Origin of the sequence: Citrobacter sp. Cb023 (genome assembly GCF_030336805.1) — a bacterium.
Taxonomy (GTDB): Bacteria; Pseudomonadota; Gammaproteobacteria; order Enterobacterales; family Enterobacteriaceae; genus Citrobacter; species Citrobacter braakii.
Genome location: NZ_JAOWCV010000029.1, coordinates 57,461 through 172,803, shown reverse-complemented (window position 1 = coordinate 172,803; position 115,343 = coordinate 57,461). Strand labels below are relative to the sequence as shown.

Here is a 115,343-nt window from a genome sequence, read left to right as displayed (position 1 = left end):
ATGGTTTACCACGGTAACCAGGTGGCGCTGACCTATGAAATTCCGATGGCGGAAGTGGTACTCGACTTCTTCGACCGTCTGAAGTCAACTTCTCGCGGCTATGCGTCGCTGGACTATAACTTCAAACGTTTCCAGGCGTCTGACATGGTGCGCGTTGATGTTCTCATCAACAACGAACGTGTCGATGCGCTGGCGCTGATTACCCACCGCGACAACTCCCAGAGCCGTGGTCGTGAACTGGTCGAGAAGATGAAAGATCTGATCCCTCGCCAGCAGTTTGATATCGCGATCCAGGCGGCCATTGGTACGCACATCATCGCGCGTTCAACGGTTAAGCAGCTGCGTAAAAACGTTCTGGCGAAATGCTACGGTGGCGATATCAGCCGTAAGAAAAAGCTGCTGCAAAAACAGAAAGAGGGTAAAAAGCGCATGAAGCAGATCGGTAACGTCGAACTGCCACAGGAAGCCTTCCTCGCCATTCTGCATGTCGGTAAAGACAGCAAATAATCTTAAGGAGTTGGCATGGCGAACATGTTTGCCCTGATTCTGGTGATTGCCACACTGGTGACGGGCATTTTATGGTGCGTAGATAAATTCATCTTCGCGCCAAAACGCCGGGAGCGTCAGGCAGCAGCGCAAGCTGCTGCAGGTGATTCACTGGATAAAGCAACGCTGAAAAAAGTGGCCCCTAAGCCAGGCTGGCTGGAAACCGGGGCATCCGTTTTCCCGGTTTTAGCTATTGTGCTGGTGGTGCGTTCATTTATTTATGAGCCGTTCCAGATCCCGTCTGGTTCGATGATGCCGACACTGCTTATCGGTGACTTTATCCTGGTGGAGAAATTTGCCTACGGGATTAAAGATCCGATTTACCAGAAAACGCTGATCGAAACCGGCCATCCGAAACGCGGTGATATCGTGGTGTTTAAATACCCGGAAGATCCGCGTCTGGACTACATCAAACGTGCTGTCGGTTTACCGGGAGACAAAGTGACGTACGATCCGGTGGCGAAAGAGGTAACTATTCAGCCAGGATGCAGTTCCGGTCAGGCGTGTGAAAACGCGCTGCCGGTAACGTACTCTGATGTTCAGCCAAGTGATTTTGTGCAGACATTTGCGCGTCGTAACGGCGGTGAAGCGACCAGCGGCTTCTTTGAGGTTCCGCTGAATGAAACGAAAGATAACGGTATTCGCCTCTCCGAGCGTAAAGAAACGCTGGGTGAGGTAACGCACCGCATTCTGACCGTGCCAATCGCGCAGGATCAGGTGGGGATGTATTACCGCCAGCCAGGCCAGCAGTTGGCAACCTGGATCGTCCCGCCGGGACACTACTTCATGATGGGTGATAACCGTGACAACAGCGCGGACAGCCGTTACTGGGGATTTGTGCCGGAAGCGAATCTGGTTGGTAAAGCAACCGCTATCTGGATGAGTTTCGATAAGCAAGAAGGCGAATGGCCGACCGGTGTGCGCTTAAGCCGTATTGGTGGCATTCACTAATCGCTGATAATCGTTCACGTTGTCGTCATTATGGCGACAGCGTGAATTATTTCTCGGATAAATTCCCGCAGACTAACGACATCCCTTGTCGTTGTGTATAGAATATTCCCCCGAAGTTTGAGGTTGGCACCGACAGGTTGCCACGGCACACGAAACAGCGTTGGTTTGTGTATAAATGCATTCAGCCGAAGCGGGATGGCTAAGCGAAATGCGTATATCAGGTCTGTTTCGTGTGCTGAATTGTTGACGCATTCATTTATTGGTATCGCATGAACCCCATCGTAATTAATCGGCTTCAACGGAAGCTGGGCTACACTTTTAATCATCAGGAGCTGTTGCAGCAGGCATTAACTCACCGTAGCGCCAGCAGCAAACATAACGAGCGTTTAGAATTTTTAGGCGACTCTATTCTGAGCTTTGTTATCGCTAATGCGCTGTATCACCGTTTTCCGCGTGTGGATGAAGGTGATATGAGTCGCATGCGCGCGACGCTGGTTCGCGGCAATACGCTGGCTGAATTAGCCCGTGAGTTTGACCTCGGTGAATGTTTACGTTTGGGGCCAGGCGAGCTGAAAAGCGGCGGTTTCCGTCGTGAATCGATCCTGGCAGATACCGTTGAAGCTTTGATCGGCGGCGTCTTCCTCGACAGCGATATTCAAACCGTTGAACAACTGATCCTGAACTGGTATCAGACTCGTCTGGATGAAATTAGCCCAGGCGATAAACAAAAAGATCCGAAAACGCGCCTGCAGGAATATTTGCAGGGTCGCCACCTGCCGCTACCGTCCTATCTGGTGGTGCAGGTTCGTGGTGAAGCACACGATCAAGAATTTACTATCCACTGCCAGGTCAGCGGCCTGAGTGAACCGGTGGTTGGCACAGGTTCGAGCCGTCGTAAGGCTGAGCAGGCTGCCGCCGAACAGGCGTTGAAAAAACTGGAGCTGGAATGAGCGAAGAGAAAACTTACTGCGGATTTATTGCCATCGTCGGTCGCCCGAACGTCGGCAAATCCACCCTGTTGAATAATCTGCTTGGGCAGAAGATTTCCATAACCTCACGTAAGGCTCAGACAACACGTCACCGTATTGTTGGCATCCATACCGAAGGTGCGTATCAGGCGATTTATGTTGATACCCCGGGCCTGCATATGGAAGAAAAGCGGGCGATCAACCGCCTGATGAACAAAGCGGCAAGCAGCTCGATTGGTGATGTTGAACTGGTTATTTTCGTTGTGGAAGGCACCCGCTGGACGCCGGACGACGAAATGGTGCTCAACAAGCTGCGCGACGGTAAAGCCCCGGTTATTCTGGCTGTGAACAAAGTGGACAACGTTCAGGAAAAAGCCGATTTACTGCCGCACCTGCAGTTCCTGGCAAGCCAGATGAACTTCCTTGATATTGTCCCGATTTCTGCCGAAACCGGCCTGAATGTTGATACCGTTGCGGGCATCGTGCGTAAGCACCTGCCGGAAGCCATTCATCACTTCCCGGAAGATTACATCACCGACCGTTCTCAGCGCTTTATGGCTTCTGAAATCATCCGTGAAAAGCTGATGCGTTTTCTGGGGGCTGAACTGCCGTACTCCGTTACCGTGGAGATTGAACGTTTTATCTCTAACGAACGCGGTGGTTACGATATTAACGGGCTGATCCTCGTTGAACGTGAAGGGCAGAAGAAGATGGTTATTGGCAACAAAGGGGCCAAAATTAAAACCATCGGCATCGAAGCGCGTAAAGACATGCAGGAGATGTTCGAAGCGCCCGTTCACCTCGAGCTGTGGGTGAAAGTGAAATCCGGCTGGGCCGATGACGAGCGCGCGCTGCGTAGCCTCGGTTACGGCGACGACGTCTAATTTTTCATAGGTTATGGCTTTCGAGGTGCAGGAAGGCGGCAAGACCGCAGATCCTCGGGAGCTTACTCAAGTGAGTGACTGGGGTGAGTGGGCGCAGCCAACACACCTGCAGCTTGAAAGACGGCGGGTATGATGGAAGGATGGCAACGCGCTTTTGTCCTGCATAGCCGCCCGTGGAGCGAAACCAGTCTCGTGCTGGACGTCTTCACGGAAGAATCGGGTCGTGTGCGCCTGGTGGCTAAAGGCGCGCGCTCCAAACGTTCTAATCTCAAAGGCGCGCTCCAGCCTTTTACTCCATTGTTGCTTCGCTTTGGTGGACGTGGTGAGGTCAAAACCTTACGCAGTGCCGAAGCCGTTTCTCTGGCTCTCCCCCTTAGCGGTATCACACTGTACAGCGGCTTGTATATCAACGAGCTTATCTCTCGCGTACTTGAGTATGAGACCCGCTTTTCTGAACTCTTTTTCGACTACCTCAACTGTATTCAGGCGCTGGCTGGCGCGACGGGTTCGCCAGAGCCTGCGCTGCGTCGCTTTGAGCTGGCCTTACTTGGACATCTGGGGTACGGCGTCGATTTTACCCACTGTGCGGGTAGTGGCGAGCCGGTGGACGACACTATGACCTATCGTTACCGGGAAGAAAAAGGGTTTATCGCAAGCGTAGTGATTGATAACGCCACCTTTACCGGACGCCATCTGAAAGCACTCGAATCGCGGGAATTTCCGGATGCTGATACGCTTCGCGCCGCGAAACGCTTTACCCGCATGGCGTTAAAGCCGTATCTTGGTGGTAAGCCGTTAAAAAGCCGGGAACTGTTCCGGCAATTTATGCCAAAACGCGCAGTAAAAACAAAAAATGATTAACGAGGATGGATTGCCATGGCCGAATTACTGTTAGGCGTCAACATTGACCACATTGCCACTTTACGTAATGCACGCGGCACCGCATACCCTGACCCGGTTCAGGCGGCGTTTATCGTTGAGCAGGCGGGCGCAGACGGCATTACCGTGCACCTGCGTGAAGACCGACGCCATATTACCGATCGCGACGTGCGCATTTTGCGCCAGACGCTGGATACGCGTATGAATCTGGAAATGGCGGTAACCGAAGAGATGCTGGCGATTGCCGTTGAGACTAAGCCGCATTTTTGCTGCCTGGTGCCGGAAAAACGTCAGGAAGTGACGACTGAAGGTGGCCTGGACGTCGCGGGTCAGCGTGACAAGATGCGCGATGCCTGCAGACGCCTGGCGGACGCAGGCATTCTGGTTTCGCTGTTTATCGATGCTGATGACGAACAGATTAAGGCCGCTGCTGAAGTCGGCGCGCCGTACATCGAAATTCACACCGGCTGTTACGCCGATGCGAAAACCGACGCTGAACAGGCCAGCGAACTGGCGCGTATCGCCAAAGCGGCGACCTTTGCCGCCAGCCTTGGCCTGAAGGTGAATGCGGGTCACGGCCTGACGTACCATAACGTTAAAGCCATCGCCCGGATCCCGGAAATGCACGAGTTGAACATTGGCCATGCCATTATCGGCCGCGCGGTGATGAGTGGTCTGAAAGATGCAGTAGTCGAAATGAAGCGCCTGATGCTGGAAGCGCGTGGCTAATGGCGATTCTGGGATTAGGTACGGATATCGTGGAGATTGCCCGCATCGAAGCGGTGATCTCCCGTTCCGGCGACCGTCTGGCAAGACGCGTGCTCAGCGACAACGAATGGGCAATCTGGGAGACGCATCAGCAACCGGTGCGCTTTCTGGCGAAGCGTTTTGCGGTCAAAGAGGCGGCAGCAAAAGCCTTTGGTACCGGTATTCGCAACGGTCTGGCGTTTAATCAGTTTGAAGTCTTTAACGACGAACTCGGTAAGCCGCGTCTGCGGTTATGGGGGGAGGCGTTAAAACTGGCGGAAAAACTCGGCGTCGCACATATGCATGTGACGCTGGCCGATGAGCGTCACTACGCCTGCGCCACGGTGATTATCGAGAGCTAACGTTTTGTCGGCCTGATAAGCATAGCGTCATCAGGCAACGTTACAGCTTATCGGCGTGGTGCATCAGTACAAACTTATCCCACAGCTGCTCTTCCGTTTCGACATGTGCCGGATCTTTCAAAATAGTATTGGGGATCGGGCACACCTTCTGACAGGTTGGTGTGTCGTAATGGCCTACGCATTCCGTACACTTGTCGCTGTTAATCTCGTAAATGCTGTCACCCATCGAAATCGCCTCATTCGGGCACTCGGGCTCGCACATATCGCAATTGATACACTTTTTAGTGATTAACAGGGCCATCAGGAAACTCTCAAAACATCACAAATCGGGCGGGCATTATACGCGCATTCTTTGCTCAGACCAGTTTTTTTACCAGTGCTTCGCTGTGGCGAATGCGTTCCGGGGCATGCTCCAGATCTTGCTGCACCAGCGCCATAAACAGTAAATCAGTGAGCATCATTTGCGCATGGGTAGAGGAAATCGCTGCGCTGCGCGTGGCCTGTTCTTCAGCAATCGTGTACAGACAATGAGTTGCGCGCTGTTGCAGGGCGTTAGGTGTAAATCCGGTGATGGCGAGAATTTTGGCTCCGGCGCGCAACGTTTCATCCGCAGCCAGGTTGAGTTCGCGCCGTTCTCCGGTATACGAAATGGCCAGCAGCAGATCGTTGGGTGAAAGCGCCTGCACCGCCGCCAGCAGGGCGTGCATATCGCGTTCAACCACCGCGTTAAACCCAATCTTTAGCAGTTTCCAGGCAAAATTCTGCGCTACCAGACCCGATGCGCCAATCCCGGTCAGGATAATGCGCCGGGCTGAACGCAGCATCGTGACGCTCTCTATCAGTTTCTCTTCGCTGTTGACATCCAGCGTCGCATGCATCGCCGCCACGTTCTCTTTAATCAGCTTTTCGCCCACCATACGCATGGGGTCGTCACCGCGAATCTGATTATGCACCGGAATGGAATGAGGGTTGGGATTGCTGGCCAACGCTTCGCTAATCGCCAGTTTCAGCGCCGGAAACCCTTTAAAGCCCATCTTTTGCGCGAACTTCACCACGCTGGACTGGCTGACACCTGCTTCACAGGCCAGCTGCTGTGAGCTGAGATGACGCGCGGTATCCGGCTGAGCAAGAAGATAATCCGCAAGTTTTTTATCGCTTTGCGCGAGGTCCGGGTAACGCTGACGAATGCGAATTAAACAGTTCATGCTGTCTCCTGGCGAAAACGTGATGGCGATTGCAAAACAAAATTTCACTCGCCTGGATGAATATAATATTCCATTATGACAGATTATTATGAATTAAAAATTCCTAAGGAACAAAAAATGAATCTCGGTGCATTAGTTTCAGAAACCCGCAATCCACAGACCATGGATCTGGATGCGCTCTCAACGTTGGAGTTGGTTCATCGATTTAATCAACAGGATACGCTGGTAGCGGAAGCAGTAAAAGCAACTCTGCCTCAAGTTGCGTGTGCGGTCGATGCGGCAGCCAACGCGTTAAAAGCCGGTGGACGCATTATTTACATGGGCGCAGGTACCAGCGGACGTCTTGGAGTGCTGGACGCGTCTGAGTGCCCACCGACCTTCGGTGTACCGCATGGTCTGGTGGTTGGGCTGATTGCCGGGGGGCCGGGCGCGCTGCTCAAGGCGGTAGAAGGCGCGGAAGATAACCCGCAGTTAGGCGAAGACGATCTGCGCGCACTCAACCTTACCGCACAGGATCTGGTGGTTGGTCTGGCGGCTTCAGGTCGCACGCCGTATGTGATTGGCGGGCTGAAATATGCGCGTTCGGTGGGTTGTACGACGGCGGCTATTTCCTGCAATCCGGATTCTCCTGTCGCGCATGAAGCGGATATTGCGATCTCCCCGGTGGTGGGACCGGAGGCGTTGACCGGGTCAACACGGCTGAAATCCGGCACCGCGCAAAAACTGGTGCTCAATATGATCTCCACCGGTGCGATGGTGAAATTTGGCAAGGTGTACCAGAACCTGATGGTGGATATGCAGGCAACCAACGTCAAACTGGTCGATCGAGCGTGCCGTATGGTGGTTGAAGCCACCGGCATTGCGCGTGAACAGGCGCAAGCGCTGTTAAAGCAGACTGATTTTGACGTTAAGCCAGCGATTTTAATGGCGCTCACCGGCCTGGATGCCGCTACCGCCCGCGAAAAGCTTGCCGCTCACCAGGGTTTTTTACGCGCGGCGTTAGAACACTAAGAGGTGTATATGGATAAGACGGCGGTGCTGGCCAGCGACATTCTGCTGGGCGTAGGCGGAGAGCAAAATATTCTGCGCCTGGAAAACTGTATGACCCGCGTCAGGGTGGAAGTTCAGGATGACGATCAGATTGATATTCCCCGTCTCAGGCAACTGCCCGGTGTTAGCGGTTACGTGAAGCAGGGCGCGCAGCATCAGATAATCGTCGGCCCCGGTAAAGCTGCCAAGGTGGTGGATGCCATGCGCTCCCTGATTGCCGGTGGCGGCGAGCGTGCAGATGTGAATAATATCGAGCGCACCAAATCAGAGGCCAAAGCGAAGTACAAAGCGCCAATGAGCGATGCGCTGCGCAAGCTGGCGAACGTCTTTATCCCTCTTATTCCTGCGTTTATCGCCTCCGGTTTGATCACCGGCATTATAAACATCCTTAAGCGACCGGATATCGTGGGGGATTTTGCGACCCATTATCCGAATATGCTGGGGCTGATGGGCATATTTGGCAGCGCCGTGTTTGCCATCATGAATATTCTGGTTGGGGTGAATACCGCCAAAGTCTTCGGCGGCTCTCTGGCGATGGGCGGGGTGATGGCGGGGATCCTCTCCAGTCCGCAGCTGGCGCAGATTACCCTGTTTGGCGAAGCGTTGCAGCCGGGGCGCGGCGGGGTGATCGCAGTGCTGCTGGTGGTTGCGCTGATGTGTTGGATCGAGCGCAAATTCCGCGAGCTGTTGCCGGAATCGCTGGAGCTTATTCTTAACCCGCTGCTGACCACCATCATTACCGGGGCCATCGCGATTGTGGCGCTACAACCGCTTGGAGGCTGGATTTCTGAATCTATCGCTCACGGCGCATCCTGGGCTATCGACCGCGGCGGTTTCCTGGTTGGTGCCATACTAGCGGGAACTTTCCTGCCATTGGTGCTCACCGGACTTCATCAAGGGTTGGTGCCCATCCACGTTGAGCTGGTACAGGCACACGGTTATAACGCGCTCTTTCCTATCCTGGCGATGGCAGGCGTTGGACAAGTAGGGGCTGCGATAGCGGTGTTGATGAAAACCCGCAATGCGCGGCTAAAGAAAGTGATCAAAGGAGCGCTGCCGGTCGGGCTGCTGGGCATTGGCGAGCCGCTTATTTTTGGCGTCACGCTGCCGTTGGGTAAACCGTTTATCGGTGCCTGCCTTGGCGGAGCGGTAGGCGGGGCGCTGATTAGCTACTGGAAGGTGGCGACGGTTATCACCTTTGGCATCTCCGGTTTGCCGCTGGCACTGACGATTGTTGCCGGAAAAGTGATGTTCTATCTGTTAGGCTATCTGGTAGCAGTTATCGCCGGGTTCCTGTTTACCTGGCTATTGGGGTTCAACGATCCAGAGGAATAAGGTTTGACCAATCACCAGCGCCGCGTTGTTTTTTTTGATTTGGATGGCACGTTACACCAGCAGGATATGTTCGGTAGCTTTATACGTTATCTGCTGCGTCGCCAGCCGCTGAACGCGTTGCTTGTGCTGCCTCTGCTACCGGTGATTGCGCTGGCGCTGCTGATACAAGGGCGCGCCGCCCGCTGGCCAATGAGCCTGCTGTTATGGGGATGTACTTTTGGTCGTAGCGAGGCGCGCCTGAAAGGGCATCAGGCTGACTTTGTGCGCTGGTTTCGCAGTAACGTGACGGCCTTTCCGCTCGTGCAGCAGCGGCTGACAACCTACCTGTTAAGCTCTGACGCCGAAATCTGGCTTATTACTGGCTCCCCGCAGTCGCTGGTCGAGCAGGTGTACTTCGACACGCCGTGGCTACCGCGTGTCAATCTGATCGCCAGTAAAATGGCGCGGGGATTCGGCGGGTGGGTGCTGCCTTTGCGCTGTCTGGGCCATGAGAAAGTGACGCAACTGGAACGCCACATTGGTGCGCCGCTTCAGCTTTACAGTGGCTACAGCGACAGTAATCAGGACAATCCTCTGCTCTCTTTTTGCCAGCATCGCTGGCGCGTCACGCCGCGCGGAGAGCTGCAACAACTCGAATAGAGTAAACGATAGCGTCTGTGTATAATGCGCCCGCTTTGATTACTGGAGTTACCCCCTTTGTCTGAAGTTGAATTTAGCCACGAATACTGGATGCGTCATGCTTTAACGCTGGCTAAGCGCGCCTGGGATGAGCGTGAAGTCCCGGTGGGCGCGGTATTGGTACATAACAACCGCGTGATTGGCGAAGGCTGGAACCGTCCGATTGGTCACCATGATCCGACTGCCCACGCTGAAATTATGGCGCTGCGTCAGGGCGGCCTGGTGCTGCAAAACTATCGTCTGTTGGATACCACGCTGTATGTCACTCTGGAGCCGTGTGTGATGTGCGCAGGCGCGATGGTGCACAGCCGTATCGGCCATGTCGTTTTTGGCGCGCGCGATGCGAAAACGGGGGCAGCCGGGTCATTAATGGATGTACTGCATCACCCTGGAATGAATCATCGGGTGGAGGTGACCGAAGGGGTGCTACGGGATGAATGCGCCACGTTGCTCAGTGATTTCTTTCGCATGCGTCGTCAGGAAATCAAAGCGCTGAAAAAAAACGCCAATTTGTAAATGCCGGTCTGATTGCCTGATGACGCTGCGCTTATCAGGCTTCCGAGGCTACTTGCCCTCTTTTTTCTGCGGTGAAAACAGCAGGGAAGGGGAGTGCGACAGGTAATTTGACGACGTCTGAGACAGAAACGCCGAAAGCGGCAATTCATCTTTACCTATTAGCTCTGCCGGCGTCACCGCCGGGTAATCCTGCGCCAGTTGCTGCGTTTCAAGCGCCCGTTTTTCTTTCTCCTGCAGATACCCCACCAGGCTAATTTGGTACTTACGGATATTTTCTACATAAGCGTAGGCTTCGTGGCCTCGCGCATAACCATAGGTCAGCTTGTTGTAATACGGCTTTTGGCTGAGCAGTGGCAGACGCTGTTTTACGTCGGACCAACTGTTCGGATTGCCTTTGGTTTTCACTGTCAGCGCCCGTGCATCCAGCATGTGCGCATAACCCATGTTGTAGGCTGCGAGCGCAAACCAGATGCGTTCCCCTTCGGGGACGGTATCGGGCACTTTACTCATCATATCCTGCAAATACCGTGCGCCGCCGCTGATGCTTTGTTCGGCATCGGTACGGTCGGTCAGTCCGAGACTTTGAGCGGTATTTTTGGTCAGCATCATCAACCCGCGTACGCCGGTCGGGGAAGTGGCCTGCGCGTCCCAGTGTGACTCCTGATAAGAGATTGCGGCGAGCAGTCGCCAGTCTATCTCCTGAGCATATTTCTCAAACAGCGGCTTAAGGTCCGGCAATACGCTGTCTACGGCGCGTAAAAAGGTGCGGGTATCAACATAGTCAAAATCATCGCCATGTCCGAGATACTTTTCTTCTAGTCGCGCCAGAGAGCCGTCTTCATTCATGGTGTTAAAAAAATCCAACAGGGCGGCAGACAGCGTGTTGTCATCGTCCAGGCGACTAAACCAGGTCACCGGCTGTTCGTCAGATACGTCCAGCGCTACGGCCAGTTCAGGATGTACGCGTTGGTATAAGCTGATGGCGACGGAATCGGCAATGGTGTAATCCAGCTTCCCGGCGATAACATCATCAAGCAGTTCAGTGGTGCCCTTTTTGTCATCCACCTTCCAGCTCAGATCGGGAAATTTATTCTCTTTAAGTAACTGGAGATCGTTAACCACCACGTGTCCCGGGGCGATGGTCAGCTGATTTTCGTTCACAGTGGCAAGAGTGCGCGGGCGGTATTGCCCAACCCGATACACCAACTGTTGTGAAACCGAATAGTAGGTTGGGCCGGGCTGGTAATTTTTCACCCGCTCGCTGTTATATACCAGGCCTGCGGCTAACAGATCGGCATGGCCGTTATCCAGGTCGTCAAAGAGCTGGCTGATGTTCTGGCGCACGGTGACTTTTAACTTCACGCCCAGGTAGTTGGCGAACGCCTGAGTCAGTTCATAATCCAGGCCGAATTTCTTACCGTTGAGGGTCGCGTAAGTTAACGGCGAGTCGAGGGTACTGACGCGCAGTTCTCCCCGCGACTGAATGGCGGCGATACGATTTTCGGCTTTACCGAACCAGGGAATAGATGGCCAGAGGGCCGCTGCCAACAACAGCGTTAATATGCCGATGAACAGATAATTAATCTTTAATTTTTTCAATTAGTTAATTCTCTGAACCGTACGTTGTCTCTGCCTGCTGTGGTGATGATTAAGAAGTGAAGTCGTCATTAATGAGCGGCATTTTGCTTAAACTTGCGTCAGTTGGCAACTTATTCAGAAACCAGACCGCATTTGATGATAAGAGACGGTCGTGATTTTATTTCGACGCAAACGGTTTCGTCGGCGCGGTAGATTCTTTATAATGACGCCCGTTTCCCCCACTTGGGCACACCGAAAGCTTAGAAGACGAGAGACTTATGATGGAAATTCTGCGTGGTTCACCTGCACTGTCTGCATTCCGTATTAACAAACTGCTGGCACGTTTTCAGGCTGCCAACCTCCAGGTCCACAATATTTACGCCGAGTACGTCCATTTTGCCGATCTGAATGCACCGTTGAATGAGGATGAGCACGCCCAGCTTGTACGCCTGCTGAAATATGGTCCTGCTCTTCACAGCCATGCCCCTGAAGGCAAACTGCTGCTGGTTACGCCTCGCCCTGGCACCATCTCCCCGTGGTCTTCTAAAGCGACTGATATTGCCCACAACTGTGGCCTGCAACAGATTAGCCGTCTGGAACGTGGCATTGCCTGGTATGTAGAAGCCTCTACGCTGACCGCTGAGCAGTGGCAGATGGTTGCCGACGAACTGCACGACCGCATGATGGAAACGGTTTTCTCTGCGCTGAACGATGCCGAAAAACTGTTTGTCCATCACCAGCCTGCGCCGGTCTCCAGTGTTGATCTGCTGGGTGAGGGACGCCAGGCGCTGATCGACGCTAACCTGCGTCTCGGTCTGGCGCTGGCGGAAGACGAAATCGACTATCTGCAGGATGCGTTTACCAAACTGGGACGCAACCCGAACGACATTGAACTGTACATGTTTGCGCAGGCTAACTCCGAGCACTGCCGCCACAAAATTTTTAACGCCGACTGGGTTATCGACGGTAAACAGCAGCCCAAGTCGCTGTTCAAGATGATCAAAAACACTTTCGAAACCACGCCGGACCACGTGCTGTCTGCCTATAAAGACAACGCCGCGGTCATGGAAGGTTCTGAAGTGGGCCGCTACTTTGCCGACCACAAAACCGGCCGCTACGATTTCCATCAGGAGCCAGCCCACATTCTGATGAAGGTTGAAACCCACAACCACCCGACGGCTATCTCTCCGTGGCCGGGCGCGGCTACCGGCTCCGGCGGCGAAATTCGCGACGAGGGTGCAACCGGTCGCGGTGCAAAACCGAAAGCCGGGCTGGTGGGCTTCTCCGTTTCCAACCTGCGTATTCCTGGCTTTGAACAGCCGTGGGAAGAAGACTTTGGTAAGCCGGACCGTATTGTTACTGCGCTCGATATCATGACCGAAGGTCCGTTGGGCGGCGCGGCGTTTAACAACGAATTCGGTCGTCCGGCGCTGACCGGCTACTTCCGAACCTACGAAGAAAAGGTCAACAGCCACAACGGCGAAGAGCTACGCGGTTACCATAAACCGATCATGCTGGCGGGCGGGATCGGTAACATCCGTGCCGATCACGTGCAAAAAGGTGAGATCGTCGTTGGCGCCAAGCTGATCGTCCTCGGCGGCCCGGCGATGAACATCGGGCTTGGCGGCGGGGCGGCCTCCTCTATGGCTTCCGGCCAGTCTGATGCCGATCTTGATTTCGCTTCGGTACAGCGCGACAACCCGGAAATGGAACGTCGTTGCCAGGAAGTTATCGACCGCTGCTGGCAGATGGGCGATGCCAACCCGATCCTGTTTATCCATGACGTTGGCGCAGGCGGTCTGTCTAACGCCATGCCGGAGTTGGTAAGCGATGGCGGTCGCGGCGGTAAGTTCCAGCTGCGCGATATTCTTAGCGACGAGCCGGGTATGAGCCCGCTGGAAATCTGGTGTAACGAATCCCAGGAGCGCTATGTGCTGGCGGTTGCCGCTGACCAGCTACCGCTGTTTGACGAACTGTGTAAGCGCGAGCGCGCGCCGTATGCGGTGATCGGTGAGGCCACCGAAGAACAGCATCTCACACTGAGCGACAGCCACTTCGATAACCAGCCGATCGACATGCCGCTGGATGTGCTGCTGGGTAAAACCCCGAAAATGACCCGCGATGTGCAGACGCTGAAAGCCAAAGGCGACGCCCTGAATCGTGGCGAAATCTCGATTGCAGATGCGGTTAACCGCGTGCTGCATCTGCCGACTGTCGCTGAGAAAACGTTCCTCGTGACGATCGGCGACCGTACCGTTACCGGCATGGTGGCGCGTGACCAGATGGTTGGTCCGTGGCAGATCCCGGTAGCCAACTGCGCGGTCACCACCGCAAGCCTGGATAGCTACTACGGTGAAGCGATGTCTATCGGTGAGCGTGCGCCCGTTGCGCTACTGGATTTCTCGGCCTCTGCGCGTCTGGCGGTAGGTGAAGCGCTGACTAACATTGCGGCAACGCAGATTGGCGATATCAAACGCATTAAACTGTCGGCTAACTGGATGGCGGCTGCGGGTCACCCCGGTGAAGATGCCGGGCTGTACGAAGCGGTAAAAGCCGTTGGGGAAGAATTATGTCCGGCGCTTGGCCTGACTATTCCGGTGGGCAAAGACTCTATGTCGATGAAAACCCGCTGGCAGGAAGGTAATGAGCAGCGTGAAATGACTTCGCCGCTGTCGCTGGTGATCACCGCCTTTGCCCGCGTGGAAGACGTGCGCCACACGATAACCCCGCAGCTCTCTACTGAAGACAACGCCCTGCTGCTGATTGACCTCGGTCTTGGTCACAACGCGCTGGGCGCGACGGCGCTGGCACAGGTTTATCGTCAACTGGGCGACAAGCCTGCCGACGTGCGTAACGTTGAGCAACTGAAAGGCTTCTACGACGCCATTCAGGCGCTGGTCGCGCAGCGTAAGCTGCTGGCCTACCATGACCGTTCCGACGGCGGACTGCTGGTTACGCTGGCGGAAATGGCCTTCACCGGTCACTGCGGTATTGACGCTGATATCCACTCTCTGGGTGACGATCGTCTGGCGGCGCTGTTTAATGAAGAGCTGGGCGCAGTGATCCAGGTTCGCGCTGCTGACCGTGCAGCGGTTGAGGTGTTGCTGGCACAACATGGCCTGGCAGATTGCGTGCACTATCTTGGCCAGGCGGTAACGGGTGACCGTTTCACCCTGAGCGCCAACGGTCAGCCGGTGTTCAGCGAAAGCCGCACCACGCTGCGCATGTGGTGGGCGGAAACCACCTGGCAGATGCAGCGTCTGCGCGACAACCCGGAGTGTGCCGATCAGGAACACGACGCGAAAACCAACGATGCCGATCCTGGCCTCAACGTTAAACTGTCGTTTGATATCAACGAAGATGTTGCCGCCCCGTACATCGCTACCGGTGCGCGTCCAAAAGTGGCCGTGCTGCGCGAGCAGGGCGTGAACTCCCACGTTGAAATGGCGGCTGCCTTCCACCGTGCGGGCTTTGACGCCATCGATGTGCATATGAGCGACCTGCTGGGCGGACGCATCGGTCTGGGTAACTTCCAGGCGCTGGTCGCTTGTGGCGGTTTCTCTTATGGCGATGTGCTCGGCGCAGGGGAAGGCTGGGCGAAGTCGATTCTGTTCAACAACCGCGTCCGTGATGAGTTCGAAACCTTCTTCCATCGCCCGCAAACGCTGGCGCTCGGGGTGTGTAACGGTTGCCAGATGATGTCTAACCTGCGTGAACTGATCCCGGGAAGCGAGCTGTGGCCACGCTTTGTGCGTAACCACTCCGATCGTTTTGAAGCCCGCTTCAGCCTGGTCGAAGTGACGCAAAGCCCGTCTTTACTGCTTGCTGATATGGTTGGTTCGATGATGCCGATTGCCGTTTCTCACGGTGAAGGCCGTGTGGAAGTGCGTGACGGCGCGCATCTGGCCGCGCTGGAGAGTAAGGGGCTGGTGGCGCTGCGCTACGTTGATAACTTCGGTAAGGTGACCGAGACCTACCCGGCTAACCCGAACGGTTCGCCGAACGGAATTACTGCCGTTACTACTGAAAATGGTCGCGTCACCATTATGATGCCGCACCCGGAACGTGTATTCCGTACCGTGAGCAACTCCTGGCACCCGGAAAACTGGGGCGAGGACAGCCCGTGGATGCGTATCTTCCGCAACGCGCGTAAACAGCTCGGGTAATCAGCTCGATAACCTTTAAGCCCCTCTGCGTGAGGGGCTTTTTTTTGTCTGTCATTTTGTATGCCAGATAACGCATGTATGCCGCTATCCGACAATGCGTTTAAGTGTCGGGAAATCCCGACATAGGTGGGGTTACGTTGTCGTCAAAAAGAGACACTTAATTATATGATTTGCAATGACTTTATTTTTAAGTGCTGCAAGTGTTGCTGATTGGAGACGGTAAGGGTGAAAAATAGCCAAAATCATTTTTCATATGAATAAGAACATTTTCTATATTTATCATTGTGTTAATAAAGTGTTTTGAATATTGGCACAGATGCTGCATAATATAACCCAGTGGCTCATTCACCTTCTTATGTCAGCCCCTTCGGGACGTGCTACATAAACTTCGAATGACGCACAACAAGGTGCCTGCCGTCCAACATCTGATATTAGCATCGCTCATATCAACCTTCGGGCGAAACGTCGAGTTAGGCACCGCCTTATTCCACAACAAAGCCGGGTTAATCCCGGCTTTGTTGTATCTGACGTTCCCCTCAGTTAGCATCAACCTATTCCTGTCCATTGAGAGTAACGCCTTGAAGCGCTGGTCTGTTTTCCCCCGATCTTTACGTCAATTGGTTACGTTGGCATTTTTGCTTATCCTGCTGCCGTTGTTAGTTTTGGCCTGGCAGGCGTGGCAAAGTCTGAATGCCCTGAGCGCGCAGGCGGCGCTGACGAACCAAACCACGCTGATTGACGCCAGACGCAGTGAAGCGATGACCAATGCCGCGCTGGAGATGGAGCGTAGCTACCGGCAATACTGTGTGCTTGATGACCCAACGCTGGCTAAGGTTTACCAGAGCCAACGTAAACGCTACAGCGACATGTTGGATGCGCATGCGGGCGTGTTGCCGGATACCAAGCTTTATCAGGCACTGCGTCAGGACCTCAACGATCTCGCGCAGTTACAGTGCACCAACAGTGGTCCTGATAGCGTGGCGGCGGCGCGGCTGGACGCTTTCGCCAGTGCCAATACTGAAATGGTACAAGCGACGCGCACGGTCGTCTTTTCTCGTGGGCAGCAGCTACAGCAGGAAATAGCCGAACGTGGGCAGTTCTTTGGCTGGCAGGCGCTGGTGCTGTTTCTTGTCAGCCTGGCGATGGTGTTGCTGTTTACCCGCATGATAATCGGTCCGGTGAAGGGCATAGAAAAAATGATCAATCGTCTGGGGGAAGGGCGCTCGCTGGGCGATAGCGTATTATTTACGGGACCCCGGGAGCTGCGGTCCGTGGGCCAGCGCATTATCTGGCTGAGCGAACGTCTTTCCTGGCTGGAGTCACAACGACATCAGTTTTTACGCCACCTCTCCCATGAGCTGAAAACGCCTCTGGCGAGTATGCGCGAAGGTACCGAGCTGTTAGCCGATCAGGTCGTTGGGCCGTTAACGCCAGAGCAAAAAGAGGTGGTCGGAATTCTCGATGACAGTAGCCGCAACCTGCAAAAACTGATTGAGCAACTGCTCGATTACAACCGCAAGCTGGCGGATGACGAGGTTGAGCTTGAACGTGTGGAAATCGCGCCGCTGGTGGAAAGCGTTGTTTCTGCACATAGCCTGCCCGCTCGCGCCAAAATGATACATACTGATGTTGCGCTTGCGGTGAACGCCTGCCTGGCAGAACCGATGCTATTGATGAGCGTGCTGGACAATCTTTATTCCAATGCGGTGCACTATGGCGCTGAATCCGGTAACATTTGGATCCGCAGCAGTTTGCATGGCTCAATGGTATACATTGATGTAATGAATACCGGCACACCGATTCCAGAAGCAGAACAGACCATGATCTTCGAGCCTTTTTTCCAGGGTAGCCATCAGCGAAAAGGGGCGGTAAAAGGAAGCGGGTTGGGGCTGAGCATTGCCAGAGATTGCATCCGCCGTATGCGGGGCAAACTGTATCTGGTTGATGAGCATGCGCAAAACGTTTGTTTTCGCATAGAACTGCCGCTATCTGCAGCGAAAAATCACTAAAATAAACCTAAGTCTGGTGAGTATGCCATACGTTGTTGTCCGAATGCTTAAACGACATTTTTTCCGTCGCGTCATCCTCGCAAGCCTGCCGTGTCTGGCGCTGGTAGGCTGCGTCCCGAACGCGGTGAATCATATTATCGGCGACCCCTCGCAGGAGAAAATTCCGCCTCATCAACTGGCGGACTACCTTGCAACCGACTGTAGCGATATCTGGTCGCTGTCTGGTCAGCCCACAGAGACCAATCCGCTGTACTGGCTGCGGGCGATGGATTGCGCCAATCGTCTGATGCCGGTACAGGCGCGTAGTGAAGCCAGCACGATGATGCCTGATACCTGGCAGGGGGCTTTCAGGCGCGGGATCCTGCTTGATAACGCCAACATTACGCCGCCTGAAAGGCGGGAGACGGTTACGCGCCTCGACGCATTAAGCCCGCAAATTCCGCCACAGGTACGCCCGCTGTATCAGGTCTGGCGCAGTAGTCAGACGTTGCAGTTGCAACTGGCCGAAGAGCGTATGCGCTACAGCAAGCTTCAGCAGGCGTCAGACAGCGATCTTGATACGTTACGTCAGCAGCAACAACATTTGCAGTCTCAGCTCGATCTCACGACCCGCAAGCTGGAGAATCTAACCGATATTGAACGCCAGCTTTCCACGCGCAAACCTGCCGGTAGTTACAACCCTGATGCGCCGCACGGGAACGATAAACTCACCCCACCTGATAACGAGGAAGTTGCAGCGCCGTCTGCCGATGAGGTCACGCCATGATAAGCCGTAAGCCCGCGCATCTGCTGCTGGTGGATGACGATCCCGGCCTGTTGAAATTACTTGGAATGCGCCTGACCAGCGAAGGCTACAGCGTCGTAACCGCAGAAAGCGGACAGGAAGGGCTACGAGTGCTGAACCGTGAAAAAGTGGATCTGGTTATTAGCGATCTGCGCATGGATGAAATGGACGGCATGCAGCTGTTTACTGAAATCCAGAAAGTGCAGCCGGGAATGCCGGTTATTATCCTCACCGCTCACGGTTCCATCCCCGACGCCGTTGCGGCGACCCAGCAAGGGGTGTTCAGCTTTCTCACTAAGCCGGTCGATAAAGACGCGTTATACCATGCGATCGACGGGGCGTTGGAACAGTCTGCGCCTGCCGCTGATGACAGCTGGCGTGAGTCCATCGTCACCCGCAGCCCACTGATGCTGCGCCTGCTGGAACAGGCGCGCATGGTGGCGCAATCGGACGTAAGCGTATTGATCAACGGCCAAAGCGGAACCGGGAAAGAAGTTTTTGCCCAGGCCATTCATAACGCCAGCTCGCGCAGCCACAAGCCCTTTATTGCCATTAACTGCGGCGCATTGCCGGAACAACTTCTGGAGTCTGAACTGTTTGGTCATGCGCGCGGCGCCTTTACCGGCGCGGTGAGCAATCGTGAAGGGCTGTTTCAGGCCGCGGAAGGCGGGACGCTGTTTCTCGATGAGATTGGCGATATGCCCGCGCCGTTGCAGGTTAAATTGCTACGTGTATTGCAGGAGCGAAAAGTCAGGCCGCTGGGCAGTAACCGCGATATCGATATTGATGTGCGGATCGTTTCCGCGACCCACCGTGATTTACCCAAAGCGATGGCTCGGGGGGAATTTCGCGAAGATTTGTACTATCGCCTCAACGTGGTGAGCCTGAAGATCCCAGCGCTGGCCGAGCGTACGGAAGATATTCCGCTGCTGGCAAACCATCTGCTGCGCCAGTCTGCTGAACGACACAAACCGTTCGTGCGCGCCTTTTCTACCGATGCCATGAAACGACTAATGACCGCCAGTTGGCCTGGTAACGTGCGTCAGTTGGTTAACGTGATTGAGCAGTGCGTGGCGTTGACCTCTTCGCCGGTGATCAGCGACGCGCTGGTGGAGCAGGCGCTGGAAGGGGAGAACACCGCGCTGCCGACCTTTGTTGAAGCGCGTAACCAGTTTGAACTCAACTACCTGCGTAAGCTGTTGCAAATCACCAAGGGCAATGTGACCCACGCGGCGCGAATGGCGGGGCGCAACCGCACCGAGTTCTACAAGTTGCTCTCTCGCCATGAGCTGGATGCAAACGATTTCAAAGAATAAATCTGCGGATTATGTTAGTTTTATTCGATCAAAAGACAGGCGACCTTTTCAAGGAATAGCATGAAAAAGATTGATGCGATTATTAAACCCTTCAAGCTGGACGACGTCCGCGAAGCGCTGGCTGAAGTCGGCATTACCGGTATGACTGTAACAGAAGTGAAAGGGTTTGGCCGTCAGAAAGGCCATACTGAGCTGTACCGTGGTGCGGAATATATGGTGGATTTTCTGCCGAAGGTAAAAATTGAAATTGTGGTCACCGACGACATCGTCGATACCTGCGTCGACACCATTATTCGTACTGCCCAGACCGGTAAAATCGGTGACGGTAAGATTTTTGTCTTCGACGTGGCACGCGTGATTCGTATTCGCACCGGTGAAGAAGACGACGCGGCAATCTAAGCCGCGCCGTGCTTGCCGGATGGCGGTGTAAACACCTTATCAGGCCTACAATATCCCGTAGGCCTGATAAGCGCAGCGCCATCAGGCATGAGTAATTACAAGACTTTATGCGGGCCGAAGCATTCGTAATGAATGTTCTCGTTTTTCACGCCCAGGCCGATCAGCTGCTTCGCGGCAAACTGCATAAAGCCAACCGGACCGCACAGATAAAACTGCATCGCCGGATCGCTGATTGCGCCTTCCAGTTTGTTCAAATCCATCAGACCAACGCTATCAAACGCACCTTTCGCGCGATCGGCTTCGGTTGGCTCACGATACCAGGTGTGTGCGCTAAAGCGTGGCAGCGTTTTGCCCAGTTCATTCACTTCATCGGCAAAGGCATGTACATCGCCATTTTCTGCCGCGTGGAACCAGTTAACCTGCGCCGTATGATTCGCTTTTGCCAGCGTATCCAGCATCGCCAGCATCGGGGTTTGACCCACGCCTGCTGAAATCAGAGAGACTGGGGTATCGGTTGCGACGTCCATAAAGAAATCGCCCGCAGGTGCGGCTAAGTGAACGACGTCGCCCACATTCGCATGGGTGTGCAGCCAGGTGGAAACCTGACCACCGTCTTCACGCTTCACAGCAATACGGTAGCCTTTGCCATCGGGTTTACGGGTCAGTGAGTACTGACGAATTTCCTGATGCGGGAAACCTTCCGGCTTCAGCCAGACGCCCAGGTATTGCCCCGGATGATATTCAGCCACTGCGCCACCGTCGACAGGTTCAAATTCAAAGCTGGTGATAAGCGCACTGCGTGGGGTTTTTGCCACGATGCGGAAAGGACGGGTACCTTCCCAGCCGCCATTTTTATTGGCATTTTCGCTGTAGATCTGCGCTTCACGGTTGATGAAAACGTTCGCCAGCACGCCGTATGCTTTGCCCCATGCATCCAGAACTTCCTGGCCCGGGCTGAACATTTCGTCCAGCGTTGCCAGCAAATGGCCACCTACGATGTTGTACTGCTCCGGTTTAATCTGGAAGCTGGTATGCTTCTGCGCGATTTTCTCAACGGCAGGCAACAGCGCCGCCAGGTTCTCGATATTGCTGGCATACGCGGCAATAGCGTTAAACAGCGCTTCCCGCTGATCGCCATTACGCTGGTTACTCATGTTGAAGATTTCTTTCAGCTCTGGGTTATGCGTAAACATGCGATCGTAGAAATGGGCGGTCAGCTTCGGGCCTGTTTCAACCAGCAGGGGAATGGTGGCTTTCACTGTAGCGATGGTTTGTGCGTCAAGCATACGGTCTTCCTTTATCTGAAATTTTAATGATGTATGTCAAATACATCTTATAAAAAATACCCCTGCATTGTAAATGGTTCTTTGTCACTTTGCGTTGTAAAGGTTACATCGTGAAAAATATGCATCACAAACCTGAAAAGAAATCCGTTGAAATTCAGCAGACCTTTGTTCTCCAAAGCCTTGCGTGCCGTGAAGGTAATCGTTTGCGTAAAATCCTTTGTCAAGACCTGTTATCGAAGAATGATTCGGTTATACTGTTCGCCGTCGTCCAACGGGACTGCCTTTTTAGGCCGAAATTCTATTGTTAGCTGAGTCAGGAGATGCGGATGTTAAAGCGTGAAATGAACATTGCCGATTATGATGCCGAACTGTGGCAGGCTATGGAGCAGGAAAAAGTACGTCAGGAAGAGCACATCGAACTGATCGCCTCCGAAAACTACACCAGCCCGCGTGTTATGCAGGCGCAGGGTTCTCAGCTGACCAACAAATACGCTGAAGGTTATCCGGGCAAGCGCTACTACGGCGGTTGTGAGTACGTTGATATCGTTGAGCAATTGGCTATCGATCGTGCAAAAGAGCTGTTTGGCGCTGACTACGCTAACGTACAGCCGCACTCCGGCTCCCAGGCTAACTTCGCTGTTTACACCGCTCTGCTGCAACCGGGTGATACCGTTCTGGGTATGAACCTGGCGCAAGGCGGCCACCTGACTCACGGTTCCCCGGTTAACTTCTCTGGCAAGCTGTACAACATCATCCCTTACGGTATTGATGAGTCCGGTAAAATTGACTACGAAGATATGGCTAAGCAGGCCAAAGAGCACAAGCCGAAGATGATCATCGGCGGCTTCTCTGCTTACTCCGGCGTTGTTGACTGGGCAAAAATGCGTGAAATCGCCGACAGCATTGGCGCATACCTGTTCGTTGACATGGCGCACGTTGCGGGCCTGATCGCCGCAGGCGTTTACCCGAACCCGGTTCCACACGCACACGTAGTGACCACCACCACCCACAAAACCCTGGCAGGTCCGCGCGGCGGCCTGATCCTGGCGAAAGGCGGTGACGAAGAGCTGTACAAAAAGCTGAACTCCGCGGTGTTCCCAAGCGCGCAGGGCGGCCCGCTGATGCACGTGATCGCGGCGAAAGCCGTGGCGCTGAAAGAAGCGATGGAGCCTGAGTTTAAGGTTTACCAGCAGCAGGTTGCTAAAAACGCTAAAGCGATGGTAGAAGTGTTCCTGAACCGTGGCTACAAAGTGGTTTCTGGCGGTACTGAAAACCACCTGTTCCTGCTGGATCTGGTTGATAAAACCCTGACCGGTAAAGAAGCTGACGCCGCACTGGGCCGCGCTAACATCACTGTTAACAAAAACAGCGTGCCGAACGATCCGAAGAGCCCGTTTGTGACTTCCGGTATCCGTATCGGTTCTCCGGCTGTAACTCGCCGTGGCTTTAAAGAAGCGGAAGTGAAAGAGCTGGCTGGCTGGATGTGTGACGTTCTGGACAACATCAATGACGAAGCCGTTATCGAGCGCGTCAAAGGTAAAGTTCTGGATATCTGCGCACGCTTCCCGGTTTACGCGTAATTCTGCTTAACGCAAAACGAAAGGCCGCTGATGCGGCCTTTTTTAATGCCTGATAGCGCTGCGCTTATCAGGCTGCTATCACAACGACTTCAGCGCTACGCCTTCATCGCACAGCGCTTCCTCGCTTACTACTCGTCCTGAATGAATTAACTTACGCAGTGCGCGCACTTCGCGTCCGTTGTTGAGCGCTACTGCGCCAATTAGCTTCCCATCATGCAGTTGGAACCAGATAGCCTTGCCGTCATCCGGATTGCCACGACATAACCATGTTTGCCCTTGCATATCGCCAACAAATTGCAGATTGTCATTAAATTGGTCAGTCCAGAACCAGCCTGGCGTCTTCTCCGGCAACGGCAGATTAAGCATTGCGGCAGCGGCAATCTGTGCCTGGTTATTGGCATTTTCCCAGCTTTCTACTCGTTCTAACGAACCGTCGGGCTGGCGCGTTATCGCCACATCACCGGCGGCAAAAATCGCGGGATCGGAGGTGATGCAGGCGGAGTCAACGATAATACCGTTAGCCGTCTCCAGCCCCGCTTCGCGAGCCAACGCATCATTCGCCACGATGCCGATGCCATAAACCAGCGCATCGGCCTGTAGCGTCTCGCCGTTTTGCAGGGTAAGCGAGAGAAACTCTCCCGCTTCAGCGTGCTCAATGGCGCTGTTGAGCAGCACCCGCACCCCTGCCTGTCGGTGGCGGTTTAGCAGATAGTCGCGCACCGGAGCAGGGGCGTTGCGACCCATTACCGTTGAGGCCAGCTCCACTAACGTCACCCGACAGCCGCGTAGGATTGCGCTGGCCGCTAATTCCAGGCCAATGGTGCCCGCACCGACAATCACAATCGACTTGCCCGGCAGCAAGGTACCGCGCAGACGCTCGGCATCTGTGGCGTGACGCAGGGTAAAGCAACGTTCGCCCAGTTTATCCAGTAGCGGCAGCGGTCTGGCGGCGGCCCCGGTCGCCAACAGCAACTGCGACCAGCGGTAAGACTGACCATCGGCGAGTATCAGCGTGCGCGAGGTGCGGTCAATCTGACGCAGCGTGACGCCAAGATGCAGCTGTACGTTGTTCTCCCGCCACCAGTCAGCGTTCAGGATCGGCTGTCGCTGTGGATTTTCGTCCAGCAGCATCGCTTTGGAGAGCGGAGGGCGTTCATAGGGCAGATACGGCTCATCGGAAAACAGATGCAATTCGCCGTTAAATCCTTGCTGACGCAGTGCGACGGCGGCCATTGCCGCAGCCTGACCACCGCCGACGATAGCGATAATTTTATGGCTCATAACGCCTCCTCAGAGATCCAGTCCGGCGGCAACGTGACGAATACCGCGAATGCCCAAACCGGCATCGGCATTGATCATCACGCCACTCAATGTGCGATTGTTGCGCTTTGACGCCAGCATCACATACGGGCCGGTAAAATCCGCTGGCTCAGGAAAAAACTGCAACGGCAAAATGGCGGCGATTTTTTCCGGCGTCAGCGACTGCATAATCGACGTATCGCCCTGACCCAGCGCCTGTGGGCCGCGCAGATCGGTCGCCATGCCGCACGGACCGACGCCGTTGACGCGCACCTTTGGCGCCAGCTCGTAGGCTAACTGGCGAATCAACCCGGTGGCGGCATGTTTAGAGGCGGTATACAACGGACCGCCGCCGCCGGGATACCACGCCGCGTTGGAAAGGGTAAAGATGATGTTGCCTTCGCTGGCGATAAGCGCAGGGGCGCAGGCTTTTGCGCCCAGCAGATAGCCCAACACGTTGACGTTAAACAGCTCATGAAAGCCGCTCTCCAGCGCGTCCGCTGGCGTATTGACCAGCGAGGCGTTGTGATCCCATATCCCGGCGTTGCCGATCAAACAGTCCAGGGTGCCGTAGCGCGCCAGAATTTGATCCACCGCGCGCTGATAGTCGGCGTAGCAGGTGACGTTGCCTTCTACTGCCAGCACATGTTCGCCAAAACGTTGGCGCAGGCTGGCGACTTTGGCTGGCGAAAGTTCCAGCGTGGCGACCCGCGCGCCTTCCTCAATGAAACGCTCGACCAGCGCCAGGCCAAGACCGGAGCCGCCGCCGGTGATAAAGACCACGTTATCGCGTAAATCGCTCATCTCGCGTCCTCTGGAATATCAACGAACACATCACTACCTTCCACGTACACCGCGTAGGTGGTCAGCGGATCGGTGGCAGGTAAACACAACGCCTTACCGGTTTTCAGGCAGAAACTGGCGGCATGTAGCGGGCATTCCACCGTCGCATCGTCTTCCAGATAACCTTCCGACATCGAGGCATTACCGTGGCTACAGCGATCGTTAATGGCATAAAACTCGCCGCCAACGTTGAACAGCGCGATGACGGGCGAGGTGTCGAGCCGGAGCGCTTCACCCTCCGGCAAATCCCCTACGGGGCAGGCATAAATACGACTCATCAGAACAATACACTCAGGTTATGGGAGGTGATCACCGCTTGATCCAGCACGATCTCACGCTCCAGTAAGCGCCACTCATCGCCCGGTAAACGGCGCACTTTGTCCATGCGCATGCCGACGTAAAAGGTTTCATCGCGCTCTTTTTGCGCGCGATACAGCAGATAGTTAAGACGCACGGCGAATACATCCGGCACTTCGGTTTCACTGACCTGGCAGTTGCTGATCAGGTGCCGGGTACGCGACGGCGGCTCCTCTGCCCAGGCCATTCCGGTTTCCAGTCGCGCAATACGGCGTTCAAGCTGATCTTTGTTGTCGTTAAAAATCCAGGTGGTTGGCGGCTGCACGCCTTTGCGACGGTCGCGCGTCTGGGCATTGACCGTTGTGCGCATGGTATAGCGAATGTCGTCATCCAGCTGTGCCAGCCAGTCTCGAAACTGCCAGTCATCCAGCAGGCTGGCTTCATGGTAGAGAAACTGCGTAATGCGGTGATGCAGTTCCAGGGAAACTAAAGCACTCATTTCATCACCTCCTGCTGGTAAGCGGCGGTTTTTTCCTGCACTTCCTGCCAGCTTTCGCTGCTGAGTAAATCAGCCCAGCGCTGATACATGCCGCGGGCGGCGGTTTCTGAGAAGATGTAGTTGGTGATCCCCGGAATGCCGTCTTCACGACGTTTCTCCTGACCTAACCCCATTTCCAGGCACAGTTTGCTATTACGCGCCCGATGGCCCTTCAACAGTTTTTGAATTTCACACCAGTTTTCCGAGTCGTCCTGCTCAAGGAATCCGGCGGGGCCAAAAGCGCGCGTAGCGCTGTTTTCAAATGCGGCTTTCACTTCATCAGAGGCGGCTTTATCGGTAATACAGAACGCCCACACTTCAACCTGATCAGGACCGCGCGGATGCCAGACGCGCAACGTAGCGGTACCATTGAGCCAGGAAAGCGTTGGAAAAATGTTGTTGTGACCGGCCAGACGCAGAGCACGAACCTTACCCAGACGCTGTTCAGCTTCTGCGTAGGTGTCGCGGTAGTAGCTGGAGACTTCGCCGTCGACCCACACGTTGGCATCCGGCTTTTCGGTAAAGAAGAAGCCGCTGCCGTGCCCGTCCTGGCCGAACTGTAGTGCATCTTTGGCGGTTTCCCACACCGGGCGAGCGGTTTGTCCGTCACCGAGGCGTTTATCGCTACCGTCGTCTTTTGCCCCCAACACCTGCACAGCGGAGGCATGGCTGAACAATGCGTGATACTGATCGCTGGCAAACTGTTCGGCGGGGAATTTCCAGTTACAGTCGATGGTCCACTTCTGTACGCCGCCGACGATTTCTGTGCCGCCTTCGCGGCGGTCAAGCACACCGTCGAGATACCACGCGATGTCGCCGAGATAATCGCGTAGCGTGGGCGCGGTGGTGTCCCAGTTGCCGAAAATCAGCCCTTTATAGCTCTCTACGCCAGGAACTTCGTTCAGTCCCCAGTGCGATTTGCATAACCCTTGCGGGTAAGCGCGAGGCTCCAGCGGAACGTCGATCAGCTCGCCATTGATACCGTACGACCAGCCGTGATACGGGCAGGTAAAGGCGCGAGTGTTCCCGCAGTCGGCGTAGCTGACGCGCATCGCCCGGTGGCGGCACTGGTTGAGAAACGCTTTGATGCTGCCGTCTTTCTGGCGAACCACCACGACCGCATCCTCGCCCATGTAGGTGTTAAAAAAATCACCGGCTTTGGGGATTTGGCTTTCGTGGGCGAGAAATAGCCAGCAGCGCCCGAAGATGCGCTCCAGCTCCAGTTGGTAAATTTCTGGGTCAGTATAAATCCGTGGGGTTACACGACCGTTTTGCGTGTCGATCAGTTGGTAGATGTCTAAATTTGAGGGTGTGGTCATATTTTTTAATCCTGAAAGATAAGATGTATTGACCTTCTATTTTTGTGCCATAAGGATGTTGCTGGTTAGTTATCAATCTGTGAAATAGTAAATTTCTACCAGTTGAGACATTTTTTCGATAACAAGGAGAAGCGCATGGAACTGAGGCACTTACGCTATTTTGTGGCGGTGGCGCAGGCGCTGAATTTCACCCGGGCGGCAGAAAAGCTGCATACCTCTCAGCCGTCGTTAAGCAGCCAGATCCGCGATCTGGAAACCTGCGTGGGCGTTCCGTTACTGGTGCGGGACAAGCGAAAAGTTGCGCTGACGGCGGCGGGGGAGTGCTTTTTACAGGACGCGCTGGCGATCCTTGAGCAGGCGGAAAATGCCAAAGTTCGCGCCCGTAAAACGGGGCAGGAAGATAATCATTTCGCTATTGGTTTTGTCCCTTCCGCTGAGGTGAATTTGCTCCCGAAAGTGCTGCCCTTATTTCGTTTAAAACAACCGGATACGCACATTGAACTGGTAAGCCTGATAACCACCGAACAGGAAGAAAGGATCCTCAACGGAGAACTGGACGTGGGCTTAATGCGTCACCCGGTGTACAGCCCGGAGCTGGATTATCTGGAGCTGATTCATGAGCCGCTGGTCGTGGTGTTACCGGTGAATCATCCGTTAGCCAATGAGCAAGCGATCTCCGCAGAACAGCTGCATGGCGTAAATTTTGTCAGTACCGATCCCGCTTATTCCGGGGCGCTAGCGATGATTGTCAAAAACTGGTTTCAGCAGCAGGAAAGCCAGCCCAATATTGTGCAGGTAGCGACCAATATTCTGGTGACCATGAATCTGGTCGGCATGGGGCTGGGGGTGACTTTGATACCCGGTTATATGAATAATTTTAATACCGGGCAGGTGGTTTTTCGGCCAATCGTCGGTGAAGCGCCAACGCTGGCATTGTTGATGGCATGGAAGAAGGGCGAGCTAAAGCCCGCCCTGCAGCAATTCATCGAACTGGCACAACGCCAGAGGATAGAGTAAAGCGCTATTTCACGAGAACGGTAATCGTGGCTGTACCGCTAAATTTACCTGGGGCTGGCGTTCCACCGAGGAGATTGATCGGCCATGCCTCCAGACTGATGTGCCCCTCGCCGATATCATCGATAGCGATCAACCCATTTGTGAACGGGATATTGATGTGGGTGTCGCCGATACGAGCCATTCTCACGCCGATGTCCGGGATATTATCGGCCTCCCGGCGGCGGGCGACTAACGTGTACTGATCAAGCACATCATCGCCATCAATCCTCATTTCCAGATCATTGTTGATGCTTGATGTATCGCCACAGTTGTAGACAATATCAAAATTGACTGGTGTATAGCCGTCCGGCATCTCATTACGGGTAGTGAAACGGCTGGTGTTGATATAACCGAGATCGACCTGAATGACGTCGCCCTGGTTGATTTTACAGTCCTGAGGCACGGTAATGCTCCCCTGGATGTGCAGCTCGGCGATATCTCCCAGGTTGTTCATTGACGGAGAGGTGGTCGTCGTGCTCCATCCGGCCCGTACGGAGGCGATTTGGGTATCTGGAATCACCAGTTCACCTAAGAAGGGTTTGGTGACGTACAGCGTAAAACGGGTACGTGCGCCAATCGTCACCGGCGCGGCGCGAGTCTCCGCCGGATCGTCGATACATACGCTGCCTTTTTCGCTGCTTATCCCATACGAGCCGCTTTCTCTCAATGGGTCACGGTTTGTCGGTAAGACGGCTGTGGCGCCGGGAATATCGTCAACTTCGGTTTTAATATCCAGATTATCATTCAGATGGTAAAAGCCGCTGAGTTGACCGTTTCCGGATAGCGCGCTGGTGACCGTATAGAACAGCGCCACTCTGCTACCCGCGCCACAGCCGCAATCAATTTGATAAGCACCGCCCGTGAGTGGCGTCGGCAGCTCCAGCGAGGTTCCGGCGACGTTCTGGGCTTGTGTCCAGTCGCTGGAGACATCGGCGTTAAAGCGACCTGATGGACCTGATGCGACGCAGGACCCGTTCGCCGCGTAGACCGGGGCGATAGATAGCGCCAGCAGCGCGGCGGCAATCCCATTTTTCATCCACGAATTCTTTATTGACATAGTGCGTTCCCATTATGTATTGCGGCGCTGCGAGCGGCATCTTCCTGCAGGCTGAAGGTAAACTGGCACTGTTGATCAGGCTGATTGCCCCAGCGCACGGACCACCTCTGCGGCTGATTGTTCACGCCGGTGATATACAGCACGCCGCCTTCATCGACGATGCTTTGCTGCGTCTGGCTGCTGGCTACTGCGCCGAAGGGCAGCGCATTCCCTCGCGCATCGGTGAGTTTCAACAGCACGCGGTAGCCGGTCTGGGCAATAAAGTGCGCCGTTACAGCGGCACCGCGATTAGGCACCACGGTACGCACGGTTTCGGTCACATCGACATTATCCGGCATCATAGTGGTATCGAGAGAGATGGCGTTTTCCTGATACGCGGTCAGATAGGGGATAATGGCATAGCCAAAATAGTCGGTGGCGATGCCCGGATAGTTTTTCACCCGGATACCTGCCGCGCCGTTGGCGTCAATCAGCGCAAAGGCATTACCCAGCGGCTGCGACAGCGTCACGCCGTGGGGATGGGCGACAATACCGCCGGAGAGGCCGTAGCTCATCTGCTGGCTATCGCTGCTGTAGTCGTAGCCCGCATTCATGGTGCCATAGGCAGAGCGATAGCTGCCGTACAGGCTGCTGCTATCACCGCCGCCGCCTTCGCTTTGCCGCTGTTTGAGGCTATAGCTCAGTCGACGGTCTTCCAGCAGCGAGCCGTTGATACCCACTTCGTGCTGTGTGGCGCGATCGCGTTGATCGGTGGTGCGCCAGGTTGCCCGCGCATGCGACAGCCAGCGATCCAGCGGTACGCTCAGGCTGAGCGACAGCGTGCGATCGTTGTCGCTGTCCTGCGAATCGGTGAACTGGCCGCTGAGGTTATAGCTCACGCCCCATAGATTGCCGTTCAGACCAATGGACAGGTTTTTATCCTGCCCCCCGCGATCCCAGTACTTCTGCTGCGAGCCGGAGGCGTAGAAGCTGATACCAGAAAACAGCGACTGGCTGACGGTGAACTGAGCTTCGTTGCGCAGGCGGTCGTCGGCGCTGATGTCCTTCTGGTTGGCGTCGGAGAAGTTGAAATAACCGCTGCTGGTGTAGCGATAGTAGCTTAGTGACACGCTGGTGCCGCTTTCCGGTAGATCTTTGATGTACTGGGTACGCCAGCTGTAGCCGTGATAGTTTTCATCGTTATCAAGCTGGGTATCCGCACGGCTGACATCCATCGATACCGCCCCAAGTTCGCCGAGCGTAGAGCCGAGACCCAGCGCCAGCGCCCGATAGTCCTGCGAGGCATTCAGGCCACCGTACAGGGTCAACACGTTGTTCAGGCCATAGCTGGCGGTGCTTTCAAGGAACTCCGGTTCGTTGCTGTCCTGCGAGCTGGCGGCGCGAAAGCGCCCGGCGGTGGCGCTGTATTTGAGATATCCCGGCCTCTGCATCTGCGGTAGCGCGGAGAAGGGCTGGACGAAGTGCCGCACGCTACCGTCGGCCTCTTCGATAGTGACGTCTAAATCGCCGCTGAAGGAAGAGGGGTAGAGATCGTTGATTTCAAAAGCGCCGGCCGGGACATTGCTTTGATACAGGGTGTAGCCGTTTTGCCGTACCGTGACGATAGCGCTGGAGTTGGCGATACCGCGAATGGTCGGCGCAAAGCCGCGTTGACTGTTGGGCAGCATGGTTTCATCGGAGTACAGCCGCACGCCGGTAAACTGATAGCTGGTGAATACTGTGCCTTCCGTTGCGCTCTCGCCCATCACCAGCTGCGATTTCAGACTTTTGATATCCCGCTGCAACCAGCTATTAATGCTCTCCCAGCGTGTGTCGTTATCGTTGTGCGTCCAGGTGGAATAATTGCGCAGCCGCCAGGGGCCGATATTGGCGCCGTTTTGCATATTCAGATACTGGCGCTGGGTGTTATCGCTGTCGTATTGGTTCTGCGAGCCGCTAAAGGCGTAGTTGGTAAACAGCACCGGCATACCGTCGTCCCAGCGGGAGGGGTCAATATAGCCGCGGGCGTCGCGGTACAATGCAATCTGCGGCACGCTGAGATTCAGCCGGCTGTGGTTGAAGTCGAACTGAGAGACGCTGCCGGGGATGGCCTGCGCCAGATCGGCAATTATCGTACGGTTGTCCTGCTCCGCAAGCTGCGGATAGTTGTCGATCTTAAAGCCCAACTCACGTAGCTGCCCAAGGGTGAACTGAGGAATCAGCTGGTGGTCTTTACCGGCGATGAACGGCAGCGTACGTTGTAGCGTTTTCTTTTTATTAATATAAATATCAACAATATATTCACCAGGGAGCTGGGCGTTATTCTGAGAAAATACGTTGAGATCCACTGCCCGCTGGCCACTTTTCTCCGTTTCCAGCAGCGCCGGGTCAAAATAGAGATCGCTGGCCCAGGCCTGGCATGCGCTCAGGCATCCGCTGACAATCGCGCAATGTATCCAGAAAGAGAGCCGTTTCGTGGTTAATAAATGCGGTGTTAATTGCACCATTTCGCTTGTCATTCCTTGAGAGCTATTATCGTGTGGTCAACGTGGGGTACGGCTATTGCAGCGTTCGGGTTTCCGTTTTGGTGGCCCCGCCGTAGTCGTTAATGGCTGCCCACTGCACCGTTTTCCCTGCAGAAGCGGGAACCTCGATCTGTTTATGCTCGCCGGGAGCGATATAGTCGATTTTACTGGTGAGATCGGTTTTCCCGAGCGCAATACCGGCAAAGACGACGTGATAAGCTGATGGGTTATAGATGTCTAACTTATTATTGCTATATTTATATTCGAGAGATTTATAGGCATCGTAAGGTTTACCCGTTAAATTGGCTGGCCGATAGAACAGTTTGATACGCGTTTTAAATACCAGGGTCAGCATATTATTATCGCTATCGGCAGACTGGCTTTTTGCCGGGATCGCGCGGACGTTAATAAAGAAAAGTGATTCTTTGTTATTAATGATGTTTTCAGATGATTTAATTATTCGTAGTGATGAATCGCTACCCGAATCCAGACGAAATAGCGGTGGCGTAATAATAAAAGGACCACGCGCCGTTCCTTGCGCATTATCGACCCACGACTGTAATAAATAGGGCAGGTTCTCGCTGCGGTTAGCCACCGGCAGGGCGGCCTCTTTTTTCCCGGCATCGTAGATGACGCGAGTTCTCTCTAGCACAATTCCACCCGCGAGGCACTGGCTGACCCAGCCGCCAAGCAGCATCGATAATACGAGAATAGTGTGTTTTTTCATCACAGTCATCCTTAACCAGACGTCAGAAAACGTCTCTTTCCGTCCTTGCTGGAAGAAAAGAGACGACGTACGGGAATTAGCGGTAGTCTATGGTGACATCCACGCTGGCGTTGGCTTCCCCAGGGGTGATCAGTGATGAATCAACGGTGGAGACGTAATAGGCTTGCAGACCTACGGTAGTGGTGCCATCGGCTTCCGGGGTAAAACTAACTTTCGGCGTGGTGAGCTTATTCAGCGACATTTGTTGGCCGTCACTGGCTCTGTCGATACGGATACCCACGCCGGTTGCAGGGGTATACAGGCTGCTAACGGCGACCAGATCGTCGTGATTGGCCACGGTGCCGCCTGCACGCGTTTCCAGCCACACCTGAAACGAGTTGTCCGTTGTACCATCAACGTGTTCCCACGGGGTGGTTGGGCAATTTTTTAACGGAATATCAACCGGAATCGCCGGGGAACGGTCGCCAACGCTTTTAAACTGAGCAGCGGCGTAGTGACCCAGTTCTACGTTGATGACATCGCCATTAGAAAACTCACAGGTGCTGGTTAGAATTTCACCCGTAAATTCAATGGTACCATCTGTCGCCCATGCGCTTCCCGCAGAAAGCGCTATCAGGCTAACTGCTATAGATTTTGTAATTTTGTTCATTAAATTCCCTCTTATCCGATAAACCTATTGACAATTAAATTTATGAAAACATACAGGTTAAAATTAATTGCGGGGCGATGGTATTCGATATTCGTGCATAAGCAAGTTAAGGCGTGATGTTTTCAGATTATATTTATTAAAAATAAGCGAATTAACTGTCATTGTATTAAATAATATTAAATTAGTGAGGGGTGAAATATTATAATAACGAATGTTTTTGCTAAGTATTATACTCGTGATGATATTAAGCCCTTAATATTCAGTTGCGTGTTTTTTAGCTAAATATTTTCCTTTCTTGCATTCCTGTTTACTCATCCCATCACATCTTCTGCTGTAAAATTGTACAGGTGTAAATGATTGTTGATTCGGATAGCCAACAGTGTTGGTTAAAAGTGATGTTTGTCACAATTATCTGGTAAATGTGAACAGTAGTACTCTTCAGAATGCGGCTTGTGTCATTAGACTAGGGCTTCTAAAACGGGAGGACCCATGGCTTTGCATTCCACGCGCTGGCTGGCGCTCGGTTATTTCACCTACTTCTTTAGCTACGGTATTTTTCTGCCTTTCTGGAGCGTCTGGCTCGAAGGGCTGGGGCTGACGCCGGAAACCATCGGTTTACTGCTGGGCGCGGGGCTGATTGCCCGTTTTCTCGGCAGTTTGCTGATTGCGCCGCGCGTAAGCGATCCCTCTCGTCTGATCTCCGCTTTACGTATTCTGGCCCTGTTGACGCTGGTGTTTGCGCTGGCCTTCTGGGCGGGCACCAACGTGGCGTGGCTGATGGTGGTGATGGTCGGCTTTAACCTGTTTTTCTCGCCGCTGGTGCCGTTGACCGACGCGCTGGCCAACACCTGGCAAAAACAGATAACCATGGACTACGGTCGGGTAAGACTGTGGGGATCCGTTGCCTTTGTGATTGGCTCCGCGCTGACCGGCAAGCTGGTGAGCCTGTTTGACTATCGGGTGATTCTGGTCCTGCTGTCGCTTGGCGTCGCGTCGATGCTATTGGGGATGATGATCCGCCCGAGCGTGCAGCCAGCGGGGGAAAACCGTCAGCAGGAGAGCGCGGGATGGCCCGCCTGGCGTGCGTTGATAACCCAAAGCTGGCGTTTTCTGGCCTGTGTGAGTCTGTTGCAAGGTGCGCATGCCGCTTATTACGGGTTCAGCGCCATCTACTGGCAGTCTGCCGGATATTCCGCTTCGGCGGTGGGCTATTTGTGGTCATTAGGCGTGGTGGCGGAAGTGATTATTTTTGCGCTCAGTCACAAGCTATTCCGCCGCTTTAGCGCGCGCGATTTGCTGCTGCTTTCCGCCGTTTGCGGCGTGGCACGTTGGGGGTTGATGGGCTGGAGCACTGAGCTACCGTGGCTGATTGTGGTGCAAATCCTCCATTGCGGAACCTTTACCGTCTGCCACCTGGCGGCAATGCGCTATATCGCGACGGGCCAGGGCAGCGAAGTGATACGTTTGCAGGCGGTGTATTCTGCGGTGGCGATGGGCGGTAGCATCGCCATCATGACCGTATTCGCAGGCTACCTGTACCAGAATCTGGGCAACGGCGTATTCTGGGTGATGGCGCTGGTGGCGCTACCGGCAATCTTTCTGCGCCCGAAGGTGGTGGCGCAGCCTGCAACGTTATGATTCGAGAATTTTGCGGATCTGCTGCTGCTGATGCGGCGTAAGTGCCAGATCCGCATGAATCAACGGCGGTGAAAACAGCGGCAGCGGCGTGGTATACGGCGTAATAATCAGCGTGACTCCGCGCGGCGAACCCTGTTTTTGAAAGTCCTGCATCGGCATATGTTTTACGTTGAGCGGCAGCAGCGTCAGTTCGCGCAGCTGTTGCTCAATATGCGCTTCAAGTTGTTCATTGTTGCCGGTCAGCAGGATAATCTGCTTCTCGTGCAAATCCTTCTCCTGCATCAGCCAGGCACCGAAAATAACGGCGACCAGCCCGATCTCTTCTTCTGAAAACTGCACATCGTACTCCGCTTCGAAGCCATGTATCGCCTCGCGGGTAGTACGAACCAGACGGGGATAAAGTCGGCTGAACTCCTCCGGCAGCGTGTTATCTATGCCAATGGCAAACACGCTGCGGTTAAGCGCCTGGGCAAGGTGAATATACAGCTGATCGTTCAGTCCTTGCTCATCGCTGAAGCGTACATTGCCATACTCGCGAAAACGCAGCACCAGCCGTGCAATAGCAAGACGCAGGCGACGATCCTGCTGGTGGTTATCGCGCACAGGGTCGGGGATACGGAGCATTGAGAACAACAACGCCATAAACAGCGATTCGCCCGGCGGCGCACTCTGCATGACGTGGCGCTGCCAGTGGCGGCCAATTTCCTCAGCGAGCGGATACTCTGCGCAGGATTGCGCCCAGCGTTGCTGGAGCGGATTAAATTCCGGGGTGACTCCCGCGTGATGCTGTAGCAGACAATACTGTAAATACAGGCGCAGGAACTGGATGTCACGGTACTCAAACGGCTTCTGCAAGCGCCGGGAGCACAGATTAATGAGCGCATGCAGATTGGTGTCGTCATACAGCGTACGCGCGATACCTTGTTGTTTCAGCGCCATTTTTAATGCGGGTGTGAAATGCTGGGCGATAAAAGTCGGGCAGATCCGCAGACCGCGGCGCAGCCACTGCAACAGACACAGGCGCTGATTTAGCGGGGTCCCTTCGATCGTATAGCCGCCATTCAGCGCGGTGGTAATCGCGAGTCGGTGATAGCGCTGGATTTCGAGTCCTGCGCCAATAATATCTTCCTCAACAGTGGCATCATCAACGCCATTGAGGCTACTGAAGGTTTGAGCTGTAGCGGTTTGCCCTGGCAGGAAAAGCGTCAGCAGCACCTGGCAACGGCGCTGGGGAGCGGAAAGTACAGATGGTGGAGCAAGCGTTGACATCATCTGTAGGATCTCCCGTAAGTATGTTTGATAAGAATAGCTAAAGTTTGCTCATAGATTTGGAGAATGGAATGCTTTCCACCAGGAATGCTGGAGAGCGTCACAGAATTTTTAACGTGCGGAACAGATAGCAGGAGTGGAACGCAGCGCGTTAACTGGCTTTTTCACTGTTTTATCTTCTATTGAGACATAAAAAAAACCCGCCTGAGGGTGACGGGTTGAGAAGACGAGTGGAAATGCGCGGTCTGGTGTTACTGCTCGCGGCTCAGCGTTAATCCCACATCACCGCCAGGATGTACAGACAATAGCGTCTCTTTTGAGTAACCGCTTTCGCTCATCAGACAGGCGCAGGCGGCGTCAAAGATAGCCAGGACCAGTAAAATTGAGGTGGTGGCCAACATGTTCAACGGGTCGGCCTCACGCTGGACGCCGGTGGAAATCACCAGCCTCGACGCTTTAGCAATGGCTGAGTCGGCGTTTTCAGTCACGCTCAGGATGGGCACATTTCTCGCAGCCAGCCCGGGCAGCAGTCGGGTGAGTTCATCCGAATTTCCCCCGCGTGATAGCATAATGACCAGGTCATCGGCGCGTAAAAAACCGAGATCGCCATGCGCCGCATCCGTCGCGTTGAGGTAAATCGCCGGACGTTCCACGCAGGCGAGCATGTGCGCGACTTTACGCGCCGCAATACCGGATGTACCGACGCCAGTGACGACGATTTTCCCCTGGCAATCGCGCAGCTCCGCCATTAGCGACTGCCAGACCGGTTCAGTCAGATGCTGTCCCAGACCTGCGAGGGCATCGCTATAGAGCTGAAATACGCCGGTGGCCTGAGACCAGGAGTCACTCATGCGTCCTCCTGCATCAGTTGGCGGTATTTCATATGATCCTGATACATCTCGTGGAATACCCGATATTTGCGATCGTAGTACTGCTTAATGCGATTGGTCTGCGGGGTGACCGTTTTACCAATCCGGCTCATCGCCGACATCGCTTCCGGGAACGTGTCGAACACGCCTGCGGCGATAGTCCCCATCATGGCGCCGCCCAGCAGCATGGCTTCGCTCTCTTCAGGCAGCAGCATGGCGCAACCGGTGGCGTTGGCATGCTCCTGAACGAAGATCGGGTTTTTCGTCCCGCCGCCGCTGGCCATAATCGTATCGATGGTGTAGCCGCTTTGGTTCATCGTTTCAATGATATGGCGCGTTCCCAGCGCAATGGCCTGGATGGTTGCGAGGTACTGGAGCGCCATATCTTCCGGCGTGCGGGACAGCTTCAGTCCGGTGATTGCTCCCGTGAGCGTGGGGTTAGCGCGCGGCGAGCGGTTGCCGTGGAAATAGGGCAGGATGTGCATGTCACGGGTCAAAAAGGCGATATCTTCCGGCTCACCAGCCATTTTACGCAGCAGCGCATTCAGCACTTCATAAATGGTTTGCCCCTGAGACTTAGCCTGCGTCAGCAGGGTTTCGTAACACGGGTGCGACTGAATAACGTGGTCGATTAACGCCCCGGTTGCTGACTGCCCGCCTTCATTGAGCCAGTATTCCGGCAGTACGGCTGAGTAGTAAGGGCCCCAGACGCCGCCGATAAAACGCGGCTCTTTGGAAATCGCCATGTGTCCGGTGGAGGTGCCACCAATTAGTGCGACACGACGGTCAAAATCCGCCACCTCGCCGGAAACTCCGCTTGCGCCGAGCGTACCGAGTGTGCCGGCGTGGGCATCGATTATCGAGACGCTGACCGCGGTCCCCGGAATCAGTCCCATTTCGCTGGCGGCGCGCGCGGACAGCCCGTGACCGAGCGGTTCGCCCATGGTTTTCACGTAGCGACCAATTTTGGCAGCATCATGTTCCAGCAGGTCTTCCAGCCCAATCTGGCGGAAATAGCTGGCATCCCATTTGTCTTCATGGCCCATATAGGTCCATTTACACACTGTCGAACACAATGAGCGTGTGTCATCGCCTGTTGCGCGCCAGGTCAGGAAATCGGGCAGATCAAAGTAGTAACCCGCATTGGCCCAGGTATTGGGCATATGCTGCTTCAGCCACAGCAGCTTGGGCGTTTGCATTTCCGGGGAGATAATCCCGCCAACGTAGTCCAGCACCCGATGATGCAGGGCGTTAATGCGTTCAGCCTGGGTAATGGCGCGGTGATCCATCCACACAATGATGTTCTGTTCGCTGCGCCCGGACGGGCTGATGGTCAGCGGTTTACCTTCTTTATCCAGCACCACCAGTGAGCAGGTAGCGTCAAAGCCCAGACCTTTCACCTGGATTGGGTTGATATCCGACTGATTAATCGCATCGCGAACCGCGTTACACACCGCCTGCCAGATGTTATCGGAAGACTGCTCAACAAAATCGGCCTGCGGGCGGTAAATCTCGATAGCCCGACTGGCCTGGCCGACCATTCTGCCGTTGAGATCAAACACGCCGGCACGGGCGCTTCCGGTTCCGACATCCACACCAATAAAGTAACTTGCCATAATTTTTTCTCCTGAAATCAGGCTTTACGATTCTGTAATGCGATAAAGAGGATCAGCACCGCGCCCCACAGGGCCATCGTCAGATAGCTGCTGACCCCCAGCAAGTTAAGGCCGCTTTCCAGCATTTGCAGCACAATCAGCGCCAGTACCAGGCCGATAATGCGCCCGAAACCGCCATCCGGGTTGATGCCGCCGAGGACGGAGGCAAGGATGGTGACCAGCAGGTAGGACTCACCGTATCCGGCTTTTGCCGAGTTGAATTTCGCCATCATCAGAATGGCGGCGACCCAGCCGAGCAGGGCAGAAATCACGTACACGGAAATTTGTACCCGGACGGTATTTACGCCGCTGTAGCGGGTAGCCTGTTCATTGGAACCAACGAGATACAGACTGCGCCCAAGCGTGGTGTGCTCCAGCAGTACCCACAGCAGGATTGCCACCAGGAAAAAGAGCAGCAGCGCTACCGGAATACCGGCAATCGTGGCGTTACCAAGATATTGAATGGCGGTCGGGAAACCGGAAATCACCGTCCCATTGGAAAGCAGAATATTCAGCCCGGAGATAAGCGTCATCGTGCCGAGCGTGGCGAGAATCGGCGAAACCCCGACCCAGGCAATCAGCGCGCCGTTGAGCGTACCGATTGCGACCGCCACGGCAGCGCCTGCCAGCAGCGCCAGCACCAGAAACAACGGGTTATCCGGATGGGTGACGATAATCGCCGCCATTACCAGCGAGCAGGCATTCGCACCTGCAATTATCGACAGGTTTATGCCGCCGGTCAGCATGGTCATGCCCATCCCGAGGGCCAGCATGCCAAGGATCGGCAGTTGCGAGCCAATCGACTGGAAGTTAGCGACGCTGAAAAAACGGCTGCCGAGCAGGGCCGAGAAGACCAGGGCGACGACCACAATAATGACGCATTGCAGACGAATGATGGCATCACCGGGTAAAAATCTGGCGATTGTTTTCATCTCAAAGCTCCCTTGCCAGTTTGCGTTTTTCGTTCCAGGCCGTGGCGCTAATGCTGACCAGGATAATGGCGCCGCTGAACACGGTGTGCCAGTAAGAGGAGACGCTGAGCAGCGTCAGGCCATTTTGTAAGAAGGCCAGCAGAACCACGCCGAGCAGGGTTCCGGTTAATGTTCCGCGTCCGCCGCTCATGCTGGTTCCGCCGAGCACGACCGCCGCCAGTACCGTCAACTCAAAGCCGAGCAGCGAATTGGGCGCAACTGACTGGGTGATTTGCGCCTGAACCACGGCGGCAACGCCTGCCAGAATGCCCATGTAGCCATACACGTAGAAATGCAGCTTCAGCAGATTCAGCCCCAGGCGCGAGGCCGCATCACGATTACCGCCCATGGCGTAAACCTGACGGCCAAGACGGGTATAGTTCATCAGCACGGCGGTAAAGATGATCACAGCCGCCAGGCACAGCAGAGGCAGTGTCAAGCCGTAGTCGTAGCCATCCGCCGCGGTGAACGAGAACCAATTGATGCCGTTCATAAACCAGTCCGGAAAGCCGTACAGCCAGGTGCCTTTGGTGGCGTACACCAGCAGACCGTAGTAAACGTTCAACGTGGCGATGGTAATGATGATGGCCGGAACGCGCAGCCAGTAGACCAGGAAGCCATTAATAAGTCCAAGCAACAGGCCCACCGCAATCGCGATGATTAACGCCAGCGCGAAGTTGCCGCCGTGGCCGATAACCCAACTGGCCATCGCATACTGGGCTATCGCGGTCATCGCCGGAAATGAGATGTCGATCCCGCCGGAAATCAGTACCACAAACAGCCCGCAGGCAAGGATGCCGAGAATCGCATAGCTGGTAGCCACATCCGTCAGGTTCCCCAAAGACAAGAACTCATCGGTGCTGATGCTCAGCCCAACGGCAAGGGCCACAACCAGCAGGCCCAGCCAAAATTCATGTTGCCCGATTAAACGGGAGAGATGCATCTTATTCATTGATTACCTCGACCACTTCAGCAATCTCCTCTTCACGGCACTGATGAGGATTAAATTCCGCCACCAGCCTGCCGCGACGCATCACCAGCACGCGGTGGCTGTTGTAATACGCTTCCGGGATTTCATCGCAAATCATCAGCACCGCCATACCCTGTTCCGCCAGATCGCGGGCTATCTGGTAAATACCCTCTTTGTTGGCGATATCTACGCCTACGGTAGGGGAGTCGAGGATCAGGATGCGGGGGTTAGTCGCCACCCATTTGGCAATGGCGATACGCTGGGCATTACCGCCGGAAAGGGTTTTAACCGGCAGGTGTGGATCGGACACTTTGATATTCAGCTCGCGGATCAAGTCGGCGACCAGTTTTTGCGCTTTACGATGATCGAGCAGGCCGCTGCCAGTATGCAGTTGATCAAACACCGTGACGATGGTGTTGTCGTAGATCGACTGCTCCATGATCAGCCCCTGCGTCAGGCGATCTTCTGAGACGTAGCCGATCCCATGTTTGATGGCATCATGGTTATTGCGAAGAGTGACCGGCTGGCCGTTAATGCGAATCTCACCGCTTTCTGGGTGCGTCATGCCAAACAGGCTCAGACAAAGTTCGGTGCGTCCGGCGCCCAGCAGCCCCACAATGGAGACAATCTCGCCGCCGTGCAGCGACAGATTAATGTTTTGGTATTTGCCTCTGCGGCTGAGGTTGCGCAGCTCCAGCAGGGGCTCTTGCTCAATAGCGGGTCTTTCCGGCAGCGGGCTATAGTGGAAGCGTTGTCCGGTCATCAGGAAAGCCAGCTCGTGGCTGTCGAGTTCGCTGGCAGGATAAGTGCCCACCAGTTTGCCGTCGCGCATCACGCTGATGCGGTCAGCCACTTCCATCACTTCATCCAGACGGTGGCTGACAAACACTACACAAATTCCGGCAGCTTTTAGTTCGTTAACGACCCGTAGCAGGCCATTAACCTCCTGACGGGTTAGTGAGGCGGTAGGCTCGTCCATAATCACCAGACGCGCATCGGCGGCAATCGCCCGGCAAATGGCGACCAGTTGTCGGTCGGCAATCGAGAGTTTTTCAACCTTTTTATCGGGATCGATGTTCACACCGATGCGCTTCATGGCTGCCAGCGCCTGCTGCTTCATGGCGCCACGACGTACCCAGATATCGCCACCGGGCAGATAGCGGTTGACCGCGATATTCTCCGCGACGCTAAAGTTAGGGAACAACGACAGGTCCTGATAAATAACCTGAATGCCATAATGGGAAGAGAGCTGCGGCGTCAGGTGATGGAACAATTTGCCATCGAGTAAAATCTGCGCACCTTTTTCCGGATGATAAACTCCGGAGATCACTTTAATAATGGTACTTTTACCACAGCCGTTTTGACCCGCCAGACAGTGAACTTCGCCTTTTCTCAGCGTCAGATTCACGTTATCCAGCGCCAGCACGCCCGGGAATTGTTTGCTGATATTCTCAAGAGTGATAAATGCGGTGGTGTCTGCCATGGACAATACCCCTGCGAGCGCCCGGATGGACGCTGAGTGTTAGTTTGGTTGATAGCGCCGGCCAGACGGCCGGCGTTAAGGTTCCCTGGTGTTGGCTAAAGCCCTAGAAACCAAGTGATTGTGCGTTGTCTTTGGTGACTTCGAGGATCTTGTTAAAGCGGATCACTTTCTTCTCCGTGTCGATATCGGCTTTCCCTAAACCATCGATACTCAGGTCGGCGTTAACTTCTTTGCCCTGCAACAACTGATCGGCAACCGTTACCAGCGCGTAGCCCGCGTCTTTTGGATCCCACAGCAGCGCTTTTTTGATATCACCGCGCATCAGGTAAGGTGCAGCCTGTGCTGGCATTGCGATCCCGACGACGGCGATTTTATCTTTGGCGCGTTTTTTCTGCACAGCCTGACCCGCCCCGATTGGACCCAGCGAGCCGAAACCGATAATGCCTTTCATCTGCGGATAGGTTTTCATCAGGTCCAGCGTCGTGGCGTAGGATTTATCGATGCTTTCCGCAACCGGCAGACGTGAAGTGACCTCAAACATTTCCGGATATTTTTCTTTCTGGTACTTAATTGCATAATCCGCCCACGCGTTATGCAGCGGCACCGTCAGTGAACCGACATAGATGGCGTAACCCCCTTTGCCGCCCATGTTTTTTGCTAACTCATCGACGTTGGCCTGTGCGTATTTTTCACTATCGATGGTTTCGATATCCCATTGGCCAATTTGCTCATCCGGGGATTCGTGCGTCAGAACGACAATGCCTTTATCGCGCGCTTTTTTCAGTACTGGCTCAAGGACCTTGGCATCATTCGGTACCACGATGATGGCGTTGACGTTTTTGGCGATCAGATCTTCAATCACTTTGACCTGCTGTGCCGGATCCGGCGTGGAAGGCCCGGTCTGGTAAGCATTCACATCCAGTTTTTTTGCTGCTTCATTAACACCGGTTTCCATCCGGTTAAACCACGGAATCCCGGTGACTTTGGCAACCACAGCAATTTCATATTTTTCCGCCGCAAAGGACGTGCCGGACAACATGCATGCAGAAACCAGGGTTGCACTGAGTAATGCGAGTTTGAATTTCATAGTTGTACCTTTCGTAGGGGGCAGGACATGTCACGGCGTGAAGTTAACAACGAATGGAAGAGGGAATGAATCAGAAGTTTGGTGAATGTGATCTATGCCCATTATTGTAATTTTATGGGAAATAAAAGGTTAAATATTGGTTAAATTTGCGCGGAAATACACTCAGTAATTTAAATTCAGTGTTAACAAAACATTAAAATGAAACCGTAAATTAACAAATTGTTATCATTTTACTTAAGTTGTGGCGACGAAAAGGTATTTGGGAGGATGTTGCTGAAGAAGAAATTGTTGAAATTGAGAACTGAATCGATACCGGAAAAGGAGGCTCAACATTTTTTCGTTCAATGGTATCCTCAGCACACTTTCGCCAAACACGGCATCATTATTTGTGGCGGTGTAGATTTTTCTCGTGGAGAACTCATGCAAGGCGTTAAACGTATCATTATGACGTTGTTTCTCGCGATCCTGTCCTTTGGCGCAGGTGCGCATCCCCACAGCTTTATCCATTTGAAAACCGAGATAGTGAGCGAGAATGACCAGTTCGTCGCGCTAAAAATGCGCTGGACGATGGATGAAATCACCTCGGCAGATCTGCTTTACGATGCGGGAAATGCCAAACCTGGTGATGAGATCTGGAAAAAACTGGCGGCAGAAGTGATGGCCAACGTCCTCGGGCAGCACTATTTCACCGAAGTGTGGCACGACGGGAAAAAGGTAAAGTTTAAAAACAGGCCGACGGAATATGGCATGGAGCGTGAAGAACATCAGGCAGTGCTGACGTTCGTGTTGCCGCTGGCAGAAGCTCAGCCGCTGAGCGGTCAAAAATATACCATTTCAACCTTCGATCCCACCTACTACGTTGATATGAGCTATGACAAAGACAGCGATGCCTGGCTGGCGCAGGCCATAAGTCAGCAATGCCGTATTTCAGTACATACGCCGACGCCGAATGAACAAATGCTGAGCTTTGCGCAGTCGCTGGATAAAGAAGACGCACCGCCGGAGGATATGGAATTGGGTAAACAGTTTGCACAGACGGTGACGCTGCAATGTCCGTAGTTTATCAACAACGCGCCGCCAGACGCCGCTGGCTCACGCTATGGCCGCTGGCGGTGTTTTTACTGCTGGCTGCAGTCGGCATACTGTGGCTATGGCAGGCCTGGCCGCAGGTGATGATGAAAAGTGTCGTCTGGCAGCGCGACGTTAACCAGCAGATGAGCGGTTTGCTGAAAGCCGTTGCCGCCAATCCGGCCCAGGCCGGGGGATCGCTGCTGCTGTTTAGTTTTCTCTATGGTGTGCTGCATGCGTTGGGACCAGGACATGGAAAAGTCGTCATTACCACCTGGCTGGCAACGCATCCCTCGAAGCTGAGGTCGAGTATTGGCCTGACGCTGGCCTCATCTTTATTACAGGGACTGGTCGCCATCGGGCTGGTGGTTGTGGTACTCACCATTTTGCAGTTGCCTGCGCGACAGCTACATATGAGTAGTTTCTGGCTGGAGAAAGGGAGTTATGCGCTGGTTGGCGTGTTGGGCGTTTTATTGTGCGTCCGTGCGCTGAAGAAATTGCGCCAGTTGCTGCGTCGCCCGAAATTTACCGCCTTCACGCCGCACCATGTGCATCACGAGGGCTGTGGCTGTGGGCATCAGCATTTGCCTGATCCTGAACAGCTGCAAAGCGGTGATGACTGGCGCGCCCGGCTGATGATCGTTTTGTCTATGGGAATGCGGCCATGCTCCGGGGCAATTATGGTTTTACTGTTTAGCAAAGTGGTTGGCGTTTTTAGCTGGGGCATGGCGTCGGCGCTGGCGATGGCGGCAGGAACCTCTTTGACGATTACGTCACTGGCTTTGCTGGTACACAGTTTCCGCTCGCTGGCGGTGAGACTTAGCGGACATAAAGCGCCGGTGCTGTGGCGACAGATTGGCTGGACGACGCTGGCATTAGCCGGTGGTGCGATGCTGATTGCTGCAGCGGTAGTGATGTGGGTGAGCGCGGTGCCGGTGGGGCGAGGGATTAGACCGTTTTAATCAAAGCCGGATGGCGGCTACGCCTTGTCCGGCCTGTATCAACACGTAAGCCCGGTAAGCATGACACCACCGGGCTGTACTGAATTAACGCTTCAGCGCGTCGCTCAGTTCGTCACGCATGTTAGCCAGCATGGCTTTCACTACGCGCGGATTACCTGCAACGATGTTGCCAGTCGCCATGTAGTTATGACCGCCGGTGAAGTCGCAAACCAGTGCGCCTGCTTCACGAGCAATCAGCTCACCTGCGGCGAAATCCCATGGTTTCAGACCGATTTCGAAGTAACCGTCAACGCGTGCAGCGGCAACGTAAGCCAGATCCAGCGCAGCAGAACCTGTGCGGCGGAAGTCAGCGCACTCGGTAAACATCTTGCCAAGAATTTTCATGTAAGAAGTGGCGTGCTGTTTCGCTTTGAACGGGAAACCGGTGGCGATGATGGTGCCGTCCAGATCGCGTGCGGTGCTGCCACGCAGACGGTAGCCGTTCAGCTGTGCGCCCTGGCCGCGGGTTGCGGTGAACAGTTCGTTACGCATTGGATCGTAAACAACGGCGACTTCAGTACGGCCTTTAATGCGTACTGCGATGGAAACCGCGAAGTGCGGCAGACGTTTTACGAAGTTGGTAGTGCCATCCAGTGGATCGATAACCCATTGAACATCCTGATCTTCACCAACATGCTCACCGCTTTCTTCGGTGATGATGGTGTGCTGTGGGTAAGATTTGCGAATTGTTTCGATAATAATCGCTTCGGCGGCTTTATCGACGTTAGTCACGAAATCATTGCTGCCTTTCTGGCTGGTTTCTACAGAGTCTGGCGTTTCGTAGTGTTTGGCAATTACATTACCCGCCTTGCGCGCTGCGCGCACGGCGATGGTCAGCATCGGATGCATCGGTCTCTCTCACTGGATGTTAAAGAACGGGAAAACGGCGCAGAGTATAGCAGCGAGTTCGGAATATGTCTTCGTTTTATGATAATATGCCCGAATAATCTTTAGCCGAAGAAATACAATGCTGCAAAATATTCGAATCGTGCTGGTGGAAACCTCTCACACTGGCAACATGGGCTCTGTGGCCCGCGCAATGAAAACCATGGGTTTAACTAATCTGTGGCTGGTAAATCCACTGGTTAAACCGGACTCCCAGGCCATCGCCCTGGCGGCAGGTGCCAGCGATGTGATCGGCAGCGCGCAGATCGTCGATACTCTCGATGAAGCGCTGGCGGGTTGCAGCCTGGTGGTGGGTACCAGCGCGCGCTCCCGTACGCTGCCGTGGCCAATGCTGGATCCGCGTGAATGCGGTTTAAAAAGCGTCTCTGAAGCAACGAACTCGCCGGTGGCGCTGGTGTTTGGACGTGAGCGCGTTGGCCTGACCAACGAAGAGCTGCAGAAGTGCCATTATCATGTCGCCATTGCCGCGAACCCGGAATACAGCTCGCTCAACCTGGCGATGGCGGTGCAGGTCATCTCTTATGAAGTTCGCATGGCCTGGCTGGCAACGCAGGAAAGCGACAAGACCGCAGAATACGAAGAAGCTGAGTATCCGCTGGTCGATGATTTAGAGCGTTTTTACGGTCATCTGGAACAAACGCTGCTGTCGACCGGGTTTATCCGCGAAGGACATCCGGGGCAGGTGATGAACAAGCTGCGCCGTCTGTTCACTCGTGCGCGTCCTGAGAGCCAGGAGCTGAACATTTTGCGCGGAATTTTAGCTTCTATAGAGCAGCAGAATAAAGGCAAGTAAGCGTCTTGATGCCGGATGGCTGCACGATTTCCAGGCCGGATTAGCGAAGCGCCATCCGGTAAATGAAAATGGCACTGAAGGTTAAATACCTGACTAAATTAGTCAAGTAAATAGTTGACTGATTTAGTCGGGAATGTCAGACTTGCCCCTGCTATGCAATACCCCCATTTTACAATAAAAAACCCCGGGCAGGGGCGAGTTTGAGGCTAAGTAAGACATGAGACTGACATCAAAAGGGCGTTATGCCGTGACCGCAATGTTGGACGTTGCGCTCAACTCCGAAACGGGCCCGGTACCGTTGGCTGATATTTCTGAACGTCAGGGAATTTCCCTGTCATATCTGGAGCAGCTGTTTTCCCGTTTGCGTAAAAACGGTCTGGTTTCCAGCGTACGTGGACCAGGCGGCGGGTATCTGCTGGGTAAAGATGCCGGCAGCATCGCAGTAGGTGAAGTGATTAGCGCTGTTGACGAGTCTGTAGACGCGACCCGTTGCCAGGGCAAAGGCGGTTGTCAGGGCGGCGATAAATGCCTGACTCACGCGCTGTGGCGCGATCTGAGCGATCGTCTGACCGGTTTCCTCAACAACATTACGTTGGGCGAACTGGTGAATAATCAGGAAGTCCTGGATGTGTCTGGTCGCCAGCACACACATGACGCTCCACGCAGCACTCGCACGCAAGACGCTATCGACGTCAAACTGCGTGCCTAATAAAAATTACGCAATATCTTCTGGTTGCATCAAGGCAGCCAGAAAGATGAAGCGTAAAAAGTATTTCAGAATCAGGCCGGGGTGCCAGACGCCCCGTTAACTCGGTCGTACATCCAGCCGGTTGCCTGGTTCCTTGCATTGAAGCGATGTACGGAGTTTATAGAGCAATGAAATTACCGATCTATCTCGACTACTCCGCAACCACGCCGGTGGACCCGCGTGTTGCCGAGAAAATGATGCAGTGTCTGACCCTGGACGGAAACTTTGGTAACCCAGCTTCCCGTTCACACCGTTTCGGCTGGCAAGCTGAAGAGGCGGTAGATATCGCCCGCAATCAGATCGCTGATCTGGTCGGTGCCGATCCGCGTGAAATCGTCTTTACTTCCGGTGCGACGGAATCCGATAACCTGGCGATTAAAGGTGCAGCCAACTTTTACCAGAAAAAAGGCAAGCACATCATCACCAGCAAAACCGAACACAAAGCCGTGCTGGACACCTGCCGTCAGCTGGAGCGCGAAGGGTTTGAAGTGACCTACCTCGCCCCGCAGCGTAATGGCATTATCGACCTGAAAGAACTTGAAGCGGCAATGCGTGACGACACCATTCTGGTCTCCATCATGCACGTTAACAACGAAATCGGCGTGGTACAGGATATCGCAACCATCGGCGAAATGTGCCGTGCCCGCGGTATCATCTATCACGTTGATGCGACTCAGAGCGTGGGCAAACTGCCTATCGATCTGAGCCAACTGAAAGTTGACCTGATGTCCTTCTCCGGCCACAAAATTTATGGCCCGAAAGGTATCGGTGCGCTGTACGTTCGTCGTAAACCGCGTATTCGTATTGAAGCGCAGATGCACGGCGGCGGTCACGAGCGTGGTATGCGTTCCGGTACGCTGCCTGTGCACCAAATCGTTGGGATGGGGGAAGCTTACCGTATCGCCAAAGAAGAGATGGAAACCGAGATGGCGCGCCTGCGCACTCTGCGTAACCGTCTGTGGAACGGCGTGAAAGATATGGAAGAGGTGTACCTCAATGGTGACCTCGAGCAGGGCGCACCGAACATTCTCAACGTTAGCTTCAACTTTGTTGAAGGCGAGTCGCTGATTATGGCGCTGAAAGACCTGGCTGTGTCCTCCGGTTCTGCATGTACCTCTGCAAGCCTGGAGCCATCCTACGTGCTGCGCGCGCTGGGGATGACCGACGAGTTGGCACATAGCTCAATTCGTTTCTCTTTAGGTCGTTTTACTACCGAAGAAGAGATTGACTACGCCATCAATCTGGTTCGCAACTCCATTGGCCGCCTGCGCGACCTTTCCCCGCTGTGGGAAATGTTCAAACAGGGCGTGGATTTGAACAGTATTGAATGGTCACATCACTAATTCGGCGCACATAAGGAGAATTCAACATGGCTTACAGCGAAAAAGTAATCGATCATTACGAGAATCCACGTAACGTGGGCTCTTTTGACAACAGCGACGAGAACGTGGGCAGCGGCATGGTGGGTGCACCGGCCTGTGGCGACGTGATGAAGTTGCAGATCAAAGTCAACAATGAGGGTATCATTGAAGACGCGCGTTTCAAGACTTACGGCTGCGGTTCCGCTATTGCCTCCAGCTCTCTGGTTACCGAATGGGTAAAAGGGAAATCTCTGGACGAAGCACAGGCGATCAAAAATACCGATATCGCCGACGAGCTTGAACTGCCACCGGTGAAAATTCACTGCTCTATTCTGGCTGAAGACGCGATTAAAGCCGCGATTGCGGATTACAAAAGCAAACGTGAAGCAAAATAATTAAGAGTTGAGGTTTTATTATGTCGATTACCTTAAGCGACAGTGCAGCAGCGCGTGTAAATACCTTCCTGGCAAACCGCGGTAAAGGGTTTGGTCTGCGTCTGGGCGTGAGAACCTCCGGCTGCTCAGGTATGGCTTATGTACTGGAATTTGTTGACGAGCCGGCGGCTGAAGATACCGTGTTTGAAGACAAAGGCGTAAAAGTCGTGATCGACGGTAAGAGCCTGCAATTCCTCGACGGTACGCAGTTAGACTTCGTCAAAGAAGGTCTGAACGAAGGGTTTAAGTTCACTAACCCGAACGTGAAAGACGAATGTGGATGCGGCGAAAGCTTCCACGTGTAACGCGCTTACTGATAACCCCACCGTGGTCGCCTGCGCGTGGGGTTTGTTTTACCTGACTCTCTGGTTTTGCCTCATCGAACAACAGAGAATCGATGCCCTGAGAATGTTATGGACTACTTCACCCTCTTTGGCTTACCGGCCCGTTATCAGCTCGATACTCAGGCGCTGAGCCTACGTTTTCAGGATCTGCAACGTCAGTATCATCCTGATAAATTCGCCAGCGGTTCTCAGGCGGAACAACTTGCTGCGGTTTCGCAGTCCGCCACTATCAACCAGGCCTGGCAAACGCTGCGTCATCCTTTGATGCGCGCCGAATACTTGTTGTCTTTACACGGCTTTGATATCCGCAGCGAGCAGCACACGGTGCGCGATACCGCGTTTCTGATGGAACAGCTGGAGCTGCGCGAAGAGCTGGACGAGATTGAACAGGCAAAAGACAATCAACGGCTGGATGCGTTTATGCAACGCGTCAGCGAAATGTACAACGTTCGCCATCAACTGATGGTGGAACAGCTGGATAGCGAGACGTGGGACGCAGCGGCAGATACCGTGCGTAAGCTGCGTTTTCTCGATAAACTGCGAAGCAGTGCAGAACAACTCGAAGAAAAACTGCTCGATTTTTAATTTCCGGAAGCGAAAATGGCCTTATTACAAATTAGTGAGCCTGGTCTGAGCGCCGCGCCGCACCAGCGTCGTCTGGCGGTCGGTATCGATTTAGGCACCACCAACTCCCTGGTTGCGACCGTACGCAGCGGCCAGGCCGAAACGCTGGCAGATCATGAAGGTCGCCACCTGTTGCCGTCAGTGGTTCACTATCAGCAGCAGGGCTACTCGGTCGGTTACGATGCCCGCGCCAATGCTGCGCTGGATACGGCAAACACCGTCAGCTCGGTAAAACGCATGATGGGCCGCTCTCTGGCGGATATCCAGGCGCGTTACCCGCATCTGCCTTATTCATTCCAGGCGAGCGAAAACGGCCTGCCGATGATTGAAACCGCTGCCGGTTTGCTTAATCCGGTGCGCGTATCCGCTGACATTCTGAAAGCGCTGGCCGCGCGGGCAACCGAATCGTTGTCCGGCGAACTGGATGGCGTAGTGATCACCGTTCCGGCTTACTTTGACGATGCACAGCGTCAGGGGACGAAAGACGCCGCGCGTCTGGCGGGCCTGCACGTATTGCGTCTGCTGAACGAACCGACCGCTGCGGCGATCGCTTATGGCCTGGATTCCGGTCAGGAAGGCGTGATCGCGGTCTATGACCTTGGCGGCGGTACTTTTGATATTTCTATTCTGCGCCTGAGTCGCGGCGTGTTCGAAGTGCTGGCGACCGGTGGTGATTCCGCGCTCGGCGGCGACGATTTTGACCATCTGCTGGCCGATTACATTCGCGAGCAGGCGGGCGTTGCCGATCGCAGCGATAACCGCGTACAGCGCGAACTGCTGGATGCCGCGATTGCAGCGAAAATCGCACTCAGCGACGCCGATTCTGTGACGGTTAACGTGGCGGGATGGCAGGGTGAAATCAACCGTGAAACCTTTAATGAACTCATTTCCGCACTGGTTAAACGTACGCTGCTGGCCTGCCGCCGTGCGCTGAAAGATGCGGGCGTTGAGCCGCAGGATGTGCTGGAAGTGGTAATGGTCGGTGGTTCAACGCGCGTGCCGCTGGTACGTGAACGCGTCGGTGAATTCTTTGGCCGTACGCCGCTGACCTCTATCGACCCGGACAAAGTGGTCGCCATCGGTGCGGCAATCCAGGCGGATATTCTGGTCGGGAATAAACCGGACAGCGAAATGCTGCTGCTGGACGTTATCCCGCTGTCTCTGGGACTGGAAACCATGGGCGGTCTGGTGGAGAAAGTGATCCCGCGTAACACCACTATCCCGGTGGCGCGCGCGCAGGACTTCACCACGTTTAAAGATGGCCAAACCGCGATGTCCATTCACGTGATGCAAGGCGAGCGTGAGCTGGTGCAGGACTGTCGTTCACTGGCGCGTTTTGCGCTGCGCGGTATCCCGGCGTTGCCGGCAGGCGGCGCGCATATCCGCGTGACCTTCCAGGTCGATGCTGATGGGCTACTGAGCGTCACCGCTATGGAGAAATCCACCGGCGTTGAGTCCTCGATTCAGGTCAAACCGTCCTACGGTCTGACCGACAGTGAAATCGCCTCCATGATTCAGGATTCGATGAGTTTTGCCGAGCAGGACGTTAAAGCTCGTATGCTGGCAGAACAGAAAGTCGAAGCGGCACGCGTACTGGAGAGTTTATCCGGTGCGCTGAACGCTGATGCCGCGCTGTTAAGCGCCGCAGAACGTCAGGCTATCGACACCGCTGCTGCGCACTTGAGCGAGGTAGCACAGGGTGACGATGTTGACGCGATAGAACAAGCCATTAAAAACGTAGACAAACAAACCCAGGAATTCGCCGCTCGCCGTATGGACAAATCCGTCCGTAGCGCGCTGAAAGGCCATTCCGTGGACGAGGTTTAATATGCCAAAGATTGTTATTTTGCCTCATCAGGATCTCTGTCCCGATGGCGCAGTTCTGGAAGCTGAGACCGGCGAAACCATTCTCGACGTTGCCCTGCGTAACGGTATCGAGATTGAACACGCCTGTGAAAAATCCTGTGCCTGCACGACCTGCCACTGCATCGTACGTGAAGGTTTTGATTCTTTGCCGGAAAGCACAGAAGAAGAAGACGACATGCTGGATAAAGCCTGGGGACTGGAGCCGGAGAGCCGTTTAAGCTGTCAGGCACGGGTAACCGAGGACGATTTAGTGGTCGAAATCCCACGTTACACAATCAATCATGCACGTGAGCATTAACAGAGGGTAGTATGGGACTGAAGTGGACCGATAGCCGCGAAATCGGCGAGGCGCTGTACGACGCGTTCCCCGATCTCGATCCCAAGACCGTTCGTTTCACCGATCTGCACCAATGGATCTGTGACCTGGAAGAGTTCGATGATGATCCACAGGCATCGAACGAAAAAATCCTTGAGGCCATTTTACTGGTCTGGCTGGACGAAGCCGAATAAGTCAACGGGCTGCCCACGGGTGGCCCGTTTTCCTGTATGCGCGAAATAAGGATAAATAAAATGACAGAAGCCATGAAAATTACGCTTTCCACGCAACCCGCTGACGCTCGCTGGGGTGAAAAGGCGACATACAGCATTAATAATGACGGTATTACCCTGCACCTGAACGGAAAAGATGATCTCAGCCTTATCCAGCGCGCCGCGCGTAAAATTGACGGCCTGGGTATTAAACATGTCCAACTGGATGGTGAAGGCTGGGATACCGAACGTAGCTGGGCGTTCTGGCAGGGTTACAAAGGACCAAAAGGCACCCGCAAAGTTGAGTGGGCCGCTCTGGACGAGGCGCAGCGCAAAGAGCTGGATAACCGTCTGAAGATTATTGACTGGGTGCGCGATACCATTAACGCACCTGCAGAAGAGCTGGGCCCGGAACAGCTGGCGCAACGCGCGGTAGACCTGCTGTGCGGCGTGGCCTGCGACAACGTCTCGTACCGTATCACCAAAGGTGAAGATCTGCGCGAGCAGAACTACATGGGGCTGCATACCGTAGGTCGAGGCTCTGAACGCCCGCCGGTGCTGCTGGCGCTCGATTACAACCCGACTGGCGACAAAGAAGCTCCAGTTTATGCCTGCCTGGTTGGCAAGGGAATTACCTTTGACTCCGGCGGATACAGCATCAAGCAAAGCGCATTTATGGACTCAATGAAGTCCGATATGGGCGGTGCGGCAACGGTCACCGGCGCGCTGGCGTTTGCCATCACCCGTGGCCTGAACAAGCGTGTGAAGCTGTATCTGTGCTGCGCGGATAACCTGATCAGCGGCAACGCCTTTAAGCTTGGCGATATCATTCACTATCGCAACGGTAAAAAAGTTGAAGTGATGAATACCGATGCTGAAGGGCGTCTGGTACTGGCCGATGGCCTGATCGATGCCAGCGCGCAAAAACCTGAATTGATCATTGATGCTGCCACGCTGACCGGCGCGGCGAAAACCGCACTGGGCAACGATTACCACGCGCTGTTTAGCTTTGATGACCAACTGGCCGCGCGTTTGTTGGCAAGTGCGGCGCAAGAAAACGAGCCGTTCTGGCGTTTGCCATTGGCAGAGTTCCACCGTAGCCAACTGCCGTCAAATTTTGCCGAGCTGAACAATACCGGCAGTGCGGCCTACCCAGCGGGTGCAAGCACCGCGGCGGGCTTCCTGTCCCATTTCGTGGAAAATTACCAGCAAGGCTGGCTGCACATCGATTGCTCTGCAACCTATCGCAAAGCGCCGGTTGAGCAGTGGTCTGCGGGCGCAACCGGTCTGGGTGTGCGCACCATCGCGAATCTGCTGACCGCATAATTCATGACTGTATTGCCGGATGGCGCTACGCTTATCCGGCTTACATGTATTCATCCAATTTGTGATACTTATGTCCGAAACAAAAAATGAATTAGAAACGTTGCTGGAGCAAGCAGCGACAGAGCCTGCGCATCGTCCGGCATTTTTCCGTACTTTACTGGAATCCACCGTCTGGGTGCCGGGTACTGCCGCAGAAGGCGAGGCGGTAGTAGAAGACAGCGCCCTCGACCTTCAACACTGGGAAAAAGAAGACGGCACGACCGTGATCCCGTTCTTCACCTCCCTGGAAGCCCTGCAACAGGCGGTTGAAGATGAGCAAGCATTTGTCGTTATGCCGGTGCGTACGCTATTTGAAATGACGCTTGGCGAAACGCTCTTTCTCAACGCTAAACTGCCGACCGGCAAAGAGTTTATGCCGCGTGAAATCAGCCTGCTGATGGGGGAAGAGGGTAATCCGCTAAGCACCCAGGAAGTACTGGAAGGTGGTGAATCGCTGCTCCTTTCTGAAGTCGCCGAACCTCCGGCGCAGATGATTGACTCACTGACCACGCTGTTTAAAACCATTAAGCCGGTAAAACGCGCATTTCTCTGCTCAATCAAAGAAAGTGCGGAAGCCCAGCCGAATCTGCTGATTGGTATTGAAGCTGAAGGTGATATTGAAGAGATCATCCATGCTGCGGGTAGCGTCGCGACCGATACGTTGCCGGGTGATGAACCCATTGATATCTGCCAGGTGAAGAAAGGTGAGAAGGGCGTGAGTCACTTTATCACTGAGCACATCGCACCGTTCTACGAACGCCGCTGGGGCGGTTTCCTGCGCGATTTCAAACAGAACCGGATTATCTGAGGCATTCGGGGTGAGCGCTCACCCCGTTGCTTCCAGCAGCAACAAATCCATGAGTAGCACCAGATTCGATTCAAAAGAGGTCACTCCGGCGGCCTCAGCGGCAAAGTGTACCGCTTCGTCATATAGCGCAAAGTGCAAATCCGCCATGCCCGCCAGCGAATTGGCCGACGCACGGGTAAAGGCCACAATCGTCATGCCAACGTTTTGCGCAATCCTGACTTTATCAATAACCTGTTCCGTTTCGCCGCTGCGTGACACCGCGACGAATACCTGATAGCGGGCGGCATTACTGAGAAAGATGTTCCGGCTGTCACCTGGCCCGGAAATAAAAGCGGTCTTACCGAGAACCTGCAATTTTTTGGTCAGATACTCCGCAAACAGATAGGAAAATCCGGCGCCATACAGAAAGAAACTCTCCTTTTGCCGTAATAAATCAACAAAATGGCGACGTTTTTCCTGGGTATTCCATTGAAAAGTAAGCTGATAGTTGGCGATGAAACGGCTAAGCATCGCCGGTAACTCGCCGCTCTCCGCGGCCTGCGCTGCGATGTGCGGCGTATCGGAGAGCAGCTGTTTGCAGTGCCATATAAACTCGCTGAAACCGCTGAAGCCCAGTTTCTGACACAACCGCATAATGGTGGCCGTGGAAACAAAAGTCGCCTGGGCCAGCTCACGTACCGTGATGTTACCTACCAGCAGCGGATGCTGTGTCAGGTGCGCCAGCACACGGTACTCTGCGCGGGTAAGCGGTTCTCCGCGCGTCAGCAGAGAGGCAAGCCGGTTGTCCATGATCAGGCCGGTTTCACTTGCCGGGCAGGAAGGGAGAAATATGGGATAGTCATTGGGCCTCCGTTTTCATCAATTCGCGGAATTGTCGGTGTTTTCATCCACACCGACAAGTCTTCCGCACCAGACTTTAGCGCAATTCCCCCTCCTGCCAGGCTTTTTTCAGCGCTGGCCAGTAGTCCCGGTTAGCCTCGATCATCTCATCAAGGAGGGTTTTGGCATGTACCATGGTTGGCACCGTCCGGTTCAGCGTGAAAGCCTGTAGTGCCTTCTCGTAGCTGCCTTCAATGGCGGCCTCAACCAGCAGTTGCTCTGAGGCCAGCTGTTGCATCAGCAGCGTCTGGTGAAACAACGGTACTGCCCCCATGCGAACCGGTTCAGCTCCCTGTGAAGTGATGTACGCAGGTACTTCGACCATCGCGTCATAGGGCAGATTGGCAATCGCGCCTCTGTTTTCAACAATCACCAGGTGACGCTGGCGTAAATCAAAAGCCAGGCTACAGGCGACATCAACGATAAACGCGCCGTGAACTCCGACGTGAAACGCATCGGGCAAAATCCCCGTGCTCTGGTATTCCTGAGCCGCGGCGAATAATTTCTTCTCACGCCCCTCCATCACTTCGTTGGCCCGGGTGTGATCTGGATCCTGATGGGCCACGATCTGTTCCGACATCAGGTAATACTGTAAATACGGATTCGGCAGATATTCCGGGAAGTTGTCCATGATCGGCTTGATGTTACGCCATGTTTTGACCCATGAAGGATCGGCATGCTGCGGATCCGTTTGTGCGGCATCTTCTGTCAGCAGGCCGAATTTAGCGATATGCCGCCGTAACGCCGGGAGCTGGTCTTCGCCATCAACCCGCACGCGGGTAAACCAGCCAAAGTGGTTAAGGCCGAAGTAGTCCACCTCCAGCTTATGACGGTCAACGCCCAGAATCGCACCCATGTTACGCATTGCAGCGACCGGCATATCACAAATATTGAGAACCCGCGCGTTCGGGCGTAAGCGACGTACCCCCTCTGCCACAATCGCCGCCGGATTGGCGTAATTGACAATCCACGCCGCTTTATCGGCAAAACGTTCGACCAGATCGATTAGTTCCACCATCGGCAGAATGGTGCGTAGCCCGTAGGCTAAACCACCGGGGCCGCAGGTCTCCTGGCCGACGACGCCGTGTTTTAACGGGATTTTTTCGTCCAGCTCGCGCATTTTGTACTGGCCTACGCGCATCTGCGAGAAAATAAAATGCGCCCCGCGAAAGGCCGTTTGCGCATCGCGGGTTACGGTAAATTTAATTGACTGGCTGTGATCGCGGATCACTTTTTCAACCACCGGTGCAATGGTGCTTTGACGTGCTTCGTCAATGTCATACAGACGAATTTCAGCCAGCGGAAAATCGGCAAGACGCACCATCAGACTTTTGACAATCCCGGGCGTATAAGTGCTTCCACCGCCAGCAATGGATAAAATAAAAGGGGGGGTAAACATGATTGGCTCCTTCAGAGAAACGCCTCTACAGCTTCTCGCATTTTCTTAACGTGCAGTCCGTAGACCACCTGAACGTTATTACCTTGTTTAATGACGCCTTTCGCGCCGGTCGCTTTGAGCTGCGGCTCGTTGATGATGGCGATATCTTTCACGGTGACGCGCAGACGGGTGTAACAGTTATCAACCACTTCAATATTGGCGCGACCGCCCAGCCCGGCAATAATGGCTTCGCCAGAATCATCGCGGCCTTTTGCCTGATAATCTTTTTTGCTGTACAAACGTGTCTCCCGCGCGTCCTCCTCACGACCTGGCGTTTTCATATCGAAATAGCGGATAAGAAAGCGAAAGATGACGAAGTAGAGAACGAACATCATCATCCCGACCGCGATGTACATCGGCCAGTTAGCCTTTTCGACGCCCAGCGGCAGGTTGTAGAGAATGAAGTCAATGACGCCGTTGGCGCCGATGGCGTGAACATCCAGCAGAGAAAACAGCATCATGCCGATGCCGGTCAGCACCGCGTGTACCACAAACAGCAGCGGAGCGACAAACAGGAAGGAAAACTCAATGGGCTCGGTGACGCCGACCAGTAATGAGGTCAGCGCGGCGGGGAGCAGAATGGCCTTCGCGGCAGCCCTGCGTTGTGGCGTGGCCGTCATATACATAGCCAGCGCGGCGGCAGGCAAGCCAAACATTTTACTGATGCCGCGAGCGTCCCACACCACCGTATTGCTGAGCTGTGCCACTGTCGGACAGGCCATCTCGGCGAAATAGATGTTGCGCGCCCCCTGATACACATTACCGCAAACCTCGGCAGTGCCGCCCAGTTCGGTATACAGAAACGGCGTGTAAACCAGGTGGTGTAGTCCGGTCGGCACCAGAATGCGTTCAAGAAAACCGTAAATAGCGACGCCGTAAGGTCCAGCGTCTTTAATGGTCAACGCCATGGTACTGATGCCATGCTGAGCGAAAGGCCACAGTTCGCTCATCGCTACGCCGAGAAGCATTGAGGTGGGCAGAATAATGATGGCGACGAAACAGTGGCCTGAGTAAATCGCCATCGCACCGCTGAACTGCACGCCGGAATAGCGGTTATAGAGATAACCTGCCACGACGCCCAGCAAAATCCCGGCAAAAACGCCCATCTCCAGCACCTGCACGCCAAGCACCATACTCTGACCCGCACCGCGCATCTGATCCGTCGCAACCAGATCGCCGCGTAGCTGAAGCGTGACGTTCATCGCGTTGATAAAAACAATAAAAGCGACAAGACCTGTCAAGGCCGCATAACCTTTATCACGGGTGGCAAGGCCAATGGGAATGCCGACGGCGAAAACCAGCGCCAGATTTGCCAGTACAGATACGGCGGATTTCGCAATTAACTGACCACTGTTTTGTAAAATGGGATGAGCGAGAAAAGGCAAGTATTGCGCAAGATTGCCATTGCTAAGGACGTTACCGAAGGCAATGAATAAGCCCACGATCGGTAGAATGAGCACCGGACCATAGAGCGATTTGCCAAAATTTTGTAGGGCATTGACAGCTCTTTTCATCATGTTCTCTCTTATATGAACCGCACATCAGAGTGCGAAAACAGGACAAAGTTAGCAGCGTCAAAGGGGAGAATTCCAGCTATCTGGTTGTTTTAAAAACAAATGACGCATAACGTTACATGTAACGTTATGCGTTGTGAGCGGGGTAACAGCAGGGGGAGGGTTAAGCAGAGGGATTATGGGCGGCCGGTTCTACCGGTAAATCGTTACGCGCGCCCCATTCGCTCCATGCGCCGTCATACAATGCGACGTTAGAAACGCCCAGCGTGGCTAGCGCCAGCACAACCACCGCCGCCGTAACGCCTGAGCCGCAGCTGGCGATAATGGGACGGTCAAAGCTTACGCCGTGGCTGAAGAAAATAGCATCCAGTTCGTCGGTAGTTTTCAGTTCACCGTCACTAACCAGCTCTGTCCACGGTACGTTAAGCGCACCAGGCACATGGCCACGCTTGAGGCCCGGACGCGGCTCGTCAACTTCGGCATTAAAACGCGCAGCCGGTCGGGCATCGACGATCTGCGCCGTTTTTTCATGACTGGCCAGCAGTACGTCGGTAACGCGCACAACCGCTTCAGGCGTAAATGCCACGTTAAATTCACCTTCCGGTAAATCCTCATTTCCTTCTTTGAGCATTAGCTCATCGCGCTGCCAGCCAGCCAGACCGCCCGCCAGAATGGAGACATTCTCGACACCAAATGTCCGCAGCATCCACCATGCGCGTGGCGCGGAAAACAGGTTGCCATCATCGTAGACAACCAGGTGTTTATCCTGATGAACGCCCAATTCGCGCATCGCTACGGCAAAGGCTTCCGGTCGCGGCATCATATGCGGTAGCGGTGACGTATGGTCGGAAAGCGCTTCAATATCAAAAAAGACTGCGCCAGGAATATGGCCTGCACGATACTCCTCGCCAACATCACGATCTTCCTGTCCTGGAGGTGCCATCCGGGCATCAAGAATTTGTATTTCCGGGTCGTCAATGTGTTCGGCAAGCCAGTCGGCAGCGACAAAAAAGGCGGTGGTCATAGGCATCTCCATTTTTACCAGGTTTTGGCAAATTGTCGGATGTTTAGTGCAATGCGACAAGTAAAAGAGGCTGATTTGTCAGGCGAATCCACATTAATCACGAAAAAATAGGACAACGTAGAACAGTTACTGGCTTCCACAGCCGAAAATCTGACGCATAATAGTTGTTCTACGTAGCTAACGGGCCACTATGGCCAGGGATGAAAAATGAAACATTTACGCGTAGCGGCCTGTATGCTGATGCTGGCACTGGTTGGGTGCGATAATAATAACGAAAAATCACCGACGGCTGCGAAGCCTGATGCGCCTGCACCGCAGACTGCGCCAGCAAAAGATAAGGCCCAATTACAAAAGCTGATTCAGCAAAGCCAGGGCAAGCCGCTGACGTTGCTTGATGCCTCCGAGGTCCAACTCGACGGCGCGGCAACGCTTGTTTTGACCTTTTCCATTCCCCTCGATCCGGAACAAGATTTTTCTCGCGTAGTGCTCGTTGTTGATAAAAAAAGCGGAAAAGTGGATGGTGCCTGGGAGCTGGCGCCAAATCTAAAAGAGCTACGCTTACGCCATCTCGAACCTAATCGGGAACTGGTGGTTACCATTGAGCGTGATTTGCTGGCGCTGAATAAAGCGACGTTCGCTATCGATTATGAAAAAAATATTACCACCCGCGACGTCCAGCCAAGCGTAGGGTTCGCTAGTCGCGGCTCGCTGCTGCCGGGAAAAGTGATTGAAGGGTTACCGGTGATGGCCCTTAACGTTAATAGCGTGGATGTGAACTTCTTTCGCGTGAAGCCTGAATCGCTCGGTGCGTTTGTCAGCCAGTGGGAATACCGTAATTCGTTGTCAAACTGGGAGTCAGACAATCTGCTGAAAATGGCGGAGCTGGTTTATACCGGACGCTTTGACCTCAATCCTGAGCGTAACACCCGAGAGAAGCTGCTACTGCCACTGAGCGATATCAAGCCGTTGCAGCAAGCAGGCGTTTACATTGCGGTGATGAATCAGGCCGGACACTATAACTACAGCAATGCTGCTACGCTGTTTACGCTCAGTGACATTGGTGTCTCTGCGCACCGTTACCACAATCAACTGGATGTCTTTACGCAAAGTCTGGAAAACGGCGCTGCGCAGCAGGGTATTGAGGTCACGTTACTCAACGAAAAAGGGCAGGCGCTGGCGCAGGCTACCAGTGACGCGCAGGGTCACGTCAAGCTGGAAACCGATAAAGACGCGGCCTTATTGCTGGCCCGTAAAGACGGGCAAACCACGCTGCTGGACCTGAAGCTCCCGGCGTTGGATCTGGCTGAATTTGATATTGCCGGCGCGCCGGGATACAGCAAGCAGTTCTTTATGTTTGGCCCCCGTGACCTCTATCGCCCTGGCGAAACGGTGATCCTCAACGGATTACTGCGAGATAGCGACGGCAAAACGCTGCCTGACCAGCCGGTGAAGCTGGAGGTCGTTAAGCCCGACGGACAGGTGTTACGCTCGGTAGTGAGCCAGCCGGAAAACGGTCTGTATCGCTTTAGCTGGCCGCTGGACAGCAGCGCGCCAACCGGCATGTGGCATATTCGTGCCAATACTGGCGACAACCAGTCGCGGATGTGGGATTTCCACGTCGAAGATTTCATGCCTGAGCGGATGGCGCTCAATCTCACCGCCAATAAAATGCCGGTGGCTCCAACTGATGAAGTGAAGTTCTCGGTGGTGGGCTACTACCTGTACGGCGCGCCCGCCAACGGCAATGCTCTGCAAGGGCAGCTTTTCCTGCGCCCGTTGCGGGAAGCGGTGCAGGCATTACCGGGGTTCCAGTTTGGTAATATTGCCGAAGAAAATCTTTCTCGCAGCCTCGATGAGGTTCAGTTGACGCTGGATGACCACGGTCGCGGCGAAGTGACTTCCAGCAGCCAATGGCAGGAGACGCATTCTCCGTTACAGGTGATTCTGCAAGCCAGCCTGCTGGAGTCGGGTGGCCGTCCGGTGACGCGTCGGGTTGAACAAGCCATCTGGCCTGCGGATACGCTGCCAGGTATTCGTCCGCAGTTTGCGGCGAAAGCCGTTTATGACTACCGCACCGATACCACCGTCAATCAGCCTGGCGTTGATGAAAACAGCAATGCCGCTTTTGATATTGTGTATGCCGATGCGAAAGGCGAGAAAAAAGCGGTGTCCGGTTTACAGGTGCGTTTGATCCGTGAACGCCGTGATTATTACTGGAACTGGTCTGAAGGTGAGGGCTGGCAATCGCAGTTCGATCAAAAAGATCTGGTTGAGGGTGAGCAGACCCTGGATCTTAAGGCCGATGAGACCGGTAAAGTCAGCTTCCCTGTCGAGTGGGGTGCCTATCGCCTGGAAGTGAAAGCTCCGAATGATGCGGTGAGCAGCGTGCGCTTCTGGGCTGGTTATAGCTGGCAGGATAACAGCGACGGCAGCGGGGCAGTACGTCCCGATCGCGTGACCCTGAAACTGGATAAACCCGGCTATCGTCCCGGCGATACCATGAAGCTACACATTGCCGCACCCGCTGCAGGCAAAGGTTACGCGATGGTGGAGTCCAGCGAAGGCCCGCTGTGGTGGCAAGAGATAGACGTACCGACGGATGGTCTTGATATCTCCATCCCGGTCGATAAAACCTGGAATCGCCATGACTTGTATCTCAGCGCGCTGGTGGTTCGTCCTGGCGACAAGTCTCGTTCGGCAACGCCAAAGCGGGCAGTCGGCTTACTGCATTTGCCGTTAGGCGATGAAAACCGTCGTCTGGCGCTGGCGCTGGAAAGTCCGGCGAAAATGCGTCCAAATCAGCCGTTGACCGTCAAGATTAAAGCCAGCGTTAAAAATGGCGACGTGCCAAAACAGGTTAACGTGCTGGTCTCAGCCGTTGACAGCGGGGTGTTGAACATTACCGATTACGCCACGCCGGATCCGTGGCAGGCGTTTTTCGGGCAAAAACGCTATGGCGCGGATATTTATGATATTTACGGCCAGGTGATCGAAGGGCAAGGACGTCTGACGGCGCTGCGCTTTGGTGGTGATGGCGATGAGTTAAAACGCGGCGGCAAGCCACCGGTTAATCACGTCAATATTGTGGCGCAACAGGCGCTGCCGGTGACGCTTAACGAGCAGGGCGAAGGTACGGTGACGTTACCAATTGGTGATTTCAACGGCGAGCTGCGGGTAATGGCGCAAGCCTGGACGGCGGATGACTTTGGCAGTAGCGAAAGCAAAGTGATTGTCGCCGCGCCGGTAATTACTGAACTGAACATGCCGCGCTTTCTGGCGGGGGGGGATACCTCGCGCCTGACGCTGGACGTGACCAACCTGACTGACAAACCGCAAACGCTGATTATTAATCTCGCGGCCAGCGGTTTACTGGAGCTGATGGGGCAAGATCCCGCCCCGGTGAATCTGGCTCCAGGCGTACGGACTACGCTGTTTATTCCGGTGCGTGCGCGGGAGGGCTTTGGCGATGGCGAAATTCAGGCGCAAATTAGCGGTCTGAATCTACCGGGTGAAACGCTGCCTGTTCAGCATAAACAGTGGAAAATTGGCGTGCGACCGGCGTTCCCGGCGCAAACTGTTAATTACGGCGTCGCACTTCAGCCGGGCGCAACCTGGCAGCTTCCGGGCGAAGAACTGACGAATTTCTCTCCTGTGACGATGCAGGGACAACTGCTGTTCAGCGGTAAGCCACCGCTGAATCTGGCGCGCTATATCCGTGAACTGAAAGCTTACCCTTACGGTTGCCTCGAGCAAACGGCGAGCGGGTTGTTCCCATCCTTATACACCAATGCCGCGCAGTTGAAGGCGTTAGGTATCGCGGGCGACAGCGATGAAAAACGCCGTGCGGCAGTAGAGATTGGCATCTCTCGTTTACTGCAAATGCAGCGTGATAACGGCGGTTTTGCGCTGTGGGATAAGAACGGGTCGGAAGAGTACTGGCTGAGCGCGTATGTGATGGATTTCCTCGTTCGTGCGAATGAACAAGGCTATAGCGTTCCGGCAGAGGTGATTAACCGGGGTAACGAGCGGCTGCTGCGCTATTTGCAGGATCCGGGCATGATGTCGATTCGCTATACCGACGACGCATCAGCAAGCCGGTTTGCCGTACAGGCCTACGCCGCGCTGGTGCTGGCTCGTCAGCAGAAAGCCCCGCTCGGCGCGCTGCGTGAGATCTGGGAGCGTCGTGCACAGGCGGCTTCCGGTTTACCGCTGTTGCAACTGGGGATAGCGCTGAAAAACATGGGCGACGCCAACCGCAGTGAACAAGCGTTGACGCTGGCGCTGAATACGCCACGCCGTGATGCGCAGCAGTGGATGGCGGATTACGGCAGTCAGCTACGTGACAACGCGCTGATGCTGGCATTGTTGGAAGAGAACAAGCTTAAACCTGACGTGCAGAATACGCTGCTGAACACTTTGTCAGAACAGGCCTTTGGGCAGCGCTGGCTCTCTACTCAGGAAAACAATGCGCTGTTCCTTGCCGCGCGTACGTTACAGGACTTGCCTGGCTCGTGGCAGGCGCAAACGTCACTCTCTGAACAGGCGTTAGCCGGGGAGAAATCACAAACGCGTAATCTGGATGCTGACGCGCTGTCTACGCTGAACGTCACCAATACCGGTAATCTGCCGCTGTGGCTGCGTCTGGATGTGAGTGGTTACCCGCAAACCTCGCCGACGCCTGCCAGCAACGTCCTGCACATTGAGCGTCAGATCCTGGGACTCGACGGGAACAGCAAAGCGCTGGATTCTCTGCGCAGCGGCGAGCTGGTACTGGTCTGGCTGGAGGTGAAAGCCAGCCAGAACGTACCGGATGCGTTGGTGGTTGACTTACTGCCAGCCGGCCTGGAGCTGGAAAACCAGAATCTGGCCAACGGCAGCGCCAGCCTGCAGGACAGCGGCAGCGAGGTAGCGAATTTGCTCAATCAGATGCAGCAGGCGGATATCCAGCACGTTGAGTTCCGTGACGATCGCTTTGTCGCCGCGGTAGCGGTCAACGAAGGGCAGCCGGTGACGCTGGTCTATCTGGCGCGGGCGGTAACGCCGGGGACCTATCAGGTTCCTGTGCCGCAAGTGGAGTCAATGTATGTTCCGCAGTGGCGCGCGACCGGTGCGACAGAGGGGCTTTTGATTGTCAGACCGTAAATGATGCGCGGGTTGGGGAAACGCGGCTGCTGGCTCTGGCTGGCAGCCGTTGCGCTATTGCTGGTAGCGGTGGTTTGGGCGGCAGATAAAATCTGGCCGCTGCCGCTTCACGAAGTCGATCCGGCACGTGTCGTGGTGGCTTACGATGGTACGCCGCTATGGCGCTTCGCCGACGCGGACGGCATCTGGCGTTATCCGGTGACTATTGATGAGGTGTCCCCCCGTTACCTTGAGGCGTTAATCAACTACGAAGACCGCTGGTTCTGGAAACATCCCGGCGTCAATCCGTTTTCAGTGCTGCGCGCGGCATGGCAGGACCTCTCCTCAGGTCGCGTCGTTTCAGGCGGCAGTACGCTCACCATGCAGGTCGCACGATTGCTCGATCCCCACCCGCGAACTTTCGGCGGCAAGTTCCGCCAGCTCTGGCGCGCATTGCAGCTGGAATGGCATCTTTCTAAGCGCGACATCCTGACGCTATATCTTAACCGTGCGCCGTTTGGCGGCACGCTGCAGGGCGTGGGTGCTGCGAGCTGGGCCTACCTTGGTAAATCACCCGCACAGTTGAGTTATTCCGATGCCGCGCTGCTGGCCGTGTTGCCGCAGGCACCGAGCCGTCTGCGCCCGGACCGCTGGCCGGACCGCGCTGAAGCGGCGCGCAATAAAGTGCTTGAGCGCATGGCGACGCAGGGCGTTTGGCCTGCCAGACAGGTGCAGGAGTCACGCGAAGAACCGGTCTGGCTGGCGCCCAGACAAATGCCGCAGTTAGCGCCGTTATTCTCGCGCATGATGCTGGGAAAAAGCCGGAGCGATAAAATCGTGACCACCCTTGACGCCGGATTGCAGCGCCAACTGGAAGAGCTGGCGCAAAACTGGAAGGGCCGCTTACCTGCGCGCAGTTCGCTGGCGATGATTGTGGTCGATCACACTGATATGAGCGTGCGTGGCTGGGTGGGGTCGGTAGATATGAATGACGACTCCCGCTTTGGCCATGTGGATATGGTGAATGCGATCCGCTCGCCGGGCTCGGTGCTGAAGCCGTTTATCTATGGTCTGGCGCTGGATGACGGATTAATTCATCCTGCTTCATTGTTGCAGGATGTGCCGCGTCGAACCGGAGATTATCGACCAGGGAATTTTGACAGTGGTTTTCATGGCCCGGTGAGTATGAGCGAAGCGCTGGTGCGCTCGCTAAATTTACCCGCCGTGCAGGTACTTGAAGCCTATGGCCCGAAGCGTTTTGCCGCATCGTTACGTAACGTTGGCTTACCGCTGTATCTGCCCGCAGGTGCCGCACCGAATCTGTCGCTGATTTTGGGCGGGGCAGGGGCCAGACTGGAAGACATGGCGGCGGCGTACAGTGCCTTTGCCCGTCAGGGAAAAGCGGGAAAACTGCGCCTGCAGCCAGACGATCCACTGCTGGAGCGTCCGTTGATGTCGGTAGGCGCGGCGTGGATTATTCGCCGCATTATGGCTGACGAAGCGCAACCGCTGCCGGATAACGCGCTGAGCAGAGTGGTTCCGCTGGCGTGGAAAACGGGTACCAGTTATGGCTATCGCGATGCGTGGGCGATTGGCGTTAACGCCCGTTATGTGATGGGGATCTGGACCGGCAGACCCGACGGTACGCCGGTGGTGGGCCAGTTTGGTTTTGCCAGCGCCGTGCCGCTGCTCAATCAGGTCAACAATCTTTTGCTCTCTCGCGGGACAAATCAGCCGGAGGATCCGCGCCCTGAATCCGTTAGCCGCGGCGTAGTGTGCTGGCCGGGCGGGCAGTCACTTGCGCCCGGAGACAGCAACTGTCGACGCCGTCTGGCAACCTGGCTGCTGGACGGCAGCCAGCCGCCCACGTTATTATTGCCCGAACAGGAGGGTGTGAGTGGCATTCGTTTCCCCGTCTGGCTGGATGATGAAGGCAAACGTGTGGCGGCGGATTGCCCGCAGGCGCGCGAACAAACGTTAATCGTCTGGCCTTTACCGCTGGAGCCATGGCTGCCGGAGTCAGAGCGCCGTGGGGCGAGATTACCGCCGGTTTCTGCCACGTGTCCGCCGCTGGGGCAGGATGCTTCGCTGCCGTTGCAGTTGACAGGGGTTCGTGATGGCGCGATCGTGAAGCGTTTACCCGGTTCTGCGCTGGCCTCATTGCCGGTACAAACCAGCGGTGGGACTGGCGATCGCTGGTGGTTTCTTAACGGTGAACGGCTGGATGAACGCGGACGCCGTCTTACGCTACGGCTGGCGACCAAAGGGGATTATCAACTGCTGGTAATGGATGACGCCGGACAGGTGGCGACGGTGAGATTTTCGTTGCAGTAGACCACCAGGTGATTTTTGTTGCTAAAATTCATCTTATTTTAAAGAAATGTTATCTTCGTCAATAGTCAATTGCCGGGATGCTCTTTATAATCCGCGCCAGGTAAACAACAACAAAACATCTTTTTCAGAGGTAATCATGGCTATTGAACGTACTTTTTCCATCATCAAACCAAACGCGGTGGCAAAAAACGTTATTGGGAGCATCTTTGCGCGCTTTGAAGCAGCAGGGTTCAAAATTGTCGGTACTAAAATGCTGCACCTGACCGTTGAGCAGGCGCGTGGCTTCTATGCTGAGCATGATGGTAAGCCGTTCTTTGACGGTCTGGTTGAATTCATGACCTCCGGTCCGATCGTTGTTTCTGTTCTGGAAAGCGAAAATGCCGTACAGCGTCACCGTGATCTGCTGGGTGCAACCAACCCGGTGAATGCGCTGGCGGGTACTCTGCGTGCAGACTACGCTGATAGCTTCACCGAGAACGGTACTCACGGTTCCGACTCCGTTGAATCTGCCGCGCGTGAAATCGCCTATTTCTTCGGTGAAGGCGAGGTTTGCCCGCGCACGCGCTAATCTCCTGCGTTTTTCACATCGCATAGTTTTCTATGCTTTCAGGGAGGCTCGAACGTGCCGCTTTCCTGCGATGCGAAATCCTTTGGAGAGGAATTAGCGATTTACATATTATTTTCGCTAATGCTTCGTGCAAACGTGGCATCCCTGCGCCAGACTTTGTACAATGCAACGCCCCGGAAGAGCAGAACGCTTGCCGGGGCGTTTCTTTTTAACCCTCCACGGGCCACAACGTGTAACAACGAGGCCGGAAAAAATTATGTCTGAATTAGTTAACACCTCTGAAGTCGTCATTCCTGCGGTTCCAAATAAAAATGGAAAAATCAACCTGCTGGATCTGAACCGTCAGCAAATGCGCGAATTCTTCAAAGATATGGGTGAAAAACCGTTTCGTGCCGATCAGGTCATGAAGTGGATGTACCACTATTGCAGCGACAACTTTGATGACATGACTGACATCAATAAGGTGCTGCGTAACAAGCTGAAAGAAGTGGCTGAAATTCGCGCCCCGGAAGTGGTGGAAGAGCAGCGTTCCTCTGACGGTACGATCAAATGGGCCATCGCGGTTGGCGATCAGCGCGTAGAAACCGTGTATATCCCGGAAGACGATCGCGCGACCCTGTGTGTTTCTTCACAGGTCGGTTGTGCATTAGAGTGTAAATTCTGCTCTACGGCGCAACAGGGCTTTAACCGTAACCTGCGGGTGTCGGAAATCATTGGTCAGGTCTGGCGTGCGGCGAAAATCGTCGGCGCGGTGAAAGCAACGGGCGTGCGTCCTATCACCAACGTGGTGATGATGGGGATGGGCGAGCCGCTGCTCAACCTGACCAACGTGGTGCCAGCGATGGAAATCATGCTGGATGACTTCGGTTTTGGGCTGTCCAAGCGTCGCGTCACGCTCTCCACCTCAGGCGTTGTCCCTGCGCTGGATAAGCTGGGCGATATGATTGATGTCGCGCTGGCGATTTCTCTGCATGCGCCGAACGATGAAATTCGTGACGAAATTGTACCTATCAACAAAAAGTACAATATCGAAACATTCCTTGGCGCGGTTCGTCGTTATCTGGAGAAATCCAACGCTAACCAGGGTCGTGTGACCATTGAGTATGTGATGTTAGATCACATCAATGATGGTACTGAACACGCGCATCAGTTGGCAGAGCTGCTGAAAGATACGCCGTGTAAGATTAACCTGATCCCGTGGAACCCGTTCCCTGGCGCGCCGTATGGCCGTAGCTCTAACAGCCGTATCGATCGTTTCTCCAAAGTGTTGATGAGCTATGGTTTCACTACCATCGTGCGTAAAACACGTGGCGATGACATCGATGCAGCCTGCGGTCAGCTGGCGGGTGACGTTATCGACCGTACCAAGCGTACTCTGCGTAAGCGTATGCAGGGCGACGCTATCGATATCAAGACCGTTTGATGTTGAGTGCACTACGGTATAATTCATGTACCGTAGTGCAACGTAAGCCAAATGAGGTTCTTTGTTGTTTTCGTGAGGTCAATAATAACGGTGCGTTTTTGTCGACTTTAAGGCAGTATGTAACGGCGCAACAAGCCTTTAGCCCTCAGGTTTACGTTGTTTTGTCTTTGATAGTCTGACCGTTTTATACTGTCTGACGAAGGTTAACTGACCAGATGTTTCGCGGTGTGGGTGAGCATTGTGGCTCGCCGGCATCAGAACCCAAATTTACGCAGCTGTAGCGAATGAATACTGAAGCCACGCACGACAAAAATGAAGCACTATCCACCGGCGTTCGTCTGCGCAATGCCCGTGAACAACTCGGATTCAGCCAGCAGGCAGTCGCGGAGCGACTTTGCCTGAAGGTCTCCACGGTACGTGATATTGAAGAAGATAAGGCGCCAGCCGATCTCGCTTCAACATTCCTGCGCGGGTATATCCGTTCTTATGCGCGTCTGGTGCATATTCCTGAAGAAGAACTGTTGCCAGGGCTGGAAAAACAGGCTCCGATTCGCCCAGCCAAAGTCGCACCGATGCAGAGCTTCTCGCTCGGTAAGCGTCGTAAAAAACGCGACGGCTGGTTAATGACCTTTACCTGGCTGGTGCTGTTTGTCGTTGTCGGACTGACGGGAGCCTGGTGGTGGCAGAACCATAAAGCGCAGCAGGAAGAGATCACCACCATGGCCGATCAATCCTCCGCTGAGCTGAATGCCGGTAAAGATGGTGCGCAGAACGTACCGTTAGATACCAGCGCCGCAGCGGGCCAGGATACTACCCCGGCTCCAGACGATGGCGCGGTGGCGGACGCAGCGCCTACGCCAGATGTTGCTGCAACCCCGGCACCTGCCGCTGATGCGCAGCAGAATGCCGTTGTGGCACCTTCTCAGGCTAACGTCGATACCGCAACTGCAGCGCCAGCTACCGCGGCGCCGCTGCCAACTGACCAGGCGGGTGTCACTACCCCAGCAGCCGATTCTAACGCACTGGTAATGAACTTTACCGCCGATTGCTGGCTGGAAGTGACCGATGCGACCGGAAAAAAACTGTTCAGTGGTATGCAGCGTAAGGACGGCAATCTGAATCTGACGGGTCAGGCGCCGTACAAACTGAAAATTGGCGCTCCGGCGGCAGTGCAAATTCAGTTCCAGGGTAAACCTGTCGATCTGAGTCGTTTTATCAGAACTAACCAGGTTGCGCGTCTGACCGTTAATGCCGAACAATCACCGGCTCAGTAACAGACGGCAATGCGGGAGATTTTTTAATGCATAACCAGGCTCCAATTCAACGTAGAAAATCGACACGCATTTACGTTGGGAACGTGCCGATCGGCGATGGCGCGCCCATCGCCGTACAGTCTATGACCAATACGCGTACCACAGATGTGGAAGCGACGGTTAATCAGATCAAAGCGCTGGAACGCGTCGGCGCAGATATTGTTCGTGTCTCTGTACCGACAATGGATGCCGCAGAAGCGTTCAAGCTTATCAAACAGCAGGTTAATGTCCCGCTGGTTGCCGATATTCACTTCGACTATCGTATCGCGCTGAAGGTGGCGGAATACGGCGTCGATTGCCTGCGTATCAACCCAGGCAATATCGGTAATGAAGAGCGTATACGCATGGTAGTGGACTGCGCTCGTGATAAAAATATTCCTATCCGTATCGGCGTCAACGCCGGATCGCTGGAAAAAGATCTGCAGGAAAAATACGGTGAACCGACGCCGCAGGCGCTGCTGGAATCCGCTATGCGCCATGTGGATCACCTCGATCGTCTGAACTTCGATCAATTCAAAGTCAGCGTTAAAGCGTCTGACGTTTTCCTCGCCGTAGAATCCTATCGCCTGCTGGCGAAACAGATCGATCAACCGCTGCATTTGGGGATCACCGAAGCCGGTGGTGCACGCAGTGGGGCGGTAAAATCAGCGATCGGTTTAGGATTGCTGTTGTCCGAAGGGATCGGCGATACGCTGCGTGTCTCTCTGGCAGCGGATCCGGTGGAAGAGATCAAGGTTGGCTTCGATATCCTGAAATCGCTGCGCATTCGTGCGCGCGGGATCAACTTTATCGCCTGCCCAACCTGCTCGCGTCAGGAGTTCGACGTTATCGGTACGGTGAACGCGCTGGAACAACGTCTGGAAGATATCATTACGCCAATGGATGTTTCGATTATCGGCTGCGTGGTGAACGGTCCTGGCGAAGCGCTGGTTTCTACGCTGGGCGTGACGGGCGGTAACAAGAAAAGCGGTCTGTATGAAGACGGCGTGCGTAAGGATCGACTCGATAACGACGATATGATTACGCAGCTTGAAGCCCGCATTCGCGCCAAAGCGAGTATCCTGGACGAAGCGCGTCGTATTGACGTGCAGCAGCTTGAAAAATAACAACGTGATGGGAAGCGGCGTGCTTCCCGTGTATGATTGAACCCGCATGGCGCCCGCATTGTTCGGGTTAGCGCTGAGGGTTCATTTTTATATTCATAAAGAGAATAAACGTGGCAAAAAACATTCAAGCCATTCGCGGCATGAACGATTATCTGCCTGGCGAAACCGCCATCTGGCAGCGCATTGAAGGCACTCTCAAAAACGTGCTCGGCAGCTACGGTTACAGTGAAATCCGCTTGCCGATTGTAGAGCAGACCCCGTTATTCAAACGCGCGATCGGTGAAGTCACCGACGTGGTTGAAAAAGAGATGTATACCTTTGAGGACCGTAATGGCGACAGCCTGACGTTGCGTCCTGAAGGGACTGCGGGCTGCGTACGCGCCGGCATCGAACATGGTCTCCTGTACAATCAGGAACAGCGTCTGTGGTATATCGGGCCGATGTTCCGCCACGAACGTCCGCAAAAAGGGCGCTATCGTCAATTCCATCAGCTGGGTGTCGAAGTGTTTGGCCTGCAAGGTCCGGACATCGATGCTGAACTGATTATGCTGACCGCTCGCTGGTGGCGCGCGCTGGGTATTTCTCAGCATGTCAGCCTTGAGCTGAACTCAATTGGTTCGCTTGAAGCCCGCGCTAACTACCGTGATGCGCTGGTCGCCTACCTGGAACAGCACAAAGAGAAACTGGACGAAGACTGCAAGCGCCGTATGTACACTAACCCGCTGCGCGTTCTCGACTCCAAAAACCCGGAAGTACAGGCGCTGCTCAACGACGCACCTGCGCTGGGCGACTATCTTGATGACGACTCTCGCGAGCACTTTGCGGGCCTGTGCAAACTGCTGGAATCCGCAGGTATTGCCTACACCGTCAATCAGCGTCTGGTTCGTGGTCTTGATTATTACAACCGCACCGTATTTGAGTGGGTCACCAGCAGCCTGGGCTCTCAGGGTACCGTGTGTGCCGGTGGGCGTTACGACGGTCTGGTAGAGCAACTTGGCGGTCGCGCAACGCCGGCCGTGGGTTTTGCCATGGGTCTGGAACGACTTGTTTTGTTAGTTCAGGCAGTTAATCCGGAATTTAACGCAGATCCTGTTGTCGATATATACCTGGTCGCTTCGGGGGCGGATACGCAGTCGGCGGCAATGCGGCTTGCAGAACGTCTGCGCGATGAAGTTCCTGGTGTGAAACTGATGACAAACCACGGTGGCGGCAACTTTAAGAAACAGTTCGCCCGCGCCGACAAGTGGGGCGCCCGCGTTGCACTGGTACTGGGCGAGTCCGAAGTGGCTGACGGTACTGTTGTAGTGAAGGATTTGCGCTCTGGTGAGCAAACGGCAGTAGCGCAGGATAGCGTTGCCGCGCATTTGCGCACTCTACTGGGCTAAGGAGAAGGACAGCGTGGAAATTTACGAGAACGAAAACGACCAGATTGATGCAGTAAAACGCTTCTTTGCTGAAAACGGCAAAGCGCTGGCTGTTGGGGTCATTTTAGGGGTTGGCGCGCTGGTTGGCTGGCGTTACTGGACCAGCCATCAGACGGAGTCCGCACGCTCTGCTTCTCTGGCATATCAAAATACGGTGACTGCGGTTAGCGCGGGTAAACCGGATAGCCTTCCTGCTGCAGAGAAATTTGCCGCAGAAAACAAAAATACCTACGGCGCGTTAGCTTCACTGGAACTGGCGCAGCAGTTTGTTGACCAAAATGAACTTGAGAAAGCCGCAAGCCAGCTGCAACAAGGCTTAGCAGCGACCAGCGATGAGAATCTCAAAGCGGTGATTAATCTGCGTCTGGCTCGTGTTCAGGTTCAGCTTAAACAGGCTGATACCGCGCTGAAAACACTCGACACCATTAAAGGTGAAGGGTGGACGGCCATTGTTGCCGACCTGCGCGGTGAAGCATTGCTGAGCAAAGGCGATAAACAAGGTGCGCGTAGCGCATGGGAAGCGGGCGTGAAAAGCGATGCCTCTCCTGCTCTGAGCGAAATGATGCAGATGAAAATCAATAATTTGTCCATCTGAGAGGGACCCGATGCAATTGCGTAAATTACTTCTGCCAGGGCTGCTTTCCGTTACCCTATTGAGCGGCTGTTCACTGTTTAGTGGCGAAGAAGATGTCGTTAAGATGTCCCCATTACCGGTGGTTGAAAACCAGTTTACTCCGTCTACGGACTGGAGCACCTCTGTAGGTAACGGTATTGGTGATTTCTATTCCAATCTTCATCCTGCGCTGGCGGATAACGTTGTCTATGCAGCCGATCGCGCCGGCGTCGTTAAGGCGTTAAATGCGGACGACGGCAAAGAAGTCTGGTCTGTTAATCTGGGTGAGAAAGACGGCTGGTTCTCCCGCGCATCTGCACAGCTTTCTGGCGGTGTAACCGTGTCCGGTGGCCATGTTTACATTGGCAGCGAAAAAGCGCAGGTTTATGCGCTGAACACCAGCGATGGTACCACCGCATGGCAGACGAAAGTTGCCGGTGAAGCGCTGTCTCGTCCTGTTGTGAGCGATGGCGTGGTATTAATCCACACCAGTAACGGTCAGTTGCAGGCCTTGAACGAAGCTGACGGCGCTATCAAATGGACCGTTAACCTCGACATGCCTTCTCTGTCTCTGCGCGGCGAATCTGCCCCAGCGACCGCCTTTGGCGCAGCTATCGTTGGCGGTGATAACGGCCGCGTAAGCGCCGTGCTGATGCAGCAGGGCCAGATGATTTGGCAGCAGCGTATTTCTCAGGCGACAGGTCCAACGGAAATCGATCGTCTGAGCGACGTTGATACCACGCCGGTTATCGTCAATGGCGTTGTCTACGCGCTGGCTTATAATGGTAACCTGACGGCGCTGGATCTGCGCAGCGGTCAGATCATGTGGAAACGTGAACTGGGCTCAGTGAATGATTTCATCGTCGACGGTAACCGTATCTACCTGGTTGACCAGAACGACCGTGTACTGGCGCTGACCACCGACGGCGGTGTGACGCTGTGGACGCAAAGCGATCTGCTGCACCGTCTGCTGACGTCCCCGGTATTGTATAACGGCAATCTGGTCGTGGGTGATAGCGAAGGCTACCTGCACTGGATTAACGTTGACGATGGCCGCTTTGTCGCCCAGCAGAAAGTTGACAGCTCTGGTTTCCTGACCGAGCCGGTCTCTGCTGATGGTAAACTGCTGATCCAGGCGAAAGACGGTACGCTGTACTCTATTACGCGTTAATCGTCCCGGCCGCTCGCTTTGAAAAACGGCTCCTGGTGCAGGGGCCGTTTTACTGTTTTTAACAACGGCGCAAAAAATGTGCCCGTTGTCTGATGATTTATTAAATGAGGCTTTAAACATGGTACCTGTGGTCGCGCTTGTCGGGCGCCCTAACGTTGGCAAATCCACGTTATTTAACCGTCTAACTCGCACCCGAGATGCGCTGGTTGCGGATTTCCCGGGTCTGACTCGTGACCGTAAGTACGGTCGTGCGGAAATTGAAGGCCGCGAGTTTATCTGTATTGATACCGGCGGTATTGATGGCACCGAAGACGGTGTAGAAACCCGCATGGCGGAACAGTCGCTGTTGGCGATCGAAGAAGCGGACGTTGTGCTGTTCATGGTAGATGCACGTGCTGGCCTGATGCCTGCGGATGAAGCCATTGCGAAACATCTGCGTTCGCGCCAGAAACCGACGTTCCTGGTAGCCAACAAAACTGACGGACTCGATCCTGATCAGGCGGTCGTCGATTTCTACTCGCTGGGTCTGGGTGAAATTTATCCGATCGCGGCATCCCATGGTCGTGGCGTTCTCAGCCTGCTGGAGCATGTTCTGCTGCCGTGGATGGATGACGTTGCTCCTCAGGAAGAGGTGGATGAAGATGCAGAATATTGGGCGCAACTGGAAGCCGAAGAGAACGGCGAAGAAGAGCCTGAAGATGACTTCAATCCGCAGGATCTGCCGATCAAACTGGCGATTGTTGGTCGCCCGAACGTAGGTAAGTCCACGCTTACTAACCGTATTCTCGGCGAAGACCGCGTAGTGGTTTACGACATGCCGGGGACCACGCGTGACAGTATTTATATCCCGATGCAACGCGATGAGCGCGAATATGTGCTCATTGATACCGCGGGCGTGCGTAAGCGCGGCAAAATTACCGAAGCAGTAGAAAAATTCTCAGTTATCAAAACGCTGCAGGCGATTGAAGATGCCAACGTGGTGATGCTGGTGATTGACGCGCGCGAAGGTATTTCCGATCAGGACCTGTCGCTGCTGGGCTTTATCCTCAATAGTGGGCGTTCACTTGTTATTGTGGTCAACAAGTGGGATGGCCTGACGCAGGAAGTGAAAGAGCAGGTCAAAGAGACTTTGGACTTCCGTCTGGGCTTTATTGATTTTGCGCGTGTACACTTCATCTCTGCGCTGCACGGCAGCGGCGTGGGTAATCTGTTTGAATCGGTCCGCGAAGCGTATGACAGCTCCACCCGTCGCGTCAGCACCGCGATGCTGACGCGTATTATGACTATGGCGGCAGAAGATCATCAGCCGCCGCTGGTGCGTGGTCGTCGTGTGAAGCTGAAATATGCCCACGCCGGTGGTTATAACCCACCAATCGTGGTGATTCACGGCAACCAGGTCAAAGACCTGCCGGATTCCTACAAGCGCTATCTGATGAACTATTTCCGTAAGTCTTTGGATGTGATGGGGACGCCGATCCGCATTCAGTTCAAAGAAGGGGAAAACCCGTTTGCGAACAAGCGTAATACGCTGACGCCGACGCAGATGCGTAAACGTAAGCGTTTGATAAAACACATCAAAAAAAGCAAGTAACCGTTGCTGATGCTGATAAAAACCCGTGCTTGTCGCGGGTTTTTTTTCGAAGTTCCATCGCCAGCCTCAGCCCGTGCGATGTCAATCACTATTCATTTTTTACCAAGTTTAAATCTAAGAAAGTAGACATTTGTCGAGTTTTCGTCTTAAAGTCCGGGGGCTGGTACTAGACAAAACTAGCCTTAGGTTATCAAATGGTTAAATAAATTTTCGCCGCATGTAAAAAATCGGTCAGATACGTAACTGGCTGGCGTACATCGCGGTGTTTACACACACGACGACATAACTTTCGGGAGAATTATGCAATCCTCTGTTAATCAAAAAGAAAGCCGAACTTTCTTCGGCCATCCTTATCCACTCGGCTCGCTGTTCTTCACAGAGATGTGGGAGCGCTTCTCGTTTTATGGCATTCGCCCGTTACTGATCCTGTTTATGGCTGCTACCGTTTATGACGGCGGCATGGGGCTGGCACGTGAAAATGCCTCGGCGATTGTGGGTATCTTTGCCGGTACGATGTACCTCGCTGCGCTGCCGGGTGGCTGGCTGGCGGATAACTGGCTCGGCCAACAGAAAGCGGTGTGGTACGGTTCCATCCTGATTGCCCTCGGCCATCTGTCAATTGCGCTCTCCGCCATTATGGGGAACAACCTGTTCTTTATTGGTCTGATGTTTATCGTGCTCGGCTCCGGTCTGTTTAAGACCTGTATTTCGGTCATGGTTGGCACGCTGTACAAAAAAGGCGATGCGCGTCGCGACGGCGGTTTCTCGCTGTTCTACATGGGCATCAACATGGGGTCGTTTATCGCGCCGCTGATTTCCGGCTGGCTGATTAAAACCCACGGCTGGCACTGGGGCTTTGGCATCGGTGGTATCGGGATGTTGGTGGCGTTGATCATTTTCCGTGTATTTGCCGTTCCATCAATGAAACGCTATGACAGCGAAGTGGGGCTCGACTCCACCTGGAATAGCCCGGTAGTGAAACGTAACGGTGTGGGCGCGTGGCTGCTGGCGCTGGCCGTCGGTGCGGCGGTTATCGTTACGCTGATAGCGCAGGGCGTGATTGTAATTAATCCGGTCGCGGTTGCCAGCATGCTGGTGTACGTGATTGCAGCCTCCGTTGCGCTCTACTTTATCTACCTGTTCATCTTTGCCGGTCTGAACCGTAAAGAGCGCGCCAGACTGCTGGTCTGCTTTATCCTGCTGGTTTCCGCTGCATTCTTCTGGTCCGCGTTTGAGCAGAAGCCAACCTCGTTTAACCTGTTCGCCAACGACTACACTAACCGTATGATTGGTGATTTTGAAATCCCGGCGGTCTGGTTCCAGTCGATAAACGCGCTGTTTATTATCCTGCTGGCACCGGTATTCAGTTGGGCATGGCCGAAGCTGGCAAGCATGAATATTCGCCCGAGTAGCATCACCAAGTTTGTTATCGGTATCCTCTTTGCGGCGGCAGGCTTTGGTCTGATGATGCTGGCGGCGCAAAACGTTCTCAGTAACGGCGGGGCAGGCGTTTCTCCATTCTGGCTGGTGGGCAGTATCCTGATGCTGACGCTTGGCGAGCTGTGCCTGAGTCCGATCGGTCTGGCGACAATGACGCTGCTGGCTCCGGAAAGAATGCGCGGGCAGATGATGGGCCTGTGGTTCTGTGCCAGTGCGCTGGGCAACCTGGCCGCAGGTTTGATTGGCGGTCATGTGAAGGCTGACCAACTGGATATGCTGCCGGATCTCTTCGCACGCTGCTCGATTGCGCTACTGATCTGTGCTGCGGTACTGATCATCCTCATTGTTCCGATTCGTCGCATGCTGGAGAATACGCAAACTAAACCGGCAACTAGCGCCTGATAACACCTCGATTGTGCCGGGGCAGACGTTATGTCCCGGCTATTCAATTAACGAGGTAAGAGCATGCTGTTAGGATTTGTTGGGCTTGGTGCAGTCGTTGAAACGGCATACTTGCCCGCATTACGTAATATGTTCGGTGATGCACTACGCTGTGTGGGATTTGATGTTCAACCCGCAAAGCAGCCCGCAGACGTGATGCGCTGTGCGTCGCTCGCTGAACTTCTTGCAATGCCGCTTGATACCATTTTTATTACCACCGCATCCCTGTATCACCTCGATGTGCTTGAACAGGCGCTGGCGGCTCCCATCGCTCGTATCGTGGTCGAAAAGCCTATTGTCGCCACGCTTTCCCAAATTGAAAAACTGACAACGCTGCTGGCTCAACCGGATGCTGCCAACCGCGTGCTGGCACTCGACCATTGGATGGCACGCAATGGCGCAATGCAGCTGGCGTTGGGCAAACTCGGAGCGCAGTGGCAGGGCGATAATCCGCAACAGGCACTTGTCTCTCATTTTTCACACATTGTTAAAATCGACGGTTTTTTGCAGGAACCGAGCGGGTTTAACGCTGTTGGAGAACCCATTGCGCTTAACTTTGCCACCGGTGAGCCGGATACCCGTGAGCTTCGTCATCCGGACGGTGTGATTCTGGACATTGGCACACATGTACTGGCAATGCTGCGTGAAACAGTGCGTTACCTGGGCGGTAATGACAGTATGACCTTGCAGGTGAAGAGCGCTAAAGACCGTCTGGGACGAAATATTGTAGAGGGCGACCTGACCACAGCAGAAGGAGATGCGCATCTGCAGGGACAGATTAGCGGCATTCCGCTGGACATCTGGCTGAATAAATACGCGGGGCCGGCTGGCGGACAAAAAGGCTTGCGCCTTTGTCTGCGCGATGGTCGTGTCATTAGCCATGATCGCCGTGGTGTCGAGGATGTGCTCGAATTGATTGACGGTGATGTTGTACAACGCTGGAGTCTGCCTGGTAGCGTATATGCCCATTGTCTGGCGGAGCATATTCTGGGCGCGCAAAGTCTGTTTGAACGCAGCCCACAGGAAGTGAGCCGCACGACGCAGCGCAGGCTGGAGGAAGTGGAGCGCCTGTTAACGTTACAGCAGCAGTTACGCGGGCGGCATTAAACGCATCGTGTTAAACTCAGCGCAGTAATGGATCCCTGTACTGGAGTCGCTATGTCTATTATTTGCCCGGATTGTCATGCAGAGCTGGAGCCGCAAAACGGTATGGCGCACTGTGATAACTGTAATAAAGATATTCAGTTAGAAGCGCACTGCCCGGAGTGCAATCAGCCGCTGCAGGTGCTTAAAGCCTGTGGCGCGGTGGATTATTTCTGCCAGAACGGTCATGGCCTTATCTCGAAGAAACGCGTGGCGTTTGTGCCGCTTTAATCCTGTTTTTTCCTGCGTGTTTTCTTTGTCTTCGTGACAGCTCTCACTTCGCTTTCCACCCATCCGTCAGACAGGCGGGTGGTGAGCACATCACCTGCTGTAACCTGTTTAGTCTGTTTCAGCACTTCACCCTCTTTTGCGGTCGTCACGCTATAACCGCGGGCCAGCGTGGCCAGTGGGCTGACTGCCTCAAGATGGGTAACCGCGTTGCCAAAACGCTCGCGCTGTTCGCTTAAACGCGCACGGATATTTTCCGCCAGTCGGTATTCCAGTTGCTGAATACGTGTTTGCGCACGGTAAATACGCGGCTGCGGGTTTTGCTGATTCAGACGCTGCAGCATGCGCTGCTGACGCTGATTTGCCTGTTTAATCTTATTCTCAAGTGCGAAGTTCATTCTCTGACGCAGTCGTTCCAGCACGGTCTGTTGACGGGCCAGACGCAGTTGCGGATGCTGCTGTTGCAAGCGGTGATGAAGCTGGGTAAACCGACGAGTACGATTGGCGAGGTAGTAGTCCATCGCCATCTCCAGACGCTGCTGACCATGCTGTATTTGACGCAGCAGTTCAAGCTGATTACGGCTGACAATTTCAGCTGCCGCCGACGGCGTAGGTGCCCGTAAATCTGCAATAAAATCGGCAATAGTGACATCGGTTTCATGGCCGACGGCGCTGACAACTGGAATGCGGCTGGCAAAGATCGCCCGTGCAACACGTTCGTCGTTAAAGCTCCACAAATCTTCCAGCGAGCCGCCGCCGCGCCCGACGATCAGCACATCGCACTCGCCCCGCGCGTTCGCCAGTTCAATGGCCCGAACGATCTGCCCTGGCGCATCATCGCCCTGGACTGCGGTCGGGTAGATAATAACGGGCAGGGAAGGGTCGCGACGCTTCAGGACGTGGAGAATATCGTGCAGCGCGGCGCCGGTTTTAGAGGTGATTACCCCGACGCAGTGGGCCGGTGAGGGCAGCGTTTTTTTGAACTGCTGATCGAATAGCCCTTCACCCTGCAGTTTGGCCTTGAGTTGCTCATATTTTTGCTGCAGCAAACCTTCGCCCGCTGGCTGCATGCTCTCAACAATTATCTGATAGTCGCCGCGCGGCTCGTACAATGTAATGTTGGCGCGTACCAGTACCTGCTGACCGTGCTGTGGTCGGAACGTTACCCGGCGATTGCTGTTGCGAAACATCGCGCAGCGTACCTGAGCGGTGTCATCTTTGAGCGTGAAATACCAGTGACCGGAGGACGGCTGCGTGAAATTCGAAATTTCACCGCTGATCCACACTTGTCCCATTTCCTGCTCAAGCAGCAAACGAACCGTCTGATTCAGGCGGCTTACGGTAAAAATTGAGGTGGTCTGAGAGGATAACATGTGAGCGGGATCAAATTCTAAATCAGCAAGTTATTCAGTCGAAAGTAACATGCTCACAGAGGAGCGCAAGGTTTTTTTGCAAAAAAGTGTGGATGCAATCGGTTACGCTCTGTATAATGCCGCGGCAATATTTAATAACCTCCCAGGTGAGATATTGCCCATGCTACGTATCGCAAAAGAAGCCCTGACGTTTGACGACGTCCTCCTCGTTCCCGCTCATTCTACTGTTCTGCCGAATACTGCTGATCTCAGCACCCAGTTGACGAAAACCATTCGCCTGAACATTCCTATGCTCTCCGCAGCAATGGACACCGTGACGGAAGCGCGCCTGGCAATTGCCCTGGCTCAGGAAGGCGGCATCGGTTTTATCCACAAAAACATGTCTATTGAGCGCCAGGCGGAAGAAGTTCGTCGCGTGAAGAAACATGAATCTGGCGTCGTGACCGACCCACAAACCGTACTGCCAACCACCACTCTGCGCGAAGTAAAAGAACTGACCGAGCGTAACGGTTTCGCAGGCTACCCGGTAGTGACTGAAGATAACGAACTGGTCGGCATCATCACCGGTCGTGACGTACGGTTTGTGACTGATCTGAATCAGCCGGTTAGCGTCTACATGACGCCGAAAGAGCGTCTGGTGACCGTTCGTGAAGGCGAAGCACGCGATGTTGTCTTTGCCAAAATGCACGAAAAACGCGTCGAGAAAGCGCTGGTTGTTGACGACAGCTTCCATCTGCTCGGCATGATCACCGTTAAAGATTTCCAGAAAGCGGAACGTAAACCTAACGCTTGTAAAGACGAGCATGGTCGTCTGCGCGTTGGGGCTGCTGTAGGCGCAGGTGCGGGTAACGAAGAGCGTGTTGACGCGCTGGTTGCCGCTGGCGTTGATGTTCTGCTGATTGACTCCTCTCACGGTCACTCAGAAGGCGTACTGCAGCGTATCCGTGAAACTCGTGCTAAATACCCGGATCTGCAGATCATCGGGGGGAACGTTGCGACTGGTGCAGGCGCTCGCGCGCTGGCGGAAGCCGGCTGCAGCGCTGTTAAAGTCGGTATCGGCCCAGGCTCCATCTGTACTACCCGTATCGTTACCGGCGTCGGTGTACCGCAGATCACCGCCGTTTCTGACGCTGTTGAAGCGCTGGAAGGCACTGGTATCCCGGTTATTGCCGATGGCGGTATTCGTTTTTCCGGCGACATCGCAAAAGCGATCGCTGCGGGTGCTTCTGCAGTGATGGTTGGCTCTATGCTGGCGGGGACTGAAGAATCTCCGGGCGAAATCGAACTGTATCAGGGCCGTTCTTACAAATCATACCGTGGTATGGGCTCTTTGGGCGCGATGTCCAAAGGTTCTTCCGACCGTTATTTCCAAAGCGATAACGCCGCTGACAAACTGGTCCCGGAAGGTATCGAAGGTCGCGTTGCGTATAAAGGTCGCCTGAAAGAGATCATTCACCAGCAGATGGGTGGCCTGCGCTCCTGTATGGGTCTGACCGGCTGTGGTACTATCGACGCGCTGCGAACAAAAGCAGAGTTTGTACGTATCAGCGGTGCGGGTATTCAGGAAAGTCACGTCCACGATGTGACCATCACCAAAGAGTCCCCTAACTACCGCATGGGCTCCTGATAAGTTTCCGCGCCCGGCTATATGCCGGGCGAATTTGTTTCACTTGCCTCGGAATTAGCGTCAATGACAGACAATATTCATAAACATCGCATTCTCATCCTTGATTTCGGATCTCAGTACACTCAGCTGGTTGCTCGTCGCGTACGTGAACTGGGCGTCTATTGTGAACTGTGGGCGTGGGATGTTACGGAAGCACAAATTCGCGAATTCAACCCAAGCGGTATCATTCTTTCCGGTGGTCCGGAAAGCACCACTGAAGAAAACAGCCCGCGTGCGCCGGAATACGTTTTCACTGCGGGCGTGCCTGTGTTCGGCGTGTGCTACGGCATGCAGACTATGGCAATGCAGCTCGGTGGTCATGTTGAAGGTTCTAACGAACGTGAATTCGGCTATGCGCAGGTTGAAGTTCAGACCGACAGCGCGCTGATCCGCGGTATTGAAGACTCTCTGACCGCAGACGGCAAACCACTGCTGGACGTGTGGATGAGCCACGGCGACAAAGTGACCGCTATTCCGGAAGGTTTCGTGACCGTTGCCAGCACCGACAACTGCCCATTCGCCATCATGGCGCACGAGGAAAAACGTTTCTACGGTGTGCAGTTTCACCCGGAAGTTACCCATACCCGTCAGGGGATGCGCATGCTGGAGCGTTTTGTGCGCGACATCTGCCAGTGTGAAGCGCTGTGGACCCCGGCAAAAATTATCGATGACGCCGTTGCCCGCATTCGTGAGCAGGTTGGCACTGATAAAGTGATCCTCGGCCTCTCCGGCGGCGTTGACTCCTCCGTCACCGCGATGCTGCTGCACCGTGCAATTGGCAAAAACCTGACCTGTGTGTTCGTCGACAACGGTCTGCTGCGTCTCAACGAAGCTCAGCAGGTGATGGATATGTTCGGCGACCATTTCGGCCTGAACATCATTCATGTTGAAGGTGAAAAGCGTTTCCTGGACGCGCTGAAAGGCGAGAACGATCCGGAAGCTAAACGTAAAATCATTGGCCGCGTGTTCGTGGAAGTCTTCGACGAAGAAGCGCTGAAGCTGGAAGACGTTAAGTGGCTGGCGCAGGGAACCATCTATCCGGACGTGATCGAATCCGCGGCTTCTGCCACCGGTAAAGCGCACGTCATCAAATCTCACCACAACGTGGGCGGTTTGCCGAAAGAGATGAAGATGGGTCTGGTTGAACCGCTGCGTGAGCTGTTCAAAGACGAAGTGCGTAAGATTGGTCTGGAACTGGGGCTGCCGTACGACATGCTGTACCGTCACCCATTCCCGGGGCCGGGTCTGGGCGTACGCGTGCTGGGCGAAGTGAAGAAAGAGTACTGCGACCTGCTGCGCCGTGCGGATGCTATCTTCATTGAGGAACTGCACAACGCTGACCTGTACAACAAAGTGAGCCAGGCGTTCACCGTGTTCCTGCCAGTACGTTCCGTTGGCGTCATGGGCGATGGCCGTAAGTACGACTGGGTTGTTTCCCTGCGTGCTGTTGAAACCATCGACTTTATGACCGCGCACTGGGCGCACCTGCCGTATGACTTCTTAGGCCGTGTCTCTAACCGCATTATCAACGAAGTTAACGGTATTTCCCGCGTGGTGTATGACATCAGCGGTAAGCCGCCAGCTACGATTGAGTGGGAATAATATTCCTCCCGTTTAGCGGTTTCTGAACCGGTAGTATGTAAAAGCCCTCTTTTTACAGAGGGCTTTTTATTGCGCGAATTTTATCGATGCGACAGTCCTGCTCGATAGTAGGGTTAATCACACACTTAACGTCTGCGATCCATTCAACACCGCTTCTTATTTACGGAAATAATGAAAAGTACTCATGGTATTACCCTGTAGAATTTAATAATGGTAACAATTCAAATAAGCATTTAATTTCATTCTAAATATGAATGTTTTAGTCAGTGATATTTTCTGCCGATATTAATTAGCGTCTATTTGAGCGCAGTGTAACTTTTTTATATCCAGTACACTGGAACGTAAAAAATCAGCGCGAATGGCGCGGTGAAGTGGGATTAAAAGATGGTGTATTTGTGCGAAAAACACGGTTGATTATACGATATATCAGCACGTGTGGGCGGGTAAGACTGCGTGAAGTTTCATCACTCAAATCCCTTACCGGATGGTTAAATATCAGGCGATTAGCCATCCGGTAAGGAATCTTAATGCTGTAGTATCATCGGCTCGGCTCGGCTCGGCTCGGCGCGAGCGATCAGCGTACGTCAGTTTGTGCAGGAGATGCCTGTTGCGGCAGGGTGATCTGCTGAGATTCTTTTTTGTTCTGGTGGTGGTGCCACGCACCTATGGCGGAGTAGACGAAGCGTCCGAAGAAGAAAAGAAAGCTGATAAGCAGTACGATCCGGATCATGCGACTGTTAAATCGGTGTCGTTTGCGTAGGCTGGTAACCTGGCTCACAAAAGGTTCCTTGTAGTGTACCCAACTGAGGGCGATAGTCACATTAAGGCATACTGTGAGGGAATGGTCAATTTTTCCTTATGTAAAATTGCTTCAGTTGTTTTATCTATTTATGTTATGGAAATTAATATTATTATTTGCATTAATAATGAGATAACGATAAAAAACCATGAAAAGAGTAATAATTGATTAATGAGGGACTTATTTATTGATGTGTATCAAGCATCACCCTTTGCTGACAACTAAAATTGATGAGTCATTTTAATGTATTTAACTTTTTCGTTTTAACGTCAGGTGGGATGCCTGTCCGAATACCCCTGCAGGATGCGTGGGATTCTACTGAGCATCTATGAAACTCAATAAAAATTATATTGGTATTAGAGATAGATGGTGGGCGTTACCTCTCATCTTGCCTTCCTTGCTGTTGCCTATATTGAGCACTGCTAACACCTATGCCCATATTAGTACCGGGAACGTAATTCTTTTCTACCTGCCTTTAGCGCTGATGATTAGCCTGATGTTGTTTTTTGGCTGGGCGGCATTACCAGGAATTATCATTTCCATCATCTGGTACAAATATCCGCAGGTTGGGTTATTTGAAATGCTCTCAATAATTTCGCACTTTATAGTTACGATAGTGCTCAGTTGGGGAGGGTATAAAGTTTTTGCTCCCCGGCGGAATAACGTTTCTTACGGTGACTCCCACCTGATGTTTCAGCACATGTTTTGGCAGGTTTTCTGCCCGGCAACGCTGTTTCTGCTATTCTTCCATTTCGCCGCGTTTGTGGGCGTCTATGAGAGCAAATCCGGCATGGTGGGCGTTATGCCCCTTAATACCGGCACGTTGATCAACTATCAGGCCATGCTGGCCGGGAATCTGGTTGGGGTTCCACTGTGCTACTTTATCATTCGCACGATTCGTAATCCTTTGTATATCAGAGGCTATTTATCTCAATTAAAGCAGCAGTTTGATACCAAAGTTACCAAAACAGAGTTTGCGGTCTGGTTGATTATATTGACCATACTAATGACATTGTTGTGTATGCCGCTAGATGAGAAAAGCTCGATATTTAGCACGAATTATACCTTGTCACTGATGCTGCCCGTCATGCTATGGGGAGCAATGCGTTACGGTTATAAATTTATTTCGTTAATATGGATGCTCGTACTCATTACAGCAATTCATTATTATCAACGCTATATGCCCTGGTATTCGGGTTACGATGTGCAACTTGCCATTACCTCATCGAGTTACCTGGTTTTCTCCTTCATCGTGAATTTTATTGCCGTACTGGCAACGCGCCAGAGAATTGTCGCCAGACATTCTCATCGTCTGGCCTTCTTTGACCCCATGGTGCATATTCCGAATTTGCGCGCTTTGAACCGGGATTTGAGAAAAGCGCCATGGTCAGTGCTTTGCTTTTTGAGTGTTCCGGGTATGGAACTGCTGGTGAAAAATTACGGCATTATGCTGCGTATCCAGTACAAGCAAAAACTTGCCCAGTGGGTAAAGCCATTGCTGAAACAAGATGAGCATGTCTATCAGTTATCGGGTAATGATTTAGTTCTGCGTTTTAACACCGAGTCGCATCAGGAGCGTATTGAAGCGCTGGACAGGCATATCAAGCAGTTTCGTTTTATCTGGGATGGCATGCCTTTACAGCCGCAGGTGGGGATTAGTTTTTGCTATGTCCGTTCTCCTGTTAATCACATCTACTTGTTACTGGGGGAGTTAAGCACCATCGCCGAGCTTTCTCTGGCGACCAATGCGCCAGAGAATTTGCAGCGCCGAGGCGTGATGCACCTGCAACGTGACCTGAAAGATAAGGTTGCGATGATGAATCGTCTGCAACTGGCGCTGGAGCACCATCGCTTTTTCCTGATGGCGCAGCCGATTTCAGGCGTGCGCGGCGATGTTTATCATGAAATTCTGCTGCGGCTAGAGGGGGATGATGGTGAAACCATCGGTCCTGACAGCTTCTTACCGGTAGCGCATGAGTTTGGATTGTCATCCAGCATCGATCTGTGGGTGATTGAAAATACGCTGAAGTTTATGGCGCAGAATCGGGAAAAAATGCCCGCTCGTCGGTTTGCTATTAACTTATCTCCCACATCGGTATGCCGTGCCCGGCTTCCGCATGACATCAACCAACTGCTGATTAAGTACAAAGTTGAACCGTGGCAACTGATTTTTGAAGTAACGGAAAGCAATGCCTTAACCAATGCGGAACAGGCGCAGGCAACGTTACTGCAGCTGCAATCATTGGGCTGTCAGATTGCGATTGATGATTTTGGTACCGGATATGCCAGCTATGCGCGGCTGAAGAATGTGAATGCCGATATCCTGAAAATTGATGGCAGCTTTATTCGCAACATCGTTTCGAATAGCCTCGACTATCAAATCGTGGCCTCTATTTGCCATCTGGCGCGGATGAAAAGAATGCTGGTGGTCGCGGAGTACGTCGAAAGCGAAGAAATACGCAGTGCGGTAATTTCGCTGGGGATTGATTACATGCAGGGGTATCTGATTGGTAAACCGCAGCCGTTGCATGAAATGCTGGAAGAACAGGTGCCAGAAGAACTGGCACCTGCTGAGAGCTTATGCGGCGATATCGGGTGAGCTCTCTTCTTCAATTTTGAGACGCCAGCCGGTAACGGCTTCCCAGTATTGCTGCTCTTTTTCCAGATCGAGCAGCACCAGCGCATTCTGGCTAAACCAGTCATGCGGAAAGCGTAAGGTCCAGTGGTTGTCGTCGGTAATTAGGGTCAGCGTCGGTGGCGTGGTGGTCGCCTGTCGCTGATTATTCAGCAGCACGCCCAGGCGCAACAGCTGAATTAACGGCAAAAACTGTTTTTTCTTGAACAGCGTAAAGCGGGGCAAATCATCCAGTTTCACCGCTTTGCGATGATATCGAACCAGGGTTGCCATCATCAGCTGTTGTTCCTGATTGAAACCCGGTAAATCGCTGTTTTGGAGGATATACGCCGAGTGGCGATGTAAACCGCTGTGGTTGATGTTCAGCCCAACCTCATGCAGCATCGCCGCCCAGCGCAGCAACGCTTCCAGTTGTGGATTGGCCAGCTTTGGCTGCTGCGTATGCCACTGGTCGTACATTTGCATCGTCGTTTCCAGTACGCGCCGGGCCTGTTCGCTGTCGATATTGTACTGGTTCGCCAGGCTGCTCGCGGTACGACTGCGAACGTCCTGGTGGCGAAAACGACCTTCCATCTCATACAGCACGCCTTCGCGTAGTGCACCATCAGAAAGGCGGAGTTCGCGGATAGCCAGTGCGTCAAAAACGCCGCACAGAATCGCGAGTCCCGGCACAAACACCGCTTTTCGTTCTTCAGACAGCCCCGGCAGGCTGAGCGCATCGAATGACGTATGCTTCAGCACTTCGGATCGCAGTTTGTCCAGGCGTTCGGGGGTGATAAAACCATCTTTCTCGCCCATCTCCAGCAGCACTTCGTGTGCCGCTTTAATCGTGCCCGACGCGCCCAGCGCAACGTTCCAGCCCTGAATGCGAAACTGCCAGGTTAAGGTTTCAAGCTTTTGCGCTGCCGCCATGCGCGCACGCTGGAAGTTTTCCCGACTAATAGCGCCGCCCGGGAAATACATCTGAGCAAAACTGACGCAGCCCATACGACGACTTTCCACCAGTTTGGGCTCGAAATCTTCGCCGATCACCAGTTCTGTTGAACCACCGCCGATATCAATAACCAGCTTACGACCCTTTTCCGGCTGGGTGTGCTCCACGCCCATAAAAATCAGTCGGGCTTCTTCATTACCGGAAATAATCTCAATCGGGTAGGGGATAACTTTTTCTGCTCGCTTGAGAAAATCGGTCGCATTTAGCGCCTGACGCAAAGTATGGGTTCCCACGATGCATACGCTTGATGGGGGAAAGCCCTGCAGACGTTCGGCGAACAGCGACAGGCAGCTTAATCCGCGCTCCATTGCCTCTTCGCTCAGCTTGTTATCTTCGCCGAGGCCATCCGCCAGATGAACGCGCTGTTTCAGTCGCCCGATAATCTGCATTGCGCCATCAACCACGCGGGCAATGACCATATGGAAACTGTTTGAACCAAGGTCGACCGCAGCAAATTCCTGCGGTCGTGGAGTCTTGTCGTGTATTGGCATAGCGTTAGTCAGGTTGCTCGAGTGATTTGATGTAGTCGTATATCGCCAATTGTGACTGAACCTTACGGCGGTTTCCGCGTGGTACGTAGCGATTACTGAGTTCTTTATCGATGAAGCGAGCCTTCACCGTGTCGCTGAACAGGATATCGATAATATCCAGCACCCGTTGCTTAAGACGCGGGTCCAGCAGCGGTGTGGCGACTTCGATGCGATAGTCGATATTCCTGGTCATCCAGTCTGCGGAGGAGAGGTATACCTGCTTGTCGCCACCGTTTTCGAAGATATAAACCCGGTCGTGTTCAAGGTAGCGGTCAACTATGCTTATCACGCGAATATTGTCGCTAATGCCTTCCAGATTCGGAATCAAAGAGCACATACCGCGAATCAATAAATTGACTGGCACGCCTGAGCATGAGGCCGCATAGAGACGATCAACCAGGCCTTTATCGACCAGGTTATTCAGTTTTAGGGTGATACCGGAAGGCTGTCCTTGCTGCGCGTTGGCGATTTCTTTGTCAATCATCGCGTACAGCAAACGGCGCGAGTTCTGCGGAGAAACCAGCAGATAATCGAACGTCACCGGACGATACGGGTTCTCGATGAAGTTGAACACCCGACGAACCTCGTTGGTAATACGTGAGTCGGCGGTAAGTAACGAGTAGTCGGTATAGAGACGCGCCGTTTTTTCGTTGAAGTTCCCCGTCCCGATATGCGCATAGCGCACAACTTCATCACCTTCTTTACGCGAGATAAGGAACAATTTGGCGTGAATTTTCAGGCCCGGCGCGGAGAAGATGACGTGAACGCCTGCCTCGGTAAGACGCTTGGCCCAATGAATGTTGGCTTCTTCATCAAAGCGAGCCTGCAACTCCACCACCACGGTGACTTTCTTACCGTTGTGCGCAGCATGGATCATCGAATCAATGATGCGCGAGTCTTTGGCCACACGGTAGATGTTGATTTTTATCGCCAGCACGCTCGGGTCGAAAGAGGCCTGGCGCAACAGCTCAAGAACGTGCTCAAAAGTGTGATACGGATAATATAGCAGCACGTCGCGTTCGCGAACGGCGTCAAAGCCGTTACGAAACTTCTCGTTATCGAACCAGATATGGCGCAAACGCGGCAGCGGTTTGTTCACCAGGTTAGCTTTGCCAACGTTGGGGAAATTAATAAAGTCTTTGAAGTTATGGTAACGCCCGCCGGGAACAATCGAGTCGTAGCGAGAAATCGTCAGCTTTTCACGCAGTACCTCGACCAGCGCATTGGGCATGTCGCGCTGATAGACAAAACGTACAGGCTCTGCGGTCAGACGCTGTTTCAGGCTGGACGACATCAGCTCCATCAGGCTCGATTCCATCTCGTGCACCAAATCGTATTCGGCGTCGCGAGTCATTTTCATCGAATAGGCGTTCAGCGCATCGTAATCAAAGAACCCTTTGAAAATGTCGTCAAGGCAGTAGCGTAAAATGTTGTCCAGCAGGATCATCGGTTTGCGACGGCGCGGGGTTTCCGGCGGTAGATTCACAAAACGGGGAACCTTGTCGGAAGGGATTTCCAGCAGCGCGTAGCGGATCGTATCGCCGCGGATAATTTCCACCGCCAGATAGGTGTAGTCATCTTTCAGAAACTGAACTAAATCCGTCTCGCGGTTAATCAGGATCGGTGTAATGTGCTGGCGAAGATATTGTTTGAAGTAATGGCGTAACCAGCTCTGTTGATTGACCGACAACTGACGTTCATTGATAAGGAAAATCTGGTTGCGCGCCATCTCCAGCAGCAACTCGTTGTACAGGCCGTCAAATTCCTGATCGGCTTTTAATACGCGGGCCTGGATTTTACCTAACAGATGGCGGGAGTGAGAGTTTGAACCCTGTTCTTCGCTAATAATGATTCGGCGCTTCAGTTCGGCGAAACGAACCTTATAAAACTCGTCGAGATTATTGGAATAGATGCCTAAGAAACGCATCCGTTCGATCAACGGGTTTGACTTATCAGCAGCTTCCTGGAGTACACGTTCGTTGAACGCTAACCAGCTGAGTTCTTTCTCGATGTATAGCTTTTCCTGACCCATTACCACTTTTACTCCGTTTCATTCACGGGACACTACCGATTTATTATGGCGAGCATTGCTCTCAGATGTCCAACAGTGCCAGAAAAATATGACAATAAACCGTCTGATAGCAAAGAGAAAGGGGGGAGCGTAGATGAATACCGGAGATGTTAACCGGAAAAGGTATTTATGCCTGTAAACCGGATGGTGAGATCCGGTTTACAGGTTGATTTTATTATTCGTCGGCGGCGTAGCCTTGTGGCGGCAGACGAACGCCGTCCAGCCATGCTGCGTTATCACGCATTTTCAGGCGACCATCAGTAAACCAGCTTACCACCAGCGGGTAAATGGTATGTTCCTGGGCCTGGACTCGTGCCGTGACATCATCTTCGCTGTCGCCTTCAAATACCGGAACCTTGGCCTGGAGAATAACCGGTCCGCCGTCCAGTTCATCGGTGACGAAATGGACGGAGGTGCCATGCTCTTCATCTCCGTTTTCCAGAACCTGACGGTGCGTGTGCAGGCCAGGATACTTCGGCAATAAAGACGGGTGGATATTCAGCAATCGTTCAGAATAGTGAGCAACAAACGCCGGACTTAGAATGCGCATATAACCGGCCAGCACCACGACATCGGGGGTATAAGCGTCGATCTCTTGTATCAGTTGCTGGTCGAATGCTTCGCGACTGGCAAACTGGGCGGCTTCCAGCGAGTGTGCAGGAATATTCGCTTCGCGTGCGCGCTCAAGGCCGAACGCATCGGCCTTGTTACTGAATACTGCACGTATGGTGCCATTGATTTTATTCTGTTCGCAGGCATCGATTATCGCCTGCAAATTGCTTCCGTTGCCGGAAATGAGCACCACAATGCTTTTCATTCAATGACCACACGCTGTTCGGAATCAGAAGCTTTGATGATACCGATTTTCCATGCGTTTTCACCTTTCTCATTGAGCAAAGCAAGGGCTTTGTCCACTTCAGAAGCTGGCAGGGCGATAACCATGCCTACGCCGCAGTTAAAGGTGCGATACATCTCATGCTGGCTGACGTTACCCGCCGTTTGCAGCCAGTTGAAGACGGCTGGCCACTGCCATGAAGATTCGTCGATCACAGCCTGCGTGTTGTCTGGCAGAACGCGTGGAATATTTTCCCAGAAACCACCGCCGGTCAGGTGGGCAATGGCATGCACATCAACCTTCTCAATCAATTCCAGAATGGATTTGACATAAATGCGGGTCGGGGCCAGTAAGTGATCGGCCAGCGGCTTGCCTTCAAGCTCGGTGGTTTCCGGGTCACAACCGCTGACTTCAACAATTTTGCGCACCAGAGAGTAGCCGTTGGAGTGCGGACCGCTGGAGCCGAGTGCAATCAGTACGTCGCCGTCAGCCACTTTTGAACCGTCGATGATCTCTGATTTTTCGACGACGCCAACGCAGAAGCCTGCCACGTCGTAATCTTCGCCGTGGTACATCCCCGGCATTTCAGCCGTTTCACCGCCGACAAGCGCACAGCCAGACTGCAGACAGCCTTCGGCAATACCGTTAATGACGCTGGCTGCGGTATCCACATCCAGTTTGCCGGTAGCATAGTAGTCGAGGAAAAACAGCGGCTCAGCGCCCTGAACCACGAGGTCGTTGACGCACATTGCGACGAGGTCAATGCCGATAGTGTCGTGGCGTTTCAGATCCATCGCCAGACGCAGTTTTGTGCCGACGCCATCAGTGCCGGAAACCAGTACCGGTTCACGATATTTTTGCGGCAATGCGCACAGCGCACCGAAGCCACCCAGACCACCCATAACTTCCGGACGACGAGTTTTCTTTACTACGCCTTTGATTCGATCAACCAGAGCATTACCTGCATCAATATCAACACCGGCATCTTTGTAGCTAAGAGAGGTTTTATCGGTCACTGCCTGCTTCCCCACATGTTTACTTGCAGTAAAAGTTAAATTCGGCGCAATTCTAACAGGGAAAGCAAACGTTTGCGAGCCTGCTCTGCATCAAGTTTTATGTGCTGATTTTTTCAGCATTTTACAATCATTTATCTATTTGTTTGAACTGCGCCACGAAAATGAAACCGGGTACAGTCTTGTGCTTGAAACCTGCCTGCTGAATACACAGTATCGTACTGAAACCGGTTTCTGTTTTCTGTTGCAGACCTCATCAACAGCGTTTTGCACAGAGTAATCACGAGAGGGGAAGGGGATGTCAGGATTTAAAGCAGATTTCATGTGGGGTGGTGCCGTAGCCGCTCATCAACTGGAAGGTGGCTGGCAGGAAGGTGGAAAAGGAATTAGCGTTGCCGATGTCATGACGGCGGGGGCGCATGGCGTGGCGCGTGAAATCACTGACGGTGTGATTGCCGGTAAAAACTACCCTAACCACGACGCCATCGATTTTTATCACCGCTATAAAGACGACATTAAACTGTTTGCCGAAATGGGGTTTAAATGTTTTCGTACTTCGATTGCCTGGACGCGTATTTTCCCCTTAGGCGACGAAGCGCAACCCAATGAGGCTGGCCTGCAGTTCTATGATGACCTGTTTGACGAATGCCTGAAATATGGCATTGAACCGGTGATTACGTTGTCGCATTTCGAGATGCCATACCATCTGGTGACGGAATATGGCGGCTGGCGTAACCGTAAGCTTATCGATTTCTTTGTCCGTTTTGCCGCAGTGGTTTTTACCCGTTACCAGCACAAAGTGAAGTACTGGATGACGTTTAATGAAATTAACAACCAGGCAAATTATCACGAAGACTTCGCGCCTTTTACTAACTCTGGCCTGAAATACCAGCCCGGTGAAGACCGCGAGCCGGTTATGTACCAGGCGGCGCACTATGAACTGGTGGCAAGCGCACTGGCGGTAAAGGCTGCGCGTGAGATTAACCCGGCATTGCAGATAGGGTGCATGATTGCCATGTGTCCTATCTATCCACTGACCTGCGCGCCGGACGATATGATGATGGCGATGAACGCCATGCACCGGCGTTACTGGTTTACCGATGTCCATGTGCGCGGCAAATACCCGCAGCATCTTCTCAACTACTTTGCCCGGCGTGGCTTTGATCTTGATATCACCGAGGAAGACCGTCAGGCGCTGACCGAGGGTTGTGTCGATTACATCGGCTTTAGCTACTATATGTCTTTCGCAACGCAGGCCACGGCAGACAACCCACAGCTGGACTACGACGAGTCGAAAAGTCTGGTTTCCAACCCGTACGTGCAGAAATCGGACTGGGGCTGGCAGATTGATCCCGTTGGTCTGCGCTATTCGCTGAACTGGTTCTGGGATCATTACCAACTGCCACTGTTTATCGTCGAAAACGGCTTTGGTGCGATTGACGTGCAGCAGGCCGACGGCTCGGTAGATGATTCCTATCGTATTGACTATATGGCCGCACATATCAGCGAAATGAAAAAAGCGGTAGTGGAAGATGGCGTGGACCTGATGGGTTATACCCCGTGGGGCTGTATTGACTTAGTCTCGGCCGGGACGGGGGAGATGAAAAAACGCTACGGCTTTATCTATGTTGATAAAAATAATGACGGAAGCGGAACGTTAGCACGCTCGCCGAAGAAATCTTTTTCATGGTATCAAAACGTTATCCAGACCAATGCTGAATATCTATAAAATTCATAGTATTGACAGCCAGCCCCGCCAATAATGCGGGGCTTGTTTTATACTCATCATCCAGACGCAAACGACTTTGGTTGATCCATATCAAGCGTATCCAGTGTTGCGCCAGAGACGAAAAGCGGTATAATCCGGCGATTTTTTTGTGGTTGCCACTCGTCTGAGGAAAGGAGAAGAGTATGAAGATCGTGGAAGTCAAACACCCACTCGTCAAACACAAGCTGGGACTGATGCGTGAAAACGACATCAGCACTAAACGCTTTCGTGAACTCGCCTCGGAAGTTGGCAGCCTGCTGACTTATGAAGCAACCGCTGGTCTGGAAACCGAAAAGGTGACCATTGAAGGCTGGAACGGTCCGGTTGAAGTTGACCAAATCAAAGGTAAAAAAATCACCGTTGTGCCAATCCTGCGTGCGGGCCTGGGCATGATGGAAGGCGTACTGGAAAACGTTCCGAGCGCGCGTATCAGCGTGGTTGGTATGTACCGTAACGAAGAAACGCTGGAGCCGGTTCCGTACTTCCAGAAGCTGGTATCTAACATCGATGAGCGTATGGCGCTGATCGTTGACCCGATGCTGGCAACCGGCGGTTCCGTTATCGCCACCATCGACCTGCTGAAAAATGCAGGCTGCACCAGCATTAAAGTGCTGGTCCTGGTTGCGGCACCGGAAGGTATCGCGGCACTGGAAAAAGCGCACCCGGATGTTGAGCTGTACACGGCCTCCATCGATCAGGGGTTGAACGAGCACGGATACATTATTCCGGGGCTCGGCGATGCCGGCGATAAGATTTTTGGTACCAAGTAAACGAATAAGTGAAAAGAAGCCGACTTTAAGAGTCGGCTTTTTTTTGAATATAACAACCCAAGGCTAATAACAAACAACACTCAGAGGAAAACACTATGACGCGCCGTGCTATCGGGGTGAGTGAAAGACCGCCGCTTTTACAGACAATCCCGCTTAGTTTGCAGCACCTGTTCGCCATGTTTGGCGCAACGGTACTGGTGCCAGTCCTGTTCCACATCAACCCGGCTACCGTTCTGCTGTTTAACGGCATTGGTACGTTGCTGTATCTCTTTATCTGTAAAGGTAAAATTCCTGCGTATCTGGGTTCCAGCTTCGCATTTATTTCCCCGGTACTGCTGTTGCTGCCGTTAGGGTATGAAGTGGCGCTGGGTGGTTTCATTATGTGCGGCGTTCTGTTCTGCCTGGTTTCTTTCATCGTTAAGAAAGCAGGAACCGGCTGGCTGGATGTCATGTTCCCTCCTGCGGCGATGGGCGCAATCGTTGCCGTCATCGGTCTGGAGCTGGCTGGCGTCGCTGCGGGCATGGCGGGGTTACTGCCCGCAGAGGGACAATTACCGGATTCAAAAACCATCATCATCTCAATGGTGACGCTGGCGGTTACGGTATTTGGCTCTGTACTGTTCCGCGGTTTTATGGCGATTATCCCGATTCTGATTGGGGTGCTGGCCGGCTACGCGCTCTCCTTCGTGATGGGAGTCGTGGACACCACGCCGATTGCGCAGGCCCACTGGTTTGCTCTGCCAACGTTCTACACGCCGCGCTTTGAATGGGTTGCCATTCTGACCATTCTGCCGGCGGCGCTGGTGGTCATCGCTGAACACGTTGGACACCTGGTGGTAACGGCGAATATCGTGAAAAAAGATTTGATTCGCGATCCTGGCCTGCATCGTTCAATGTTTGCCAACGGCCTGTCTACGGTTATCTCTGGTTTCTTCGGCTCTACGCCGAACACCACGTACGGTGAAAATATTGGCGTAATGGCGATTACTCGTGTTTACAGTACCTGGGTTATCGGCGGCGCGGCAATTTTTGCCATTCTGCTCTCCTGTGTGGGCAAGCTGGCGGCGGCGATCCAAATCATTCCACTGCCGGTCATGGGTGGCGTATCGCTGCTGCTGTACGGCGTGATTGGTGCTTCCGGTATTCGCGTACTGATCGAGTCAAAAGTTGACTACAACAAAGCGCAAAACCTGATCCTGACCTCGGTTATTTTGATCATTGGCGTGAGTGGTGCGAAAGTTCACATTGGTGCCGCTGAGCTGAAAGGCATGGCGCTGGCGACCATTGTTGGCGTTTGTCTGAGCCTGATTTTCAAAGTTATCAGCCTGCTGCGTCCGGAAGAAGTCGTGCTTGACGCGGAAGATGCCGACAGTCCGCAACAGTAAATCTCTTACCGGGTGGCGATGCTGCCCGGTTCTATCACGACGTATTTCTGTGTTAAACTCAACGCGATTTTATGAAATCCTGGGTTGAGGTATCTCTGAACACACCGGCACAGCTCTCTTTGCCACTTTATCTTCCTGACGACGAAACTTTCGCAAGTTTCTGGCCGGGGGATAACTCCTCTTTACTGGCTGCACTGCAAAACGTGCTGCGTCAGGACCATAGCGGGTATATTTATCTCTGGTCGCGTGAAGGCGCTGGCCGTAGTCATTTGCTGCATGCAGCCTGTGCGGAACTGTCCGCGCGCGGCGATGCGGTAGGCTATGTGCCGCTCGACAAGCGTACCTGGTTCGTCCCCGAGGTGCTCGACGGTATGGAGCATTTATCGCTGGTATGCATCGATAACATCGAATGTGTGGCCGGGGATTCGCTGTGGGAAATGGCGATCTTTGATCTCTACAACCGCATCCTGGAGTCGGGGAAAACGCGTCTGCTGATCACCGGCGATCGCCCGCCAAGACAGCTGAATCTGGGGTTGCCGGATCTCGCCTCGCGCCTGGACTGGGGACAAATCTACAAGCTGCAGCCGCTTTCCGATGAAGATAAGCTGCAGGCGTTGCAATTACGCGCCAGACTTCGTGGGTTTGAACTGCCGGAAGATGTGGGACGCTTCCTGCTCAAGCGTCTGGATCGAGAAATGCGTACGCTGTTTATGACGTTGGATCAGCTTGATCATGCATCGATCACCGCCCAGCGTAAGCTGACCATTCCATTCGTAAAAGAGATACTGAAGCTGTAAGCGCCGCAGCCGAAAAGACTGCGGCAGGTTTCAGGTTAACCGATGATTTCCAGTACCTGCTCCGGCGGGCGTCCAATTCTCGCCTGGCCTTTGGCAACCACAATCGGGCGCTCCATCAATTTCGGGTTTTCCACCATTGCCTGAATCAGCGCATCTTCACTCAGATTTACGTCCGCCAGATTAAGTGACTTATAGAGATCTTCTTTCTTGCGCATCAGCTCGCGCGCGCTGGACATGCCCAGCATCTGCAGCAATTCACACAGGGTTGTGGCGTCAGCCGGGGTTTCCAGATACAACACCACTTCCGGGTCCACGCCGTTGGATTTCAGTAACTCCAGCGTTTCACGGCTCTTGGAGCAGCGTGGGTTATGGTAGATTTTAATCGCGTCTGACATGACTTCTCCTTGCATAACAATCCTGCCGGATGGCGACCAAAAGACCTTATCTGGCCTACATATCGCCATCCGGCAAGGGTTCGATAATTACATTTTCGTATACGGTTTAAAGCGCTCTTGCAGTTGGCGTAGCTGGTCGATACGGGCATCGTATCTGGCCTGCTGCTGGCTACCCAGCTTGACCTGTGAGCTTGCGCTGCTGAGCATCGAAATCGCCTGATCCAGACGTCCTGCGAGGGCATACCCTTCCGCGCGGGCTGCCAGTTCCTGATCACGGTTGTTCAGGTTGGCTTCCGTTTGCGCTAACAGATCCCAGCCGTTAGGGTCGTCCTTATGGTTAAACGTATAGCGATTCAGGATGGTCGCTGCCTCTTTGGCTTGCCCGGCCTGTAAATACGCATTTGCCAGGTTGAGCTGCAGTACCGGGTTGGTGCGCAGGTCGCGGGCGTTTTTCAACCGATTAATGGCATCGCTGGTTTTCTTCTGACCGAGATCGATATCCGTTGCCAGGTCGAGATACCAGGCATTGTTAGCATCTGCCGCCAGCAGCGGTTGCAGTGCTTTACGTGCCTCGTCATATTTACTGGCCTCCATTGCCTGCAATGCCCGGCCATACTGCGCCGCACGTTGCTCACGTATGTTGCCTTTCGACCAGTTACTCAGCAGGTCATCGGTCAGCTGGTTGCGACCAGAGTTGTACATGCCTAAGGTGCGTGCCTTGGCCAGATAAAAATCTTCTGAAGACTGGACGACAGCCGGACGCATTTGGTTGGCGCGGTTACGGGCATCCGACAGACGGCTTTCTGGCAGGGGGTGAGTCAGCAAAATTTCTGGTGGACGCGAAGAGTAACGGGCCTGATCGAGCAATTTTTCCAGAAACGTCGGCATGGCCTGGGGATCGAATCCCGAGCGTTGCAGTACCTGAATACCGATGCGGTCTGCTTCCTGTTCGTTTTGCTGCGTAAAGCTAATCATCCCCTGACGTGTACCCGCCAGCGTACCGGTCAGCGCCGCCATACCCGCCTGCGGGCTGGCCATCGCCAATAAAATTGACCCTAACGCACCCACCCACGTTAGCGGCGCGCTGCGTTTCTGGTCTTCCATTGCACGCGCCAGGTGACGCTGCGTAACGTGGGAAATTTCGTGCGCCATAACCGATGCCAGTTGGCTTTCGTTATCGGAATAGCGGAACAGTGCGGAGTGCAAAACAACGTTGCCGCCAAAGAAAGCAAAGGCGTTGATTTCATCGTTGTTAATCAAAAAGAAGGTGAAGGGCGTTTTTACCGAGTCGGCGTGCGAGACCAGACGCATCCCCAGCGCATTAATGTATTGCGTCAGCAACGGATCGTTAATTAATGGCGCACTGCCGCGCAGCTGGCGTACATAATAATCGCCCATCTGCATTTCCTGTCCTATGGAAAGCGTACTCCCTGCCGAGGTTCCCATATCAGGCAGGGTGTCCGCGGTTTCGGCAAATGCGGGCGCAACCTGACCGATGGTCAGTGCAGCAATGAGGGTAGCAACCAGGTTTTTTTTCAACTGCCTGAACATAACCTCTGTCCTGTATTCTTTTTTGAGATAGCCATTTGACCAATGCCGTGAAGTTTCGTTCACACTCCGCAAGCTTAGGGAGTGTAACTGCGAAACCTGACGATGAACACCCAGGAAAAATGACTTTTCACTTTGCGTAATCCGCTATAAAAAGCGAAGTCTTTTTTGTGACATTTCGATACAATTCGGGATCGCAATCCCGCTATTGGATTCATGGAAGGGTTTTATGCTCGAAATGTTGATGCAATGGTATCGCCGCCGCTTTAGCGACCCCGAAGCCATCGCCTTGCTGATTATTCTTGTTGCCGGTTTTGGCATCCTGTTCTTTTTTAGCGGTCTTTTGGCGCCGCTGCTGGTCGCCATTGTGCTGGCGTACCTGCTCGAATGGCCGACAGTACGGCTGGAACATATTGGTTGTTCACGGCGTTGGGCGACATCGATTGTGTTGGTGGTGTTTGTCGGTATTTTGCTGCTGATGGCGTTTGTGGTAATGCCCGTTGCATGGCAACAGGGGATCTACCTGATCCGCGATATGCCCGGCATGCTCAATAAATTGTCTGATTTTGCCGCCACCTTACCGCGGCGTTATCCGGCGCTGATGGATGCGGGCATTATTGATGCGATGGCGGAGAATATGCGCTCGCGAATGCTCACCATGGGCGATTCGGTGGTGAAATATTCGCTGGCTTCACTGGTCGGATTGCTGACGCTGGCGGTGTATCTGATTCTCGTCCCGTTGATGGTGTTCTTCCTGATCAAAGATAAAGGACAAATGCTGAACGCAGTGCGTCGGGTGCTGCCGCGTAATCGCGGACTGGCGGGGCAGGTGTGGAAAGAGATGAACCAGCAAATCACCAACTATATCCGCGGCAAGGTGCTGGAAATGGTGGTGGTTGGCGTGGCGACCTGGCTCGGCTTCCTGCTGTTTGGCCTCAACTATTCGCTGCTGCTGGCGGTGCTGGTAGGCTTCTCCGTGCTGATCCCGTATATCGGCGCTTTCGTGGTCACTATTCCGGTGGTCGGTGTGGCATTGTTCCAGTTCGGGCTTGGCACCGAGTTCTGGAGCTGTTTTGCCGTATATCTGATAATCCAGGCGCTGGACGGTAATTTGCTGGTGCCGGTGCTGTTCTCCGAGGCGGTAAATCTGCATCCGCTGGTGATTATTCTCTCAGTGGTGATATTCGGCGGCCTGTGGGGATTCTGGGGCGTATTCTTTGCGATTCCTCTGGCGACGTTAATCAAAGCGGTAATGCATGCCTGGCCGGATGGTCAGGTCGTTGATGAACCCTAATCTGTTTGCTCCGGCGATGCAATGTCGCCGGAGCCGAACTTGTCTGACCTCTATCCACACATTCTGAATAATCTCTTCTGGTGTCGTTTTTCTCTGCGTTTGTCTTTAACTTGACCCGCGTGATGTCTTTAAGTCACGCAAGGAATAAGGCCAACAGGAGAACAAAATGGGTCACAACACACACACGCAGCAGAAGGTGGGATGGGGCGGTTATCTCGCTTTTTTTATTACGATTATTCTTTTTTCCGGCATGTTTGCGAAAAGTACCGAATGGTGGCGAGTCTTTGATTTCACCGTTCTCAACGGTGCGTTTGGGCAGATTAATGCGGCGGGGGACACGGCGGTCTCTTTTCGCGGCACGGGCGGTATGGGCGCAAAAGACGGCTTCTTATTCGCGCTTGAGCTGGCGCCTTCCGTCATTCTTTCACTCGGGATAATTTCCGTCACCGAAGGGCTGGGAGGGTTGCGTGCGGCGCAGCAACTGATGACGCCAGTCCTGCGCCCGTTACTCGGTATTCCGGGTATTTGCTCGCTGGCGCTGATTGCGAATTTGCAAAATACCGATGCTGCGGCAGGGATGACTAAAGAAATGGCGGAAGAGGGCATTATCACTGAACAGGAACGTGCCATTTTTGCCTGCTGGCAAACCAGCGGCAGTGCGTGTATTACCAACTATTTTTCCTCGGGTGCTGCGCTGTTTACGATGGTTACCGTTCCGGTGATTACGCCGCTGGCGGTGATCCTTGTCTTCAAATTTGTGGGTGCGAACCTGCTGCGTTTGTGGATTGCGCAGCTGGAAAATCGCCGTACGAAGCAGGAGGCGTGAGATGACAACGCAAGTACGTAAAAACGTCATGGATATGTTTATCGATGGCGCACGGCGCGGATTCACTATTGCAACAACCAGCCTGTTGCCTAACGTGGTAATGGCGTTTGTGATTATTCAGGCGCTGAAGGTGACGGGACTGCTCGAGATTGTCGGGCGGGTATGTGAGCCGGTAATGGCGCTGTGGGGACTGCCGGGGGAATCTGCTACCGTACTGCTGGCGGCGGTGATGAGTATGGGAGGCGGCGTCGGTGTTTGCGCCAGCCTGGTTGTCGCCGGTACGCTTTCGGGACATGATGCTACGGTGCTGTTACCGGCTATCTACCTGATGGGCAATCCGGTGCAAAATGTGGGACGCTGTCTGGGTACCGCGGGAGTCCATCCCCGTTATTACCCGCTTATTATTGCGGTATGCGTAATTAATGCGCTGCTCTCTATTTGGGTTATGCAGGTTATTGCCTGACAAGGAAGGTTATGAACTGTTCCATTCTTAATTTGACGTTGTTCCTGCAGGGACACGTGTACGCGCCGGAAGATTTAGGACGCCAGGATATACTGGTGTCTGACAGCAAAATTGTTGCCATCGCGCCGTCGATTTCCCCTGACGATTTTCCTGGCTGCGAGTGTATCAATCTTAACGGTGCGATTGTGTGCCCAGGATTTATCGATCAACACGTCCATCTGATTGGCGGCGGCGGAGAAGCGGGGCCGCACACCCGCACGCCGGAAGTGCGCTTGTCGCGGCTGGTTGAAGCTGGCGTCACCTCGGTGGTGGGATTGCTGGGGACAGATGGTATTACCCGTCACCCTGAATCGCTGCTGGCGAAAACCCGCGCGCTGGAATTTGAAGGCATTAGCGCATGGATGCTGACCGGGGCGTATTCTCTGCCTTCTCCGACCATCACCGGCAGTATCGATCGCGATGTGGCGCTGATCGATAAAATCATTGGCGTGAAATGTGCTGTTTCGGACCATCGTTCTTCAGCCCCGGACACCTCGGCGCTGGCAAACATGGCGGCGCAGTCGCGCGTTGGCGGATTGTTAGGGCGCAAGCCGGGGATTAGCGTCTTCCATATGGGCGACAGCCCGCGCATGCTGGAGCCGTTGCATCAGATCCTCGACAGTTGCGATGTACCGATTACCAAGCTGCTGCCCACACACGTCAATCGTGCGGAACCGCTGTTTCAGTCGGCGCTGGAGTATGCCCGCAAAGGCGGTTATATCGACATTACCAGCAGCATTGATGAACCCGTCGACCCGGCCACGGCTATCGCCACGGCACTACGCCAGAACGTGCCGCTGTCGCGTATTACCTTGAGTTCAGACGGCAACGGTAGCCAGCCGGAATTTGATGACTACGGTAATCTTATCGGCATCGGTGTCGCAGGGTTTGAATCACTGGCTGAAACAGTGCGCCAGTTGGTGAAGGTTCATGCCATACCGCTGGAACTGGCGCTGTGTCCGCTGACGCGAACGGTCGCAGAATTTTTGGGACTGGAACATAAAGGGCGTCTGGCGGTGGGATGCGATGCCGACATTCTGGTGCTCAATGATGCGCTTGAAGTTCATCACCTGTGGGCGAAGGGAAAAGCCGTCGTCAGAGAGAAAAAAGCCTGTGTAAAAGGGACGTTTGAATAAACGACGTTGATGCCGGATGGCGGCGTAGACGCCTTATCCGGCTACGGAGTTATGCGGATGGCGGCCTGATAAGACGCGTGGCGTCACCATCAGGCGCTATCTGGCAAAATGTAAATCAGGCGTTCTCTTTCAGCCAGTTCATTACCACGTCGTGGTGGTTGCTGGTTTTGAAGTCATCAAACACATGCTCAATTTTCCCTTCAGCATCAATCAGGAAGCTGATGCGGTGGATGCCATCATAGGTTTTGCCCATAAATGACTTCTCACCCCAGACGCCGAACTGCTCGCAAACCTGGTGATCTTCGTCGGACAGGAGCGTGAAGTTAAGGACTTCTTTCTCCGCGAATCGGGAAAGCTTCTCTGGTTTATCGGTGCTGATTCCCAGCACTTCAACACCTGCTTTTTTTAACTCATCCATGTTATCGCGCAGGCCGCAGGCCTGTACGGTACAGCCGGGTGTCATGGCTTTCGGGTAAAAATAAACCAGAACACGCTGTCCCTGGAAGTCGGTTAAATTTACTTGTTCTCCGTCTTGATCCGGCAAGCTAAATTTCGGTGCGATATCACCGGCTTTCAGTGGGTTCATTACTTAACTCCATCCTGTTCATCATGCTGTGAGTAATTGACGACGTTAATACTGCCTTGCGCATTGAGTTCTGTACAGAGTGCTTTAAACGCATCTTCAATATTTGCCGAATCATGTGACGCAGGACTATGTGCGGTAATTTGAATAAACAGCTGTGCCGCCTTTCCGTTCTCAGCCGGTTGCGTGCGTGAAACCAGTTCCGCAATATTCATTTGGTGGCTGTCAAACAGGGCGGTAAAGCGTTCAATCAAATGCGGAGAATCAGGAACATCGACCTGCACCCATACCGTAGCGGGCATCGCCGGACGGGGGCGTGCGGTCGTGCGCTTCATCACAATCAGTAAATCCAGCTCTGCACCTTTCAACGGCAAGGTTGATTCAATTAGGGTAATGGCATTCCAGGTGCCCGACAGCAACATGATAAACGTGAACTCGTCACCCAGCATGGCCAGTCGGCTGTCTTCGATATTACAGCCGCAACTGCTGACATGACGTGTGATGGTGTTCACAATTCCCGGGCGGTCAGCACCCAGCGCAGTAATGACCAGATAGTGTTGCGATGACGATGTCAAACCTGTTCTTCCTTTGAGCGGTGAGGTAATCATAAGGAAAGCATAAAAAAAACATGCATACAACAATCAGAACGGCTCTGGTCGCTTGCTTTTATTGTCGTACCAAACGTACCATTGAGACACTTGTTTGCACAGAGGATGGCCCATGTTCACGGGAAGTATTGTCGCGCTTGTTACGCCGATGGATGAGAAAGGTAAAGTCTGCCGGTCGAGCCTGAAAAAACTGATTGATTATCATGTCGCCAGCGGCACCTCGGCGATCGTTTCGGTTGGCACCACCGGTGAGTCTGCCACCCTGAGTCATGATGAGCATGGCGATGTGGTGATGATGACCCTGGAGCTGGCCGACGGGCGTATTCCGGTGATTGCCGGAACCGGCGCTAATGCGACCGCGGAAGCCATTAGTCTGACGCAGCGTTTCAACGACAGTGGTGTTGTCGGCTGCCTGACGGTGACGCCTTACTACAACCGCCCAACCCAGGAAGGTTTGTTCCAGCATTTCAAAGCCATCGCTGAACATACTGACCTGCCGCAAATTCTGTATAATGTACCGTCCCGTACCGGCTGCGATATGTTGCCGGAAACCGTTGGTCGCCTGGCGAAAGTAAAAAATATTATCGCTATTAAAGAGGCCACGGGGAACTTAAGTCGCGTTCACCAGATCAAAGAGCTGGTTTCAGACGACTTTATTCTGCTCAGCGGTGATGACGCGACCGGACTGGATTTTATGCAGCTCGGTGGTCATGGCGTGATTTCCGTGACGTCTAACGTTGCGGCACGCGATATGGCCGAAATGTGCAAACTGGCGGCAGCCGGGAACTTTGCCGAGGCGCGGGTGATTAACCAGCGTCTGATGCCGTTACACAACAAACTATTTGTCGAACCCAATCCTATCCCAGTGAAATGGGCGTGTAAGGAGTTGGGACTTGTGGCGACCGATACGCTACGTCTGCCGATGACGCCAATCACGGATAATGCTCGTGAAATCGTCAAAGCGGCGCTTAAGCATGCCGGTTTGCTGTAAAGTTTAGGGAGATTTGATGGCTTACTCAGTACAAAAGTCGCGCCTGGCCAAGGTTGCGGGTGTTTCGCTTGTTATGTTGCTCGCGGCCTGTAGTTCTGACTCGCGTTATAAGCGCCAGGTGAGCGGTGATGAATCCTATCTGGAGGCCGCACCGCTTGCTGAGCTTCACGCTCCAGCTGGGATGATTCTGCCGGTTATGTCGGGTGACTATAATATCCCGGTCACCAACGGCAGCGGTGCCGTTGGTAAAGCGCTGGACATTCGCCCGCCGGCTCAGCCGTTAGCACTAGTCACCGGTGCTCGCACTCAGATCGCGGGTGATACGTCGACATTACTGGTGGAAAATGGTCGTGGCAACACGCTGTGGCCACAGGTCGTTAGCGTCATTCAGTCTAAAAACTACACGATCACCAAACGTGATGATGCCAGCCAGACGTTGACCACCGACTGGGTTAACTGGAACCGTCTGGATGAAGACGAGCAGTACCGTGGACGTTATCAAATCTCGGTTAAACCGCAGGGTTATCAGCAAGCGGTAACGGTGAAACTGATTAACCTCGAGCAGGCGGGTAAACCCGTAGCTGATCCAGCATCAATGCAGCGTTACAGCGCTGAGATGATGAACGTTATCTCCGCAGGTCTGGATAAGAACGCCACTGATGCCGCGAATGCCGCGCAGAACCGCTCTGCCGCCACCATGGATGTTCAAAGTGCTGCCGATGACACCGGTTTACCGATGCTGGTGGTACGTGGACCGTTCAACGTGGTATGGCAACGTCTGCCGGCAGCGCTTGAGAAAGTGGGGATGAAAGTGACCGACAGCACCCGTTCTCAGGGCAGCATCGCCGTGACCTACAAACCACTGTCTGATAGCAACTGGCAGGAGCTGGGCGCAATCGATCCGGGTCTGGTATCCGGCGACTATAAACTGCAGGTCGGTGATTTAGACAACCGCAGTAGCTTGCAGTTTATCGATCCGAAGGGGCATACCCTGACGCAAAGCCAGAACGACGCGCTGGTCGCCGTCTTCCAGGCAGCGTTCAGTAAGTAAAAATAAAGGGCTGGATAACTCCAGCCCTTTTTTTCTGATATGATACGCAAACGTGTGCGTCGGCAGAAAAACGCAATATTTATCGTTAATTCACACCCAGGAGTAATAAAGATGCAAAAGCAAGCTGAGTTGTATCGTGGTAAAGCGAAGACCGTATACAGCACGGAAAACCCGGACCTGTTGGTGCTCGAATTCCGCAATGATACGTCAGCAGGGGATGGCGCGCGCATTGAACAGTTTGATCGTAAAGGCATGGTGAACAACAAGTTCAACCATTTCATTATGACTAAACTGCAAGAAGCGGGCATTCCTACCCAGATGGAGCGACTGCTTTCCGATACTGAATGTCTGGTGAAAAAACTGGAGATGGTACCGGTTGAATGTGTGGTTCGTAACCGCGCAGCAGGTTCCCTGGTTAAGCGTTTAGGCGTTGAGGAAGGTATTGAACTGAATCCGCCGCTGTTTGATCTGTTCCTGAAAAACGATGCTATGCACGATCCAATGATTAACGATTCCTATTGCGAAACTTTTGGTTGGGTGAGCAAAGAGAATCTGGCGCGTATGAAAGAGCTGACCTACAAAGCCAACGACGTGCTGAAAAAGATGTTTGATGATGCCGGTCTGATTCTGGTCGACTTCAAACTTGAATTTGGTTTGTATAAAGGTGAAGTGGTCCTGGGCGATGAGTTCTCACCGGACGGCAGCCGTCTGTGGGACAAAGAAACGCTGGATAAAATGGACAAAGATCGCTTCCGCCAGAGCCTGGGCGGCCTGATCGAAGCCTATGAAGCCGTCGCGCATCGTCTGGGTGTGAAGTTAGACTAATCCTCCCCTGAGCCGGCGATCGCTCTCCGGCTCATCAATCCCGCCGATTTTGATTACTGTTTCTTATGGTAATCCTGTTCCGAACCGCCTACGATCATCATCATAATGAATAAAAAGTTGAGGTGATTATGCGCTGGCAAGGGCGTCGTGAAAGTGACAATGTGGAAGACAGACGAAATAGCTCCGGTGGCGGCCCTTCTATAGGCGGCCCTGGTTTTCGTTTGCCCAGTGGTAAAGGCGGCATCATCCTGCTGATTGTGGTGCTGGTGGCGGGATATTATGGCGTGGATCTCACCGGATTAATGACCGGCCAGCCAGTTTCCCAACAGCAATCATCACACTCCATCAGCCCAAATGATGATGAAGCAGCAAAATTTACCTCGGTGATTCTGGCCACCACGGAAGATACCTGGGGGCAGCAGTTTGAAAAAATGGGCCGGACCTACCAACAGCCGAAGCTGGTAATGTATCGCGGAGCGACGCGTACCGGCTGTGGCGCGGGTCAGTCGGTGATGGGGCCGTTTTACTGCCCGGCGGATGGTACGGTGTATATCGACCTCTCATTTTATGATGACATGAAAAACAAGCTGGGCGCCGATGGTGATTTTGCTCAGGGCTATGTTATCGCCCATGAAGTGGGCCACCACGTGCAGAAACTGCTGGGTATTGAACCGAAAATTCGCCAGATGCAGCAGAATGCCTCACAGGCTGAGGTGAACCGTCTTTCCGTACGTATGGAACTGCAGGCGGACTGCTTTGCCGGCGTCTGGGGCAACAGTATGCAGCAGCAAGGCGTGCTGGAGTCCGGCGACCTGGCAGAAGCGCTGAACGCCGCTCAGGCCATTGGCGACGATCGCCTGCAGCAGCAGGGACAAGGACGCGTTGTGCCGGACAGCTTTACCCACGGCACTTCTGAGCAGCGGCTTAGCTGGTTCAAACGCGGTTTTGACAGCGGCGATCCGGGACAATGTAATACTTTTGGTAAAGGCATTTAAGCTACTGAGGCAGGGATGTCTGATAATACGGCGCTGAGCGCGTTAACCGAACAGATGGCCCACGAAGGGATCCGTCGTCTGCTGATTATCAGTGGCGAGGGGAACTGGTGTCAGGAGCGGGCATTAGCGCTACGCGACACGTTACCCGGCGACTGGTTATGGGTGGGCGCACCCGCCCCTGCTGAGCCAAACTGTACGCCACAGGCGCTGCAAACGTTATTAGGGCGCGAGTTTCGTCATGCGGTTTTTGACGCCGGGCAGGGATTTGACGCTGCGGCGTTTGCCGCCTTAAGCGGAACGCTGATCGCCGGGAGCTGGCTGGTTTTGCTGACCCCCCCCTGGCATACCTGGCACACGCATCCGGACGTGGATTCACTGCGCTGGAGCGACTGTGCTGAACCTATCCCAACGCCGCACTTTGTTGAACATGTCAAACGGGTGATTTCCCGTGACGGACAGGCGCTGCACTGGCAGCAGCATCACGCAGTTTCCAGCCCGCGTTTTCCTGTTCGTGCAGTCTGGCACGCGGCAACCGGTTACCCTCAGCCTGAACAGGCGATGATTTTAACCCAACTGCTGGATATGCCTCCCGGCGTGGCTGCGGTCACAGCTGCACGTGGCCGGGGCAAATCGGCTCTGGCAGGGCAACTGATAGCACGTATCAACGGGACCGCGATTGTCACCGCGCCTGCTAAAGCGGCAACGGATGTGCTGGCGCAATTTGCCGCAGAGCGTTACCGCTTTATGGCCCCGGATGCGCTCTTAAGCAGTTCTGCAACCGCAGACTGGCTGGTTGTGGATGAAGCCGCCGCGATCCCCGCGCCGCTGCTACACCAACTGGTTGCGCGTTTCCCTCGTACGCTGTTAACCACCACCGTACAGGGCTACGAGGGAACCGGCAGAGGCTTTTTGCTGAAATTTTGCGCCCGCTTTCCCCATCTTCGACGCTATGAGTTGCAACAACCCGTACGCTGGGCGCAGGGATGTCCGCTGGAGAAAATCGTCAGCGATGCGCTGGTGTTTGACGACGAAACCTTTGCGCATGCCCCCTTGGGGGAGCTTAACTTCTCGGCATTTGATCAACTCTCATGGCAGACAAACCCGGCGCTGCCGTTAGCGGTATATCAGCTACTTTCCGGTGCGCATTATCGCACCTCGCCACTGGATCTGCGGCGAATGATGGACGCGCCGGGTCAGCATTTTCTTCAGGCTTCGGCTGCTGACTCGGTGGCGGGAGCCGTCTGGCTGGTCGACGAGGGGGGATTATCCGCAGAATTAAGCCAGGCCGTCTGGGCCGGATATCGCCGACCAAGAGGAAATCTGGTTGCGCAGTCACTGGCGGCGCACGGCGGAGATCCATTGGCGGCGACGCTCGTCGGGCGGCGGGTCAGTCGAATTGCGGTTCATCCCGCGCGTCAAAGGGAAGGTATTGGGCAACAGCTGATTCTGCAGGCCCGGCACTATTGCACGCAGTGCGACTATCTGTCCGTCAGCTTTGGTTATACGGCTGAATTATGGCGTTTCTGGCAGCGTTGCGGTTTTGTCCTGGTACGGATGGGCAATCATCGGGAAGCCAGCAGCGGCTGTTATACCGCTATGGCGGTGCTGCCCATCAGCGAAGCAGGAAAACGCCTTGCCTGGCGGGCGCACCAGCGCCTGCGACGGGATGCGGAGATTCTTGCTCAGTGGAACGCAGAGCGCATTCCGCTGGTACCGCTGAAAGAGACTACGCTTAATGAGGATGACTGGGGTGAGCTGGCTGGGTTTGCCTTCGCGCATCGACCATTACTGACATCATTAGGTTGTCTGAGTCGTTTGCTTGAGCGCAGCGAGTTGCCTCTTCCGGCATTGCGCGGGCGTATACAGGCTCAACGCAGCGATGCTGAATTGTGCCAACAGTTGAAAATATCGGGTCGCAAAGCGCTGTTGGCAGTTCAGCGCGCCGAGGCGGCGCAGGCCTTAAAACAGCTGGATGCTGAGCGTGAACAACGGCTACATAATCGCATTATGCAATGGCAATTTTTTCACTAACTTCTTCAATTTCCTGGCATGGTCATTGCGGTTAAGCGGCGTAGAATGATTCTCATCAGTTAAGGAGATCGCCATGAAACATGACCATTTTGTTGTTCAAAGTCCCGATAAACCCGCTCAACAGCTCTTGTTGCTGTTTCATGGCGTCGGCGATAACCCGGTTGCCATGGGCGAAATTGGCTCCTGGTTTGCGCCGCTGTTTCCGGATGCGCTAATCGTCAGCATTGGCGGGGCAGAGCCTTATGGTACGACTTCCGGGCGTCAGTGGTTTTCGGTACAGGGGATAACGGAAGAGAACCGCCAGGCGCGTATTGACGCGATTATGCCGGTCTTTATCGAAACCGTTCGCTACTGGCAGAAGCAAAGCGGCGTTTCGCCTCAGGCGACCGCGCTGATTGGTTTTTCTCAGGGCTCGATTATGTCGCTTGAGAGTATTAAAGCCGAGCCAGGGCTGGCGTCGCGGGTCATCGCCTTTAATGGTCGCTATGCCACGTTGCCGGAGGTTGCAACCACCGCGACGACGGTGCATTTGATTCACGGCGGTGAAGACCGGGTGATTGAGTTATCTCATGCCGTTGCCGCGCAGGAGGCGTTAATACGCGCCGGTGGGGATGTGACGCTGGATATCGTCGAAAATCTGGGGCACGCCATTGATGAACGCAGTATGCAGTTTGCGCTCGACCACCTGCGTTTTACCGTACCGAAGCACTACTTTGATGAAGCGTTGAGCGGCGGTAAGCCTCACGATGATGATGTGATTGAGATGATTTAACCCGCAGGCCGGATGGCGATGTGAAACCGCCATTCGGCCTACGTTGGCTTATTTCTTCGGTTGATCCTTGTTTGGCCAATCGTCGTCGTCATCCCATTTATCGTTAAAATCACGATGCGGGGGAAGCTCCGGCTTATTGGCAAGAAATTTCTTGTGGTCGACGCGCTTGAGATCTTTAATCACGTTCAGCAATACGCCTACCAGAAACACCAACACTAGAATCCACCAGTATTTTGCCAGCCAGTCCATGCTCATTTCCTCTTACAGGAACACTCATCAGGCGACGAGTTGCTCCATGATACGTTGATACATACGGGCAAGCAGCTGCAGGTCGGCGGCATTAACACATTCATTAATTTTATGAATGGTCGCGTTGACCGGCCCCAGTTCTACTACCTGTGCCCCCATGCGGGCAATAAAACGCCCGTCGGACGTCCCGCCTGTAGTCAGTAACTGCGGTTTAATCTCATTATAGTGCTCAATGGCGTTCACCACCGCATCCACCAGTTTACCGCGTGCGGTCAGGAACGGTTGACCGGAAAGCCACCAGTCGACGGTATAACGCAACTGATGTTTCTCCAGCAGTTCCAGCACCCGGGACTTAATCATTTCATCGTTTAATTCGGTGCTGAAACGGAAGTTGAACTGGATAAACAGTTCGCCGGGAATAACATTGTTGCTGCCGGTTCCTGCCTGAATATTGGCAATCTGCATGCTGGTAGCCGGGAAGAATTCGTTGCCCTGATCCCACTCAATCGCCACCAGTTCATTAAGCATTGGCGCCGCGCGGTGTACCGGGTTATCGGCCAGATGCGGGTAGGCTACGTGGCCCTGCACGCCGTGAATGGTCAGATTGCAGGTCAGTGAACCACGACGCCCATTTTTCACCACGTCGCCAACGATTTCCGTGCTGGACGGCTCGCCAACCAGACAATAATCCAGTCGTTCATTGCGTGCCATAAGTGCTTCAACCACTTTTACGGTGCCGTTTTGGGCGCTGGCCTCTTCGTCAGAGGTTATCAAAAACGCCAGACGACCCTGATGGTTCGGATGCTGGGCGACAAAACGTTCTGCGGCCACGACCATTGCCGCCAGTGAGCCTTTCATATCGGCTGCGCCACGCCCGAACAACATGCCATCGCGAATGGTCGGTTCGAACGGTGGATTAATCCAACGATCGACATCGCCGACAGGCACTACGTCAGTGTGACCGGCAAATGCCAGAGTCTCACCTTTGCCGCGCCATGCCCAAAAATTCTGTGTGTCACCAAAATCCATACGCTCAACGGTAAAACCTACCGCGCGCAGGCGTTCAATCATTAACGCCTGGCACCCGGCATCATCCGGGCTCAGGGAAGGACGGCGAATAAGCTGCTGTGTCAGCTCAATAACCGGGCACGACATAGACTATACCTCATTAAAAAACTGCGTATAACTGGATTCACTAAAGCCAAGCAGCATAGGCTTACCCGGCGCGCAGAGCAATGGGCGTTTGATAATTGCAGGCATTTCAATCATCAATGCAGCAGCAGAGGACGCATCGGTGATTTGGTTACGTGTGGCTTCATCCAGTTTGCGCCAGGTGGTTCCACGTGTATTGAGCAGCGCCTCCCAACCTAATTCGCTGATAAAGGCGTGTAATAACGCATTGTCCAGGCCGTCGACGCGATAATCATGGAAGCGGTAGTCGACCCCATTGTCTTCCAGCCAGCGTCTGGCTTTTTTAATCGTATCGCAATTCTTAATGCCGTAGAGGGTGATCATTTGAATCCTTATTGACGTATTTTGAATATTTATTCTCGTGTTCTATAAACATGAATAATACATATTGTCATCGAACCGTTATAGAAAAATATAACATTGTTGTTGAATGGTGAATAATGATTCCTGAAAGTTCCAAAATTCACGGGGAACTGAAAATCAGATTTTGCCTGTTTGCATCAGCCTGTTTTTCCATCAGAATTGCCAAAGTCGTAGATGATGTATGAATATTTCAAAATATTGCAGTAAGTCACATAAAATTTATGGGGTTAGCGCATAGTGATTACATATACCCCCGAACACTGGAGGATGTAATCGCAACCATTGGTTAAATGATCTTCTTTTTATGATGATGATTTCGTAGAATGCCCATAATAATAAGAGAGGTTGTTATGATTGAACGTGAACTGGGGAACTGGAAAGACTTTATCGAAGTGATGCTTCGTAAATAATTTTCTGGAAGAAATTCATATCCTGCAAAGGATAATAAAAGGCGACTCAACGTAAGTCGCCTTTTTTGTGTCCGATTATTCTGGGCGTGGCTTCAATGGGAAGCGTCTGCGTACCAGCACAAAGAACAGAGGAACGAAGTAAATCGCCAGGACAGTGGCTGAAATCATCCCGCCCATTACGCCAGTCCCCACCGCATGCTGACCGCCGGAACCTGCGCCACTGCTGATGGTCATCGGCAACACCCCAAAGATAAACGCCAGTGACGTCATCAGAATTGGGCGTAAGCGTTGGCGACAGGCATGCAGCGTGGCGTCGAGCAAGTCGTGACCTTTCTCGTTCATCTCATTGGCGAATTCAACAATCAATATTGCGTTCTTCGCCGAAAGCCCGATCACGGTGAGTAACCCGACCTGAAAGTACACGTCGTTTTCCAGGCCGCGCATCCAGGTAGCGAGCAGCGCGCCAATGACCCCCAGCGGTACAACCAGCATGACGGAGAAGGGAACCGACCAGCTTTCGTACAACGCCGCCAGACACAGGAACACCACCAGCAAAGAAATGGCGTACAGGGCTGGCGCCTGAGAGCCCGACAGCCGTTCCTGGTAAGACATCGCGGTCCATTCGAGTCCGAATCCGGTCGGCAACTGGTGGACCAGCGATTCCATAATGTCCATCGCCGTACCGGTACTGACGCCTGGGGCGGCTTCGCCAACAATCTCGACGGCGGAGTAGCCGTTATAGCGTTCCAGACGCGGTGAACCCGTTTCCCAGCGCGACGTGGCAAAGGCCGAGAAAGGCACCATGCCGCCGCTATTATTGCGGACGTACCACAGATTGATGTCGTCCGGGAGCATGCGATATTTTGCCGCCGCCTGCACGTAAACCTTCTTCACGCGACCCCGGTCCATAAAGTCATTGACGTAGCTGGAGCCCCAGGCCGTTTGCAAGGTGTCGTTGATGTCATCAATGGAAACGCCCAGCGCCTGGGCTTTGCGCTGATCGATATCAATTTGCAACTGCGGGCTGTCGTCCAGACCATTATGACGAACACGGGTCAGAGACGCGTCTTTCCCGGCCAGCTCAATCAGCTTGTCGCGCGCGGCCATTAACGCATCATGGCCCGCACCGGCGTGATCTTGCAGCTCCATATCGAAACCGGCGGAGCTCCCGAGACCGCTAATCGCCGGAGGACTGCTGGCGAAGACGCGGGCTTCTTTAATCTTATTAAAGGCTTTAGTCGCGCGCTC

The 115,343-nt window shown here is 53.9% G+C and carries 102 protein-coding genes and 1 pseudogene (2 of these 103 running past the window's edge); 63 read left to right on the top strand and 40 right to left on the bottom strand.

What is annotated here, in order from left to right:
* The 7 genes from lepA to acpS form a co-directional block, all read left to right on the top strand.
* Window positions 1-507, top strand: the 3' end of a protein-coding gene (gene lepA, locus OGW44_RS05660) for a translation elongation factor 4 (RefSeq protein WP_003037577.1). 1,293 nt of this gene lie to the left of the window's left edge; 507 of the gene's 1,800 nt are visible here — the last part of the coding sequence; its start codon lies off the left edge, out of view; the stop codon is at window positions 505-507.
* A gap of 15 nt (window positions 508-522) precedes the next feature.
* On the top strand, window positions 523-1,497 hold the full coding sequence (gene lepB, locus OGW44_RS05655; RefSeq protein ID WP_016154048.1) for a signal peptidase I: 975 nt from the start codon (window positions 523-525) through the stop codon (window positions 1,495-1,497).
* Window positions 1,498-1,766: 269 nt separating this feature from the next.
* On the top strand, window positions 1,767-2,447 hold the full coding sequence (gene rnc / locus OGW44_RS05650; protein ID WP_003037579.1) for a ribonuclease III: 681 nt from the start codon (window positions 1,767-1,769) through the stop codon (window positions 2,445-2,447).
* A complete protein-coding gene (era, locus tag OGW44_RS05645; RefSeq protein WP_003037581.1) occupies window positions 2,444-3,349 on the top strand; it encodes a GTPase Era in 906 nt (301 codons plus the stop codon). Before rnc ends, era begins: the two co-directional genes overlap by 4 nt.
* Window positions 3,350-3,481: 132 nt before the next feature.
* Window positions 3,482-4,210, top strand: a complete 729-nt coding sequence (gene recO / locus OGW44_RS05640) for a DNA repair protein RecO (RefSeq protein ID WP_016154047.1) — start codon at window positions 3,482-3,484, stop codon at window positions 4,208-4,210.
* Between the two features lie 15 nt (window positions 4,211-4,225).
* Window positions 4,226-4,957 (top strand): pyridoxine 5'-phosphate synthase, encoded by a 732-nt coding sequence (gene pdxJ / locus OGW44_RS05635; RefSeq protein WP_185654959.1) that lies wholly within the window; start codon window positions 4,226-4,228, stop codon window positions 4,955-4,957.
* A complete protein-coding gene (gene acpS / locus OGW44_RS05630) occupies window positions 4,957-5,337 on the top strand; it encodes a holo-ACP synthase (RefSeq protein WP_003037588.1) in 381 nt (126 codons plus the stop codon). Before pdxJ ends, acpS begins: the two co-directional genes overlap by 1 nt.
* A 40-nt stretch (window positions 5,338-5,377) precedes the next feature.
* Here acpS and OGW44_RS05625 read toward each other — a convergent pair whose 3' ends face one another.
* Both OGW44_RS05625 and OGW44_RS05620 read right to left on the bottom strand, forming a co-directional pair.
* The gene (locus OGW44_RS05625; protein ID WP_003037590.1) at window positions 5,378-5,638 is read right to left on the bottom strand and encodes a YfhL family 4Fe-4S dicluster ferredoxin; all 261 of its coding nucleotides are present in this window, start codon (window positions 5,636-5,638) and stop codon (window positions 5,378-5,380) included.
* 55 nt (window positions 5,639-5,693) lie between these two features.
* Complete coding sequence (locus tag OGW44_RS05620; protein ID WP_016157170.1) at window positions 5,694-6,542, bottom strand: MurR/RpiR family transcriptional regulator; 849 nt, start codon at window positions 6,540-6,542, stop codon at window positions 5,694-5,696.
* 117 nt (window positions 6,543-6,659) lie between these two features.
* On the opposite strand from OGW44_RS05620, the gene murQ reads away from it, so the two are divergent.
* The 4 genes from murQ to tadA are packed head-to-tail and all read left to right on the top strand — an operon-like array spanning window position 6,660 to window position 10,121.
* Window positions 6,660-7,553, top strand: a complete 894-nt coding sequence (murQ, locus tag OGW44_RS05615; protein WP_019077406.1) for an N-acetylmuramic acid 6-phosphate etherase — start codon at window positions 6,660-6,662, stop codon at window positions 7,551-7,553.
* Window positions 7,554-7,562: 9 nt separating this feature from the next.
* On the top strand, window positions 7,563-8,927 hold the full coding sequence (locus OGW44_RS05610) for a PTS transporter subunit EIIC (RefSeq protein WP_016157168.1): 1,365 nt from the start codon (window positions 7,563-7,565) through the stop codon (window positions 8,925-8,927).
* Window positions 8,928-8,930: 3 nt separating this feature from the next.
* The gene (yfhb, locus tag OGW44_RS05605) at window positions 8,931-9,566 is read left to right on the top strand and encodes a phosphatidylglycerophosphatase C (protein ID WP_016157167.1); all 636 of its coding nucleotides are present in this window, start codon (window positions 8,931-8,933) and stop codon (window positions 9,564-9,566) included.
* A gap of 57 nt (window positions 9,567-9,623) precedes the next feature.
* Entirely contained in the window at window positions 9,624-10,121 is a 498-nt protein-coding gene (tadA, locus tag OGW44_RS05600; RefSeq protein ID WP_046275235.1) for a tRNA adenosine(34) deaminase TadA, read from the top strand.
* Between the two features lie 48 nt (window positions 10,122-10,169).
* On the opposite strand, the gene mltF is transcribed toward tadA, so the two are convergent.
* A complete protein-coding gene (gene mltF / locus OGW44_RS05595) occupies window positions 10,170-11,720 on the bottom strand; it encodes a membrane-bound lytic murein transglycosylase MltF (protein ID WP_016154040.1) in 1,551 nt (516 codons plus the stop codon).
* 257 nt (window positions 11,721-11,977) lie between these two features.
* Here mltF and purL point away from each other — a divergent pair, with 257 nt between their 5' ends.
* From purL to glnB, 5 genes are all read left to right on the top strand, one after another.
* Window positions 11,978-15,865 (top strand): phosphoribosylformylglycinamidine synthase, encoded by a 3,888-nt coding sequence (gene purL, locus OGW44_RS05590; RefSeq protein WP_181627067.1) that lies wholly within the window; start codon window positions 11,978-11,980, stop codon window positions 15,863-15,865.
* 578 nt (window positions 15,866-16,443) lie between these two features.
* The gene (qseE, locus tag OGW44_RS05585) at window positions 16,444-17,874 is read left to right on the top strand and encodes a two component system sensor histidine kinase QseE/GlrK (RefSeq protein ID WP_049282310.1); all 1,431 of its coding nucleotides are present in this window, start codon (window positions 16,444-16,446) and stop codon (window positions 17,872-17,874) included.
* 22 nt (window positions 17,875-17,896) lie between these two features.
* Window positions 17,897-18,640 (top strand): two-component system QseEF-associated lipoprotein QseG, encoded by a 744-nt coding sequence (gene qseG, locus OGW44_RS05580; protein ID WP_104651145.1) that lies wholly within the window; start codon window positions 17,897-17,899, stop codon window positions 18,638-18,640.
* Window positions 18,640-19,974, top strand: coding sequence for a two-component system response regulator GlrR (glrR, locus tag OGW44_RS05575; protein WP_312025979.1), 1,335 nt, complete (start codon window positions 18,640-18,642; stop codon window positions 19,972-19,974). The genes qseG and glrR overlap by 1 nt, the downstream gene beginning before the upstream one ends.
* Window positions 19,975-20,034: 60 nt before the next feature.
* Complete coding sequence (glnB, locus tag OGW44_RS05570; RefSeq protein ID WP_002914032.1) at window positions 20,035-20,373, top strand: nitrogen regulatory protein P-II; 339 nt, start codon at window positions 20,035-20,037, stop codon at window positions 20,371-20,373.
* On the opposite strand, the pseudogene OGW44_RS25770 reads toward glnB, so the two are convergent.
* Both OGW44_RS25770 and hmpA read right to left on the bottom strand, forming a co-directional pair.
* Window positions 20,370-20,465: pseudogene (locus tag OGW44_RS25770) on the bottom strand (hypothetical protein); the annotation flags it as partial. The gene glnB and the pseudogene OGW44_RS25770 sit on opposite strands and share 4 nt — an antisense overlap.
* A gap of 3 nt (window positions 20,466-20,468) precedes the next feature.
* Window positions 20,469-21,659, bottom strand: coding sequence for an NO-inducible flavohemoprotein (gene hmpA / locus OGW44_RS05565; RefSeq protein WP_185654961.1), 1,191 nt, complete (start codon window positions 21,657-21,659; stop codon window positions 20,469-20,471).
* A 326-nt stretch (window positions 21,660-21,985) separates the two neighbouring features.
* On the opposite strand from hmpA, the gene glyA reads away from it, so the two are divergent.
* Window positions 21,986-23,239: a serine hydroxymethyltransferase gene (glyA, locus tag OGW44_RS05560; RefSeq protein ID WP_016157160.1), complete on the top strand. Its 1,254-nt coding sequence runs from the start codon at window positions 21,986-21,988 to the stop codon at window positions 23,237-23,239.
* A 78-nt stretch (window positions 23,240-23,317) separates the two neighbouring features.
* Here glyA and hcaD read toward each other — a convergent pair whose 3' ends face one another.
* From hcaD to hcaE, 5 genes are read right to left on the bottom strand one after another with little or no spacing between them, the layout of a single operon-like run.
* The gene (gene hcaD, locus OGW44_RS05555; RefSeq protein ID WP_185654962.1) at window positions 23,318-24,520 is read right to left on the bottom strand and encodes a phenylpropionate dioxygenase ferredoxin reductase subunit; all 1,203 of its coding nucleotides are present in this window, start codon (window positions 24,518-24,520) and stop codon (window positions 23,318-23,320) included.
* Window positions 24,521-24,529: 9 nt separating this feature from the next.
* Window positions 24,530-25,342, bottom strand: coding sequence for a 3-phenylpropionate-dihydrodiol/cinnamic acid-dihydrodiol dehydrogenase (gene hcaB, locus OGW44_RS05550; RefSeq protein WP_019077395.1), 813 nt, complete (start codon window positions 25,340-25,342; stop codon window positions 24,530-24,532).
* A complete protein-coding gene (gene hcaC, locus OGW44_RS05545) occupies window positions 25,339-25,659 on the bottom strand; it encodes a 3-phenylpropionate/cinnamic acid dioxygenase ferredoxin subunit (RefSeq protein WP_016154025.1) in 321 nt (106 codons plus the stop codon). Before hcaC ends, hcaB begins: the two co-directional genes overlap by 4 nt.
* Window positions 25,659-26,177, bottom strand: a complete 519-nt coding sequence (hcaF, locus tag OGW44_RS05540; protein WP_016154024.1) for a 3-phenylpropionate/cinnamic acid dioxygenase subunit beta — start codon at window positions 26,175-26,177, stop codon at window positions 25,659-25,661. Before hcaF ends, hcaC begins: the two co-directional genes overlap by 1 nt.
* Window positions 26,174-27,535 (bottom strand): 3-phenylpropionate/cinnamic acid dioxygenase subunit alpha, encoded by a 1,362-nt coding sequence (gene hcaE / locus OGW44_RS05535; protein ID WP_047358252.1) that lies wholly within the window; start codon window positions 27,533-27,535, stop codon window positions 26,174-26,176. The genes hcaF and hcaE overlap by 4 nt, the downstream gene beginning before the upstream one ends.
* Before the next feature lie 135 nt (window positions 27,536-27,670).
* Between hcaE and hcaR the strand changes: the two genes are divergently transcribed.
* Window positions 27,671-28,552: a DNA-binding transcriptional regulator HcaR gene (gene hcaR / locus OGW44_RS05530; RefSeq protein WP_019077393.1), complete on the top strand. Its 882-nt coding sequence runs from the start codon at window positions 27,671-27,673 to the stop codon at window positions 28,550-28,552.
* 4 nt (window positions 28,553-28,556) lie between these two features.
* On the opposite strand, the gene OGW44_RS05525 is transcribed toward hcaR, so the two are convergent.
* The 4 genes from OGW44_RS05525 to OGW44_RS05510 form a co-directional block, all read right to left on the bottom strand.
* A complete protein-coding gene (locus OGW44_RS05525) occupies window positions 28,557-29,648 on the bottom strand; it encodes a fimbrial protein (protein ID WP_137366967.1) in 1,092 nt (363 codons plus the stop codon).
* Window positions 29,639-32,134: a fimbria/pilus outer membrane usher protein gene (locus OGW44_RS05520; RefSeq protein WP_185654963.1), complete on the bottom strand. Its 2,496-nt coding sequence runs from the start codon at window positions 32,132-32,134 to the stop codon at window positions 29,639-29,641. Before OGW44_RS05520 ends, OGW44_RS05525 begins: the two co-directional genes overlap by 10 nt.
* 52 nt (window positions 32,135-32,186) lie before the next feature.
* The gene (locus tag OGW44_RS05515; RefSeq protein ID WP_016154019.1) at window positions 32,187-32,879 is read right to left on the bottom strand and encodes a fimbrial biogenesis chaperone; all 693 of its coding nucleotides are present in this window, start codon (window positions 32,877-32,879) and stop codon (window positions 32,187-32,189) included.
* Between the two features lie 76 nt (window positions 32,880-32,955).
* Window positions 32,956-33,528: a fimbrial protein gene (locus OGW44_RS05510; RefSeq protein WP_185654964.1), complete on the bottom strand. Its 573-nt coding sequence runs from the start codon at window positions 33,526-33,528 to the stop codon at window positions 32,956-32,958.
* A gap of 489 nt (window positions 33,529-34,017) precedes the next feature.
* Between OGW44_RS05510 and OGW44_RS05505 the strand changes: the two genes are divergently transcribed.
* Entirely contained in the window at window positions 34,018-35,166 is a 1,149-nt protein-coding gene (locus OGW44_RS05505) for a 3-phenylpropionate MFS transporter (protein ID WP_185654965.1), read from the top strand.
* Here the strand turns inward: OGW44_RS05505 and csiE are convergent.
* From csiE to OGW44_RS05470, 7 genes are all read right to left on the bottom strand, one after another.
* Window positions 35,161-36,438, bottom strand: coding sequence for a stationary phase inducible protein CsiE (csiE, locus tag OGW44_RS05500; protein ID WP_103928466.1), 1,278 nt, complete (start codon window positions 36,436-36,438; stop codon window positions 35,161-35,163). The genes OGW44_RS05505 and csiE overlap by 6 nt on opposite strands.
* 248 nt (window positions 36,439-36,686) lie before the next feature.
* A complete protein-coding gene (locus OGW44_RS05495) occupies window positions 36,687-37,286 on the bottom strand; it encodes a KpsF/GutQ family sugar-phosphate isomerase (protein WP_049270017.1) in 600 nt (199 codons plus the stop codon).
* On the bottom strand, window positions 37,283-38,920 hold the full coding sequence (locus OGW44_RS05490; protein WP_003847100.1) for an FGGY-family carbohydrate kinase: 1,638 nt from the start codon (window positions 38,918-38,920) through the stop codon (window positions 37,283-37,285). Before OGW44_RS05490 ends, OGW44_RS05495 begins: the two co-directional genes overlap by 4 nt.
* A gap of 17 nt (window positions 38,921-38,937) precedes the next feature.
* Complete coding sequence (locus tag OGW44_RS05485; RefSeq protein WP_003037658.1) at window positions 38,938-39,891, bottom strand: ABC transporter permease; 954 nt, start codon at window positions 39,889-39,891, stop codon at window positions 38,938-38,940.
* 1 nt (window position 39,892) lies between these two features.
* Window positions 39,893-40,882, bottom strand: coding sequence for an ABC transporter permease (locus OGW44_RS05480; RefSeq protein ID WP_008785467.1), 990 nt, complete (start codon window positions 40,880-40,882; stop codon window positions 39,893-39,895).
* Window positions 40,875-42,383 (bottom strand): sugar ABC transporter ATP-binding protein, encoded by a 1,509-nt coding sequence (locus OGW44_RS05475; protein WP_016154014.1) that lies wholly within the window; start codon window positions 42,381-42,383, stop codon window positions 40,875-40,877. Before OGW44_RS05475 ends, OGW44_RS05480 begins: the two co-directional genes overlap by 8 nt.
* A gap of 103 nt (window positions 42,384-42,486) precedes the next feature.
* Entirely contained in the window at window positions 42,487-43,470 is a 984-nt protein-coding gene (locus OGW44_RS05470) for an autoinducer 2 ABC transporter substrate-binding protein (RefSeq protein ID WP_003037665.1), read from the bottom strand.
* Between the two features lie 420 nt (window positions 43,471-43,890).
* On the opposite strand from OGW44_RS05470, the gene OGW44_RS05465 reads away from it, so the two are divergent.
* The gene (locus OGW44_RS05465; RefSeq protein WP_019077386.1) at window positions 43,891-44,529 is read left to right on the top strand and encodes a DUF1007 family protein; all 639 of its coding nucleotides are present in this window, start codon (window positions 43,891-43,893) and stop codon (window positions 44,527-44,529) included.
* Entirely contained in the window at window positions 44,520-45,500 is a 981-nt protein-coding gene (locus tag OGW44_RS05460) for a nickel/cobalt transporter (protein WP_019077385.1), read from the top strand. Before OGW44_RS05465 ends, OGW44_RS05460 begins: the two co-directional genes overlap by 10 nt.
* 84 nt (window positions 45,501-45,584) lie before the next feature.
* Here OGW44_RS05460 and suhB read toward each other — a convergent pair whose 3' ends face one another.
* The gene (gene suhB, locus OGW44_RS05455; RefSeq protein WP_016157140.1) at window positions 45,585-46,388 is read right to left on the bottom strand and encodes an inositol-1-monophosphatase; all 804 of its coding nucleotides are present in this window, start codon (window positions 46,386-46,388) and stop codon (window positions 45,585-45,587) included.
* 118 nt (window positions 46,389-46,506) lie between these two features.
* On the opposite strand from suhB, the gene trmJ reads away from it, so the two are divergent.
* From trmJ to sseB, 11 genes are all read left to right on the top strand, one after another.
* A complete protein-coding gene (gene trmJ / locus OGW44_RS05450; RefSeq protein ID WP_016157139.1) occupies window positions 46,507-47,238 on the top strand; it encodes a tRNA (cytosine(32)/uridine(32)-2'-O)-methyltransferase TrmJ in 732 nt (243 codons plus the stop codon).
* Between the two features lie 217 nt (window positions 47,239-47,455).
* Window positions 47,456-47,947: a Fe-S cluster assembly transcriptional regulator IscR gene (iscR, locus tag OGW44_RS05445; protein WP_005120405.1), complete on the top strand. Its 492-nt coding sequence runs from the start codon at window positions 47,456-47,458 to the stop codon at window positions 47,945-47,947.
* A gap of 167 nt (window positions 47,948-48,114) precedes the next feature.
* Window positions 48,115-49,329 (top strand): cysteine desulfurase, encoded by a 1,215-nt coding sequence (gene iscS / locus OGW44_RS05440; RefSeq protein WP_016154009.1) that lies wholly within the window; start codon window positions 48,115-48,117, stop codon window positions 49,327-49,329.
* Window positions 49,330-49,355: 26 nt separating this feature from the next.
* Complete coding sequence (gene iscU / locus OGW44_RS05435) at window positions 49,356-49,742, top strand: Fe-S cluster assembly scaffold IscU (protein ID WP_002913991.1); 387 nt, start codon at window positions 49,356-49,358, stop codon at window positions 49,740-49,742.
* Between the two features lie 20 nt (window positions 49,743-49,762).
* Window positions 49,763-50,086, top strand: a complete 324-nt coding sequence (iscA, locus tag OGW44_RS05430; protein WP_003835203.1) for an iron-sulfur cluster assembly protein IscA — start codon at window positions 49,763-49,765, stop codon at window positions 50,084-50,086.
* A 108-nt stretch (window positions 50,087-50,194) separates the two neighbouring features.
* Window positions 50,195-50,710, top strand: a complete 516-nt coding sequence (gene hscB, locus OGW44_RS05425) for a co-chaperone HscB (protein ID WP_016154008.1) — start codon at window positions 50,195-50,197, stop codon at window positions 50,708-50,710.
* A gap of 15 nt (window positions 50,711-50,725) precedes the next feature.
* The gene (gene hscA, locus OGW44_RS05420) at window positions 50,726-52,576 is read left to right on the top strand and encodes a Fe-S protein assembly chaperone HscA (protein WP_019077384.1); all 1,851 of its coding nucleotides are present in this window, start codon (window positions 50,726-50,728) and stop codon (window positions 52,574-52,576) included.
* 1 nt (window position 52,577) lies between these two features.
* A complete protein-coding gene (gene fdx / locus OGW44_RS05415; protein WP_003037690.1) occupies window positions 52,578-52,913 on the top strand; it encodes an ISC system 2Fe-2S type ferredoxin in 336 nt (111 codons plus the stop codon).
* 11 nt (window positions 52,914-52,924) lie between these two features.
* Complete coding sequence (gene iscX, locus OGW44_RS05410; protein WP_003037694.1) at window positions 52,925-53,125, top strand: Fe-S cluster assembly protein IscX; 201 nt, start codon at window positions 52,925-52,927, stop codon at window positions 53,123-53,125.
* 60 nt (window positions 53,126-53,185) lie between these two features.
* Window positions 53,186-54,469 (top strand): aminopeptidase PepB, encoded by a 1,284-nt coding sequence (pepB, locus tag OGW44_RS05405; RefSeq protein WP_016157137.1) that lies wholly within the window; start codon window positions 53,186-53,188, stop codon window positions 54,467-54,469.
* A 70-nt stretch (window positions 54,470-54,539) separates the two neighbouring features.
* Window positions 54,540-55,316 carry an enhanced serine sensitivity protein SseB gene (gene sseB, locus OGW44_RS05400; RefSeq protein ID WP_049270026.1) on the top strand — a complete coding sequence of 259 codons (777 nt, stop codon included), beginning with the start codon at window positions 54,540-54,542 and terminating at the stop codon, window positions 55,314-55,316.
* A gap of 18 nt (window positions 55,317-55,334) precedes the next feature.
* Here the strand turns inward: sseB and OGW44_RS05395 are convergent, their stop codons facing one another.
* From OGW44_RS05395 to sseA, 4 genes are all read right to left on the bottom strand, one after another.
* Complete coding sequence (locus tag OGW44_RS05395; protein WP_016157135.1) at window positions 55,335-56,105, bottom strand: MurR/RpiR family transcriptional regulator; 771 nt, start codon at window positions 56,103-56,105, stop codon at window positions 55,335-55,337.
* Between the two features lie 127 nt (window positions 56,106-56,232).
* Entirely contained in the window at window positions 56,233-57,594 is a 1,362-nt protein-coding gene (locus OGW44_RS05390) for a 6-phospho-alpha-glucosidase (RefSeq protein ID WP_016157134.1), read from the bottom strand.
* Window positions 57,595-57,605: 11 nt separating this feature from the next.
* Window positions 57,606-59,147 (bottom strand): PTS transporter subunit EIIC, encoded by a 1,542-nt coding sequence (locus OGW44_RS05385; protein ID WP_016157133.1) that lies wholly within the window; start codon window positions 59,145-59,147, stop codon window positions 57,606-57,608.
* Window positions 59,148-59,310: 163 nt separating this feature from the next.
* Window positions 59,311-60,171, bottom strand: coding sequence for a 3-mercaptopyruvate sulfurtransferase (gene sseA, locus OGW44_RS05380; protein WP_185654966.1), 861 nt, complete (start codon window positions 60,169-60,171; stop codon window positions 59,311-59,313).
* Window positions 60,172-60,378: 207 nt separating this feature from the next.
* Between sseA and OGW44_RS05375 the strand changes: the two genes are divergently transcribed.
* From OGW44_RS05375 to OGW44_RS05315, 13 genes are all read left to right on the top strand, one after another.
* Window positions 60,379-65,313, top strand: coding sequence for an alpha-2-macroglobulin family protein (locus tag OGW44_RS05375; protein ID WP_185654967.1), 4,935 nt, complete (start codon window positions 60,379-60,381; stop codon window positions 65,311-65,313).
* The gene (pbpC, locus tag OGW44_RS05370) at window positions 65,314-67,626 is read left to right on the top strand and encodes a peptidoglycan glycosyltransferase PbpC (RefSeq protein WP_019077381.1); all 2,313 of its coding nucleotides are present in this window, start codon (window positions 65,314-65,316) and stop codon (window positions 67,624-67,626) included. It begins immediately after the preceding gene.
* A 136-nt stretch (window positions 67,627-67,762) separates the two neighbouring features.
* Window positions 67,763-68,194, top strand: a complete 432-nt coding sequence (ndk, locus tag OGW44_RS05365) for a nucleoside-diphosphate kinase (protein WP_185654968.1) — start codon at window positions 67,763-67,765, stop codon at window positions 68,192-68,194.
* Window positions 68,195-68,450: 256 nt separating this feature from the next.
* A complete protein-coding gene (gene rlmN, locus OGW44_RS05360) occupies window positions 68,451-69,617 on the top strand; it encodes a dual-specificity RNA methyltransferase RlmN (RefSeq protein ID WP_016154002.1) in 1,167 nt (388 codons plus the stop codon).
* A 284-nt stretch (window positions 69,618-69,901) separates the two neighbouring features.
* The gene (gene rodZ, locus OGW44_RS05355; protein ID WP_047501579.1) at window positions 69,902-70,891 is read left to right on the top strand and encodes a cytoskeleton protein RodZ; all 990 of its coding nucleotides are present in this window, start codon (window positions 69,902-69,904) and stop codon (window positions 70,889-70,891) included.
* 26 nt (window positions 70,892-70,917) lie between these two features.
* Window positions 70,918-72,036, top strand: a complete 1,119-nt coding sequence (gene ispG / locus OGW44_RS05350) for a flavodoxin-dependent (E)-4-hydroxy-3-methylbut-2-enyl-diphosphate synthase (protein WP_016154000.1) — start codon at window positions 70,918-70,920, stop codon at window positions 72,034-72,036.
* A 110-nt stretch (window positions 72,037-72,146) separates the two neighbouring features.
* Window positions 72,147-73,421 carry a histidine--tRNA ligase gene (gene hisS / locus OGW44_RS05345; RefSeq protein WP_019077380.1) on the top strand — a complete coding sequence of 425 codons (1,275 nt, stop codon included), beginning with the start codon at window positions 72,147-72,149 and terminating at the stop codon, window positions 73,419-73,421.
* A gap of 13 nt (window positions 73,422-73,434) precedes the next feature.
* Window positions 73,435-74,055, top strand: a complete 621-nt coding sequence (locus tag OGW44_RS05340) for a YfgM family protein (RefSeq protein WP_016157128.1) — start codon at window positions 73,435-73,437, stop codon at window positions 74,053-74,055.
* Window positions 74,056-74,065: 10 nt separating this feature from the next.
* A complete protein-coding gene (gene bamB, locus OGW44_RS05335) occupies window positions 74,066-75,244 on the top strand; it encodes an outer membrane protein assembly factor BamB (RefSeq protein WP_016153997.1) in 1,179 nt (392 codons plus the stop codon).
* A 118-nt stretch (window positions 75,245-75,362) separates the two neighbouring features.
* The gene (gene der, locus OGW44_RS05330; protein WP_016153996.1) at window positions 75,363-76,835 is read left to right on the top strand and encodes a ribosome biogenesis GTPase Der; all 1,473 of its coding nucleotides are present in this window, start codon (window positions 75,363-75,365) and stop codon (window positions 76,833-76,835) included.
* A 300-nt stretch (window positions 76,836-77,135) separates the two neighbouring features.
* Window positions 77,136-78,677 (top strand): peptide MFS transporter, encoded by a 1,542-nt coding sequence (locus tag OGW44_RS05325; RefSeq protein ID WP_016157127.1) that lies wholly within the window; start codon window positions 77,136-77,138, stop codon window positions 78,675-78,677.
* Window positions 78,678-78,740: 63 nt separating this feature from the next.
* On the top strand, window positions 78,741-79,823 hold the full coding sequence (locus OGW44_RS05320; RefSeq protein WP_185654969.1) for a Gfo/Idh/MocA family oxidoreductase: 1,083 nt from the start codon (window positions 78,741-78,743) through the stop codon (window positions 79,821-79,823).
* 51 nt (window positions 79,824-79,874) lie between these two features.
* Window positions 79,875-80,090 carry a zinc ribbon domain-containing protein gene (locus OGW44_RS05315; RefSeq protein ID WP_016157125.1) on the top strand — a complete coding sequence of 72 codons (216 nt, stop codon included), beginning with the start codon at window positions 79,875-79,877 and terminating at the stop codon, window positions 80,088-80,090.
* Here the strand turns inward: OGW44_RS05315 and xseA are convergent.
* Complete coding sequence (gene xseA, locus OGW44_RS05310) at window positions 80,087-81,460, bottom strand: exodeoxyribonuclease VII large subunit (RefSeq protein ID WP_016157124.1); 1,374 nt, start codon at window positions 81,458-81,460, stop codon at window positions 80,087-80,089. The genes OGW44_RS05315 and xseA overlap by 4 nt on opposite strands.
* A 160-nt stretch (window positions 81,461-81,620) precedes the next feature.
* Between xseA and guaB the strand changes: the two genes are divergently transcribed.
* The gene (guaB, locus tag OGW44_RS05305; RefSeq protein ID WP_019077375.1) at window positions 81,621-83,087 is read left to right on the top strand and encodes an IMP dehydrogenase; all 1,467 of its coding nucleotides are present in this window, start codon (window positions 81,621-81,623) and stop codon (window positions 83,085-83,087) included.
* Between the two features lie 63 nt (window positions 83,088-83,150).
* Window positions 83,151-84,728, top strand: coding sequence for a glutamine-hydrolyzing GMP synthase (gene guaA / locus OGW44_RS05300; protein WP_016153990.1), 1,578 nt, complete (start codon window positions 83,151-83,153; stop codon window positions 84,726-84,728).
* A 574-nt stretch (window positions 84,729-85,302) separates the two neighbouring features.
* Here the strand turns inward: guaA and OGW44_RS05295 are convergent.
* Window positions 85,303-85,506 (bottom strand): YfgG family protein, encoded by a 204-nt coding sequence (locus OGW44_RS05295; protein WP_047416419.1) that lies wholly within the window; start codon window positions 85,504-85,506, stop codon window positions 85,303-85,305.
* A gap of 349 nt (window positions 85,507-85,855) precedes the next feature.
* Here OGW44_RS05295 and OGW44_RS05290 point away from each other — a divergent pair, with 349 nt between their 5' ends.
* Window positions 85,856-88,126 (top strand): bifunctional diguanylate cyclase/phosphodiesterase, encoded by a 2,271-nt coding sequence (locus tag OGW44_RS05290; protein WP_137351749.1) that lies wholly within the window; start codon window positions 85,856-85,858, stop codon window positions 88,124-88,126.
* On the opposite strand, the gene ppx is transcribed toward OGW44_RS05290, so the two are convergent.
* The 4 genes from ppx to purM form a co-directional block, all read right to left on the bottom strand.
* The gene (gene ppx, locus OGW44_RS05285) at window positions 88,106-89,647 is read right to left on the bottom strand and encodes an exopolyphosphatase (RefSeq protein WP_104651164.1); all 1,542 of its coding nucleotides are present in this window, start codon (window positions 89,645-89,647) and stop codon (window positions 88,106-88,108) included. The two genes, OGW44_RS05290 and ppx, sit on opposite strands and share 21 nt — an antisense overlap.
* Before the next feature lie 4 nt (window positions 89,648-89,651).
* The gene (ppk1, locus tag OGW44_RS05280) at window positions 89,652-91,718 is read right to left on the bottom strand and encodes a polyphosphate kinase 1 (protein ID WP_185654970.1); all 2,067 of its coding nucleotides are present in this window, start codon (window positions 91,716-91,718) and stop codon (window positions 89,652-89,654) included.
* A gap of 214 nt (window positions 91,719-91,932) precedes the next feature.
* Entirely contained in the window at window positions 91,933-92,574 is a 642-nt protein-coding gene (gene purN / locus OGW44_RS05275; RefSeq protein WP_185654971.1) for a phosphoribosylglycinamide formyltransferase, read from the bottom strand.
* The gene (gene purM, locus OGW44_RS05270) at window positions 92,571-93,608 is read right to left on the bottom strand and encodes a phosphoribosylformylglycinamidine cyclo-ligase (RefSeq protein ID WP_019077369.1); all 1,038 of its coding nucleotides are present in this window, start codon (window positions 93,606-93,608) and stop codon (window positions 92,571-92,573) included. The genes purN and purM overlap by 4 nt, the downstream gene beginning before the upstream one ends.
* A gap of 295 nt (window positions 93,609-93,903) precedes the next feature.
* Between purM and OGW44_RS05265 the strand changes: the two genes are divergently transcribed.
* The 4 genes from OGW44_RS05265 (at window position 93,904) to OGW44_RS05250 (ending at window position 98,325) form a co-directional block, all read left to right on the top strand.
* A complete protein-coding gene (locus OGW44_RS05265; protein WP_047358229.1) occupies window positions 93,904-95,334 on the top strand; it encodes a 6-phospho-beta-glucosidase in 1,431 nt (476 codons plus the stop codon).
* Window positions 95,335-95,516: 182 nt separating this feature from the next.
* Entirely contained in the window at window positions 95,517-96,143 is a 627-nt protein-coding gene (gene upp / locus OGW44_RS05260) for a uracil phosphoribosyltransferase (RefSeq protein WP_003835110.1), read from the top strand.
* 95 nt (window positions 96,144-96,238) lie between these two features.
* Entirely contained in the window at window positions 96,239-97,528 is a 1,290-nt protein-coding gene (gene uraA, locus OGW44_RS05255; RefSeq protein WP_016157119.1) for a uracil permease, read from the top strand.
* 95 nt (window positions 97,529-97,623) lie between these two features.
* Entirely contained in the window at window positions 97,624-98,325 is a 702-nt protein-coding gene (locus OGW44_RS05250) for a DnaA inactivator Hda (protein ID WP_200049399.1), read from the top strand.
* Between the two features lie 35 nt (window positions 98,326-98,360).
* Here OGW44_RS05250 and arsC read toward each other — a convergent pair whose 3' ends face one another.
* Together arsC and bepA are read right to left on the bottom strand one after the other, a co-directional pair.
* Window positions 98,361-98,720, bottom strand: a complete 360-nt coding sequence (gene arsC / locus OGW44_RS05245) for an arsenate reductase (glutaredoxin) (protein ID WP_137366958.1) — start codon at window positions 98,718-98,720, stop codon at window positions 98,361-98,363.
* 87 nt (window positions 98,721-98,807) lie between these two features.
* On the bottom strand, window positions 98,808-100,271 hold the full coding sequence (gene bepA / locus OGW44_RS05240; RefSeq protein WP_016157117.1) for a beta-barrel assembly-enhancing protease: 1,464 nt from the start codon (window positions 100,269-100,271) through the stop codon (window positions 98,808-98,810).
* A 226-nt stretch (window positions 100,272-100,497) separates the two neighbouring features.
* Here bepA and OGW44_RS05235 point away from each other — a divergent pair, with 226 nt between their 5' ends.
* From OGW44_RS05235 to iadA, 4 genes are all read left to right on the top strand, one after another.
* A complete protein-coding gene (locus OGW44_RS05235; RefSeq protein ID WP_016153975.1) occupies window positions 100,498-101,562 on the top strand; it encodes an AI-2E family transporter in 1,065 nt (354 codons plus the stop codon).
* Window positions 101,563-101,728: 166 nt separating this feature from the next.
* Entirely contained in the window at window positions 101,729-102,388 is a 660-nt protein-coding gene (locus OGW44_RS05230) for a nucleoside recognition domain-containing protein (protein ID WP_094761066.1), read from the top strand.
* 1 nt (window position 102,389) lies between these two features.
* Window positions 102,390-102,851: a YjiG family protein gene (locus OGW44_RS05225; RefSeq protein WP_003037948.1), complete on the top strand. Its 462-nt coding sequence runs from the start codon at window positions 102,390-102,392 to the stop codon at window positions 102,849-102,851.
* 11 nt (window positions 102,852-102,862) lie between these two features.
* Window positions 102,863-104,026, top strand: a complete 1,164-nt coding sequence (gene iadA / locus OGW44_RS05220; protein WP_185654972.1) for a beta-aspartyl-peptidase — start codon at window positions 102,863-102,865, stop codon at window positions 104,024-104,026.
* A gap of 115 nt (window positions 104,027-104,141) precedes the next feature.
* Here the strand turns inward: iadA and bcp are convergent, their stop codons facing one another.
* A complete protein-coding gene (gene bcp / locus OGW44_RS05215; RefSeq protein WP_003835095.1) occupies window positions 104,142-104,612 on the bottom strand; it encodes a thioredoxin-dependent thiol peroxidase in 471 nt (156 codons plus the stop codon).
* Window positions 104,612-105,184 (bottom strand): glycine cleavage system transcriptional repressor, encoded by a 573-nt coding sequence (locus OGW44_RS05210; protein ID WP_003037954.1) that lies wholly within the window; start codon window positions 105,182-105,184, stop codon window positions 104,612-104,614. Before OGW44_RS05210 ends, bcp begins: the two co-directional genes overlap by 1 nt.
* A 145-nt stretch (window positions 105,185-105,329) precedes the next feature.
* Between OGW44_RS05210 and dapA the strand changes: the two genes are divergently transcribed.
* The 6 genes from dapA to ypfH all read left to right on the top strand — a co-directional run bounded on the left by dapA (window position 105,330) and on the right by ypfH (window position 111,882).
* Entirely contained in the window at window positions 105,330-106,208 is an 879-nt protein-coding gene (gene dapA / locus OGW44_RS05205; RefSeq protein WP_016153972.1) for a 4-hydroxy-tetrahydrodipicolinate synthase, read from the top strand.
* 16 nt (window positions 106,209-106,224) lie between these two features.
* Entirely contained in the window at window positions 106,225-107,259 is a 1,035-nt protein-coding gene (gene bamC, locus OGW44_RS05200; RefSeq protein ID WP_075847669.1) for an outer membrane protein assembly factor BamC, read from the top strand.
* Between the two features lie 111 nt (window positions 107,260-107,370).
* A complete protein-coding gene (purC, locus tag OGW44_RS05195; RefSeq protein ID WP_003835086.1) occupies window positions 107,371-108,084 on the top strand; it encodes a phosphoribosylaminoimidazolesuccinocarboxamide synthase in 714 nt (237 codons plus the stop codon).
* Between the two features lie 128 nt (window positions 108,085-108,212).
* Window positions 108,213-109,079, top strand: coding sequence for a KPN_02809 family neutral zinc metallopeptidase (ypfJ, locus tag OGW44_RS05190; protein ID WP_016157112.1), 867 nt, complete (start codon window positions 108,213-108,215; stop codon window positions 109,077-109,079).
* A 15-nt stretch (window positions 109,080-109,094) separates the two neighbouring features.
* Entirely contained in the window at window positions 109,095-111,110 is a 2,016-nt protein-coding gene (locus OGW44_RS05185; RefSeq protein ID WP_185654973.1) for a tRNA(Met) cytidine acetyltransferase TmcA, read from the top strand.
* A 73-nt stretch (window positions 111,111-111,183) separates the two neighbouring features.
* The gene (ypfH, locus tag OGW44_RS05180; RefSeq protein WP_016157110.1) at window positions 111,184-111,882 is read left to right on the top strand and encodes an esterase; all 699 of its coding nucleotides are present in this window, start codon (window positions 111,184-111,186) and stop codon (window positions 111,880-111,882) included.
* 48 nt (window positions 111,883-111,930) lie between these two features.
* Here the strand turns inward: ypfH and OGW44_RS05175 are convergent, their stop codons facing one another.
* Genes OGW44_RS05175 through OGW44_RS05165 form a run of 3 tightly spaced genes read right to left on the bottom strand, consistent with a single transcriptional unit; the run spans window position 111,931 to window position 113,646 of the window.
* On the bottom strand, window positions 111,931-112,131 hold the full coding sequence (locus OGW44_RS05175) for a YpfN family protein (RefSeq protein ID WP_003835080.1): 201 nt from the start codon (window positions 112,129-112,131) through the stop codon (window positions 111,931-111,933).
* Between the two features lie 27 nt (window positions 112,132-112,158).
* Window positions 112,159-113,286: a succinyl-diaminopimelate desuccinylase gene (gene dapE / locus OGW44_RS05170; protein WP_016153967.1), complete on the bottom strand. Its 1,128-nt coding sequence runs from the start codon at window positions 113,284-113,286 to the stop codon at window positions 112,159-112,161.
* A 3-nt stretch (window positions 113,287-113,289) separates the two neighbouring features.
* Window positions 113,290-113,646, bottom strand: coding sequence for an ArsC family reductase (locus tag OGW44_RS05165; RefSeq protein WP_016153966.1), 357 nt, complete (start codon window positions 113,644-113,646; stop codon window positions 113,290-113,292).
* Between the two features lie 389 nt (window positions 113,647-114,035).
* Between OGW44_RS05165 and ypfM the strand changes: the two genes are divergently transcribed.
* A complete protein-coding gene (gene ypfM, locus OGW44_RS05160) occupies window positions 114,036-114,095 on the top strand; it encodes a protein YpfM (protein WP_001386977.1) in 60 nt (19 codons plus the stop codon).
* 75 nt (window positions 114,096-114,170) lie between these two features.
* Here the strand turns inward: ypfM and acrD are convergent, their stop codons facing one another.
* Window positions 114,171-115,343, bottom strand: the end of a protein-coding gene (acrD, locus tag OGW44_RS05155) for a multidrug efflux RND transporter permease AcrD (protein WP_016153965.1). It continues 1,941 nt past the right edge of the window; only the last 1,173 of its 3,114 coding nucleotides appear in the window; its start codon lies beyond the right edge, outside the window; it ends in the stop codon at window positions 114,171-114,173.

Coding starts and splice junctions, on each gene's coding strand:
- OGW44_RS05490 (WP_003847100.1), bottom strand. CDS start 38,920: ATGGCAAGTTACTTTATTGGTGTGGATGTCGGAACCGGAAGCGCCCGT.
- recO (WP_016154047.1), top strand. CDS start 3,482: ATGGAAGGATGGCAACGCGCTTTTGTCCTGCATAGCCGCCCGTGGAGC.
- OGW44_RS05620 (WP_016157170.1), bottom strand. CDS start 6,542: ATGAACTGTTTAATTCGCATTCGTCAGCGTTACCCGGACCTCGCGCAA.
- bamC (WP_075847669.1), top strand. CDS start 106,225: ATGGCTTACTCAGTACAAAAGTCGCGCCTGGCCAAGGTTGCGGGTGTT.
- OGW44_RS05610 (WP_016157168.1), top strand. CDS start 7,563: ATGGATAAGACGGCGGTGCTGGCCAGCGACATTCTGCTGGGCGTAGGC.
- OGW44_RS05395 (WP_016157135.1), bottom strand. CDS start 56,105: ATGGACAACCGGCTTGCCTCTCTGCTGACGCGCGGAGAACCGCTTACC.
- OGW44_RS05470 (WP_003037665.1), bottom strand. CDS start 43,470: ATGAAATTCAAACTCGCATTACTCAGTGCAACCCTGGTTTCTGCATGC.
- bamB (WP_016153997.1), top strand. CDS start 74,066: ATGCAATTGCGTAAATTACTTCTGCCAGGGCTGCTTTCCGTTACCCTA.
- uraA (WP_016157119.1), top strand. CDS start 96,239: ATGACGCGCCGTGCTATCGGGGTGAGTGAAAGACCGCCGCTTTTACAG.
- OGW44_RS05175 (WP_003835080.1), bottom strand. CDS start 112,131: ATGGACTGGCTGGCAAAATACTGGTGGATTCTAGTGTTGGTGTTTCTG.
- rlmN (WP_016154002.1), top strand. CDS start 68,451: ATGTCTGAATTAGTTAACACCTCTGAAGTCGTCATTCCTGCGGTTCCA.
- hcaC (WP_016154025.1), bottom strand. CDS start 25,659: ATGAGTCGTATTTATGCCTGCCCCGTAGGGGATTTGCCGGAGGGTGAA.
- OGW44_RS05375 (WP_185654967.1), top strand. CDS start 60,379: ATGAAACATTTACGCGTAGCGGCCTGTATGCTGATGCTGGCACTGGTT.
- hscA (WP_019077384.1), top strand. CDS start 50,726: ATGGCCTTATTACAAATTAGTGAGCCTGGTCTGAGCGCCGCGCCGCAC.
- hcaE (WP_047358252.1), bottom strand. CDS start 27,535: ATGACCACACCCTCAAATTTAGACATCTACCAACTGATCGACACGCAA.
- fdx (WP_003037690.1), top strand. CDS start 52,578: ATGCCAAAGATTGTTATTTTGCCTCATCAGGATCTCTGTCCCGATGGC.
- guaB (WP_019077375.1), top strand. CDS start 81,621: ATGCTACGTATCGCAAAAGAAGCCCTGACGTTTGACGACGTCCTCCTC.
- OGW44_RS05495 (WP_049270017.1), bottom strand. CDS start 37,286: ATGAGTGACTCCTGGTCTCAGGCCACCGGCGTATTTCAGCTCTATAGC.
- ypfJ (WP_016157112.1), top strand. CDS start 108,213: ATGCGCTGGCAAGGGCGTCGTGAAAGTGACAATGTGGAAGACAGACGA.
- bcp (WP_003835095.1), bottom strand. CDS start 104,612: ATGAACCCACTGAAAGCCGGTGATATCGCACCGAAATTTAGCTTGCCG.
- OGW44_RS05475 (WP_016154014.1), bottom strand. CDS start 42,383: ATGGCAGACACCACCGCATTTATCACTCTTGAGAATATCAGCAAACAA.
- OGW44_RS05325 (WP_016157127.1), top strand. CDS start 77,136: ATGCAATCCTCTGTTAATCAAAAAGAAAGCCGAACTTTCTTCGGCCAT.
- OGW44_RS05225 (WP_003037948.1), top strand. CDS start 102,390: ATGACAACGCAAGTACGTAAAAACGTCATGGATATGTTTATCGATGGC.
- era (WP_003037581.1), top strand. CDS start 2,444: ATGAGCGAAGAGAAAACTTACTGCGGATTTATTGCCATCGTCGGTCGC.
- ispG (WP_016154000.1), top strand. CDS start 70,918: ATGCATAACCAGGCTCCAATTCAACGTAGAAAATCGACACGCATTTAC.
- der (WP_016153996.1), top strand. CDS start 75,363: ATGGTACCTGTGGTCGCGCTTGTCGGGCGCCCTAACGTTGGCAAATCC.
- OGW44_RS05520 (WP_185654963.1), bottom strand. CDS start 32,134: ATGGTGCAATTAACACCGCATTTATTAACCACGAAACGGCTCTCTTTC.
- OGW44_RS05480 (WP_008785467.1), bottom strand. CDS start 40,882: ATGAATAAGATGCATCTCTCCCGTTTAATCGGGCAACATGAATTTTGG.
- qseG (WP_104651145.1), top strand. CDS start 17,897: ATGCCATACGTTGTTGTCCGAATGCTTAAACGACATTTTTTCCGTCGC.
- OGW44_RS05460 (WP_019077385.1), top strand. CDS start 44,520: ATGTCCGTAGTTTATCAACAACGCGCCGCCAGACGCCGCTGGCTCACG.
- OGW44_RS05290 (WP_137351749.1), top strand. CDS start 85,856: ATGAAACTCAATAAAAATTATATTGGTATTAGAGATAGATGGTGGGCG.
- xseA (WP_016157124.1), bottom strand. CDS start 81,460: ATGTTATCCTCTCAGACCACCTCAATTTTTACCGTAAGCCGCCTGAAT.
- hcaR (WP_019077393.1), top strand. CDS start 27,671: ATGGAACTGAGGCACTTACGCTATTTTGTGGCGGTGGCGCAGGCGCTG.
- murQ (WP_019077406.1), top strand. CDS start 6,660: ATGAATCTCGGTGCATTAGTTTCAGAAACCCGCAATCCACAGACCATG.
- ppk1 (WP_185654970.1), bottom strand. CDS start 91,718: ATGGGTCAGGAAAAGCTATACATCGAGAAAGAACTCAGCTGGTTAGCG.
- pepB (WP_016157137.1), top strand. CDS start 53,186: ATGACAGAAGCCATGAAAATTACGCTTTCCACGCAACCCGCTGACGCT.
- suhB (WP_016157140.1), bottom strand. CDS start 46,388: ATGCATCCGATGCTGACCATCGCCGTGCGCGCAGCGCGCAAGGCGGGT.
- ppx (WP_104651164.1), bottom strand. CDS start 89,647: ATGCCAATACACGACAAGACTCCACGACCGCAGGAATTTGCTGCGGTC.
- arsC (WP_137366958.1), bottom strand. CDS start 98,720: ATGTCAGACGCGATTAAAATCTACCATAACCCACGCTGCTCCAAGAGC.
- OGW44_RS05505 (WP_185654965.1), top strand. CDS start 34,018: ATGGCTTTGCATTCCACGCGCTGGCTGGCGCTCGGTTATTTCACCTAC.
- purL (WP_181627067.1), top strand. CDS start 11,978: ATGATGGAAATTCTGCGTGGTTCACCTGCACTGTCTGCATTCCGTATT.
- iscU (WP_002913991.1), top strand. CDS start 49,356: ATGGCTTACAGCGAAAAAGTAATCGATCATTACGAGAATCCACGTAAC.
- rnc (WP_003037579.1), top strand. CDS start 1,767: ATGAACCCCATCGTAATTAATCGGCTTCAACGGAAGCTGGGCTACACT.
- guaA (WP_016153990.1), top strand. CDS start 83,151: ATGACAGACAATATTCATAAACATCGCATTCTCATCCTTGATTTCGGA.
- OGW44_RS05230 (WP_094761066.1), top strand. CDS start 101,729: ATGGGTCACAACACACACACGCAGCAGAAGGTGGGATGGGGCGGTTAT.
- glnB (WP_002914032.1), top strand. CDS start 20,035: ATGAAAAAGATTGATGCGATTATTAAACCCTTCAAGCTGGACGACGTC.
- OGW44_RS05315 (WP_016157125.1), top strand. CDS start 79,875: ATGTCTATTATTTGCCCGGATTGTCATGCAGAGCTGGAGCCGCAAAAC.
- OGW44_RS05625 (WP_003037590.1), bottom strand. CDS start 5,638: ATGGCCCTGTTAATCACTAAAAAGTGTATCAATTGCGATATGTGCGAG.
- iscA (WP_003835203.1), top strand. CDS start 49,763: ATGTCGATTACCTTAAGCGACAGTGCAGCAGCGCGTGTAAATACCTTC.
- OGW44_RS05185 (WP_185654973.1), top strand. CDS start 109,095: ATGTCTGATAATACGGCGCTGAGCGCGTTAACCGAACAGATGGCCCAC.
- iadA (WP_185654972.1), top strand. CDS start 102,863: ATGAACTGTTCCATTCTTAATTTGACGTTGTTCCTGCAGGGACACGTG.
- purN (WP_185654971.1), bottom strand. CDS start 92,574: ATGAAAAGCATTGTGGTGCTCATTTCCGGCAACGGAAGCAATTTGCAG.
- bepA (WP_016157117.1), bottom strand. CDS start 100,271: ATGTTCAGGCAGTTGAAAAAAAACCTGGTTGCTACCCTCATTGCTGCA.
- hmpA (WP_185654961.1), bottom strand. CDS start 21,659: ATGCTTGACGCACAAACCATCGCTACAGTGAAAGCCACCATTCCCCTG.
- ypfH (WP_016157110.1), top strand. CDS start 111,184: ATGAAACATGACCATTTTGTTGTTCAAAGTCCCGATAAACCCGCTCAA.
- OGW44_RS05390 (WP_016157134.1), bottom strand. CDS start 57,594: ATGTTTACCCCCCCTTTTATTTTATCCATTGCTGGCGGTGGAAGCACT.
- OGW44_RS05320 (WP_185654969.1), top strand. CDS start 78,741: ATGCTGTTAGGATTTGTTGGGCTTGGTGCAGTCGTTGAAACGGCATAC.
- acpS (WP_003037588.1), top strand. CDS start 4,957: ATGGCGATTCTGGGATTAGGTACGGATATCGTGGAGATTGCCCGCATC.
- sseB (WP_049270026.1), top strand. CDS start 54,540: ATGTCCGAAACAAAAAATGAATTAGAAACGTTGCTGGAGCAAGCAGCG.
- upp (WP_003835110.1), top strand. CDS start 95,517: ATGAAGATCGTGGAAGTCAAACACCCACTCGTCAAACACAAGCTGGGA.
- iscS (WP_016154009.1), top strand. CDS start 48,115: ATGAAATTACCGATCTATCTCGACTACTCCGCAACCACGCCGGTGGAC.
- OGW44_RS05525 (WP_137366967.1), bottom strand. CDS start 29,648: ATGTCAATAAAGAATTCGTGGATGAAAAATGGGATTGCCGCCGCGCTG.
- OGW44_RS05265 (WP_047358229.1), top strand. CDS start 93,904: ATGTCAGGATTTAAAGCAGATTTCATGTGGGGTGGTGCCGTAGCCGCT.
- OGW44_RS05235 (WP_016153975.1), top strand. CDS start 100,498: ATGCTCGAAATGTTGATGCAATGGTATCGCCGCCGCTTTAGCGACCCC.
- pdxJ (WP_185654959.1), top strand. CDS start 4,226: ATGGCCGAATTACTGTTAGGCGTCAACATTGACCACATTGCCACTTTA.
- dapE (WP_016153967.1), bottom strand. CDS start 113,286: ATGTCGTGCCCGGTTATTGAGCTGACACAGCAGCTTATTCGCCGTCCT.
- OGW44_RS05510 (WP_185654964.1), bottom strand. CDS start 33,528: ATGAACAAAATTACAAAATCTATAGCAGTTAGCCTGATAGCGCTTTCT.
- OGW44_RS05165 (WP_016153966.1), bottom strand. CDS start 113,646: ATGATCACCCTCTACGGCATTAAGAATTGCGATACGATTAAAAAAGCC.
- hcaF (WP_016154024.1), bottom strand. CDS start 26,177: ATGAGTGCTTTAGTTTCCCTGGAACTGCATCACCGCATTACGCAGTTT.
- hcaB (WP_019077395.1), bottom strand. CDS start 25,342: ATGAGCGATTTACGCGATAACGTGGTCTTTATCACCGGCGGCGGCTCC.
- glyA (WP_016157160.1), top strand. CDS start 21,986: ATGTTAAAGCGTGAAATGAACATTGCCGATTATGATGCCGAACTGTGG.
- dapA (WP_016153972.1), top strand. CDS start 105,330: ATGTTCACGGGAAGTATTGTCGCGCTTGTTACGCCGATGGATGAGAAA.
- rodZ (WP_047501579.1), top strand. CDS start 69,902: ATGAATACTGAAGCCACGCACGACAAAAATGAAGCACTATCCACCGGC.
- OGW44_RS05465 (WP_019077386.1), top strand. CDS start 43,891: ATGCAAGGCGTTAAACGTATCATTATGACGTTGTTTCTCGCGATCCTG.
- sseA (WP_185654966.1), bottom strand. CDS start 60,171: ATGACCACCGCCTTTTTTGTCGCTGCCGACTGGCTTGCCGAACACATT.
- iscR (WP_005120405.1), top strand. CDS start 47,456: ATGAGACTGACATCAAAAGGGCGTTATGCCGTGACCGCAATGTTGGAC.
- csiE (WP_103928466.1), bottom strand. CDS start 36,438: ATGATGTCAACGCTTGCTCCACCATCTGTACTTTCCGCTCCCCAGCGC.
- iscX (WP_003037694.1), top strand. CDS start 52,925: ATGGGACTGAAGTGGACCGATAGCCGCGAAATCGGCGAGGCGCTGTAC.
- lepB (WP_016154048.1), top strand. CDS start 523: ATGGCGAACATGTTTGCCCTGATTCTGGTGATTGCCACACTGGTGACG.
- hcaD (WP_185654962.1), bottom strand. CDS start 24,520: ATGAGCCATAAAATTATCGCTATCGTCGGCGGTGGTCAGGCTGCGGCA.
- hscB (WP_016154008.1), top strand. CDS start 50,195: ATGGACTACTTCACCCTCTTTGGCTTACCGGCCCGTTATCAGCTCGAT.
- purC (WP_003835086.1), top strand. CDS start 107,371: ATGCAAAAGCAAGCTGAGTTGTATCGTGGTAAAGCGAAGACCGTATAC.
- trmJ (WP_016157139.1), top strand. CDS start 46,507: ATGCTGCAAAATATTCGAATCGTGCTGGTGGAAACCTCTCACACTGGC.
- OGW44_RS05485 (WP_003037658.1), bottom strand. CDS start 39,891: ATGAAAACAATCGCCAGATTTTTACCCGGTGATGCCATCATTCGTCTG.
- OGW44_RS05385 (WP_016157133.1), bottom strand. CDS start 59,147: ATGAAAAGAGCTGTCAATGCCCTACAAAATTTTGGCAAATCGCTCTAT.
- OGW44_RS05515 (WP_016154019.1), bottom strand. CDS start 32,879: ATGAAAAAACACACTATTCTCGTATTATCGATGCTGCTTGGCGGCTGG.
- pbpC (WP_019077381.1), top strand. CDS start 65,314: ATGATGCGCGGGTTGGGGAAACGCGGCTGCTGGCTCTGGCTGGCAGCC.
- ndk (WP_185654968.1), top strand. CDS start 67,763: ATGGCTATTGAACGTACTTTTTCCATCATCAAACCAAACGCGGTGGCA.